The 113,524-nt window shown below is 63.0% G+C and carries 106 protein-coding genes and 3 pseudogenes (1 of these 109 cut by a window edge); 54 read left to right on the forward strand and 55 right to left on the reverse strand.

Features of this window, described 5'->3' with window-relative positions; genetic code table 11:
- Both ACSFC5_RS21575 and ACSFC5_RS21580 read left to right on the forward strand, forming a co-directional pair.
- Positions 1-851, forward strand: a pseudogene (locus ACSFC5_RS21575) (hypothetical protein); the annotation flags it as partial.
- Positions 852-866: 15 nt separating this feature from the next.
- A complete protein-coding gene (locus tag ACSFC5_RS21580; RefSeq protein WP_440767277.1) occupies positions 867-1,718 on the forward strand; it encodes a metallophosphoesterase in 852 nt (283 codons plus the stop codon).
- A gap of 325 nt (positions 1,719-2,043) precedes the next feature.
- Here the strand turns inward: ACSFC5_RS21580 and ACSFC5_RS21585 are convergent, their stop codons facing one another.
- Positions 2,044-2,391, reverse strand: coding sequence for a hypothetical protein (locus ACSFC5_RS21585; protein WP_440767278.1), 348 nt, complete (start codon positions 2,389-2,391; stop codon positions 2,044-2,046).
- A gap of 99 nt (positions 2,392-2,490) precedes the next feature.
- On the reverse strand, positions 2,491-2,859 hold the full coding sequence (locus tag ACSFC5_RS21590; RefSeq protein WP_440767454.1) for a hypothetical protein: 369 nt from the start codon (positions 2,857-2,859) through the stop codon (positions 2,491-2,493).
- 192 nt (positions 2,860-3,051) lie between these two features.
- On the opposite strand from ACSFC5_RS21590, the gene ACSFC5_RS21595 reads away from it, so the two are divergent.
- Positions 3,052-3,285 (forward strand): MarR family transcriptional regulator, encoded by a 234-nt coding sequence (locus ACSFC5_RS21595; RefSeq protein WP_440767279.1) that lies wholly within the window; start codon positions 3,052-3,054, stop codon positions 3,283-3,285.
- 202 nt (positions 3,286-3,487) lie between these two features.
- Here the strand turns inward: ACSFC5_RS21595 and glnA are convergent, their stop codons facing one another.
- Together glnA and ACSFC5_RS21605 are read right to left on the reverse strand one after the other, a co-directional pair.
- Complete coding sequence (glnA, locus tag ACSFC5_RS21600) at positions 3,488-4,843, reverse strand: type I glutamate--ammonia ligase (RefSeq protein WP_440767280.1); 1,356 nt, start codon at positions 4,841-4,843, stop codon at positions 3,488-3,490.
- 267 nt (positions 4,844-5,110) lie between these two features.
- Positions 5,111-5,446, reverse strand: a complete 336-nt coding sequence (locus tag ACSFC5_RS21605; protein WP_440767281.1) for a DUF8106 domain-containing protein — start codon at positions 5,444-5,446, stop codon at positions 5,111-5,113.
- 295 nt (positions 5,447-5,741) lie between these two features.
- Between ACSFC5_RS21605 and ACSFC5_RS21610 the strand changes: the two genes are divergently transcribed.
- Complete coding sequence (locus ACSFC5_RS21610) at positions 5,742-6,104, forward strand: thioredoxin family protein (protein ID WP_440767282.1); 363 nt, start codon at positions 5,742-5,744, stop codon at positions 6,102-6,104.
- A gap of 41 nt (positions 6,105-6,145) precedes the next feature.
- On the opposite strand, the gene ACSFC5_RS21615 is transcribed toward ACSFC5_RS21610, so the two are convergent.
- Complete coding sequence (locus tag ACSFC5_RS21615) at positions 6,146-6,436, reverse strand: winged helix-turn-helix domain-containing protein (RefSeq protein WP_440767283.1); 291 nt, start codon at positions 6,434-6,436, stop codon at positions 6,146-6,148.
- A 147-nt stretch (positions 6,437-6,583) separates the two neighbouring features.
- Complete coding sequence (locus ACSFC5_RS21620; RefSeq protein ID WP_440767284.1) at positions 6,584-7,015, reverse strand: hypothetical protein; 432 nt, start codon at positions 7,013-7,015, stop codon at positions 6,584-6,586.
- A 190-nt stretch (positions 7,016-7,205) separates the two neighbouring features.
- Here ACSFC5_RS21620 and ACSFC5_RS21625 point away from each other — a divergent pair, with 190 nt between their 5' ends.
- Entirely contained in the window at positions 7,206-7,412 is a 207-nt protein-coding gene (locus ACSFC5_RS21625) for a hypothetical protein (RefSeq protein ID WP_440767285.1), read from the forward strand.
- Positions 7,413-7,460: 48 nt separating this feature from the next.
- Here the strand turns inward: ACSFC5_RS21625 and ACSFC5_RS21630 are convergent, their stop codons facing one another.
- From ACSFC5_RS21630 to ACSFC5_RS21650, 5 genes are read right to left on the reverse strand one after another with little or no spacing between them, the layout of a single operon-like run.
- Positions 7,461-8,516 carry a glycosyltransferase family 2 protein gene (locus tag ACSFC5_RS21630; protein WP_440767286.1) on the reverse strand — a complete coding sequence of 352 codons (1,056 nt, stop codon included), beginning with the start codon at positions 8,514-8,516 and terminating at the stop codon, positions 7,461-7,463.
- Positions 8,509-10,002, reverse strand: coding sequence for a nucleotide sugar dehydrogenase (locus tag ACSFC5_RS21635; protein ID WP_440767455.1), 1,494 nt, complete (start codon positions 10,000-10,002; stop codon positions 8,509-8,511). The genes ACSFC5_RS21630 and ACSFC5_RS21635 overlap by 8 nt, the downstream gene beginning before the upstream one ends.
- Positions 10,003-10,049: 47 nt before the next feature.
- Entirely contained in the window at positions 10,050-11,039 is a 990-nt protein-coding gene (locus ACSFC5_RS21640) for a Gfo/Idh/MocA family oxidoreductase (protein WP_440767287.1), read from the reverse strand.
- Complete coding sequence (locus ACSFC5_RS21645; RefSeq protein ID WP_440767288.1) at positions 11,036-12,265, reverse strand: DegT/DnrJ/EryC1/StrS family aminotransferase; 1,230 nt, start codon at positions 12,263-12,265, stop codon at positions 11,036-11,038. The genes ACSFC5_RS21640 and ACSFC5_RS21645 overlap by 4 nt, the downstream gene beginning before the upstream one ends.
- On the reverse strand, positions 12,262-12,840 hold the full coding sequence (locus ACSFC5_RS21650; protein WP_440767289.1) for an acyltransferase: 579 nt from the start codon (positions 12,838-12,840) through the stop codon (positions 12,262-12,264). Before ACSFC5_RS21650 ends, ACSFC5_RS21645 begins: the two co-directional genes overlap by 4 nt.
- A 418-nt stretch (positions 12,841-13,258) precedes the next feature.
- On the opposite strand from ACSFC5_RS21650, the gene ACSFC5_RS21655 reads away from it, so the two are divergent.
- Complete coding sequence (locus tag ACSFC5_RS21655) at positions 13,259-13,786, forward strand: DUF7344 domain-containing protein (protein WP_440767290.1); 528 nt, start codon at positions 13,259-13,261, stop codon at positions 13,784-13,786.
- A gap of 538 nt (positions 13,787-14,324) precedes the next feature.
- Here ACSFC5_RS21655 and ACSFC5_RS21660 read toward each other — a convergent pair.
- The 3 genes from ACSFC5_RS21660 to ACSFC5_RS21670 all read right to left on the reverse strand — a co-directional run bounded on the left by ACSFC5_RS21660 (position 14,325) and on the right by ACSFC5_RS21670 (position 16,359).
- The gene (locus tag ACSFC5_RS21660) at positions 14,325-15,308 is read right to left on the reverse strand and encodes a DUF8471 domain-containing protein (protein ID WP_440767291.1); all 984 of its coding nucleotides are present in this window, start codon (positions 15,306-15,308) and stop codon (positions 14,325-14,327) included.
- A gap of 212 nt (positions 15,309-15,520) precedes the next feature.
- Positions 15,521-15,796: a PadR family transcriptional regulator gene (locus ACSFC5_RS21665; RefSeq protein ID WP_006091066.1), complete on the reverse strand. Its 276-nt coding sequence runs from the start codon at positions 15,794-15,796 to the stop codon at positions 15,521-15,523.
- Positions 15,797-16,026: 230 nt separating this feature from the next.
- The gene (locus ACSFC5_RS21670; RefSeq protein ID WP_440767292.1) at positions 16,027-16,359 is read right to left on the reverse strand and encodes a helix-turn-helix domain-containing protein; all 333 of its coding nucleotides are present in this window, start codon (positions 16,357-16,359) and stop codon (positions 16,027-16,029) included.
- Positions 16,360-16,954: 595 nt separating this feature from the next.
- Here ACSFC5_RS21670 and ACSFC5_RS21675 point away from each other — a divergent pair.
- Together ACSFC5_RS21675 and ACSFC5_RS21680 are read left to right on the forward strand one after the other, a co-directional pair.
- Positions 16,955-17,116, forward strand: coding sequence for a DUF7563 family protein (locus ACSFC5_RS21675; RefSeq protein WP_175529395.1), 162 nt, complete (start codon positions 16,955-16,957; stop codon positions 17,114-17,116).
- A 370-nt stretch (positions 17,117-17,486) separates the two neighbouring features.
- Positions 17,487-17,990 carry a DUF7344 domain-containing protein gene (locus ACSFC5_RS21680; protein WP_440767293.1) on the forward strand — a complete coding sequence of 168 codons (504 nt, stop codon included), beginning with the start codon at positions 17,487-17,489 and terminating at the stop codon, positions 17,988-17,990.
- Positions 17,991-18,097: 107 nt separating this feature from the next.
- Here the strand turns inward: ACSFC5_RS21680 and ACSFC5_RS21685 are convergent, their stop codons facing one another.
- From ACSFC5_RS21685 to ACSFC5_RS21700, 4 genes are all read right to left on the reverse strand, one after another.
- Complete coding sequence (locus ACSFC5_RS21685; protein ID WP_440767294.1) at positions 18,098-19,600, reverse strand: DUF7282 domain-containing protein; 1,503 nt, start codon at positions 19,598-19,600, stop codon at positions 18,098-18,100.
- Positions 19,601-19,768: 168 nt separating this feature from the next.
- Positions 19,769-20,275 (reverse strand): helix-turn-helix transcriptional regulator, encoded by a 507-nt coding sequence (locus tag ACSFC5_RS21690; protein WP_440767295.1) that lies wholly within the window; start codon positions 20,273-20,275, stop codon positions 19,769-19,771.
- Positions 20,276-21,549: 1,274 nt separating this feature from the next.
- Positions 21,550-21,957: a hypothetical protein gene (locus ACSFC5_RS21695; protein WP_440767296.1), complete on the reverse strand. Its 408-nt coding sequence runs from the start codon at positions 21,955-21,957 to the stop codon at positions 21,550-21,552.
- Positions 21,958-22,101: 144 nt separating this feature from the next.
- On the reverse strand, positions 22,102-23,079 hold the full coding sequence (locus tag ACSFC5_RS21700; RefSeq protein WP_440767297.1) for an NAD-dependent epimerase/dehydratase family protein: 978 nt from the start codon (positions 23,077-23,079) through the stop codon (positions 22,102-22,104).
- A 307-nt stretch (positions 23,080-23,386) separates the two neighbouring features.
- Here ACSFC5_RS21700 and allB point away from each other — a divergent pair, with 307 nt between their 5' ends.
- Together allB and ACSFC5_RS21710 are read left to right on the forward strand one after the other, a co-directional pair.
- Positions 23,387-24,754, forward strand: coding sequence for an allantoinase AllB (gene allB / locus ACSFC5_RS21705; protein ID WP_440767298.1), 1,368 nt, complete (start codon positions 23,387-23,389; stop codon positions 24,752-24,754).
- A gap of 146 nt (positions 24,755-24,900) precedes the next feature.
- Positions 24,901-25,131, forward strand: coding sequence for a hypothetical protein (locus tag ACSFC5_RS21710; protein WP_440767299.1), 231 nt, complete (start codon positions 24,901-24,903; stop codon positions 25,129-25,131).
- A 49-nt stretch (positions 25,132-25,180) separates the two neighbouring features.
- Here ACSFC5_RS21710 and ACSFC5_RS21715 read toward each other — a convergent pair whose 3' ends face one another.
- The 7 genes from ACSFC5_RS21715 to ACSFC5_RS21745 form a co-directional block, all read right to left on the reverse strand.
- Complete coding sequence (locus tag ACSFC5_RS21715) at positions 25,181-26,251, reverse strand: quinone-dependent dihydroorotate dehydrogenase (RefSeq protein ID WP_440767300.1); 1,071 nt, start codon at positions 26,249-26,251, stop codon at positions 25,181-25,183.
- Between the two features lie 82 nt (positions 26,252-26,333).
- Complete coding sequence (locus ACSFC5_RS21720; RefSeq protein ID WP_440767301.1) at positions 26,334-26,870, reverse strand: hypothetical protein; 537 nt, start codon at positions 26,868-26,870, stop codon at positions 26,334-26,336.
- Between the two features lie 135 nt (positions 26,871-27,005).
- Complete coding sequence (locus ACSFC5_RS21725) at positions 27,006-28,196, reverse strand: thiolase family protein (protein WP_440767302.1); 1,191 nt, start codon at positions 28,194-28,196, stop codon at positions 27,006-27,008.
- Between the two features lie 619 nt (positions 28,197-28,815).
- Positions 28,816-29,433, reverse strand: a complete 618-nt coding sequence (locus ACSFC5_RS21730) for a MaoC family dehydratase (RefSeq protein ID WP_440767303.1) — start codon at positions 29,431-29,433, stop codon at positions 28,816-28,818.
- A gap of 5 nt (positions 29,434-29,438) precedes the next feature.
- Positions 29,439-31,130 (reverse strand): class I adenylate-forming enzyme family protein, encoded by a 1,692-nt coding sequence (locus ACSFC5_RS21735; protein WP_440767304.1) that lies wholly within the window; start codon positions 31,128-31,130, stop codon positions 29,439-29,441.
- A gap of 58 nt (positions 31,131-31,188) precedes the next feature.
- Entirely contained in the window at positions 31,189-31,560 is a 372-nt protein-coding gene (locus ACSFC5_RS21740) for a (2Fe-2S) ferredoxin domain-containing protein (RefSeq protein ID WP_440767305.1), read from the reverse strand.
- Positions 31,561-31,563: 3 nt separating this feature from the next.
- Entirely contained in the window at positions 31,564-31,737 is a 174-nt protein-coding gene (locus tag ACSFC5_RS21745; protein WP_440767306.1) for a hypothetical protein, read from the reverse strand.
- A gap of 243 nt (positions 31,738-31,980) precedes the next feature.
- Between ACSFC5_RS21745 and ACSFC5_RS21750 the strand changes: the two genes are divergently transcribed.
- From ACSFC5_RS21750 to ACSFC5_RS21790, 9 genes are read left to right on the forward strand one after another with little or no spacing between them, the layout of a single operon-like run.
- On the forward strand, positions 31,981-33,018 hold the full coding sequence (locus ACSFC5_RS21750) for a monovalent cation/H+ antiporter subunit E (RefSeq protein WP_440767307.1): 1,038 nt from the start codon (positions 31,981-31,983) through the stop codon (positions 33,016-33,018).
- On the forward strand, positions 33,015-33,302 hold the full coding sequence (locus tag ACSFC5_RS21755) for a cation:proton antiporter (protein WP_440767308.1): 288 nt from the start codon (positions 33,015-33,017) through the stop codon (positions 33,300-33,302). Before ACSFC5_RS21750 ends, ACSFC5_RS21755 begins: the two co-directional genes overlap by 4 nt.
- Complete coding sequence (gene mnhG / locus ACSFC5_RS21760; RefSeq protein WP_440767309.1) at positions 33,299-33,631, forward strand: monovalent cation/H(+) antiporter subunit G; 333 nt, start codon at positions 33,299-33,301, stop codon at positions 33,629-33,631. Before ACSFC5_RS21755 ends, mnhG begins: the two co-directional genes overlap by 4 nt.
- Positions 33,628-34,176 carry a DUF4040 domain-containing protein gene (locus ACSFC5_RS21765; RefSeq protein WP_440767310.1) on the forward strand — a complete coding sequence of 183 codons (549 nt, stop codon included), beginning with the start codon at positions 33,628-33,630 and terminating at the stop codon, positions 34,174-34,176. The genes mnhG and ACSFC5_RS21765 overlap by 4 nt, the downstream gene beginning before the upstream one ends.
- A complete protein-coding gene (locus tag ACSFC5_RS21770; protein WP_440767311.1) occupies positions 34,176-34,679 on the forward strand; it encodes an MnhB domain-containing protein in 504 nt (167 codons plus the stop codon). Before ACSFC5_RS21765 ends, ACSFC5_RS21770 begins: the two co-directional genes overlap by 1 nt.
- Positions 34,672-35,052, forward strand: coding sequence for a cation:proton antiporter subunit C (locus tag ACSFC5_RS21775; RefSeq protein WP_440767312.1), 381 nt, complete (start codon positions 34,672-34,674; stop codon positions 35,050-35,052). The genes ACSFC5_RS21770 and ACSFC5_RS21775 overlap by 8 nt, the downstream gene beginning before the upstream one ends.
- Positions 35,045-36,652 carry a proton-conducting transporter transmembrane domain-containing protein gene (locus ACSFC5_RS21780; RefSeq protein WP_440767313.1) on the forward strand — a complete coding sequence of 536 codons (1,608 nt, stop codon included), beginning with the start codon at positions 35,045-35,047 and terminating at the stop codon, positions 36,650-36,652. Before ACSFC5_RS21775 ends, ACSFC5_RS21780 begins: the two co-directional genes overlap by 8 nt.
- Positions 36,649-38,574: a proton-conducting transporter transmembrane domain-containing protein gene (locus ACSFC5_RS21785; protein ID WP_440767314.1), complete on the forward strand. Its 1,926-nt coding sequence runs from the start codon at positions 36,649-36,651 to the stop codon at positions 38,572-38,574. Before ACSFC5_RS21780 ends, ACSFC5_RS21785 begins: the two co-directional genes overlap by 4 nt.
- Positions 38,571-40,400 carry a Na(+)/H(+) antiporter subunit D gene (locus tag ACSFC5_RS21790; protein WP_440767315.1) on the forward strand — a complete coding sequence of 610 codons (1,830 nt, stop codon included), beginning with the start codon at positions 38,571-38,573 and terminating at the stop codon, positions 40,398-40,400. Before ACSFC5_RS21785 ends, ACSFC5_RS21790 begins: the two co-directional genes overlap by 4 nt.
- A gap of 136 nt (positions 40,401-40,536) precedes the next feature.
- On the opposite strand, the gene ACSFC5_RS21795 is transcribed toward ACSFC5_RS21790, so the two are convergent.
- A complete protein-coding gene (locus ACSFC5_RS21795; protein WP_440767316.1) occupies positions 40,537-41,682 on the reverse strand; it encodes a tyrosine-type recombinase/integrase in 1,146 nt (381 codons plus the stop codon).
- A 288-nt stretch (positions 41,683-41,970) separates the two neighbouring features.
- Here ACSFC5_RS21795 and ACSFC5_RS21800 point away from each other — a divergent pair, with 288 nt between their 5' ends.
- The 4 genes from ACSFC5_RS21800 (at position 41,971) to ACSFC5_RS21815 (ending at position 46,485) form a co-directional block, all read left to right on the forward strand.
- A complete protein-coding gene (locus ACSFC5_RS21800) occupies positions 41,971-42,930 on the forward strand; it encodes a hypothetical protein (protein WP_440767317.1) in 960 nt (319 codons plus the stop codon).
- 63 nt (positions 42,931-42,993) lie between these two features.
- On the forward strand, positions 42,994-44,175 hold the full coding sequence (locus ACSFC5_RS21805; protein ID WP_440767318.1) for an ABC transporter substrate-binding protein: 1,182 nt from the start codon (positions 42,994-42,996) through the stop codon (positions 44,173-44,175).
- Between the two features lie 2 nt (positions 44,176-44,177).
- Positions 44,178-45,104 (forward strand): FAD-dependent oxidoreductase, encoded by a 927-nt coding sequence (locus tag ACSFC5_RS21810; protein ID WP_440767319.1) that lies wholly within the window; start codon positions 44,178-44,180, stop codon positions 45,102-45,104.
- Positions 45,105-45,390: 286 nt separating this feature from the next.
- Positions 45,391-46,485, forward strand: a complete 1,095-nt coding sequence (locus ACSFC5_RS21815; protein ID WP_440767320.1) for a tyrosine-type recombinase/integrase — start codon at positions 45,391-45,393, stop codon at positions 46,483-46,485.
- Positions 46,486-46,529: 44 nt separating this feature from the next.
- On the opposite strand, the gene ACSFC5_RS21820 is transcribed toward ACSFC5_RS21815, so the two are convergent.
- Entirely contained in the window at positions 46,530-46,763 is a 234-nt protein-coding gene (locus ACSFC5_RS21820; protein WP_440767321.1) for a hypothetical protein, read from the reverse strand.
- A 251-nt stretch (positions 46,764-47,014) separates the two neighbouring features.
- Here ACSFC5_RS21820 and ACSFC5_RS21825 point away from each other — a divergent pair, with 251 nt between their 5' ends.
- Complete coding sequence (locus ACSFC5_RS21825; protein WP_440767322.1) at positions 47,015-47,332, forward strand: hypothetical protein; 318 nt, start codon at positions 47,015-47,017, stop codon at positions 47,330-47,332.
- A gap of 14 nt (positions 47,333-47,346) precedes the next feature.
- Here the strand turns inward: ACSFC5_RS21825 and ACSFC5_RS21830 are convergent, their stop codons facing one another.
- Together ACSFC5_RS21830 and ACSFC5_RS21835 are read right to left on the reverse strand one after the other, a co-directional pair.
- Complete coding sequence (locus tag ACSFC5_RS21830) at positions 47,347-47,469, reverse strand: hypothetical protein (protein ID WP_440767323.1); 123 nt, start codon at positions 47,467-47,469, stop codon at positions 47,347-47,349.
- A 75-nt stretch (positions 47,470-47,544) separates the two neighbouring features.
- Positions 47,545-47,709, reverse strand: a complete 165-nt coding sequence (locus ACSFC5_RS21835; RefSeq protein ID WP_440767324.1) for a hypothetical protein — start codon at positions 47,707-47,709, stop codon at positions 47,545-47,547.
- 118 nt (positions 47,710-47,827) lie between these two features.
- Between ACSFC5_RS21835 and ACSFC5_RS21840 the strand changes: the two genes are divergently transcribed.
- The 6 genes from ACSFC5_RS21840 to ACSFC5_RS21865 all read left to right on the forward strand — a co-directional run bounded on the left by ACSFC5_RS21840 (position 47,828) and on the right by ACSFC5_RS21865 (position 53,109).
- Positions 47,828-48,535, forward strand: a complete 708-nt coding sequence (locus ACSFC5_RS21840; protein ID WP_440767325.1) for an alpha/beta hydrolase family protein — start codon at positions 47,828-47,830, stop codon at positions 48,533-48,535.
- Between the two features lie 177 nt (positions 48,536-48,712).
- Positions 48,713-49,060: an ArsR/SmtB family transcription factor gene (locus ACSFC5_RS21845; protein ID WP_006091105.1), complete on the forward strand. Its 348-nt coding sequence runs from the start codon at positions 48,713-48,715 to the stop codon at positions 49,058-49,060.
- Entirely contained in the window at positions 49,057-49,368 is a 312-nt protein-coding gene (locus ACSFC5_RS21850; protein ID WP_440767326.1) for a DUF7521 family protein, read from the forward strand. Before ACSFC5_RS21845 ends, ACSFC5_RS21850 begins: the two co-directional genes overlap by 4 nt.
- A gap of 375 nt (positions 49,369-49,743) precedes the next feature.
- Positions 49,744-50,130, forward strand: a complete 387-nt coding sequence (locus ACSFC5_RS21855; RefSeq protein ID WP_440767327.1) for a universal stress protein — start codon at positions 49,744-49,746, stop codon at positions 50,128-50,130.
- Between the two features lie 149 nt (positions 50,131-50,279).
- Complete coding sequence (locus ACSFC5_RS21860; RefSeq protein WP_440767328.1) at positions 50,280-51,455, forward strand: DegT/DnrJ/EryC1/StrS family aminotransferase; 1,176 nt, start codon at positions 50,280-50,282, stop codon at positions 51,453-51,455.
- A 184-nt stretch (positions 51,456-51,639) separates the two neighbouring features.
- Complete coding sequence (locus tag ACSFC5_RS21865) at positions 51,640-53,109, forward strand: NAD-dependent epimerase/dehydratase family protein (protein WP_440767329.1); 1,470 nt, start codon at positions 51,640-51,642, stop codon at positions 53,107-53,109.
- A 77-nt stretch (positions 53,110-53,186) separates the two neighbouring features.
- Here the strand turns inward: ACSFC5_RS21865 and ACSFC5_RS21870 are convergent, their stop codons facing one another.
- The 3 genes from ACSFC5_RS21870 to ACSFC5_RS21880 form a co-directional block, all read right to left on the reverse strand.
- Positions 53,187-53,897: a hypothetical protein gene (locus ACSFC5_RS21870; RefSeq protein WP_440767330.1), complete on the reverse strand. Its 711-nt coding sequence runs from the start codon at positions 53,895-53,897 to the stop codon at positions 53,187-53,189.
- A 571-nt stretch (positions 53,898-54,468) separates the two neighbouring features.
- Entirely contained in the window at positions 54,469-55,185 is a 717-nt protein-coding gene (locus tag ACSFC5_RS21875) for a DUF2270 domain-containing protein (protein WP_440767331.1), read from the reverse strand.
- A gap of 745 nt (positions 55,186-55,930) precedes the next feature.
- Positions 55,931-56,587, reverse strand: a complete 657-nt coding sequence (locus ACSFC5_RS21880) for a small multi-drug export protein (protein ID WP_440767332.1) — start codon at positions 56,585-56,587, stop codon at positions 55,931-55,933.
- Positions 56,588-56,761: 174 nt separating this feature from the next.
- On the opposite strand from ACSFC5_RS21880, the gene ACSFC5_RS21885 reads away from it, so the two are divergent.
- A complete protein-coding gene (locus ACSFC5_RS21885; RefSeq protein ID WP_440767333.1) occupies positions 56,762-57,589 on the forward strand; it encodes a TrmB family transcriptional regulator in 828 nt (275 codons plus the stop codon).
- Between the two features lie 546 nt (positions 57,590-58,135).
- Here the strand turns inward: ACSFC5_RS21885 and ACSFC5_RS21890 are convergent.
- The 4 genes from ACSFC5_RS21890 to ACSFC5_RS21905 form a co-directional block, all read right to left on the reverse strand.
- Positions 58,136-58,420 (reverse strand): type II toxin-antitoxin system RelE family toxin, encoded by a 285-nt coding sequence (locus ACSFC5_RS21890; RefSeq protein ID WP_440767334.1) that lies wholly within the window; start codon positions 58,418-58,420, stop codon positions 58,136-58,138.
- Positions 58,413-58,697 (reverse strand): ribbon-helix-helix domain-containing protein, encoded by a 285-nt coding sequence (locus tag ACSFC5_RS21895; protein ID WP_440767335.1) that lies wholly within the window; start codon positions 58,695-58,697, stop codon positions 58,413-58,415. The genes ACSFC5_RS21890 and ACSFC5_RS21895 overlap by 8 nt, the downstream gene beginning before the upstream one ends.
- Positions 58,698-58,800: 103 nt before the next feature.
- Positions 58,801-59,127, reverse strand: a complete 327-nt coding sequence (locus ACSFC5_RS21900) for a chorismate mutase (RefSeq protein ID WP_090311492.1) — start codon at positions 59,125-59,127, stop codon at positions 58,801-58,803.
- Positions 59,124-59,996, reverse strand: a complete 873-nt coding sequence (locus ACSFC5_RS21905; protein WP_440767336.1) for a shikimate kinase — start codon at positions 59,994-59,996, stop codon at positions 59,124-59,126. Before ACSFC5_RS21905 ends, ACSFC5_RS21900 begins: the two co-directional genes overlap by 4 nt.
- A gap of 169 nt (positions 59,997-60,165) precedes the next feature.
- Between ACSFC5_RS21905 and ACSFC5_RS21910 the strand changes: the two genes are divergently transcribed.
- Complete coding sequence (locus ACSFC5_RS21910; RefSeq protein WP_440767337.1) at positions 60,166-60,687, forward strand: DUF5796 family protein; 522 nt, start codon at positions 60,166-60,168, stop codon at positions 60,685-60,687.
- Positions 60,688-60,691: 4 nt separating this feature from the next.
- Positions 60,692-60,937 (forward strand): DUF7508 domain-containing protein, encoded by a 246-nt coding sequence (locus tag ACSFC5_RS21915; RefSeq protein WP_440767338.1) that lies wholly within the window; start codon positions 60,692-60,694, stop codon positions 60,935-60,937.
- Positions 60,938-61,001: 64 nt separating this feature from the next.
- Here ACSFC5_RS21915 and ACSFC5_RS21920 read toward each other — a convergent pair whose 3' ends face one another.
- Both ACSFC5_RS21920 and ACSFC5_RS21925 read right to left on the reverse strand, forming a co-directional pair.
- Positions 61,002-61,136, reverse strand: coding sequence for a DUF7128 family protein (locus ACSFC5_RS21920; RefSeq protein ID WP_440767339.1), 135 nt, complete (start codon positions 61,134-61,136; stop codon positions 61,002-61,004).
- Positions 61,137-61,261: 125 nt separating this feature from the next.
- Entirely contained in the window at positions 61,262-62,170 is a 909-nt protein-coding gene (locus ACSFC5_RS21925; protein ID WP_440767340.1) for a ribonucleotide-diphosphate reductase subunit beta, read from the reverse strand.
- A gap of 86 nt (positions 62,171-62,256) precedes the next feature.
- Between ACSFC5_RS21925 and ACSFC5_RS21930 the strand changes: the two genes are divergently transcribed.
- The 6 genes from ACSFC5_RS21930 (at position 62,257) to ACSFC5_RS21955 (ending at position 72,783) form a co-directional block, all read left to right on the forward strand.
- Positions 62,257-62,892 carry a helix-turn-helix domain-containing protein gene (locus ACSFC5_RS21930; RefSeq protein ID WP_440767341.1) on the forward strand — a complete coding sequence of 212 codons (636 nt, stop codon included), beginning with the start codon at positions 62,257-62,259 and terminating at the stop codon, positions 62,890-62,892.
- Positions 62,893-62,957: 65 nt separating this feature from the next.
- Positions 62,958-65,213, forward strand: a complete 2,256-nt coding sequence (locus tag ACSFC5_RS21935) for an AAA family ATPase (RefSeq protein WP_440767342.1) — start codon at positions 62,958-62,960, stop codon at positions 65,211-65,213.
- 464 nt (positions 65,214-65,677) lie between these two features.
- The gene (locus tag ACSFC5_RS21940; protein WP_440767343.1) at positions 65,678-66,649 is read left to right on the forward strand and encodes a DUF7283 family protein; all 972 of its coding nucleotides are present in this window, start codon (positions 65,678-65,680) and stop codon (positions 66,647-66,649) included.
- Positions 66,627-67,673, forward strand: a complete 1,047-nt coding sequence (locus tag ACSFC5_RS21945; RefSeq protein ID WP_440767344.1) for a DUF7284 family protein — start codon at positions 66,627-66,629, stop codon at positions 67,671-67,673. Before ACSFC5_RS21940 ends, ACSFC5_RS21945 begins: the two co-directional genes overlap by 23 nt.
- Positions 67,670-70,732 carry a DUF7286 family protein gene (locus ACSFC5_RS21950; RefSeq protein ID WP_440767345.1) on the forward strand — a complete coding sequence of 1,021 codons (3,063 nt, stop codon included), beginning with the start codon at positions 67,670-67,672 and terminating at the stop codon, positions 70,730-70,732. Before ACSFC5_RS21945 ends, ACSFC5_RS21950 begins: the two co-directional genes overlap by 4 nt.
- 107 nt (positions 70,733-70,839) lie before the next feature.
- Positions 70,840-72,783: a DEAD/DEAH box helicase family protein gene (locus tag ACSFC5_RS21955; RefSeq protein ID WP_440767346.1), complete on the forward strand. Its 1,944-nt coding sequence runs from the start codon at positions 70,840-70,842 to the stop codon at positions 72,781-72,783.
- Positions 72,784-72,804: 21 nt separating this feature from the next.
- On the opposite strand, the gene ACSFC5_RS21960 is transcribed toward ACSFC5_RS21955, so the two are convergent.
- The gene (locus ACSFC5_RS21960; protein WP_440767347.1) at positions 72,805-73,281 is read right to left on the reverse strand and encodes a DUF7970 domain-containing protein; all 477 of its coding nucleotides are present in this window, start codon (positions 73,279-73,281) and stop codon (positions 72,805-72,807) included.
- Entirely contained in the window at positions 73,274-74,104 is an 831-nt protein-coding gene (locus tag ACSFC5_RS21965; RefSeq protein WP_440767348.1) for a ParA family protein, read from the reverse strand. Before ACSFC5_RS21965 ends, ACSFC5_RS21960 begins: the two co-directional genes overlap by 8 nt.
- 1,046 nt (positions 74,105-75,150) lie before the next feature.
- Here ACSFC5_RS21965 and ACSFC5_RS21970 point away from each other — a divergent pair.
- The gene (locus tag ACSFC5_RS21970) at positions 75,151-76,881 is read left to right on the forward strand and encodes an ATP-binding protein (RefSeq protein WP_440767349.1); all 1,731 of its coding nucleotides are present in this window, start codon (positions 75,151-75,153) and stop codon (positions 76,879-76,881) included.
- A 68-nt stretch (positions 76,882-76,949) separates the two neighbouring features.
- On the opposite strand, the gene ACSFC5_RS21975 is transcribed toward ACSFC5_RS21970, so the two are convergent.
- On the reverse strand, positions 76,950-78,062 hold the full coding sequence (locus tag ACSFC5_RS21975; RefSeq protein WP_440767350.1) for a DegT/DnrJ/EryC1/StrS family aminotransferase: 1,113 nt from the start codon (positions 78,060-78,062) through the stop codon (positions 76,950-76,952).
- 224 nt (positions 78,063-78,286) lie between these two features.
- On the opposite strand from ACSFC5_RS21975, the gene ACSFC5_RS21980 reads away from it, so the two are divergent.
- Positions 78,287-79,912: an alkaline phosphatase family protein gene (locus tag ACSFC5_RS21980; protein WP_440767351.1), complete on the forward strand. Its 1,626-nt coding sequence runs from the start codon at positions 78,287-78,289 to the stop codon at positions 79,910-79,912.
- A gap of 2 nt (positions 79,913-79,914) precedes the next feature.
- Complete coding sequence (locus tag ACSFC5_RS21985) at positions 79,915-80,925, forward strand: lipid II:glycine glycyltransferase FemX (protein ID WP_440767352.1); 1,011 nt, start codon at positions 79,915-79,917, stop codon at positions 80,923-80,925.
- Between the two features lie 81 nt (positions 80,926-81,006).
- Here ACSFC5_RS21985 and ACSFC5_RS21990 read toward each other — a convergent pair whose 3' ends face one another.
- Entirely contained in the window at positions 81,007-81,279 is a 273-nt protein-coding gene (locus ACSFC5_RS21990; protein WP_440767353.1) for an ATP-binding protein, read from the reverse strand.
- A 624-nt stretch (positions 81,280-81,903) separates the two neighbouring features.
- A complete protein-coding gene (locus ACSFC5_RS21995; RefSeq protein WP_006090878.1) occupies positions 81,904-82,113 on the reverse strand; it encodes a DUF7563 family protein in 210 nt (69 codons plus the stop codon).
- 392 nt (positions 82,114-82,505) lie between these two features.
- Between ACSFC5_RS21995 and glmU the strand changes: the two genes are divergently transcribed.
- Positions 82,506-83,687, forward strand: a complete 1,182-nt coding sequence (glmU, locus tag ACSFC5_RS22000; protein WP_440767354.1) for a bifunctional sugar-1-phosphate nucleotidylyltransferase/acetyltransferase — start codon at positions 82,506-82,508, stop codon at positions 83,685-83,687.
- A gap of 475 nt (positions 83,688-84,162) precedes the next feature.
- Here glmU and glmS read toward each other — a convergent pair whose 3' ends face one another.
- Positions 84,163-85,977 carry a glutamine--fructose-6-phosphate transaminase (isomerizing) gene (gene glmS, locus ACSFC5_RS22005; protein ID WP_440767355.1) on the reverse strand — a complete coding sequence of 605 codons (1,815 nt, stop codon included), beginning with the start codon at positions 85,975-85,977 and terminating at the stop codon, positions 84,163-84,165.
- 842 nt (positions 85,978-86,819) lie between these two features.
- Here glmS and ACSFC5_RS22010 point away from each other — a divergent pair.
- Both ACSFC5_RS22010 and ACSFC5_RS22015 read left to right on the forward strand, forming a co-directional pair.
- Positions 86,820-88,883, forward strand: coding sequence for a cation:proton antiporter domain-containing protein (locus ACSFC5_RS22010; protein WP_440767356.1), 2,064 nt, complete (start codon positions 86,820-86,822; stop codon positions 88,881-88,883).
- 251 nt (positions 88,884-89,134) lie between these two features.
- Positions 89,135-89,326, forward strand: a complete 192-nt coding sequence (locus ACSFC5_RS22015; RefSeq protein WP_440767357.1) for a DUF5786 family protein — start codon at positions 89,135-89,137, stop codon at positions 89,324-89,326.
- Positions 89,327-89,494: 168 nt separating this feature from the next.
- On the opposite strand, the gene ACSFC5_RS22020 is transcribed toward ACSFC5_RS22015, so the two are convergent.
- The 6 genes and pseudogenes from ACSFC5_RS22020 to ACSFC5_RS22045 all read right to left on the reverse strand — a co-directional run bounded on the left by ACSFC5_RS22020 (position 89,495) and on the right by ACSFC5_RS22045 (position 96,274).
- Positions 89,495-90,208: a helix-turn-helix domain-containing protein gene (locus tag ACSFC5_RS22020; protein ID WP_440767358.1), complete on the reverse strand. Its 714-nt coding sequence runs from the start codon at positions 90,206-90,208 to the stop codon at positions 89,495-89,497.
- A gap of 273 nt (positions 90,209-90,481) precedes the next feature.
- Positions 90,482-93,691 carry a bacterio-opsin activator domain-containing protein gene (locus ACSFC5_RS22025; RefSeq protein ID WP_440767359.1) on the reverse strand — a complete coding sequence of 1,070 codons (3,210 nt, stop codon included), beginning with the start codon at positions 93,689-93,691 and terminating at the stop codon, positions 90,482-90,484.
- 255 nt (positions 93,692-93,946) lie between these two features.
- Positions 93,947-94,372 (reverse strand): universal stress protein, encoded by a 426-nt coding sequence (locus tag ACSFC5_RS22030; protein WP_440767360.1) that lies wholly within the window; start codon positions 94,370-94,372, stop codon positions 93,947-93,949.
- A gap of 166 nt (positions 94,373-94,538) precedes the next feature.
- Positions 94,539-94,811: pseudogene (locus tag ACSFC5_RS22035) on the reverse strand (type II toxin-antitoxin system VapC family toxin); the annotation flags it as partial.
- A pseudogene (locus ACSFC5_RS22040) lies at positions 94,792-95,013 on the reverse strand (AbrB/MazE/SpoVT family DNA-binding domain-containing protein); the annotation flags it as partial. The pseudogenes ACSFC5_RS22040 and ACSFC5_RS22035, both read right to left, overlap by 20 nt.
- A 151-nt stretch (positions 95,014-95,164) precedes the next feature.
- The gene (locus tag ACSFC5_RS22045; RefSeq protein WP_440767361.1) at positions 95,165-96,274 is read right to left on the reverse strand and encodes a DUF354 domain-containing protein; all 1,110 of its coding nucleotides are present in this window, start codon (positions 96,272-96,274) and stop codon (positions 95,165-95,167) included.
- A gap of 479 nt (positions 96,275-96,753) precedes the next feature.
- Here ACSFC5_RS22045 and ACSFC5_RS22050 point away from each other — a divergent pair, with 479 nt between their 5' ends.
- From ACSFC5_RS22050 to ACSFC5_RS22060, 3 genes are all read left to right on the forward strand, one after another.
- Positions 96,754-97,719 (forward strand): glycosyltransferase, encoded by a 966-nt coding sequence (locus ACSFC5_RS22050; protein WP_440767362.1) that lies wholly within the window; start codon positions 96,754-96,756, stop codon positions 97,717-97,719.
- A gap of 87 nt (positions 97,720-97,806) precedes the next feature.
- Positions 97,807-98,400 (forward strand): DUF7342 family protein, encoded by a 594-nt coding sequence (locus ACSFC5_RS22055; protein WP_440767363.1) that lies wholly within the window; start codon positions 97,807-97,809, stop codon positions 98,398-98,400.
- Positions 98,393-98,830 carry a toxin-antitoxin system TumE family protein gene (locus ACSFC5_RS22060; protein ID WP_440767364.1) on the forward strand — a complete coding sequence of 146 codons (438 nt, stop codon included), beginning with the start codon at positions 98,393-98,395 and terminating at the stop codon, positions 98,828-98,830. The genes ACSFC5_RS22055 and ACSFC5_RS22060 overlap by 8 nt, the downstream gene beginning before the upstream one ends.
- A 27-nt stretch (positions 98,831-98,857) precedes the next feature.
- Here ACSFC5_RS22060 and ACSFC5_RS22065 read toward each other — a convergent pair whose 3' ends face one another.
- From ACSFC5_RS22065 to ACSFC5_RS22080, 4 genes are all read right to left on the reverse strand, one after another.
- Positions 98,858-99,829 (reverse strand): NAD-dependent epimerase/dehydratase family protein, encoded by a 972-nt coding sequence (locus tag ACSFC5_RS22065; RefSeq protein ID WP_440767365.1) that lies wholly within the window; start codon positions 99,827-99,829, stop codon positions 98,858-98,860.
- Positions 99,826-100,767 carry a DUF362 domain-containing protein gene (locus ACSFC5_RS22070; protein ID WP_440767366.1) on the reverse strand — a complete coding sequence of 314 codons (942 nt, stop codon included), beginning with the start codon at positions 100,765-100,767 and terminating at the stop codon, positions 99,826-99,828. Before ACSFC5_RS22070 ends, ACSFC5_RS22065 begins: the two co-directional genes overlap by 4 nt.
- Positions 100,764-101,867 carry a Gfo/Idh/MocA family protein gene (locus ACSFC5_RS22075; protein ID WP_440767367.1) on the reverse strand — a complete coding sequence of 368 codons (1,104 nt, stop codon included), beginning with the start codon at positions 101,865-101,867 and terminating at the stop codon, positions 100,764-100,766. The genes ACSFC5_RS22070 and ACSFC5_RS22075 overlap by 4 nt, the downstream gene beginning before the upstream one ends.
- Before the next feature lie 156 nt (positions 101,868-102,023).
- Entirely contained in the window at positions 102,024-102,974 is a 951-nt protein-coding gene (locus ACSFC5_RS22080; protein WP_440767368.1) for a polysaccharide deacetylase family protein, read from the reverse strand.
- 288 nt (positions 102,975-103,262) lie between these two features.
- Here ACSFC5_RS22080 and ACSFC5_RS22085 point away from each other — a divergent pair, with 288 nt between their 5' ends.
- The 3 genes from ACSFC5_RS22085 (at position 103,263) to ACSFC5_RS22095 (ending at position 107,057) form a co-directional block, all read left to right on the forward strand.
- Positions 103,263-104,855 (forward strand): alkaline phosphatase family protein, encoded by a 1,593-nt coding sequence (locus ACSFC5_RS22085; RefSeq protein WP_440767369.1) that lies wholly within the window; start codon positions 103,263-103,265, stop codon positions 104,853-104,855.
- A 444-nt stretch (positions 104,856-105,299) separates the two neighbouring features.
- Positions 105,300-106,505: a carboxylate--amine ligase gene (locus ACSFC5_RS22090; protein WP_440767370.1), complete on the forward strand. Its 1,206-nt coding sequence runs from the start codon at positions 105,300-105,302 to the stop codon at positions 106,503-106,505.
- Positions 106,506-106,727: 222 nt separating this feature from the next.
- Positions 106,728-107,057 carry a hypothetical protein gene (locus ACSFC5_RS22095; RefSeq protein WP_090311396.1) on the forward strand — a complete coding sequence of 110 codons (330 nt, stop codon included), beginning with the start codon at positions 106,728-106,730 and terminating at the stop codon, positions 107,055-107,057.
- A 59-nt stretch (positions 107,058-107,116) separates the two neighbouring features.
- Here ACSFC5_RS22095 and ACSFC5_RS22100 read toward each other — a convergent pair whose 3' ends face one another.
- Positions 107,117-108,421, reverse strand: coding sequence for a hypothetical protein (locus ACSFC5_RS22100; RefSeq protein WP_440767371.1), 1,305 nt, complete (start codon positions 108,419-108,421; stop codon positions 107,117-107,119).
- Between the two features lie 470 nt (positions 108,422-108,891).
- Between ACSFC5_RS22100 and ACSFC5_RS22105 the strand changes: the two genes are divergently transcribed.
- The 3 genes from ACSFC5_RS22105 to ACSFC5_RS22115 all read left to right on the forward strand — a co-directional run.
- Positions 108,892-110,682 carry a hypothetical protein gene (locus ACSFC5_RS22105; RefSeq protein WP_440767372.1) on the forward strand — a complete coding sequence of 597 codons (1,791 nt, stop codon included), beginning with the start codon at positions 108,892-108,894 and terminating at the stop codon, positions 110,680-110,682.
- Positions 110,683-111,614: 932 nt separating this feature from the next.
- The gene (locus ACSFC5_RS22110) at positions 111,615-112,562 is read left to right on the forward strand and encodes a hypothetical protein (protein ID WP_440767373.1); all 948 of its coding nucleotides are present in this window, start codon (positions 111,615-111,617) and stop codon (positions 112,560-112,562) included.
- 777 nt (positions 112,563-113,339) lie between these two features.
- Positions 113,340-113,524: the beginning of a hypothetical protein gene (locus tag ACSFC5_RS22115; protein ID WP_440767374.1), read on the forward strand. Its footprint extends 1,864 nt past the window's final position; 185 of the gene's 2,049 nt are visible here — the first part of the coding sequence; the start codon lies at positions 113,340-113,342; the stop codon falls past the right edge of the window.

The following is a 113,524-nucleotide window of genomic DNA, read 5'->3' on the forward strand; positions in this document are numbered from 1 at the left end:
CCGACGCGGCGTCCGCGGCGGCTGACGAGGCGGCCGACAGCGCACTCGAGTCCGGGTCGGACGCTGACGCGGAGACCGACACCGATGACTCGGCGGCAGCCGCCGGTACTGACGACGCGGTGGCGGCCGACGCTGACGACGAGGCCGACGAGCAGAGCGCCTCGTTCGACGAGTCGACCGACGTCGACTCCGCCGACGCCGCGGAGGCGGACGAGGAAGCCGAGGACGACCTCGGCGACTTCGACGCCGGCGACACCGGCATGTACGAGATGGACGACGAGGAGCGCGAACAGCTAGAGGAGGAGTTCGGCGCCGAGTTCACGACCGGAAGCGAGGTCGAAGAGCCCGGCGAGGCGGGGATCGACGTTCCCGAACCGGAAGACGAACTCGAGGATGCTGCTGACACCGAATCCCCCGACGCTGACGCCGACCCCGCAGACACCGGGGCCGAATCCGACGACGACCTCGGCGAACCGCCGGCGTCAGGACTCGAGACCGACTCGGAATCCGATGCTGCGGCGACTGACGATGGCGACTCCGAAGTGGACGACGAGACCGACGGCGAAGCGGACGACATCGACGCGACCGACGATACGGCACCGTCCGAAGCGGACGCCGAATCCGAGACCGATGCGGACGAGGTGCCAGCCGAGGACGTCGACCTGGAGGCGTACGTCGTCGACACGATGGCGGATCTCGACGACGGCGACGGTGCCGACCGATCGACGGTCGTCGAGACGGTCGCCGACCAGACCGGCGCGTCCGAAGACGAGGTCGAAGACGCCATTCAGGACGCGCTCATGGGCGGCCAGTGTTACGAACCGAACGACGAGACGCTGAAGCCGATCTAACGCCTCGAGCCCACGATGTCCGAGGAGTCCCGTCGACCGGCCGCGGCGCGCGTCGAACCGGTTCCCGGCGAACCGGCCGCGACCGCTACCGTCGGCTCCGAACGCGCGCTGCTCGTCGCCGACTACCACGCGGGCTACGAGGCCGGACTGCGGTACGAACGCGGCGTCGATGTGCCGAGCAAGGCCCCCGAGCGCCGCGAGCGACTGCTCGGCTTGCTCGACGGGTTCGACCCCGACCGACTCGTCGTTCTCGGAGACCTCATGCACTCCATCGGCGACCCGGGCGGGGCCGAGCGCGGCGAACTCGAGGTGCTGTTCGAGGCCTTCCCGCCGACGCTCGCCGTCACCGTCGTCAAGGGCAACCACGACGGCGGGATCGAAGACTGGCTGACCCCCGAAACCGGGCGCGAGGCGGCCGCACTCGAGTTCGACACCGACGCTGTAACCGTCGTCCCCGGGAACGGGATTGCGCTCGGGGATCGAGCCCTCGGCGTCTGTCACGGACACACCTGGCCCGCGCCGGCCGCGCTCGAGTGTGACGTGCTCTGTCTGGGACACGAACACCCCTGCGTCCGACTCGAGGACGAGGTCGGCGGGAGTCGCGTCGAACGGGCGTGGCTCCGGGGACGGCTCGATCCGACGCCGTTTCGCGACCGTCCCGAGTACGACGAGGTCTCGTGGCTCGTGAATTCGGACGTCGCGCCGCCGCGGGTCGTCGTGATGCCGGCGTTCAACGACCTCGTCGGCGGGACGTGGGTGAACCTGGCGAATCAGTCGTTCCTCTCGCCGTTTCTGCCCGCCGGCCTGGCCGACGGCGAGGCGTATCTGTTAGACGGGACGCGACTCGGTTCGTACGAGTCGGTGTAGGATCGTCCCCAAGCGCCAACGAATGTACGCCGAATCGGTCATCCTGTGGAGGCAAGAACGTGACGTGTGACGATGGAAACCTCCCGTCTCAAGGTGCGCAAAATCGAGACCAGCGGAATCGATGTCGCCGTCTTCGATGCGGATGATCTGATCGAGGAATCGACGCGTGTCTTCTCCGAGAACGACGATCTCGAGTCGCGACTCGTGGGCGGAGTTGCCGGCTTCCAGCGAGGGGATCACGGCCGACGAGTGGGATCTGAACTGATAATCGGCGGGTGTCGAGCGGGACTGACGCTACCCGCCCGTCGGTGTCTGGGTCCGGGGGTCAGGGATCGGAGTAATTGAATTTTCGAGCGACGGCGCTTTCGACCCGCTCGGTCAGCGGACTCCGATCGACCGCGAGTCGCTTGTGGAGTCGGTTCTGTACGAGACACGGTAGCACGGAGGCGGCGGGCAGCAGTATGCCGGCGGTCCAGACGTTTCCGCCGCCGAGAATCCACCCGAGGCTGGCGAGTCCGACGACGGACAGCAGGAGCCCCGAGCCGAAATACGCTCGGACGAGTCGTGGCGCTCGAGCCCGCTGCTCGTCGGTGTACGAGCGCGCATCGTACGCACAGACGACACCCCCGAGGACGAACACGAACGCGACCGAGCCGTACAGGGCGCTGAGCATAGCTAACAGTTGTTCGTGCTGTCATATAGCTGTTCCCCATCCGACAGCTCCGGCGGCGGAGTCGACGGTCGATACGGACGATCGACTCGGCCGACGACGCTACCGTTCGACGGTTTTCGATTCGATTCGGTCCCCGTCGCGCCACTGGTAGTATCGATAGGTCGTTCCGGCGATCTCCTTGGTCGTGACGCTCGCTCGCTCCGGCACGTTCGTCGGGTACTCGAGGTTATCGTTGACAGTCGTCTCGGTTTCGTTTCCGTCTCGAGTGATATCACCGTCTCCAGATTTCACGTCTCCGGCTGGCTGTCGCTCTTCGTCGGTATCGGCTGCCTTCCACGCCGCGAGATCCTCGAGGTAGCTACTGACGGCGCGAAGCGTGTCGGCGTCTCGACGCTCGAGTCCGTCCAGCAGATCGTCGAGTTCTCGATCGATGTCAGTCGGGGGCTGGGGTCGATCGCGCGTCGTCATCGTTCGCTCGGCGATTTGGGAGACGGCCTCAAACGTCCACCGGTCCCGTTCGAATCGTGTCTCCACGTCCCGATCGCGTCGCGTTCTCTGGAGGCTGACAGTCCGCCGAACGGCCTACTAGAGCCCTCCGTGGGATATATACACAACCTACGAGGGAATTTATATACGCGACCGAGGACGGTGTTGATGACAATGAATCCACAGCAATACCGTCGGCGGTCAGCGATCGAACCGGTTCCTGACGACCTCGATTCGGCGCAGGCGAAACTCGTCTACATCTTCCTCGAGGCCACCGGTGGCGCAACCGTCGAGGAGTTGGGGGAGACGCTGGCGCTGAAGAAACTCTCGGTTCTGAGCATCCTGAACACGCTCTCGAGTGCCGGGTTCGTCGATAAACGAGCGAACGAGTACGTGGTCGCGAACTGAAACGGCGGAGCGAGTACCGGAGTCAGCGGTCGTCGTCACTGTTCCCGAGAGCCGTCTCTCGCGGACGAGACCGGTGCCCGACCGGGAAGCGACGCCGACTGTTCGCGCTGAGCCGTTCGTAGCGGGAGGCGTCGGCAGTACCGGCGTGTCGATCGATCGCAAAACAAGCGGGACGTTCGTGACGTGATCGCGCCGGGCGTCGTTAGAACGTCTCGAGGTAGCGGTCGAGTTCCCAGTCGGAGACGTCGACGAGGTAGTCCTCGAACTCCTGGCGCTTGGCTTCGACGAACTTCTCGCCGATGTGCTCGCCGAGCGCGTCGTAGACGACTTCATCCGCCTCTAAGGCGTCGACGGCCTCGCCGAGGTTCGCCGGCAGCGTCTCGATGCCGTACTCCTCGCGTTTCGCCTCGTCGAACTCGTAGATGTTGTCGCGAACCGGGTCGGGTGCTTCGAGGCCCTTCTCGATGCCCTCGAGACCGGCGTGGATCATGACGGCGAAGGCGAGGTAGGGGTTACACGACGGATCCGGCGAGCGCAGTTCGATGCGAGAGGCGGCCGGGACGCGTGCGGCCGGTTTACGGACGAGCGCCGAGCGGTTGCGGTCGGACCAGGCGACGTAAACGGGCGCTTCGTAGCCCGGAACCAGGCGCTTGTAGCTGTTGACCGTCGGGTTCGCGACCGCCGTGATCGCGGGCGCGTGCTCGAGAACGCCGGCGAGGTAGGAGTGGGCGGTGTCGCTGAGGTTGAACTCGTCGTCCTCGTCGTGGAACGCGTTTTCACCGTCCTCGGTCATCAGCGACATGTGGGTGTGCATGCCCGAGCCGTTGATTTTCGGGATCGGTTTCGGCATGAACGTCGCGTGCAGGTTGTGTTCGGCAGCGATGGCTCGGACGACGGTGCGGAAGGTGCCGACGTTGTCGGCTGTCGTCAGCGCGTCGTCGTACTCGAAGTTGATCTCGTACTGGCCGCGAGCGACCTCGTGGTGGCTGGCTTCGATCTCGAAGCCCATGTCCTCGAGGCCGTAGATGATGTCGCGGCGGACGTCGCTGGCGAGGTCTTTCGGTGCGAGGTCGAAGTAGCCGCCGTGGTCGGCGGTCTCGGTCGTCGCGCGACCATCCTCGTCTTCCTCGAACATGAAGAACTCGGGTTCGGGCGCGAAATTGATCTCGTACCCCATCTCGTTGGCGCGCTCGATCGCCTGTTTGAGTACGTACCGCGGGTCGCCCTCGAACGGTTCGCCCGTCGAGGTGTTGTAGACGTCACAGATCATCCGGGCTGAGGCGCCGTCCTCGCGCTGTCTCCAGGGAAGCACGGCGAACGTGTTCGGATCCGGAACCAGACGCATGTCCGATTCCTGAATGCGCACGAAGCCTTCGATGGAGGAGCCGTCGAAGTAGATGCCGTCGGTAAACGCCTTTTCGGCCTGCCGTGCCGGCACCGAGACGTTCTTCACCGTTCCCAGGATGTCGGTGAACTGGAGCCGAAGGAAGTCGATATCTTTCGATTCGATCTCGTCCAGGACATCCTCTTCTGCGGTGGTCAGATTTCCGCTTGTCATCTTTTTCTCGGTTCGAACAATGGATTCTACTATTAAAGCTCTGCTGTTGTGGGCGAATATCTCTATCTAGATTAATAGGTGGACAAATGTAGTTTAATATAGGGCGTATGAGGGTCTGGGGCTGACAACGACAGGAAAACTAGAGAGAAAATGGATAATTGTCCGCGCCGCCGCTCGAGGCCGGGTGATCTGGACCGTCGGGAAGGTGGCACCGCCGATAGGATCACCCGCTTTCGAGACGGCCGGTCGGTGACGACGGGCCGCGTCCTACCGACCGCTTCCGATGGGATAGGGGGGTATCGCCGCGACGCTCGAGACGCTGATATCGACGCTCGTGCGCCAGACCCGCATTGTGGTTCGGACCGCTCGGTGCCACATGATCGACGGCCGTGGCGGTCGGTGATCGCGCGTTGCGTCGTCGGGAAGGGGACGCTTTGCGATCGTCGTCTCGCAGACGGGACAGACGTACTCCTCGTGGCGATCCCGTGTCCGGCGGACCCAGTCGCCGTCGATCGGGCTCGCGTGATCACAGCTCCAGCAGAAGAGGGTGGACTTTTGAGGGATCGGCGTCCGCTTGTCGTGGGTGGTTACGGGTCGAGTCATCGGGCCTTCCTACCGCCTCGGGATATAAAGCCACCTGCTATGCTTGTGGGTGACCGGGTCGAATATACGAACAATTACGGCCGAAACAACGCGTTCGAACCGATCGGGAACAGGGTTCGATGGGATGTCTGTCCGCCGTTTGGCGACTCGGCTGCGAGCCGTTCGGACCGGTCGATCAGCGTGACGGTTCAGGTGAGTTCACTCGAGTGGTGTCCGCGATAGGTCGTTCAACGCAGCCGATCGCTCCTCGGTGTGCCGACAGTATCGATTTCAGGCTTCGGGCGCTACGAAGGGTATGGACGACACGCTCAGACCGACCCGACTCGAGAACGGTGCCGATCTCGATGCGTTTCTCGAAGACCACACCGTCGCGCTCGTGGAGTGTTATACCAGCGGCTGTTCGAAGTGCCAGGCGATGGAGCCGGTGTTAGGAAACGTCGCTCGAGCGACCGGAATCCCTGTCGGGTTGGTGAACCCCGGCGACGATCTCTCTCTCGTCGACCGGTTCGAGATCGGCTCGGTGCCGACGCTGCTGTGTTTCGAGAACGGACGGGAAGTCGGACGGTTGGCCGAGGGGTTCGTCGGCGCGGACGCCGTCGTCTCGTTCCTCGAGGCAACCGTTCCAAGCGCCGTCGATACCGAACTAGCCGGTACCTGACACTCGAGTCGGGGACGTGAGCGTTCGTCGCCGACGGATCGTTACTCGTCGTCGGCCTCGAGTTCGGTCGGATCGACCTCGCCCGCGAGATACTGTTCGCCCAGCTTCGTAATGTCGTACATGCCGATCGCTTGCTTCTTTAGAAGCCCACGTTTGGCGAGTTCTCGACAGCGGTAGGCAGCGTCCGGAGCGCGACAGACGTCCTCTTCTTCGATGTGGTCGGGGTCGAAGATGTGGTTCTCGGTCATCAATTCGAGGATATCGTCGTCGACGGGGGCCATCCACTCGGCGGGGACGTCCCACTCGTACTCGTCGGGATTCGTGTCGTCCATACTGTCTCTCCGTTCGCCAGGTGGCGTTGTACGATCGGAGGTCGCCGCGCTACATGATCCTGTTGGATCGGCTTCTCGCTGGAGTATTGTCGTGCATACCGCTGGAGGCATCGTCCATACCGCGGCCGACCAGAAGCGTCTCGATCCTTAGGATCGAGACCGTTTCGGAGCGGGGTAATCCACGTGAACGTTCGGGGCGGCGGCGGGTGACAGGCCCGTGATCTCCCGATCGACGAACGTCACGTCGGTGAGGTCGCCGGTGAACTGGAATCGGATGATTCCGGTCTCGATCGTGCCTTCGACGGTCGATCCGGAGACGACGGTCGCGTTCGCGTCGCTGTCGTCCGCGAGCAACTCGATCTCGCCGTCGACGGTGATCTCGAAACTCGAGGGGGTGTCGCGGCCGATGATCGTCAGCGTGTTGGTGCGGGAGTCGACGGTTTCGGTTCGGCTCGGTCTCGTCGCTGCGATCGTTGCCGTCGGCGTTCCCGCGAGCGTCGGTGAGACGGTCCGATCGACTGTAGCGTCCTGCTCGTCGGATTCGGTCTCGGAATCGATCGTCGCGTTCGTGCGTCCCATATACTGGATGAACCCGAGTATGACAGCATAAGCCTTCTCACTGAACTAACGGTTAGCTGTGGTGAAATATATTCTCTTGATGGACTCTCTGTCAGTATTTTGGCCGATTCCTCGCTCAAGGAACCGGCCCGAATACTCGATCACGAAACACTTATACCAAAATCTATTGAACAGTCTGTAAGCCCATTCTATGAGTCTTTCTCGCCTCCTCTCCGGTCTTTTCACCGACTCGGAACCGAGTACCGAATCACCGGCAACGACACGGAGTTCCGGCGAGAGCGAGGAGTCGACGGCAACGGTCGTCCACGAGTGTCGGAACTGCGGGACGAACGTCTCAGCCGAGACGACCTGTTGTCCGGCGTGTGAGTCGGACGATATCGTCCGCTATTCGATCTAGGTCGCGGCTGCGGACTGTAACCGTCTTTTCGGTGTGAACGCCGTCGAACTACCGTCGATCCGGTAGCTGCTCGCTACTGGTGCGTTCGGTACTGTACTCGTAGCCGGTCACCTCGAGGTCCTCGTCTTCGTCGGCGTCGAGCCAGATACCGATACCGAGTGCGACGACGCCGACCAGGAGGGTCGTGAACGACGCCATCGCACTGGCGAAGCCGTCCTTTCCGCGGAGGGTTCGGAGAACTGATCCACTGAGACCGGCGGTGCCACCGGCCAGTCCGGCGGAGCCGGCGCCGTAGAAGATGACGCTCGGATGGAACTCCTGGACCACGAACCGCGTTTTCAGCCGCCAGATAAAACTCCGAAGCAACAGCAAAGACACGTACCGAATGAACGGGACGTATCGAATGCTACTCTCTTCCTCGCCGTAGACCGCCGTCATCGGCACGTCTGCAACGCGCTGTTCGTTGACGTTGAGGTGGGTGAGAAGGTGGTTGAGGAAGCCGTACTCGTCCGTAACTGCGTCGAGATCGAGTTCCTCGATCGTCTCGCGAGAAATAGCCGTATAGCCGTTCTGCGGGTCGCTGATCGCCCAGTAGCCCGAGGCGAACTTCGAGAGCCCGGTGAGCATGGCGTTGCCGACGAATCTGAACGTCGACATATCCTGTCGATCCTCGGGATCGAGTAGGCGATTCCCCTTCGCGTAGTCGGCTTCGCCTTCGACGACGGGGTCGATGATTCGATGGAGGATATCGGGATCCATTTGCCCGTCGCCGTTCAGTACGGCGACGACGTCCATCTCGTCCTCGACGGCGTGTCTGTACCCCGTCTTGACCGACGCGCCGTAGCCGCGGTTCTCATCGTGCTGGATCGGGACGACGCGCCGTCCCTCGCCGCCGTCGGTAACCGCGAGTTCGGGTCTGGGTTCGGCGGTCTCGTTGATTTGCGATGCGACCTGCTGGATCACCGCCCAGCTACCGTCGGGTGAGGCGTCGTCGACGGCGTAGATTCGGTCGACGAAGTCGGGAACCGTCTCGATGACAGTTCCGACGAACGCCTCCTCGTCGTAGGCCGTGACGACGACGCCGATTCGGTTCCCCTTATACATCGTCTCCTCCATCGGTGGTGGTATCCTCGATCGCATCCGAACCGCTCGGTCGATCGACCGCACCGCCGTCGGCGGTGAGCGACTGTCCGTCCGTTGCCACCGCGTCGCGCTCGTCACGTTCCGTCGGCGGCCGACCGTCCACCGACCCCCCGAGCGTGTACTCCCGGTGGTGCGTCTCCGAGAGGTCGACCGCGTCCCGACCGTCGACGACGACCATCGGCCCGAGATGGGCCCACGGAATCTCGTCGAACGCCCGGTGGGGCGTGACGATCACGGCCGCGTCGAAGGACTCGTCCGCGAGGTGGTCGATACTGACCGCTCGAGCGCCGTACTCCTCGGGATCGACGAGCGGGTCGATGCCAGCGACGTTCGCGCCGCGATCGGCTAACTCGTCGATGACGCCGATGGCGGGCGAGGCGCGCGTCTCCTCGACGCCGGGCCGATAGGTGATCCCGAGAACGACCACGGCGGCGTCCGCGAGGTCGGTGCCGGTGTTCGATAGTTCGCGCTCGAGTCGTTCCACGACGACCGCCGGCATCTCGTCGTTGATCCGTCGGGCGGTCCGGGTGAGATCCATCGGCTCTTCGTTTTGCGAGAGCAGGAAGTGCGGGTAGTAGGGGATGCAGTGACCCCCGACGCCCGGTCCCGGATCGTGGAGCTGACACATCGGGAGATCGTTGGCCGTTTCGATCGCTTCGCGGACCGAAATGCCGAGTTCGTCGGCCAGCCGTCCCAGTTCGTTGGCCAGTCCGATGTTGACGTCGCGGTAGACGCCCTCGAACACCTTGACGGACTCCGCCGTCGTCGCGTCCGAGACGGGGTGGACCTCGTTGTCAGAAACCTCGTCGTAGACGACCGCAGCGGCTCGCGTACTTTCGCCGTCGATGCCACCGACTACTTTCGGGTACTGACCGCGAATGTCACGCAGTGCCGTCCCGGAAGAGGTCCGCTCCGGACAGAACGCGAGCCCGAACTCGTCGGCCGCGAGCCCGCTTTCCTGTTCGAGGTGCGGCTGGATCACGTCCCGACAGCTCGTCGGCGGTAGTGTCGATTCAGCGAGGACCAGGTCGCCCGGCTCGAGACCGGCCGCAATGTCGTCGACTACCGACTCGACTGTTGTCAGGTTCGGTTCGTCGTTTTCGTCCAGCAGCGTCGGGACGATGACGACGTGGATCCGGGCGTTCGCGGCCGCTTCGGCACCGTCGGTCGTCGCCTCGAGTCGACCGGCGCCGACCTGCTCGGAGACGAGTTCGTCAAGTCCCGGTTCGCCGATGACGTGGCTCTCGCCGCCGTTGATCGTCTCGACGACGTCGGGATCGATGTCGACGCCCGTGACGTTGCCCGTCGTCTCGGCGTAGACGCCAGCGAGCGGGAGCCCCATCTTGCCGAGGCCGTAGACCGCGACCGGGAGCTCGCCCGACGTGAGCAGTTCTCGCTGCCGATCTGGAGAGTCGCTCGAGCCGTAGAGACTGACGTTCGGTTCGATTTCTGTTTCAGCGTCGTCGGACCCTGGCTCACCAGCTTTCTCCCGGTTCACTGGACTTGCACCTCCGTTTTCTTGGCGTCCTCCTCGACGAGTGCTTCGATCGTCTGGACCGTCTCGAGGGCCTCGATCCCGTCCTCGGCGGTGACGATCGGTTCGGAGCCGGTCCGAACGGCTTCGACGAACGCCTCGAGTTCGTGTCGGAGCGGTTCACCGTTGTCGACCCGCGGCCGTTCGATGACGCTCTCGTGTCGGTACCGGCGCTTGCCGTCGTCGACGACGTACTCCGGATAGGAGTTTCGGTGGATCAGTACGGACTGTTCTAAGTAGTCGACCTCGACGAGACACTCGCGAGCCGTAACGGTGAGTTTCCGGACCTTCTTTTGGGTTACGCGACTCGCAGTCAGCGAGGCGACGATGTCGCCGTACTGCATCGTCGTCGTGGCGTACTGGCCGTTCTCGGTACCCATCGCGGTCACTGTATCGGGCTGTGCGTCGAGCATGGAGCCGACCACGTCGATATCGTGGACCATCAGATCCGAGACGACGTTTCCGAGCGCGCCTCGATCCAGCGGCGGACCGAGGCGTTCGGCTTCGAGGCTAATGACGTCGAGGTCGTCGATCAGGTCGGTTACCGTCTGGACAGCCGGGTTGAACCGTTCGATGTGTCCGACCTGAAGGACGAGCCCTTCCCTGTCCGCCTGTTCCGCCAGCGCTCGCCCTTGCTCGGTCGTTTCGGCGATCGGCTTTTCGACGAGGACGTGGAGGCCCGCCGCCAGACAGTCCGAGACGACGTCGTGGTGTGCTTGCGTCGGGACGGCGACCGTCACGACGTCACAGCGATCGAGGGCGGTTTCGAATCCGACGGCCTCGGTGCCGTACTCGTTCGCAACTCGATGTGCGATCGTTTCGTCGTGGTCGGTGACACAGGCGAGGTCGACATTTTGCAATTCACTATACACGCGCGCGTGGTTCTCGCCCATTGAACCGACGCCGATGACGCCGGCTCGAATCGGTCGTGAGGAGGGTGTTCGACTCATTGGGGGTGGAAGTGGTCCTGTACCGCGTCGACGACGGTTCGTCGATCGTGCTCCGACAGTGACGGATGGACGGGAAGCGAGAGGACCGTCTCGGCCGCCCGTTCCGCGTTCGGCAGCGCCGCTGCAGCCGTACTCACCGTCTCGTAGGCCGGCTGACGATGAATCGGCGTGTCGTAGTAGACGGCGGTGTCGACGCCGCGTTCGTCGAGCGTTGCTGCGAGGGCCTCCCGATCGTCCGTTCGAACCGTATACTGGTGGTAGACGTGCCGGTATCCCTCGGGTTCGGTCGGCGTTTCGATCGGCAGCTCCGCCAGCTGTTCGTCGTAGTACGCCGCACTTTCCCGACGGGCGCGATTGAAATCGGGGAGTCGCTCGAGCTGAGCGCGACCGATTGCACCGGCCATACTGGTCATTCGGTAATTGTGGCCCAGCTCAATGTGCTCGTAGCTTGCATCGTCACCGACGTCTCGGCCGTGATTGACGTAGCCGGCGGCTTGATCGGCGACGTCGTCGCGATCGGTGGTGATGATTCCACCTTCGCCGGTCGTCATATTCTTCGTCGGATAGAACGAGAAGCAAGCCGCGTCGCCGAGTGTACCGACGCGGTCGCCGTCCACCTCTGCGCCGTGTGACTGGCAGGCGTCCTCGACGACGAAGAGGTCGTGTTCGTCCGCGAGGTCACCGATAGCTTTCATATCGGCTGCCAGTCCGTAGAGGTGGACCGGCATGATGCCGACGACATCGTCGCGCTCTGTGAGCACCCGTTCGACGGCGCTCGGATCGAGCGTGTACGTCTCGGGGTCGATGTCCGCGAAGACGGGGGTGCCGCCGGCGAGTCTGATCGCGTTGGCGCTCGCGACGAACGAGAACGGCGACGTGATGACCTCCTGACCCTCCTCGAGACCCAGCGCCTCGAGCGCGGCGTGGAGGGCGGTCGTCCCGTTCGACGTCGCGACGGCCCGGTCGGCGCCGCAGTAGGCCGCGAATTCGTCTTCGAAGGCTCGCACTTCGGGGCCGTCGGCGAGCATCCCGCTCTCGAGGACCGACTCGACTCGATCGATGGCCTCCGAACTGATGTCGGGCGCAGCGATCGAGACGGAGCCGCCCGTTTCACCGTCGGCCGCTCCGCTCTCGGCCGGTTCGGTTTCCGAGGTGTCGGATTCGGCGACGCCGCCGTCCGTCTCGGCGTCGATGTCTCTCTCGGAATCGGGTTCTGGCTCGGTCATGCGATCTGATTCGCCCCCTCGAGCGGTTTCGGAAGTTCTCGAACCGTCGCCGGCGTGCCGACGGCGAGCGTATCGGGCGGGACGTCGTCGGTGACGACGGATCCGGCCGCGACGAAGGCGTTCTCTCCGATCGTGACGCCGGGCAACAGCGTGGCGTTCGCACCGATCGAAGCGCCGTCTTCGATCGTCGGTCCCTCGAGTCCGTTGTCAGTTCTGATCGGATACTCGTCGTTGGTCAACGCGGCGCTCGGTCCGATGAAGACGTTGTCCCCGATCGTCGTTTCGGTCGGGATGTAGACGTTCGTCTGCAGACTGACGTGCGACCCGATCGTCGTCTGGCCGTCGATGACCGTTTTGGTGCCGACGAGGACGTCGTCGCCGATCGTCGTCCCTTCCCTGACGAGCACGTCGTGACCCGTGGTAAACTCGTCGCCGATCGTGACGTCGCCGTAAACGATCGACCCGGCTCTGATCGTCGCGCCGTCACCGACTCGGGTCGGCGCATCGAACTCGCCGTGGCCGACCGTCACATTGTCGTCGACCGTGCAGTCGTCTCCACAGACGAACCGGCTCACCGTGGCTCACCTCCCGAACTGAAGCCCGCTACGTGTCGTCGAAATCTTTCGTGTCGTCGTTGATATATCATTGATACCTCGATACCCGCGTGGGCAATCATCCAGATACAGCCGGTAACACGGCTTTGTTATCCCCGGCCTGCAAGACGTGTAGTCGGGAGCTATACTCTCGACGAACCGGGGTATCACTGAATTGTCGAGAACCAGCCGCTCAGTCCGCTGTTCGGTCGCTCCCGGTCCGTATTTGTGAAGAAATATTGGATTATATGTCGGTCATGGAAACCGACTGGTACAGATACCTTTCGCCGGGGTAGCCGAGTGATAGTAAAGTGTCGCAGTCTGGCATTCGTTGTCGTGAGCTATCCGAATACACCCGTGACACGGGAACGGGAGCCACTTCGGGAACGCGAGGACGCTTATGTCTAAACACGAACTGACGCAAGCCGAACTGTTCGATGTCTTTAGCAACGCCCGGCGACGCCGAGCCGTCCAGTATCTTAAACGACACGGGGGGAGCTGCGATCTCGCCCCGCTGGTCGAGCAGGTCGCCGCCTGGGAGAACGGGATCGATCCGGACGATGTCACGCGCACGCAACGACGGCGCGTCTACATCTCCCTGTACCAGACCCATCTGCCGATGCTCGAGGAACACGGCATCGTCGACTGGGACCCGGACGATCACGCCATCGATCTCCTTCCGGGAGACGATGTTTTCGAGCCGTACCTCGATCATCGGCTCGAGAATCAGCGCCCCTGGCATCGGCTCTACGCGTCGGTCACGGCGCTGGGCGTGATCGGGGTCGCGTTGTCGTGGCTCTCGATCGGTCCCCTGACGGCGACCGCCGCCCCGGCGATCGCACTGGTCCTGTGTCTGCTCGTTCTCGCGGTTTCGGTCGCCCAGCACGTCTCGCGGCGCCCCGAATTCGACCTTCAACTGGCGCTGTAACCGAACCCGCCGTCTCGCTCTGGGTCGACCGACCGATTCGCTCGTCGAGAGCGACGCCTCCGGTTCGAGACCGGGTGTCTCGTCGTCTCGGTGTCTCGTGACCATCCTCGTTCGTCGCTCGGAGCGATCGCTCTCGCCGAACTGATCTGTCCCGAGACGATTTCCGATGGCTCCTGCGACCGCTGTGCGATCGGAACCGGACGCGACTCACGACGCTGACTGAGACACGACGTATCCACGGCGACGATCGTCGATCTCGTCTCTGGGCCGGTGTGCAGGTTAGTGGGTGTCTCGAGTCGGCTGTCGACGGACCGATGCAGAAGCAACTCCCTCTACCGTTGGTCACGTCCTGTCGACAGTAAAATTACTTTTCGGGTCGCCGCGATTGCGCCACCGTGTCGGATCGATACGGTTGCGCCGCTGTTTCGGCTTGCGACGACTGCCCAACCGCTTCGCCTGATATCGACTGTCTCCTGTCGGGACGCTCGGTTTTGTCCCGAAAATCGGTGGACCGGACCGAACGAGACGACGACGGGCGTTACTCGGCCGTCACCCAGAAGAAGGTGTCCTCGTCGGCGTTCTCGTTCGTCGGTTCCCCGGGTGCATCACCCTCGTACATGAGGATGCTGATCCGGACCGTTTCTCCCTCGCTCGCCGTCGGCGTGATCGCTAACTCGCCGGTTCCTGTCGTGTCGTCCTCGAGCGTCGTCTCGAGTTGGTCGAGTTCGGTTCGTTCGACGACCTCACCGTCCTCGATCACCTGCTCCTGGACGACGACCGTGTAGTCGGTCTCCTCTCCCTCCTGGTTCTCGATCGAGACGGTCACTGGAACCGACTCGCCCGCCTCGACCTCGCCGTCGATTTCCCCGGCGACCAGGTCGCCGTTGTCATCTTCGCTGTACAGTGCCAGTTCGCTGAACCCGCCCGTCGAGACCGGGGCCAAAAATCCGATGAGGAGGGCTCCTACTGCCAGCCCGACCGCGAGGACGAGTAGCGCGGACGAGACCGTTGCGACGGCATTTTCGTCCCGTCGAAGTCTCGAGATCGACGCGAGCGGGGAGACGACGAATCGCTCCGGTTTCGGCGTTCGGAGCCGACGAACGGCGCCGAGTTGTGCCAGAACGACGGTGACGACTACGAGTGCAGCCGCGATCGAACCGGTGGCGAGACCCCACTCGGTAAACGGCAACGCGAGCACGAGCGCGGGAACGATCGCGAGCGACACCGCGAACGACAGTCCGAGTCGTTCGACGACGTCGATTCCGCGGGGTCGCGTTTCGATGGACGCCGATGTCGTTTTCCGTGCGCTACGATCTCCCGCCGGGAAGAGCACCGAGATAAGCGCATATCCCGGAAGGAACAACGCGAGCGGGAACGTCACGAACAGTCTCAGGATGTTTCCCTCCGGAAACCACGCGGCAATCCCGTACGCGAGTAGTGCGGCGATCGAGACGACCGCGAGATCTACCGGATACTCCCGGACGACACCGAATCGCGTCTGTGTACTCGTTTCGTGGCTCATCGATCGACCACTGGATGTTGCTGGTCAGTCTTCAGCCTGGCTCGAGCCGACACGAATATCATTCTCGAATCGTTGTGTCAGAGGACTCTCTATTGCTTTGTTATGCCCGGGTTACCGGGAAGTCGGCCCCGTTCGGCACCGGTGTCACGTCAGCCTCACTCACGCTGTCGACGCCCGTTTCCCGATCGACGGTATCCGTCTCGGTCGCACTTCTAGAAGTCGACGTACTGTGCTTCCCACTCGCGACGTTCGTCGATTCGCTCTCGACCGTCGTCCGTAATCGCGTAGTAGTTCGTTCGCCTGTCGAGCTGTCCCTTCTCGACCAGCTCCTTGTTGACGAGCGTATCGAGGTTCGGATAGAGGCGACCGTGATTGATCTCCGAACTGTAGTACTTCTCGACTTCGTCTTTGACGGTCTGTCCTGAAGGCTGATCGGCACCTGCGATCACGTACAGGAGGTCGCGTTGGAAGCCGGTCAGATCGTGCATTGTTCAATCACAGTGACCATTCTACTGAATAGATATTTGTTATCCGTATCATACAGCAGTGTTAGAACTTCTTTCAATACATGTTCTGGGAACTAAAGTGGGCGTTCTCGAGAGAGTATCGAATTCGAGACTGTTCGCACCGACAGGGTCGCTCACTCGGAGTGCACGTTCGACGCCGGTTCGTCAGTCCAGCCTGTATCGCAGTCGGTACTACGGTGATTCGGGACGCGTCAGTCTTCGATCTCGGACACCGAGACGTCGATCCCATCCCCACCGATCTGGACCTGTAGCGTCTCGATCGTCGCCTCATACGCCGTCGTGTGCGAGCCGTCGTCGTCGAACCGGACGCACTCCGAGAGGAGATCGCTCTCGAGGAGGTTGTTGATTCGTCGGTACACCGTTGCCGACGAGCTGTCCGTTCGGTTGGTCAGTTCCTTCGCCGTCTTCGGTTCGTCACTCGTTGCGACGAGGATCGTTCGCGCACACTCGTCCCCGAGGACGTCGAGTTGAGCGGACGGTTCTGGCGTCGGTTCGGATCGCGTATTACTCGCTTGCATTGACATCGTCGAAATCACTCAGTTGTGGCGGGTTGGGGCCGTTCACTCTCGCGAGCGGGGGATTGATACGGATCGACCGGGAGTGCGGTCCATCCCCACCACGGGCACCAGTATGTTCCAACACGACGATGAGTAAGCGATAGTGGTATTTTATAACGATGTACCTTATCCTCCGAAACAAGATCATTCTTCGGCGAAACTCCTAATTTCTATCTAGAAATGAGGGATTTCGGACGGTATGGGATAGGTCAATACGCTGTTTGCCCGTCGAATGCAAGGCAAGCCATCTAAACTCGGTGTGGAAACCGTCCTGTCGAACTATCGCCATTCGGTGACACACCGCCGTTATCGGTGGGTACAGGCCGGAAACCCTGTATTTCGCGGTTCTCACGGCCGTACGTCGGGTGAACGGTCGGCGTCCTTTATCCACGTTTACTCCCCTCGATAGAAGTGATGCCCGGACGACTCCGGCGATGTCTCGGTGTCTGCGCCGTCGCTGGTCGACCGCTGTGATCGATCGGCGTTGGTGACCGACGCCACTTCGCCGCGTCCGAGTACCCCCCATCCAACCATGAAATCCACCCAACAAGATTGGAAGCCCATGGAATCGTCGACCGCAGGCGCACGATGTCGCAACTGTGGCACCCACGTAACGCAACAGTTCGCACGCGTCTTCGGTGACAACGGAGATATCGTCCACGGCTGTCCGGCCTGTACGACCTATCGCGAGATGCAGTCCGGTAACCATCTGCCGGGTAAGTGAGGACGACACGGTTTCGCGGTCCGATTTCGTCGAGCGACACCTCGACTCGGTGATTACGAGCGACAGTCCGCCGAACGCCATCGACTACTTCGTAGACCGAGCTCAATTCCGAGCCGCGGTGCCAGCCAGTTCGTTCGGCCCCGATTCGACGAACGCGGTCTCGTCACCGCAACCAGCGACCGTCTCGTCGACGTGTCGAGAGAGCCGGCTGTATTCCGAACTTACTCCTGCTCTGGTCGCGCTGGCCGTGTCAGCGGCAGGTCAGGTGTGATCTAGTCTGCAAAAGTTAAAGTTAGTGGTCTGCGAAACGACGATGCGTATGGTAACTGGTGGTGGACTGCTCGTCGACAACACGCGCTCTTCCTGATCGATGTCTGTCCAGACCAATCGTTCCGAGTCACTCGCCGAAAGTGAAGTGTTTCACATCCTCGGGAACGATAGACGGCGGGCTATCGTCCAGCTACTTGCGGAGGAGGCCGGACAGGTGGACGTCTCGGACGTCGCGTCGGAGATTGCTGCCAACGAAACCGACACCACGCCCGTTCCGAACAATCTGTACAAGAGCGTCTACGTCTCTCTCCAGCAGACGCACCTACCACAGCTCCAAGAGGACGCCGTCATCGAGTACGACTCCGACGCGAAGACAATCCAGCGGGGCCCCAACTTCGACGACGTCTTGCAGTACATCAACGGCCACGGGGAGACCGAGTCGACGGCACTCCAGTTTCACTTCGCCGTCTGTCTCCTCGGACTCGCCGTGATCGCGTTCGCCGGGCTCGGGATTCCGCTGCTTTCGAGCGTCGATCCCGTTCTCTCGAGCGTCGTCGTGCTGTTGGCCGTCGCCGCGAGCAGCCTCTATCGGCTGCTGGCGTGACGCCGTTGTCGGCGAGGTACTTTTGCGGACGCGTTTCGGCCCGTTTTCAGCGGCTCGATAGCGTCGAGAAAAGCGGCCGTTCGACGGGGTGATTCGACGAGCCGTGTCTAGAGCGCGCTCACGATAGCCGGCTGGGTGTCGGCACCGTTGGCGTCGTCGACAGCACCGTCGTAGTCATCGTTGTGGTTGGCCGGTTTGTCGTCGATCGGGTGGTGGGGTAGCTCACCGAGGTCTCCGACGAATACGAAGACGGACGCGTGTTCGATCACGACGTCGTACTCGTCGTGGCCGGCTGCATCGTGCGCGTCGTCAACTGAATCCGCCTCGACGCCGTCCGTTCCGTCGTCGGCGTCGTGGTGGTGTTCACCGTCAGCGTCGTGGTGACCGCTGTCGGCGTCGTGATGATGGTCGTCAACGTCGTCGTGATCGTAGATCGGCACGACCGTCACCGTCTCGATAGTGACGTTGAGTTCGATATCGGAGAACGTGTAGCCGTGGTCGTCGAGAACGTACGTCTCGTTCGCATCGTCGTGAGCCGTATCGTCACCGGCGGTCGCATCGGTCTCGGTGGCGTCGCCATCGGGTGTGGCGTCCTCGAGACCGTCGGCAACCTCGACATCGTTCGCGTCGACGTCGACGTGGTTGCCGTCGGCTGGCTTGTCGTGCGGTAGTTCATCGAAGAACACGAAGACCGTCACTTCTTCGATGAGAACGTCGATGGTATCGTCATCGACTGCTTCGGGTTTCTCTTCAACTGGTTTTTCGTCGGTATCTGCAGCCTCTTCGTCAGCAGGCTCCTCCTCTACTGGTACCTCCTCTACTGGTTCTTCTTCGACTGCGTCAGGCTCTTCTTCGGGTGGTTCGTCGTCAGCATCGTTAGGGTCCACGTCGGCTGGCTCCTCCTCAACCGGTTCCTCGTCGGCATCTGCAACCTCTTCGTCAACCGGCTCCTCCGATACTGGCTCTTCCTCGACCGCTTCAGGGGTTTCTTCGGGCGTTTCCTCCGTTGCCGCGTCGACGGTGACGACGGCTTCGTCGGTTACCGGTTCGTCGTCAACGGTGAGGTAGGGACCGTCCTCTGTGCCCTCGGTCTCTACGAAGTCGTACTCCTCGTTGTCGTTCGTGTCGAAGTGCGGCATCGCGATGAGCGTCTCATCCTCCTCGAGCGGTTCGTCGAGGGTCACTTCGACGTTCTCGTGTGTCCCCTCGTCGAGATACTCGGAGACGCCGATGACGCTCTCGAAGACGTTGCCCGCGAGCAGGCTGCTGTCGTGAATCACGACGAAGCCGCCGTCGTCGACCGTAACCTGGTCGACGACGACCGTGTCGTTCTCGAGTTCCTGGTCGGTGAACGTCACGGTCGCCTCGGCGTCCTCGTCGACGCCGTCCATGTCGCCGTTCTCAGGTGGATCCACTTCCTCGTTAGCGTCGTCGGGATCCGTGTCATCTCCGTCCGCATCTGTGTCCTCGCCCGCGTCTGAATCGTTGTCCTCGTCCTCGTCGTGCTCGTCGAGGGTCGCGGCCGGCGCCGCACCCGCGACCATCGCCCCGCTCGAGCACACCATCATCAAGGCGGTGAGTACTACGAGTAGCTGATTGCGTGTAGTCATGTCTGTCTGCCGTAAGGCACCGGCTAATGGCTGTTAGCCCGCATAAACCGCCACAACCATTGCGGCCGGAAATCACATCCTACGGCGGGTAGGGTCTGCTTCAGGCAGTGGTTCGCATCACGAAAGCAATAATTGCTGATACGTTTACTGCGGCTGCTACGGTGATCGTCACTCGCTTTTCGGTTTCTCGGGTGACTGGGAGGCCGTCGGCTCGTGGCCCGGGAGACAGACCAGGTTCTCCCGGCCGAGGCGGAGTTTCGTGACTCGGCCTTCCTCCTCGAGTTCGGCGAGCAGTCGACTGACCTTCGCTTTCGACCAGTCGACGGAGTCGACGATTCTCGACTGCTTCATCCGACCGCCGTTCTCGCGGACGAGTTGCTGAACCCTTTCTCGGTCGGTCAGGAACTCCTCGCTCTGCGGCTCCGACTCGGCGACGAGCGTGTCCTGCTCGTCAAATCGGTTGCGGGCGGCGAGGACGCCACCGAGGAGCGCGAGTGCCAGGATGCCGACCAACGCTGCGAGGTGCGGACTCCACCCGATCTGAGCCGGCTGGCTGTGGCTGGAGGCGATAAATGGGATGAGTGGCTCGACGCTCGTATCCGTGGGGACTGATGCGGTGCTACCCGTACCGAATGCGGCGACCGCTGCGACGGAGGCTCGGAACTGAATGCTCATGTGGGCTGGGTGTGGCTGGTTTCACTCACGTTTCTCTATACCGTCGTGACCGCTCCTCAAAATGTTTTTTATCAATCATTTATTCGTATGATATCGTATCTCATGGCAGGTGATAGGTCGTGCGGCAGAGCGAGTTGTCATCGACGGTGCGTGCGTTCGCGTCCTGTCGCGATGTCGTCGACGGACGACAGCTACATCGCGTACGATTCGGGCTCGTGCACAGCAGCGCTGTACAGTCGTCACCCCACACGATCTGCTCGCTCGAAACCCGGTGCCGATTGCGTCGGTTGTGTTCACTGGTGCTTCTCCACCACCGAAACCGTCGCGTCTACCATGGGAGTTGGTGGCTGCGACGGTGATCACTCGGTGTTGCTCCGCCGATACGTAGACCGAGGGTTCGAATAAACTCGGTCGGACGTTCGCAATGACTAGCTCGAATTCCACTCGATTTAGTCGGTAAGTAAATACTTTTGTGAGTCTCTCGAAATGCGTTCAATTAATCGCCGCAAACGGGTTGGTCCTGGCGGCCGAGAGCGGTTTTATCAGTGGCGTGTGGCCCGCGGCTGACGCTGCTGGTGTGAGTCAAATCCGTCGCCGTTATCGTCAGTCGTGACTGTCGTCGGCGGTCATCGAGTGGTAGTCCGACGGATAATTCGAGCGGGGAACAGCGAGACGGCTCGCCATCTCTGGAGTCGGGCGCTTCCGGCTGTCGGACGAGTTCGCGGACAGTAGTCGTCTCTGTTGTCGCGTTGCGAGCCGACTCCCGCCGAAGGGGCGGATAAGGAGGGTGTTCGGCTCGAGCGGTCGCCGTTCCGCGATGGATCGGTTCGGAACGCCGACTCGAGTCCGCGCAAGGTCGCCATCGCCGGCCGAAACCACGCTGGTGATCGCGAGTACGCGTTCCGGTGACCGGTGAGCGCCATGTCTCGTCGCTGGCACAATCTCGGTTCACTGGCCGGTGTGTCCACCGTGATTCACTGAGGCCGACAGGATGTCCGATCGCAATCGATTGCTCGCAAACGAGCGAATGCGTCGCTATTTCGACGGCCATCGACACCGAGTGGCGGTTGCTTCCGACGCGTCGTCTCTGCCTGCAGCCCAGGAAGTGATGACGGTCCCGCTCGACTCGAGCGAGAAGGCACTCCGGATCGAGGCTGAAGTCGAAGCCATGTTCCGATCGCGAGTTCGTCACGCGTTACTCCCATCACGGAGGTCGCGAAAACAGTATTATCGAACGCTCGATTCGTCAGCGGCGTGGTTGGTCGTCGCTTAGGTTAGACGCCCGGCACACCGACGGCGTCGAATCCGGTCACGCCGACGAGTGCGAGGACGTAGAGCACGATCAGGACGGAGAGCCAGGCGACGATCGTGATCGCGGCTGCGTCGACCCACCCGCCCGGGTATCGGGCGTTGATGATTGCGAGGTAAGCGATGAAGACCAGGAGCGGTCCGAGCAGCGGGATCCAGCCGAAGAAGAACCCGACGACGCCCCAGATGATCGCCCCTAACAGGGCTGTGACGAGTGCGTACGTGTAGTCTTCGGCGTCGACGATGACTCTTGCACCGGCATAAATGCCGAGCGCACCGATCAGCAGGCTGACGACGAACACGACGATACTCTCCCCGGGGGCGCCGGTGGTCTGTCCGGGGACGATGGGGAACGTGGTGAGACTCTCGATCATACTCGTCGGTGAGGCCGCGGATACCGTTAGTTATCTTTCACCTACATTCATGAAAACAGTGCTATAGGGTCTTCAGAAGACGATTTTCGAGAAACTCATCGGATTAGTTACGCCGAGCGACACTTGGACGTGGCGTGGGAGGAGTCAGCCGTAGGTGCTCTCGGGCGACTCGAGGGTCGGGTCGTCGTCGACCGGTGCGAGCCGCGTTCCGTCGACGAGCGATTGGATCCCGCACTCGAGGCTCACTCGCGGCTCGAACCCGAGCGTCCGCTTTGCCCTGGTAATATCCGCCCCGCTGTGTCTGATGTCTCCCGGGCGCGGGTCGCGGTGAACGATCGACGACGACGAGTCGGTCGCGTCTCGAATCGTCTCGGCTAACTCCTCGATCGACGTCCGCGTCCCCGTCCCGATGTTGTACGCTTCGCCGATGTCGTCGGTGATCGCCGCGTACAGGTTCGCCTGAACGATGTCGCTCACGTGGACGAAATCGCGGGTCTGCTCGCCGTCGCCCTCGATCGTGATCGGCTCGCCCGCTCGCGCCTGCTCGAGAAACGTCGAGATGACGCCGCTGTAGGGGCCCTGCTGGCGCGGTCCGTAGGCGTTGAAGTAGCGCAAGGCCACCGTCTCGAGACCGTACAGGTCCTCGTAGAGTCGGGTGTACTGATCCAGCGCGAACTTTTGAATGCCGTACGGCGACGACGGCTCGGTCGACGCCGTCTCCGAGACCGGGAGTTCGTCCGGATGGCCGTAGACCGCCGCGCTCGAGGCGACGACCACCCGTGCGTCCTCCTGACGGGCCTGCTCTAAGACGAGCAAACTCGCGTCGAGGTTCGTCTCGTTGCTCTGGCGGGGGGCGTCGACGCTTCGGGAGACGCTGACGACGGCGGCGTGGTGGAAGATGATGTCGGCGCCGCGGGCCGCCTGCTGCAGGGCGATCGGATCGCGGATATCGCCCTCGACGACCGTTGCGTCCTCGGGGAGGTTCGTCCGGTCGCCCGACGAGAAGTTGTCGAGTACCCGGACCTCGTTGTGCGGGGCCAGGGCCTCAACGAGGTGGCTGCCGATGAAGCCCGCCCCACCGGTCACGAGCACCGTCTTGTCACGAATCACTGACGAATCCATCTACTCTCCGTCCTACCTCCCCGCCGTTTAGTATAGCACCCGTACCCCGCCGTATTCGGTGCCTAAACGGGCTAGTACTCCGTTATCGAGCGGGTTTCATGGCCGAATTTCACTACCGAGCCAGCCCTCCCACCGAATCGCCTTCGTCGTCGAGTTACGTCGGGTTCGACGGCCCGCGTCGAATCGGGAGACCGGAGCGGTAATTTCGAGCGTCCGTTCGACTCGAGGCAACCGTCGCTCGAGAGTACGGACTCCGCGACCACCGCCCAACAGAAGCTATATGCGCCGCGCTCGGCAACTCCCGGCAATGACCGTCGACCTCGTCGTACGCAACTGTACCGTGGTGACTCCCGCCGGGCGGACGCCGAACTCGGGCGTCGCCGTCGAGGACGGTGAGATCGTTGCCGTCGGTCGGAGCGACCGCCTGCCCGACGCGGAGCGCGTCGTCGACGGCGACGGAAACGTCCTCGTGCCGGGGATCGTCGACTGCCACATTCACAACCGCGAACCCGGCCTCGAGTACAAGGAAGACTGGGAGTCCGCGACTCGGGCGGCCGCCGCCGGCGGCGTGACGACCGTCGTCGGGATGCCGAACACGGATCCCGTCATCGACCGCCCCGAACACCTCGAGTTGAAGTTCGATCGTGGTGAGGCCTCCGCACACGTCGACTTCCAGAGTTACGTCGTCGTCACGAGCGAGAACCTCGACCTGATCCCGGCCATCGACGAGGCCGGTGCGCTCGGCTACAAGATCTTCCTCGGGTCGACGGTCGGGGACGTGCCGCCGCCGAACGACGGGGAGATCCTCGAGGCGATGGAGAAAATTCGGGAGACGGGCAAGCGTCTCGGCTTCCACGAGGAGAACGGCGAGATCATCGACCACTACACGGAGCAGTTCCAGGCCGAAGGGCGGAACGACCCGATCGACCACTCACACTCTCGGCCCGTGATCGCCGAACGCGAAGCCGTCGAACGGATGATCACCTTCGCCGAGGAGACGGGTGCGAAGATCCACATGTACCACGTCTCTTCCGGCTCGGCAGCCGAGGCCGTCGCTCGCGGGAAAGACCGGGGGGTGGACGTGACCGCCGAGACGACCCCACACTACCTTTGGTTTACCGAGGACGTCATGCGTGAGAAGGGGAATCCGGCGCGGATCCAGCCCCCCATCCGGGACGCCGCGGAACGCGAGAAACTCTGGGCGGTCGGGATCGACGACGGTGCGATCGACTGTATCGCGACCGATCACGCACCCCACACGCCGGAGGAGAAGAAGGTCGACGATCCCTTCGGAAACACCTGGGAGGCGATTTCGGGATTCGTCGGCCTCGAGACCGAAGTCCCGGTGATGCTTTCATTCGTCGATCAGGGTCGGCTCACGATGGAGGAGTGGGTTCGCCGCCATTCGACCCGCCCCGCCCAGATCTGGGGAATGTACCCCCAGAAGGGCTCGCTGCAGGTGGGTACGGACGCCGACTTCACGATCGTCGATCCGGATCGGGAGTGGACGCTCGAGAGTAGCGACGAACTCCACTCGAAGAACTGCGTCACGCCGTTCGTGGGCGAGTCGTTCACCGGAAACGTGGTGTCGACGGTCGTCCGCGGCGAGGTCGTCTACGAGGACGGCGCGGTCGTCGGCGAGTCGGGGTACGGGACGTGTGTCACTGTCGACTGAGAGGTGTAACTTCGTTCCCGACCGATCGATTTTCTTGTTCGACCGGCTACTCGGTGTCGGTCACTGCGATGATTCTCACTTTCTGAAAGCCGCGACAGGCTTATATTCGATATCGGATCCACTGGAACTGATGAGGATCACGAACGATGACAGATGTCGACTCCGAGACGGACGAGCCCCGCGAAGGGGATAAGACGGAACAGCTCCGGTCGGTCTATCTCTCCGTGACCGACGGCAACGCGGAACCCGTCGTCGAATCCCAGCAGGAGAACTCCGGGAGCCGAGAGATTCTCGAGGGACGCTCAGACGAGACCGCCGGCCCGGCGGAGATGCACGGGCTCGAAGACGCGATCGACGACCCCGAACCGGCGGACTGATCGACGGTGCCGTGCGGACGACCCCTACTGATGATTCCTAGACGCGACCCTAGTCGAGATCCGCGCCCACCGCGTCCTGAATCGAGTCGAAGCCGTCCCGCTCGAGCAGCGCCACCAGCCCCCGGTTGATCCGCTTCGCCGTCGACGGCCCCTCGTAGACGAAGCCGGTGTAGAGTTGCACGAGCGACGCGCCGGCGCGGATCTTCCGGTAGGCGCTGACCGGCGAATCGACGCCGCCGACGCCGACGATCGGCAGGTCGCCGTCGGTGTACTCGGCGATCGTCCGGATGACCTCGGTCGATCGACGTTCGACGGGCTTGCCACTCAGGCCGCCCCACTCCTCCCGGTTCGGCGACTCGAGCCCTTCGCGGCTCGTGGACGTGTTCGTCGCGACGACTCCGTCCAGATCGAACGCTTGGACGATGTCGACGAGATCGAGCACCGACTCCTCGGACTCGTCGGGACCGATCTTGACCAGGATCGGGACATCCGCGTCGTTTTCGGCTTCGAGCGTCTCGAAGATCTCTCGCAGGTGGTCCGGCGAGGCCTCGTCGAACTCGTCGGGCGTGTTCGGACAGGAGACGTTGACGACGACGTAGTCGGCAACGGGAGAGAGCCGATCGAAGACGCGCCGGTAGTCCTCGATCGCCTCCCGCTCGTTCGAGGAGTTCATCTTGCCGATGTTCACGCCGAGCGGGAAGCCGGGCGTGCCGTCGCGCTCGAGTCGCGATTTCACGCGTTCCATCCCTTGGCCATTAAAGCCCATCCGGTTGACCATCGCCTCGTCTTCTTGTAGACGGAACAGCCGCGGTCGATCGTTCCCCGACTGGGGATACGGCGTCACGGTACCGATCTCGACGAAGCCGAAGCCGAGCGCCTCGAGGGCGTGGGTCACGTCGGCGTTCTTGTCGAACCCCGCGGCGACGCCGACGGGGTTCGGAAACGTGGTGTCGAATAGGTCGACCTCGAGGGCCGGATGCTCGTACTGGTATGCGGTCGACAGGGCTGCCCGCGTCGGCCACGTCGACTGGACCGTCCGGAGCGTCCGCTTGCCGAGGTCGTGGGCCGTCTCGGCTGGGAGTTTGAACGCGAGGGGGCGAACCCGCGAGTACAGCGTCATTTGCCGATACTGCGAACGGCCGGAAGGTAAACCTCTCGGAGCGGTTTCACCGTAGACGGCCGACGAAACCGAACCGTCCCTCTCAGCCGCAATCGCCGGCGTGCGAGCGGTCGAAGACCTCGTGATCGTACACGACTGCCCACGCGCCGATTCGTTCGGGAACCGTCTCGAGCGTCGCGTTACCGCTTCCGTCCCCGATTTCGACCCGGACGAAGTAACACTTGCCCTCTAGCTCGCTCTGGGAGGCGTCTTCGTACGGACCGATCGGATCGGCACTGCTGAACGTCGCCGTCAACTCGTTTGCCGGCACTATGAATTGAAACTCGAACTCGGCCGCAGTCGTCATCCAGTCGTCGACGATCTGAACGCCGTCCACCGACGGGTAGCCGTGGTCGGTCTCCTCGCCGGTTTTCATCCGTGCGATCGTGTATCGCTCGTCGTGAACCTGCGTCCCGTCTCTCTGGACGTCGACTTCGACGTCGATCGTCTGGCCGGTTCTGTTCGAAATTTCGACGAGTGCGGGCGACGCTACCGGTTCGTCGGCCCCGCTTGCGGTGCAACCGGCGAGCAGCGTCCCGCCCGCCGCGCCGATCGACCCGAGGACGCGTCGTCGCTTCATATGTGTAATAGTGATAGCACATCTGGAGTAACACTATTTCTATCACGAACGTCACTCGACCGTCGAGACGGCCGACGCCGTCGCGGACCCGACGCGGCCAAGAGCACTACAGTTCGAGCGTCGCCTTCGAGCGTGTCAGTCCCGCTCCTCGAGCAGCGCCATGATCGCCCCGCCGCCGCCGATGCTCATACCGACGACGCCGCGGGAGACGTCCGGATCGTCTCGAAATTGGTAGGCGAGGCTGGTCGCAAGCATCCCGCCGGAGGCGCCGATGGGGTGGCCGAAGGCGACTGCTCCGCCGTTCGGGTTCATGCGTTCACGGGGAATGCCGATTCGATCCATCGTGTACACCGTCTGAGCGGCGAACGCCTCGTTGATCCAGTAGGCGTCGACGTCCTCGACGGCGAGATCATTTCGCTCGAGTAGATCCTCGACGACGTCGCCGACGGCCTCGTTGAACCGGTCGGGGTCCCGATAGGCCGTCGCGTAGTCGACGAGTGTCGCCATCGGCTCGAGTCCGCGGTCCGCGGCCGCCGCCTCGTCGGCCAACAACACTGCGCCCGCGCCGTCGCTGAGCTTCGAGGCGTTCCCGGGGGTGATCGTGCCGTCCTCCGCGAACGGCGTCGGCAGTTCGGCCAGATCCTCCAGCGTCGAGTCGGGTCGCGGGCCTTGGTCGGTATCGACCGTCTCCCCGTTCGTTTCGACGGGGACGATTTCGTCATCGAACGTGCCTGATTCGATCGCTCCGGCGGCGCGCTGGTGGCTCTCGAGGGCGTACTCGTCCTGTGCCGCGCGCGAAACCGCTTTGCGGTCGACCAGCCCTTCGGTGATCTCGCCCATGTGGACGTCGAGGGTGACGTCCCACAGCGAGTCGAGCAGCATCGAGTCCTCGAGTTCGACGTTGCCGTAGCGACGCCCCTTCCGGTAGCCCGGCAGGATCCACGGGGCGTTCGACATGGACTCGAAGCCGCCGGCGATTGCGAACTCGGACCGACCCGCCGCGATTCGGTCCGCAGCGAGCGAGATGGCGCTCACCCCCGATCCCGAGGCCTCGTTGATCGTCGTCGCCCGCGTCTCGTTCGGAAGCACGGATTTCACGACGACCTGTCGGCCCGGCACCTGCCCGATTCCGGCCTGAATGGCGTTGCCAAGGGCGACCCAGTCGACGTCTGTGTCGTCGATGGAGACTCGCTCGAGGAGGCCGTCCAGCGCCGTTCGGCCCAGTTCGACCGGTTCGACGTCCGCGAGCGATCCGAGCAACGTTCCGTGCGGCGTTCGTGCGCCGTCGACGAGGACGATCTCACTGCCGGGGTCAGTTCGTGGCATAGTGGGTGGACCATGCGGAACGGAATCAAAGTTAGCCGTGAATCCGCGGTTCGAATCGAGTTCGATACCGTATCCGACGGGTCCCGCGTCGCCGCCTCGTCGCGACGGTCGCGGTCTCGAGTCCTTGGGTTACTGATTTCAACCGGCGTATATTTGGCTAAAGCTGTAGTGGTCTGCCATATAGAAAACAAATGTCTAGTTCTAGATCTATAAACAGAACAAAACACAAAACATTTGCCAGACGGATAGTCAGCTTTTGATTATAGTAACGGATGACTATATTAGACGAATTCTTCGATCGGATCGGCGGCGCTCGCAGAGCGGACGAGCGAGCGCACGTCCACTACGAATGCCGCCGTTGCGGAACGACGCTCTCGCGGGGCGATACGATCTGTCCGTCCTGTGGATCGAGTAACATCGCGAACATTCAACTGTGACGACTCCCCGCGCTGAAGCGCCACGACGAGACACGGTTTTCTCGTTGTCGTCCGAAGGGCGAAACCCCTCACGAGCGAAAGATCAGCAGCTTTTCGGGCGGCGATCGGTCGTGCGTCTATTCTCGAAGGTTCCCGACCGAGGCGGTTGAGTCACGGCCGTGGGTTTCGATCCCCCGCCGACTTCAGAGTTCCCCCGGTTGCGTTCCGATCCCCTCGAGCCACCCCGGCGGCGTCGCGGCCGACGGCTCGGCGTGCTCGCGTTTCAACACCATCGGCGTTCGCTCGAGGGTCAACACGTGCTCGCCGTCCTGATTGTACGCCCGGAGTTCGGTTTCGACGATGCCGACGTGATCGCGGGACTCCAGTTCCCGCTTGCTCAGCACCTCGCTCTCGGCGTAGATGGTGTCGCCGTGGAAGACGGGTGCGTGATGCCGAATGTTGTCGTAGCCGAGGTTCGCGGTCGCGTTCACGGAGATGTCGATGACGCTCATGCCGACCGCGAGCGCGATGACGAAGGTGCCGTCGACGAGCCGCTCGCCGAACTCCGTCTCGGCCGCGTAGGCCTCGTTGAAGTGCATCGGGTTGAGGTTCATCGTGACGTTCGTCATCCAGACGTTGTCCGTCTCGGTGACGGTGCGTCCGAACGGGTGTTTGTAGATATCGCCAACCTCGAAGTCCTCGTAGTAGCGGCCGTGCCACCCGCTGACGAGGCGTTTGTCGGTCGATTCGTCGTCTGCGCTTTGCGTTTCGTCCGCTTCGTCCGTTTCGCTCGTTTCGTTCGTCTCTGGGGTGTCCGTCATGTGTTTCACTCGGTGAATCGATTCTGCACCCGGTCGCGCAATAGCGTTTTCTGTACCTTCTCGCCGTTCGGGCCCTCCGTCGTCGGGAACTCGTCGACGAACTCGAACGCCGCGGGCACCTTGTAGTCGGCCACGCAGTCGTCGAGAAACGACTCGAGAGCCGCTGCGGACGCGCTTTCATCCCCGCCTCCGTCGCGTCCGTCACCGTCCCGTCCGTCGCTTCCATCACCGTCCGGGATAACGAACGCGACTGGCACCTCTCCGTGGCGAGAGTGGGGTGCACCAACGACTTCGCAGGAGCGAACGGCCGGGTGCTTCTCGACGGTAGCTGCGATCTCGCGAGGCGCGACGAGAAAGCCCCGCGTTCGGAGCGCGTCGTCGAGTCTCGAGCGGTAAGAGACGGAGCCATCGTCGTCCATCGTACAGAGATCGCCGGTGTAGAACCACCCCGACTTGTCGAAGGCCGCTGCGGTCGCCTCGGGCTTCCCCAAATAGCCGTCCGCGAGCAGGTAGCCCCGGAGGGCGAGTTCGCCCTCCTCGCCGGCCGGTAGCTCCTCCCGGGTTTCCGGGTCGACGATTTTCGCGTCGATCGCCGGATGGATCGACGGCCCGCCGACGCGTTTGCGACGGTCGATCGGATCGGCCGGATCGCCGACGAAGATCTGGCTGTTGGCCTCCGAGAGTCCGTAGGGCTGGACCACGGGGAAGCCGAACGCCCCCTCGATGCGCTCGAACAGGGTCTCGTCGTATCCCTTACTGATGAAGCCGACGACGCCGCGTTCGATCGTCTCGACGCGCGACCGCGCGAAGGATTCGTGCTCGAGCAGCCGGTCGAACATCACGCCGAGTCCGGTGAGGACGGTCGCGTCGTACTCGTCGACCAGTTCGAGGATCGTCCCGGGATCGAAGTGGGTCTGCGCGACGAGCGTCGCGCCGGTCGCGAGGTGGCTGAACAGGGTGTTGTACCCCCAAATTCCGCAGAATGGGAGCGTCGCGACGCCGGTGTCGCTTACGGTCATATCGAGATGCTCCGCGACGTGAGCGGAGTGGTTCAACAGCGACCGACTCGACTGTAGACAGCCCTTCGGATCGCTCGTCGTGCCGCTGGTGTAGAAGATCGCCGCCGGCGCAGTCGGGTCGGTCGTCGGCTCGAGCGAGTTTCGATCGCTACCGATCCGCTCGCGCCCCGTCTCAAGTCCCGTCTCGTACCCTCGCAGTGCCGGCAGGTTCGACGGCGAGTCGAGGCTGACGACCGCCTCAAGCGAGGGAATCGAGTCGGAAGCGAACGAGTCGGGCGACTGCGTCGCGACCTCGGGAACCGCCGTCTCGAGCATCTCGTGGTAGTTCCGGCCGAGCAGCGACTCCTCGGTGACGAGCACGCTCGCCGCCGAATCGGTGAGCATGTACTCGAGCTCGTGGGTCCGGTAGCGCGTGTTGACGGCGACCATCGCCGCGCCGAGGAACGACGTCGCGAGCTGGCAGACGATCCACTCGGGCCGGTTCCCGAGCCAGACGGCGACGACGTCGCCCGCCGAGACGCCCAGCTCAGCGAGTCCGTGGGCGAGCGCGCGGCTCTCCGCGAGCAGCTCCGCGTAGCTCCAGGCGGTTTCTCGAAAGACGACGGCCGACCGGTCCGGCCGCTCCGTTGCAACCGATGCCACTCCCTCGTAGATGGTTTCGTCCGGCCAGGCGAGCATTTTCGTAGGAGCCCAGTCGGAATCGGGCGACAAAACCGTTGTGCCGTGTGATCGGTTCTCAATCGTCGGCTGCGTGCTCGCTCTCGCCGACCTTTTCGTCGAACGCGTCGCCCACGCGGTCGGCGTTCGGACCGAACTCGCGCTCGAGGAGTTCGGGGACGTCTTCGGGGCGGATATCCGAGTACCACCTGTTTCGCGGCTGGATCGCGATCGCCGTTCCCTCCTCGCTGCAGAGCCCCAGACAGCCGGTTTCGGTCACCGAGATCGGACTCCAGAACGCGTTGCGCTCGCGGAGCCACGATTTGATGGCCTCGAGGGTTTCCTGGCCGCCGACGTCGGCACAGCAAGCGTACTCCGAGTCGCGGTCGTTCGTACAGACGAACACCTGCGCGGCGAGTCGGTCGCGCTGTTTTTCGGTTCGGTTTTGCATTGGTTATGGACTGCCCGTCAGCGTTTCGTGCGAGTCACCGGCGTCTGCCCATGGCTCCGCACGACATTGAACGATGTTGAACGACCCGGCGAACAGGGGTCCGGTCGCGACCTGCAGCGGCGTCAGCTCGGTGCGGGCGGTTTCGAATCGGCTGTAGACGGTATCGTTCGTCTCCATAGCAAAACTCAATTTGCGGTAGTACAAATATGATGGTAAATGTACCGGCCGGCCGGCTCGCTCTCGAGCGACCGCGCTGAAGCGGCGACAACCGTCTCACGGTGTTACGATTCGCCCAACACAATTCGCTGAACCGTCAGTTCGTCTGGCGGATAACGAAATCGTTTTCCTACGGCTACCGCTTGACTCGACTAACGACGAGTGACATGAATATCTATCGACGGTCACGAGGAGGGACGTGCCGTGGCGGTTGAACGAGTACTCGTACCGCTGTCGGACACGGTGACCGTCCGGCAAACGGTCGGCTACGCGGTTCAGTCCGGCCTCGAGCGAGGCGACGAACTCGAGTGTCACCTCGTGGTGGCGCTGCCCCACGAGGCGGACCTGATCGAAGGCCAACAGGAGACCGACGCGGCCGAAGATCTCCTCTCGAAAGTGGCCAACTGGGTTCGGGAGGACGCCGGCAGTGCGTCGGTCACGGTCGAGACGACGTTACTCGGCACCGACGAGTACCTCTTCGGTCCCCGCGACTTCGCCGATTCGTTCGACGACTACGCGCGCGAACACGATATCGATCTAGTCGTGCTTGACCCGGAGTATCAACCGGGTGCGACGGCCCAGTTGCTCCAGTCGATCGAGCGCGAACTCGACGCCGTCGGGTTGGCGTACGACGAGGCGCCGGTCGAACGACCGGCCCGCCACGAACGACTGGTCGGCGACGGCACCGAACGCTTCGACCGACTGTTCGCGCTGTTCTGGATCTCGTACGGCTTCTACCTGATCCTCGGCGATCCGACCTACTGGTTCGATCTCGTCACGGGCGCGGCGGTCGCCGGCATCGTTTCGATCTCGCTTGCACATATCACGTTCACGTTTCCGCTCGATCGGGTTCAGTCGCCGCTCCGAACGCTTCGCTTTGGCCTCTACATCCCGTATCTCATCTGGGAGATCGTCAAGGCCAACCTCGCGATTTCGATCGTCATCCTGCGGCCGTCGTTGCCGATCGATCCCACGATGACTCGGATCGACACTCGCGTCAGGGGCGGCCTTCCGCTGCTCGCGTTAGCCAACAGCATCACGCTGACGCCAGGGACCCTGACGGTTCGAGCCGACGACCAGCGTCTGATCGTCCACACGCTGATCCCCTCCGCACGCGACGACCTCTTCGACGGGGCCCTCGAGCGCGCCGTCAGATTCGTCTTCCACGGCCGGAAGGCGGCCGCTATCGCGTCGCCGCGAGAGCGCGGCGACACCGAGATTCTCGGAGGTGACGAGCGGTGATTCCGAGCGGCGTGACGATCGAGGAGATCTTCCTCGGCGCGGCGGCACTGCTCGTCGTCCTCGCAATCGTGATGTTCTACCGCGCCGTCGTGGGGCCGACGACCCAGGACCGACTGCTCGCCGTCAACGTCCTCGGAACGAACACGGTCGTCATCCTCGCCCTGCTGGCTGCGGGACTCGACGAGCCGTGGTTCCTCGACATCGCGTTGATCTACGCCCTGCTCAACTTCCTGATGGCGATCGCCATCTCGAAGTTCACCGTCGAGCGAGGTGGTGTGCTGTGATGGAGTCGATCCGGTTCTGGGCGATCGCCGTGCTCATCGCCTTTGGCCTGTTCTTTACGTTCGTCTCAGCGATGGGCGTGCTTCGGCTACCCGACGTCTACGCGCGCGCTCACACCGCATCCCAGGCCGACACGCTCGGTGCAGGACTCGCGCTCGCGGCTGTCGCGCTCGCGCTCGGCTGGCAGCACGCGACGGTGTACACCGTCTTGTTGCTGTTTTTCGTCTTCATCACGAATCCGACTGCGGCCCACGCGATCGCCCGCTCGGCCGCGGAGAGCGGCATCGACCCGTGGACGAAGGATTCGGAGGAGGAGGGTGAGACCAAATGAGCCCGTTCGCCCTCACGCTCGCGGTGTTCATCCTGCTGACCGCGGTCGCGACGGCCCTGTTCCGGGACGTCCTCTCCGCGATCGTCGTTTTCGGGGCCTACAGCCTCGGAATGGCGATTCTCTACACGTACCTGCTCGCGCCCGACGTCGCGATGACCGAGGCCGCGATCGGCGCCGGCGTGACGACGATTCTGCTCCTCCTGACTATCGCCCGGACGAGCCGTCCGCCGACCGACCAGTTGTTCGAACGGATTAGCGTGCCCGCCGTCGTCGCTGTGGGTGCGTTCGTTCTCGTGCTTATGACGCTGCTCCCGGAGATGTACGCGGTCGGCACGCAGGACGCGCCGATCTGGGGTGCCGGCGTGCTCGAGCAGACGCCCTCGCTGTACTACCTGCAGGAAACGTACGCCGACACCGGCGCACAGAACGCGGTCAGCGCGGTGTTGGCTTCCTACCGTGGGTTCGACACCTTCGGCGAGGCGGTCGTCGTCTTCGCCGCCGGCGTCGCCGTTCTTCTCGTTCTCAAACGGGAGGTGTTCACCTAATGTCTCAGACCGACTCCTACGACGATACCTACACCGAGAGTCAGGTGATCATGACGACGGTCAAGATCATCGCACCGTTTACGCTCACCTACGGGATGTTCATGAGCCTCCACGGGGCGGACACCCCCGGTGGCAGCTTTCAGGGCGGGGCGATCATCGGCGTCACCGTGTTGATGCTCGCCTTCGCGTTTGGAATCGAACCCACCCGTCGGTGGCTGAAGAACTCCTTCGTCGTCGGACTCGTCACCGGCGGCGTCACCATCTTCGTCGCGACCGGTCTTGCCACCGTAGCCCTCGGGGGGAGCTTCCTCGAGTACGACGCCTTTAGCGAAACCTTCGGTATTGCCCACTACTGGGGGATGGAAGCCATCGAGGTTGGCGGCGTCGCGCTGATCGTCGCCGGCATCGTCATCACGCTGTTCTTCGCGACGGCCGCGGGCTTTACGCCCGATCGCAACAGACGCGAAAACGAGTCTCTCGAGGAGGTGAGCGACGATGATTGAGGGGACGATCGACGTCCTCGCGACGCGCTACGCCTACGCGCTGATGTTCGTTCTGATGGGCATTGGGATCTACATGATCATCGCCAACGAGAACCTCGTGAAGAAACTGATCGGCGTCAACCTCTTCCAGACCGCGATCTTCCTGTTTTTCGTCGCGGTCGCCTACGTCGACGGCGGGAAAGCGCCGATCGTTCCGTCGGGCGGAACTGATCCCGGCCTCATGGCGAGTCCGCTCCCGCACGTGATCGTGCTGACTGCAATCGTCGTCGGGATCGCGCTCACGGCCGTCGGTCTCGCGCTCATCGTCCGCATCTACGCGGAGTACGGAACGCTTCGCGAGGACACTCTTCGGGAGGTGCGTGCCGATGAGTAGCTTCGCCGAGATGCTGCCGGCCCTGCTGGTCGCCGTCCCGATCCTGTTGGCGTCGGTGCCGATCGTCCTCGGACTCCGATTCGAACGCACGGGTTGGTCCGTCGCCGCGCTTACCACGACCGCGCTGACCGCGGCCACGGTCTATCTCGCGGTCGCCGTCTACGAGACCGGCCGCGTCGTCCACGTCCTCGGTGGCTGGGGCGAGACGGCAGACCGGCCGCAGGGAGTCGGCATCGAACTCGTCGCCGACGAGTTCTCCGTGCTGATCGCCCTGCTCGTCACCGTCACCGCCGCGGGCGTCCTCGCGTACACCCGCGCGGGCGGGCCGCGCGGAAACACGTTTTACACCGGCTACCTGCTGCTCGTCGGCGGCCTGCTCGGACTCTCGCTGACCGGCGACGTCTTCAACATGTTCGTCTTCCTCGAGATCGTCGGGCTGGCGACCTACGCCATGATCGCCGCCGGCGACGGTCCCGAATCCGCGGTTGCAGCACTGAAGTATCTCATCCTCGGGACGATGGGGGCCTCGATGTACCTCATCGGCGTCGGCTTCCTCTTCATGGCGACCGGCGCCCTGAACATGGAGGTCCTCGGCGAGGCGATTCCGCTGGTCGCCGAGGAAGGTGGCAGCGATCTGACGCTAGTCCGTGCGGCCTTCGCTTTCATTTTCATCGGCTTCGCGCTGAAGGTGGCCCAGTGGCCCCTGCACACGTGGCAGCCCGACGCCTATCAGCACGCCCCCGACGGCGTGACGCCGGTGATCGCGGCGCTCGTCTCGACGGGTTCGGCGTACGCGCTCGGCCGGATCATGTACACCGTCTTCGGCCCCGAATTCCTCACCGCGACGCCGTATCTGACCGAAATCGTCGTCACGGTCGGCTGTGTGAGCGTTCTCGCCGGCAGCACTCTCGCGGTGATCCAGCGAGACGTCAAGCGCATGTTCGCCTACTCCTCGGTCGCGCAGTTCGGTCTCATCGTCGCGGCCTACGGACTCGTCACGCAGACGGCGTTCGTCGGCGCGGTGATCCACCTGATCGGCCACGGCGTCATCAAGGCGGGCCTGTTCGTCGCCGCCGGCGTCGTTGCACTCGGCTACGGCGCCCGGACGGTCGACGAATATGCTGGCCTCGCCGAACACAGACCGTTCACCGCCGGTTCAATCGCGATCTTGCTGATCGCACTGATCGGCATCCCGCCGTCGGCCGGCTTCATCGGCAAGTGGTACATCGCCGTCGGCGCGGTCGAAGCCGAGGTCTGGCCCGTCGCCGTCGTCATCTTCCTTAGCACCATGCTCACGCTGGCCTACTCGGCCCGGTTGCTCGAGAAGATGTACTTCACGCCGGCGATGCCGGTCGAATCGCCCCACCCGCCGGGTCGCGTCGCTGCGGACGGCGGAGCTGATACCGACGGCGATACTGGACACGAGGGCGCCACGGCCCTCGGTCGCGATTCGATCCGCCGAGGATCCCCCGACGCCGTCTCGATCGGCATGCTCGGAATCCTCGTTATCATCGCCGTCTCAGCCGTCCTGCTCGGCTTCGCCGGCGGTGCGTTCTTCGAGTGGCTCGAGCCGTTTACGTCGGAGGTGTTTACTGAATGACTGAAGTTGCAGACCCACGTCCGCTAGCCGCCGTCCTCGTCTCGGCGCTCGCGATGTGTCTGATCATCGCGTCGTATCGCTACCCGAACGTCCGCGAGAGCTGGTCGGTCGTCGCCGCACTGGCGAAGTTCGGAATCATCCTCAGCATGTTCCCCGGCGTGATGGACGGCACCGTCTACGAGTGGAGTCTCGCGGACTCGCTCGGCATCGAGTTCCTCGCGGGAATCGACTTCGTGTTGCGCGCTGATCCGCTGGGACTGCTGTTCGCCTTGCTCGCGAGTTTCCTCTGGATCTTCACCTCCTTTTACGCTGCGGGCTACATGCGAGGTCTCGACGAGCACGCACAGACGCGTTTCTTCGCCTCCTTCGCGGCCAGTCTCTCGACGGCGATCGGGATTGCTTTCGCCGGGAATCTGGTGACGATCTTCCTTTTCTACGAGTTGCTGAGCCTCGTCACCTACCCGCTGGTCGCCCACAACGAGGACAACGAGGCCCGAATTGCGGGACGGAAGTACCTCGCGTACACGTTTTTCGGCGGCGGGGTCTTCCTGCTCGCCGGGACCGTGCTGGTCTACTGGCTCACCAGTAGCGCCGATCCCGCGGGCGAGGCGCACCTGGCCTTCGAGTCCGGCGGTATCGGAATGCTCGCCGAAGCTGCACAGGCCGACCCCGTCTTCGCTCAGGCGGCCTTCTACCTGCTGATCGCCGGCTTCGGCGTCAAGGCCGCGGTGATGCCGCTTCACTCCTGGCTGGCCGACGCGATGGTCGCGCCGACGCCGGTTTCGGGGCTGCTCCACGCGGTGGCGGTCGTCAAATCCGGCGCGTTCGGAGTGGCACGCGTCATCCTCGAGGTCTATGGCCCGGGACTCATCTACGATCTGCCGTTGAACGTCCCCGGAATCGGAGAAGTAGGGTTGAATATCCCGGTCGCGATACTGGCCGCGTTCACGCTCACCGCGGCGAGTATCATCGCCCTGCGGAAAGATCACCTGAAACGCCGGCTCGCGTTCTCGACGACGGCACAGCTGTCCTACATCGTGCTTGGGCTCTCGATGCTCCATCCACTCGCGATTCTCGGCGCCCTATTCCACATCCCCGCCCACGCGTTCGGGAAGCTCACCCTGTTCTTCTGTGCGGGGGCGGTCCACGTCGAGACGCACACCGACTACGTCAGCGAGATGGCCGGCATCGGCAAGCGGATGCCGCTGACGATGTCCGCGTTCGCCATCGGCGCGGCCGGGATGGCCGGCATGCCGCTGATCGCCGGCTTCGTCAGTAAGTTCTACATGCTGATCGGCTCCGGCTCGGTCGGCGGGGGCTACTGGCTCTTCGCGGCCGCGTTGCTCCTCTCCGGCGTCCTCAACATCGCATACCTCTGGCCGGTCGTCTACACGGCCTTCTTCGAGAGCGAGGACCGGCACGACGCGAAACCGCTGCTCGAGTTCCCTCGCGGTGGAAAACGCGAATCCTACGGCACCGTCGAGGGCTCTCTCGCCCCGGACGGCGGGCAGCGAGACGAGCCCGACGCCGATGGGGCGAACGGCGACGGAGACGCCGTCGCGGACCGCGATGAGGACGCCGAGTACGCCGTCGACAAGTATCCGAGCGATCACACCGTTCCCGAGGACGCGGCGACTCACGACGACCACGCCGAAGACCATCACGATCACGGCGACCACCACCACGGCGGACCGCCGGCCGGCGGCTGGGAACGCCGCTCGCCGTTCGGCGAGAGTACGTGGCTGATGCTCATGCCGATCGCCGTGATCGCGACCGGTGCCGTCGTACTCGGGATCGTTCCCGGCTACGCCGTCTTCCTCGACCTCGCGATGTATATCGTCGAGGGCGTCTTCGGCGTCGACTCGTTCGACGAACTGCTCGGCCTTTCGCTCGAGGAGGCGATGGAGGTGATGTCCGAATGATCGAAGCAGAGACGCTGACGCTGATCTATCCGCCGCTGCTCGTGTTGGCGGCGGCGCTGCTCGTGGTCGTCTTGCCGCGGATTGCCGGCTTCACCGCCGGGGCGCTCAGCCTCGCGGCCGTGCTGGCAATCTCGGTGGCCGTCCCCGAGGGGAGTCACCTCACGGGCACGTTCCTTGGATTCGAGGTCGCGCCGTTCTACGTCGACGAGTTCTCCCAGTTCATCGGCATGGGGCTCGGCTTCCTCGGCGTCTGTTCGGTCATCTACGCGTACTCGAGCGAAGCGAGCCGCGTGCTGGTCGCGTTCGCGCTCGTCTACGTCGCGAGCGCGCTCGGCGCCGCGTTCGCGGGCGACTGGCTCGTCCTCGTCTTCATGTGGGAGCTGATGGCGCTGACGAGCACGCTGGTGGTCTGGCACTACGGCGGCGACGCCGTCCGTGCCGGCTACCGGTACGCGATCTTCCACGGGACCGGCGGCGTGATCGTGCTGTTCGCCGTCGTCGCCCACTACGTCGAAGTCGGTTCGTTTCTCTACGCGGACCACACCGGCATCGCCGGCGGCCTCCCGACGATGTTGGCGATACTGGGGATCGGCGTCAACGTCGGCTTCGTCGGGCTGCACACCTGGCTGCCGGACACCTATCCGCGGCCGCACATCGCGGCGTCGGTGTTCCTCTCGGTCTTCACGACGAAAACGAGCGCGTTCATCCTCTACCGGGCGTTCCCCGTCGAGGGCGACGGCCACCTCTATCTCGCGTACATGGGCGGACTGATGTCCGTCTACGGCGCGAGCTTCGCGTTGCTCCAGCACGACATGCGCGCGTTGCTCTCCTATCACATCCAGGCTCAACTGGGCTACATCGTCGCCGGCATCGGGATCGGTTCCGCGATTGCGAGCGCGGGCGCGCTGGGCCACCTGTTCAACAACATCCTGTTCAAGAGCCTGCTGTTCATGGCCGTCGGCGTCGTCATCTACCGAACCGGCGAAGAGGACCTCTACGAACTCGGCGGCCTCTGGCGCGAGATGCCGCTCACGGCAGTCGCCTTCGGTCTCGGAGCCCTCTCGATTACCGCGATTCCCGGCTTCAACGGCTACATCAGTAAGGGAATGGTCTTCGACGCGGCCGATCCGGGCTACTACGGTGCGCCCGAGTACCAGGCGCTGTACTGGCTGCTGTTCCTCGGGGCCATCGGGACCCTGCTCTCGTTCATCAAACTCGGCTACTACGTCTTCTTCCACGGCGAGAGCGATATCTCGGTTCCCGACGCCAAACCGGGTCAGACGGTCGCGATGTTCGGTCTCGGTGGCGCCTGTCTCCTCTTCGGCGTCTGGTGGCAGGGCTTCGCCGACCTCCTGCCGCTGGTCGAGGAGTCGACCCACGTCTTCGAGTATCCGGGCGGCGAGAGCGAGCTCCACCCCTACAGTCTGAGTCACCTCGAGACGGCGGGGATTCTGGTCGCCATCTCGGCGGTGACCTTCGCGGTCGTTCGGAAACCGCTCTCGAAGCTCGATATCAGCGACCCGGCCACAATCGTCTTCCCGGCCGGTTACTACCTCGGTCGCTGGTCGATGCTGGCGACGACCGAACTCTATGCCGCCGTTGATCGTGCAGTCGTCGGCTTCGTCAAACGCTGCTACTGGCTCGGCGACAACCCCGTCCTGGCGGTCGACGCGGCCGCTCGCCGGCTGCCGATGGTCGACGTCGAAGACCGGCGTCCGGCGGACGGCGGTCGACCGTCGACGATCCACCTCCGGACTAGCATCGGCACTACCGTCTTGCTGATCACGGTTCTGCTCACGATCGTCCTCTGGCTGCTCGTTAACTGACCGTACTCGGTTTTCGGCTCGGGTCCGGGTCCGGTTTGTACTCGCTTCTCTCCGCCTCTCCAGCGGTCGCTCTCGGAACTCGAGTTCGTTCGAACGACAGGAGTACCGACGGGCGACTCGAGTCGCCGACGCCGTCTCAGTCTCGATCCGATCGCTCGTCCCGCTCGCTCGAGTCGACGTCGATGATCGTGGGCCGTGACTCCGGGACGGCGATGGTTCGCTCGAGGACTGACGCGCGGAGCGCGGGCTTTGATGCCGTCGCTTCCCGTCTGTACCGGTCGCTGTCGTCGCCGGCCGTCTCTCGGACTCCCCGCGGCGTCAGGTAGTCGCCGTCGATGTCGACGTTCGCGTCCTTACAGAGACGCTTCAGAACCGATCGGGCACCTTCGGTGGTGATCGTCGGCGGCGCGATCGACCGTTCTCGAGCGAGTTGGTTCGCCGTCGTCTCCGCGAGCAGCGCGTCGATCTCGGACTCGGTGTGACCCCGATCCGCCAGCACGCTCTTGACGCGGCGAGCGATCGAGGGCGCGTGACGCGTCGGAAACAGCGGCCAGTCGTTCGACGGCGGATCGAGGACGACGCGGTAGCGTCGCAGCGGCGTCCGGGCGGGTGCCGGCAGCGGCACGTCCTCGAGTCGTTGCGATTTCCCGAGGACGCGGATCGTTCCCGTATAGAAGTCGACGTCGTCCCAGGTCGCCCCCGTCCGCCGTTCGTCGTCGGGGACGCGAAACAGTTCGGAGCCGCGTACCCCGGAGTGAGCCAGGAGGGCGACCATCGCGTACTCCCGCAGTCGGCTGCAGCGTTCGTCCCGGTCGAGGTCGCCCGTCGAAGCCTCGAGCGCGCGGTCGCGGACGTGCGTTCGGAGGCGTCGGCGCTGGCTGGAGTTCCAGAACTCGTCGGTGGATCGATCGTCTCCGGAGGGGAGGGCCGACTCGGCGACGTCGGCCGCGGCCGGATTCGACTCCAGAATGCCACCGCGGACGCACCACGAGAGAAACGCTCGGACGACCGCGTAGTAGGTGCCGGCGGTCGACGCCGCGTACTCCCCGCGGTCGGCCCGGGATCGCAACTCGACGGCGTACGCCCGCATCTGCTCGGTCTCGAGGGCGAAAAGCGAGACGACGCCGTGCTCGGTCTCGAGCCAGTCGGCCCAGCGCCGCAGAATCGATTCGGCGTTCGACGCGTAGGTTCCGGCACCGGGACCGTCGGGGTCGCCGACGGCCTTCCGCTGGAGGTAGGCGTCGACCGCGTCGACGACGGTGACGCCGTCGGCGTTGCTCACGGTTCGACCACCCGCTCGACGAACGGCTCGATACGTGAGCGTTGTATCTGAGTCATAGCGTTTCGGGACGCCGTTCGCTCGCGGTTGCCGAGGACACGGCGAGCGCAGCCGGTCGAACCGACGCCGCGAATCATCTGTTCGTACGGTACTGGTCCACCACCCTAAATCTGTGTTTCGGTCTCACGCCTCCGGAAAGAAACGAGATCAATCGAGCGAACTATCGGTCCGAACGGACTCTCGCTCCTCGTGACGGTCGCCATTATGGCCCCTGACGGGGTACGTCACCCTATGACACGTCAGTCGTCACGGCGTTCCGTGCTGGCTGGCGCCGGCGGCGGGGTCCTCTGTGGCGTCGCCGGCTGTCTCTCGAGGAGCCGAGACGTCGAGCAAACGGTAACGAAGACACACACCACTGACGAACTGCGGGCGGTAACGGTCTCGACGACGCTGAGCGACGTCGACGTTCACACGGCCTCGACCGACGCGATCGACATCGAGGGCCAGAAGGCAGCCGTCAGCCGCGACGATCTCGAGTCGATCGGCCTGGCGACGGTGATCGACGACGATATCCTCGATATTTCGGTCGATCGAGACGATGCGCGGACCGTCTTCGGGCTCCGGCCCGATCCGGTGCTCGATCTCTCGGTCACCGTTCCAGACCGACTCGAGGTTCGACGGATCGACTCGAAAGCGGGAGATCTCGAGGTGGAGAACGCCGTAGGGAATTTGCAGATAACCTCCGAGACGGGCGATGTGAGTGCAACGGCCGTCGAGGGAATCGTCTCCGCCGCGACGGAGACCGGCGACCTCGTCCGGTATCACCTCTGTACAGCGCTGACGGCGGTCGGCTGTGAGCACCCCGGAAAGCTTGTGGACGGTCGTGACGCACTCGTAACTCGGCTTTCGGATGCAGACGATAACCCGTACATTCGCGGCCAGGCCGCCGGAGCGCTGGGACTGCTAGAGTCCGTCGATGGTGAGGGCATAACTGCACCCAGCGAGATCGAGGCCGAGACGGACGAGGCAGCCGAGTTCGTCCGCTCGCGGCTGGCCGTTCTCAGGGCCGCAGAGACCGAATCATCTGTTGATCGAACTGGTAGCGTCGGGACACTCGACTCGCTTCGGAGCGGAACCGAGGAGGTAGTCGACGCGATGATGACGCCCGATGGCGACGAGTGTCCGCACTGTGGACTTTCGATTCCGGAAGACGGGCCACCAATGTGTCCGCGCTGTGGCGCACCGCGCTGACCGAGCGGTTAGGCTGGCCTAAAATTCGGAAGGCTTTAGACTGTTTAGGCGAGCCTAAATCGTATGTCGAGAGACGACGCGAGACACGAGGCACCGACGCGGCGAGACTACATGAAGTACGGCGGGGCGGTCGTCGGCGGCGGGCTGTTCGCCGGCTGTACTGGTGGGCAGGGAGAGGGGACGTCGGCGGAAGCCCAGTCCTACGAGGTCTGTATGGAACCGAACGGCTGTACCACCTACGAAAGCGTTCCAGAGACGTTCGTTGCGTACCAAGCAGCATGGGGAGAAATTGGATTTATTCTCACAGGCAATGAGCCAGTGGGCCTATCGGCACCAAGTTACTATCCTACGTACTTCTACGATGCACTCCCCGGTGTTGAGTTCGACACCGACAAAGTAAGCAGGTTAGTCAGCGAGGACTGGAAGTTCCTGAAAGAGCGGTTCTACGAGGTCGACCCTGATGTCATCCTGATGGATAATAACATCGCGAAGAGTTACAGTGATTGGGACGACGGCGACATCGCCGAAATCGAGGACAACGTCGCCCCGATGCAGGCATCGTACGCTCGCAGACCGTGGCCGGACAAACACGAAGAATATCCATTCTACACGCTGTACGAGTGTCTCGGGAAGGCCGCTGAGATATTCCAGGTGGAAGAGGAGCGTTTCGACCCACTCAAAACGATCTACGACGACTTGGTGGCTCAGATCCAGAACGAGACGCCCGACGAACCGCTCACGATAGGCTATATGAACGCAAACCCGGCCGAGGAGACGTTCAACGTTTGGAAACCCGCGCTCCCCGGCTACCAAGGCGAGGTCCTCCGTAACATCGGCGTCGAAGACGCCTTCGCGGGGGAGTATCCCGAGGGGGTGGATGTCTACGATACGGACTACGAGGGGATTCTGGAGGTTGACCCCGACATTATTGTTATCAAGTCGGGGATGGGTGTCCACGACTTCCAAGGCTACGAGAGTTTCCAAGCGTTCATTGACGAAATGGCGGAACACCCTGTTGGAAGTCAGCTTAGCGCGGTTCAAGACAGGCAAGTCTACGCAGGAGGTTCGATTGAACACGGCCCAGTTCAAAGCCTGTTCATCCATGAGGTCGTCGCGAAACAACTGTACCCTGAACAACTTGGTGAGTTGATGTGGGAAACGTATTCAACGGTGAAAGAGATCCCGGAGGAAGAGCACCTGTTTGACCGCCAGCGCGTCGCGGACATCATCAACGGCGACATCTGAAAATGGCCAGCACGGAACCCGGGACGGAACGCGAATACGACTATAACGTGGTCGTCGTTGGCGGAGGGCCAGCAGGTTGTTCGGTCGGTCTGTTCACCGCTAGGTACGGCCTCGACACGGTGATATTCGACCGCGGAAACTCCTCGATCCAGCGGTGTGCCTACCTGGAGAACTACCTTGGGTTCCCGAAGGGAATCGGTATCGAGATGTTCTACGGGCTGATGCACGACCACGCCGAGGAAGCCGGGTGCGAACTCGTTTCGGACCTTATCGAATCGGTTACGCGCACGGGAGACGGCAACGGATTCGTGGTCAACCCGCAAGAGGGCGACCCGGTCACTGCTCGTCGGGTTGTCGCCGCGACACGGTACGATGGCGAATACATGCGACCGCTCGGTGACGACGCGATGTTCACGACCGTCGAGGAAGACGGTGAGGAAAACGAAATCTTCGACCGAGAGTACGCCGAAATAGACGGCGAGACGCCCTTTGAGGGGCTATATATTGCCTCGCCGTCCGAAGAAGCCAGCCAGCAAGCCATCACGGCAGCCGGACGAGGGTCGCGCGTCGCCTTACGCGTGCTCACGGATGTCCGTCGGGAACGTGGCTACCCCGACGACATTGCCGAGACGACCGACTGGATGATCCGCAAAGCAGAACGAACCGGTGAGTGGGCGAAACGTGACCGCTGGCGGGAGTGGCTTGATGAGCAGCGGCCGGCAGACCACGGCTTGGATGACGAAACTTGGCGCTCCCTCCGCGAGCGCGAACTTGACCGACAGTTCGACACAGTGCTCTCGAACGAGGAGATCGACGAGCGGGCCGCCCTGGGTCAAGAGCGGTTACTAGACCATATCGACGACAACCGGATCATCGCCCGCGCGCAAGAATTGCAGGCAGATCAGAACTCTGCTGAAGCAGACGATTAAGTACCTGTCTGAGCCTGACTCTCCGATCAATTTTAATTCTACACCTAGACGAGCGAGCAAAAGGCACGCATCAATACCATCCTCCGAGGTTGTGGGTTCCAAAACGATTGCGAGTTGATATACCATCATAGGATTTACGTCCTTCGACAAGCAGGCCAATATCCACGAATATTGCACAGTCAAGAACTGATACCGCCATTCAACTTGGTTCGTGAGTGCATAATACATTAGCCCAATAATGTACGGTGGATTTAGGGGGGTTGCCGCCGTCTCCGAAGCTAAGTCGATGGAAGACACCAAATCCGGAGGTTCGGCCGGGGAAATGCCCCTCGAGAACGCGAAAGCGGAGTTCGTCGCCGAACGCGACGGCAACTACGCACAGAACCTCGAGTACAGTCTCGAGAACTGGATCGAGTGGTGTGCCGACCGGGACGTCGACACGCTCGCGGACGTCTCGACGCTGACGATGCGCAACTACGCGTCACACCTCAAGCGTCGGGTAGACGCCGATGCGATTAGCGCCTCAACTGCACAAACGTACTACAACTACGTCTCGGCGCTGTTGTCCCGATCCGTCGAAGTGGGCGTCCTCGCGGCGAACCCGGCTGAGAAACGCGAGGCGAGAAAACCGCTTCCGGCGGCGACGACCGACAGCGGCGATCAGCAGTTCTGGCACCCCGAACAGCGGGCGGCTATCGTCGAGTACGTCGACGAACGCGCTCGTGCGACGGTCGACGAACGCGGCAGCGACGCCCTCGAAGCAGTTCGTGACCGCGCACTGATCACCGTCCTCGCGTACACGGGCGTCCGGGGGTCGGAGGTGGTGTCCGATTCGCGCCACGACCGTCGAAACGGCCTACGGTGGTCCGACGTGGATCTCGAGAACGGGGTGATCCAGGTCTTCGGCAAGAGCCAGGATCGGGAGGAAGTCGGACTGACGGGCCAGACGATCGATCCACTTCGCCGGCTTCGGTCGCTTGTTGATCCACCGAGCGAGTCGTGGCCGGTGTTCCCCTCGAGACATCCTCCCTCGTTGTACGAGCGTATTCGAAACGCGGGATTCGACGTCCCCGACGCTGACCCCTGGGCGTTCGTTCTCGAGAACGCGATCGAACCGCCGTCGATGACCGTCTCGGGAACACGAACGCTGTTGAAACGACTGTCGGACGAGGCCGACGTACCCGGACTCGAGGACGGCGAGTATCTGACCCTGCACGGCGCTCGACGGGGGGTCGGCGAAACGCTGTACCGGGAACACGGCGCACAGCGGGCTCAGCGAACGCTTCGTCACGCCGATCCGAAGACGACGTCGACGATGTACTCCCATATCGAAGCGAGCGAGCTGGGGGCGGACAATACTGCGGTGTTCGATGACGAGTAATCGCCCGTTCGCTCCGGCGCGTCTTGCTCGGATGCGGTCCGTCTTCAGTCGGCGCGTTCGGTCGCGAACCCGGCTATCGCTTCGAGCGACGTGAGAACTGCCAGAAACACCAACAATCCGATAGCGATCGATTCTACGTGAAGGAACGCGATGGCACCCCACAGTACGGAGGACGCGGCTGCGGCTCCGCCCGGCGAACCGGGCGGTGCCAGTCTCTCTCGCTCGGGAGTTCCGGATCCATCCGGACCGCCATCGCCCTGACGTTGCTCGTCGGTCATACTCGCGCGGTACGTCCTGCCGATACAACTACCTGTGCACGTGACTGCTCTCGAGTTTGTTTCTGTTCTTCTTTTCGAGCAAATCGACGTACCTGCACACTCGCAAGTCGGCCGGCTACCAGTATAACTCGCGGCCAAACACAGGCTACGAGGGATAGCGATTCGGCCGTTCGTGTTCACGCAAGGGCGGTCACGAGTACTGATGCACATTCCGAAGTCGAGTCTCGACGTTCGATCGAGGAGAGGGGAGGATGGGTAACGCGACGCTCCAGCGACGAAGCTGGGTCGTCTCCGCGACCTGTCTCGTTCTCTGGGCCGCGAGCACGCTCTCGTTCGCGTGGTACGTCTTCGTCGTGGGTCTCTCGACGGCTCAACGGCAAGCGCTCGAGCAGTTCCTCTCCCGTCCTCTCGAGACGCCGATCGAACCGGTGGTCGCGTTACTACTCTCGACCGTCGCGCTCGGCGTCTTCACCGGCCTCTCGATGGTGTACTACGGATACGTGCAGTGGCGATACGCACGACGCCGGAAGCTCGCGCTCGAGTCCGAACTCGAGACCGATACCCGGTAGGACTCGCCGGCGCCTCAGTCGTCGCCGCTCTCGTCCGTTCCCTCGCCGTCCGGCTCCTCGTCTCCGGGACCCTCGTCGGCACAGCCGGCAAGTAGGGCCGTCGAGCCGACTGCGGCCAGTTCCGTCAGTTCGAGCACGCGCCTACGATTGCGATCTATCGTGTACCCCGACGAATCAGTACCCTAATCCGTCGCTCGGAGCGTCGACGACTGTCAGGATGGATGCTGGTGGCTAACCTTCTCGGCGATCTGTCCCGGAACTGGCGTCCCGCAGTCCGTACACTTCCAGTTCCGCGTCGCGATCCCGGACTCCTTCTCGAGATCCTGCGCAAATTTTACCAGTGCACCGCAGGGACATCGGTAGGTCGTGCGGGTCATAGCGAGGGAGTCGCCGCGCCGGTGTGTAAACGACGTGCCAGCGATGGAAGCCACGGTCGGGTTCGCGATTGGCCACAAACGACAACGCCTACGGTCGCGAGCCTCGAGGGGACGCACAATGGCCGAAACCGATCACCGGATCCCGGTCGATGACGGCGAGTCCGTCGCTGCCGTCCATCACGAGGCGCCCGGAGACGACTGGCTGGTGTTCTGTCACGGCTTTCTGAGCGACAAATCGGGGAGTTACGAGCGACGCTGTCGTCGAGCGGTCGAACGGGGGTACAACGCCGTTCGGTTCGACTTTCGCGGCTGTGGCGACTCCGACGGCGCGTTCGTCGACCAGACGCTCAGTTCGAAGCTCGCGGATCTGGCGGCCGTCGTCGGCCAGTTCGATCCGGCCTCGTACGCGCTGTTCGGCTCGAGTTTCGGCGCCAAGGTCGCGTTCCACGCCGCCGTGCGTGACGTTCGAGTCGGTGCAGTCGTCGCCCGAGCACCCGTGACGTACAACCGCGCCTTCGACGAGTACCGAACGGCCGTCGAGCGCGAGGGCGAGTATCGGTTCAAGACTGGCGATCGAATCGATCGTCGATTCTTCGACGATTTCGCCCGGTACAGCTTTGATACCGTCGAACGTTCGCTCGCCGTCCCGGTCGCGATCTTTCACGGCACGCAGGACGACTCCGTCGACGTGGCTCACAGCTTCGAGGCGGCCTCGCAGTTCGAGACCGATGTTCTTCTCGAGACGTTCGCGGCGGAAGGCCACCTGTTCTCGTCCGCGGCGGAAGAACGCCTGCTCGAACGGACGTTTCACTGGCTCGAGACGTAGTGATCACTTCGCCATAGTAAATCACATGTCGGTATATCGTTCTACTCGCCCGCTCGAGCCAACTATCCAGTATCGACAGCGGGTCCGAAATCGCAGTCGATCGGTCCCGAGACCGGATTTTCTCGGTCAGAAAAACCGGACCGTTTTTCATAGCGTTGCCGGAACGAACAGGTAGCAGTGAGTGAGGATACTGATCTGTCGACAGTGCTCGCGGTGCTCGACGACGAGTACGCACGCAAAATCCTCACCCATACGAGCATCGAACCCATGTCTGCCAGTACCCTGAGTGACCGGTGTGATGCGTCCTTACCGACGATTTATCGGCGACTCGACCGCCTCGAGGAGTGCCAGCTTGTCACCGAAGAGACGGAGCTCGCACCCGACGGAAACCACTACAGCGTCTACAGCGCGAACCTCGAACATCTCGAGCTCTCCCTCGAGGACGGCTCGTTCGAACTCGAGGTAACGTACCGCGAGGAAGACGTCGCCGACAAGTTCACCCGTCTGTGGGAGGGGATGCGATGAGCCAGGACATCGTCCGGATCGACGAAGCACCGTTGTTCGAACTCCTGACCGTAGCGACGCTCTTTCTCGTCGCGCTGTTCGGGACAGTTATCGCCTACCAGGCCTACCGAGGGTACCGTCGTAACGATGCAGGATCGATGCTCTATCTCGCCGCCGGATTGCTCCTTCTGACGCTCTGTCCGTTCCTGGTCAACGTGACCGTCACGACGGTCGCCAGCCCGGGGCAGGTCGTGACGGTGTTTCTCGAGAACGTGAGTCGACTTCTCGGACTGGTCGCGATCATGTACTCGCTGTACGGCCAGCACTGAGTTGACGGCACGTCGGATCTTACTGACCGCAAAACTGAGACGAGTGTCGGGTTCGTCGGGCCGAAGCGAAGGCGGGGACTGCTTCATCGGGGAGACTGCACGGACGACTGGGGGTCGGCGAGTGGCCGTCCGTCGGGGACAGCAGTTCGTCAGTGGAGTGCCACCGTGGGGATGATCGGTTCTGACGACACACGCCGTTCGGAGGGAGGACCCCTCCCACTCCCTCCTTTCGACTAGCACGTAATAGTGGTACGAGCGGATTTTCTGAGTCGGAAAATCCCCGCGACGGACCGACCCGGTCGCGCCGCGTTCGAACTGGCTGCGATCGAGACGGCGTGTCAACACGTTCTTTGTACCGCTCCTCGAGGATTCGATATGCACTATCTCGTCGGCACGGCGTCCGTGCACACGACGGCCGCGATCTGCGACTACCTCGACGAGCGCGCGACGAGCGACGATGACGCCACGGTCGTCGCCGTCGCACCGTCGGACGACGCGACGGTACGGCGTGACGCACAGGAGGCGTTGAACGTCGCTCCCGTCAGGTTGGCTGCACTCGACGACGTTGGAACGGAGCTACGAACCGGCGACGACCCCGCCCGGACGCTTCTCGAGACCGCGACGGCCGTCGACGCGGACGAGATACTGATCGCCGCTCACGACGGGCTCGCGGACGAGTCGACGTCCGTCGGGTCGACTGCGAGGCAGTTGCTCGAGATGGCGTCGCTCCCGGTCGTCGTCGTGCCAGTCCCGGACGCGTAACGAGGGTTGCCGCTGCCGGCATCTCTCCCGGGAACTCGAGCCGATCGCATTCATAACGACTGTGCAGGAAACTGCAAGCGTCGAAACGATGACCTTCTTCGTCGGTAGCGGACGGCTACTTAATCGGCAGTCCCACGAATCGCCGATCGATGAGTGAGGAGATTCCGTTGTTCGAAATCCCCTGGGACGAAGACGACGTCGCGAACGCCGTCGACTCCATTACGCGGGGTTCGTACTGGGCGAACGGGCCGTTCGTCGAGGAGTTCGAGGACGGACTCGAGGAGTATCTGGGGGTCGAACACGCGGTGACCGTCAACTCGGGGACGTCTGCCCTGGTCGCCGCGCTGACGGCATACGGTATCGGCGAGGGTGACGAAGTGATCGTCCCCTCGTTTACCTTTATCGCGACCGCAAACGCCGTTCGACTCGTCGGCGCCACGCCGGTGTTCGCCGATATCGAGCGGGAAACGTACGGTCTCGATCCCGAACGCGTCGAGACACGGGTAACCAACGACACGGCGGCGATTCTCCCGATCCATCCCTACGGTGCCCCCTGCGATATCGGTGCCCTCGAAACGATCGCCGCGGACGCGGGCGTTCCGCTGATCGAGGACGTCGCTGAATCGTTCGGTGCCGATTATCGCGGCCGCACGCTCGGAACGATCGGCGACGCGGCGATACTCAGTTTCTGCCAAAACAAGATTCTGCCGACGGGCGAGGGCGGAGCCATCGTCACCGACGACGACGAACTCGCTCGCCGCCTCGAGCGGTACCGTTCGCACGGTCGCGCGTCGTCGAAGTACTTCGACTCTCCCGACAGCGGCGAGTACACGGGCGTCGGCACGAACGTTCGAATGTCGGATCTGGTGGCGAGTATCGGCTGTGCACAGCTCGGGAAAGTCGAAGATCACATCTTCAACCGCCGACGCGTGGCGTCGCGCCTGTCCGACGGTCTCGCTGCTGTCGACGGTGTCGATCCCCACACGGCCGCCGGTCGCGGACGCCACGTCTACCAGCTGTACACCGTCACGCTCGACGAACGGGTCGACCGAGACGCCGTTATCGACACCCTAACCCGGCGAGAGATTGCGTCGAAGGTGTACTGGGATCCGAGCGTCCACCTCACGCAAGCGTACCGTGACGAGTACGGCTACGAACCGGGTGCGCTTCCCGTCACAGAAGAGATTTCGGGACGCGTCCTCTCGCTTCCGATCCACCCGGGACTACGCGACGGCGCGATCGATCGGATCGTCGCTGGCGTCAGAGACGCTATCGAACGTGACAGGGCTACGAACACGGGCCAGTCGAACACAATGCAGAATTGATATTTTTTCAAAGCCCCTGAAGTCGATGAAACCCGCCGAACGTCACGACAATTCTCTATCAATGTTAGCTGACTATCAATCCAACCGACCCATAACAAAGGGGAACGCTCTGGGTTGAGTGAATAGGCCGCGTCGGCGTCGGTACCGAGCCGACAGTAGCGGCAGTTGGAGTCGATACGTAATCATGAGATGGCCAGTCACAGCCGATTCGCGGATGTCGATCCGGACCGCACTGTCACGGATCGATCGATCCGAAGCAGGAGGTATCGTTGTCGTCGACGACGAGAACCAACTCGTTGGGACCGCGACCGACGAGCGACTCAGACAAAAACTATTCGACGGGGTTACACCAGATACGCCGGTTTCGGACGTGGTGAACGAGGACCCCATCGTCGTCGATACGAGCGGGAGTATCCGAACAGTGGACGGGGCACCGGAGATTCTCGAGAGCAACGATCGAGCACAACAGACGACCATCGCGCCCGTGGTCGACGGCGACGAGCGAGTCACCGACGTCACGGCGATCGAGTTGATCGACGACGTGACCCGAGAAGTCGAGCCGAATTCGAGCGCCGTCGACACGGTTCTCGTCGTCGGGGGAGCAGGATATCTCGGTTCGGTGCTCTGTCGGCAACTCCTCGAGGACGGGTTCGACGTTCGCGTGCTCGATCCGTTGATGTACGGCGACGCGGGCATCAGTGCGCTCCGCGACGACGATCGGTTCACCTTCTATCGAGGCGATGCCCGATCGATCGATACCGTTCTCGAGGCGATCGACGGGGTCGACGCCGTCGTCCACCTCGGCGGCATCGTCGGCGATCCCGCTTCCGAGATCGATCCGGAGAAGACGCTCGAGTACAACTTCCACTCGACGCAGCTGCTGGCGTCGATCTGTAAGTACCACGGAATCAACCGCTTCGTCTTCGCCTCGACCTGCAGCGTTTACGGGCGTTCTGAAACCGAAGCCGAGCCGCTTTCCGAAGAATCGCCCCGAAATCCGGTCTCGCTGTACGCTCGGCTGAAGATTCAGTCCGAGCGCGTACTCCACGACCTCGCCGACGACCACTTCTCCCCGACGATTCTCCGGATGGCGACGATCTACGGACAGTCTCCACGAATGCGATTCGATCTCGTCGGAAACATTCTGCCGGCCAAGGCCCACGCTGAGGGAACGATCCCGGTGTTCGGGGGCGACCAGTACCGACCGAACGTCCACGTCGCCGACGCCGCTCGAGCGTACGTCGACTGTCTAACCGCGCCGATCGACGACGTTGCCGACACCGTGTACAACGTCGGGTCGAACCAGCAGAACTACCGGATCGACGAACTCGCGACCATCGTCGCCGACTGCTTCCCCGACGCTTCGATCGAGTACCACGACGAACTCACCGACGAACGGAGCTATCGCGTGGAGTTCGAGAAGATCCGGACGGAACTGGGATTCGAGCCCGAACGGACGGTTCGCGACCACTGTCTCGAGTTGAGCGAGCGGTTCACGTCCAACGCGTACACCGATTATACGGCGACCAGATACAACAACTACGAGACGCTCGAACGGGCGCCGAGCTACGAGAACGCGGCCGCTATCCTCGACAGTCACGACCCGGTCTCGCGTGAACAGACGCGTGAGACGCTTTCCTCGAAAGAAGTGTAGTTCTGACTGTTCAATCGCATAATCGACCATCCTCGACGCCGACAGCCCGTGCAATCGAATTTCCGTCTCGAACCCGATCAGGAACGCTCGGGTGGACTCTCGTCCAGTTCGTCGGGCCCGTCGTACGCCTCACGGATCGACGTCGCGCACGACTCGGCATCCGGATTCCGGACCGACACGTCCCCGCCACCCGGAACCGTCGGCGTTCCGGCGTCGAAGAGTTCGATTCCCGAGATAACCGGGCCGTAGGCGAACGTTCCGAACTCCGTCGTCGCCGAAATCGTTCGCTCGTCTTCGACACTACCGACCGGTTCGGTGATCGTTCCGAGCTGCCCCCGCTCGTCCCACCAGAACAACGAAAGGAGCACCTCGGCTGCGGGTTCGGTGACCCGAACCGTCTCGCAGTCGACGAACTCCGCAGACGGCGACGACCTCGAGCCACCGTTTTCGCCGTCCACTCGGTCCAGATGACAGTCCTCGAACTGCGGATTCTCGACCCGTGCGTCTCCGAGCCCCGGGATTGCAGCCTCGCTCTCGAACAGTTCGACGTACTCGAGGACCGTCGACTCCGGCTGGAGGTCGAATTCGACGGTCGAGTCGATCGTTCGTTCACCGTCAACGCCGCCGACCGAATCGACGATCGTCCCCTTCTCCTCGTCGTCAGAGACGAAGGTCACACCGAGGAGTACGTCCTCGTACGTGCCAGTAATTTGGATCCGCGTACAGTCTCGGAACTCGACCGAAGCCTGTACCGACTCCTCGTCTCCAGTTTCTGGATCAGTTTCCATCCCGATCCACCCCTTCGAACGGGTTCCAGATCGGTCCCTGTTCGTTCCCGTTCTCACCGATCGACCGGTTTGCCGTCACTGAAACCGGAGTAGAGATGGTTCGCACGCAGGCGGCTATCGACGGTCGGCTCCGTTGTCGGTCGAATTTGGACATAGGCTCGCATTCTCGAGCGAATCCATCAAGTATTTGTCATTGGCCAGTGAGTGTCAGGAAATCAGAGATGGGGACGGCGATTGAATCAGTTTTCGGCAACGAAGCCATCGACAGCGTTTTTCAGTGGTCTCGCCCTGTTCGACCTTGTTCAGGTAGATGAAATCCATAGTACGAGTCACAGAAATCTACACTACATGATTGCGTGCACTTTTCCGGTTTCCGGATGAGTGAACCGCAGAAACTCAGCTATCCATTGATTCACTCAGTACCCATGCGGAGCGAACTCTTTCCGCGTTAGGTTCGCTTCGCTCACCCTTGCGCAAAACTTCAATAAAAAAGGCCACTCGCTCTCGGTGGTCGCTCTTGGGTGCTGCACTTACAGTTCGACCACAGCGGTAACGCCTTCCTCTGAACGGATTACTGACGTTCATCCTCCGCGTCCTTCCAATGGCCGGACTCAACGTCGTGGATCTCTCCTTTCGCCTCGCGTTTGCCTGGCCAGAACGCAATCAAAAAGACTCCGATATAGAACAAAGCCAGCGCTGTTGTGACGACCAGGCCAGGGATTCCCGGAAGTTCCGCGGCCTCAGTCCACTGTGTTCCGGGGCTAAAGAGGGTGATCTTAGAAACCCAGGCGAGCCCGACGACAACAAACAGCAACGCGTACACCCGACGGACCCGACGAGACAAGGCTTCGAGGTATGAGACCTTGAATGTCGGCTGACGGAGATCGTCACTGATCTCTTCTCTCCAATTTGAGTGATATTTGGCGTTTGCGGGATTGAAGGCGTTCGCAAAGATATTCTCCTCGACGAACCGGACTTGAGACCGCCACACATCGTAGAACCGATAGCGTCGGACTTCGAAAAAGAGGAACATACCCAGTAGTACCAGCCCGATCAACAAGAGGTACGCTGGCATATCCTCGCTTGAATACACGATCGAGAGCAAGGCGGCAATCAGGGTGATTGCCCAGTCGGTTGTTCGGTCGAGGCGATCCTGTGCGCTTACCGACTGACTCACACTACCTCGATAAAAGTGCGGGAGGAGCGAAAGGAATTCTTCCCGATCAGTGCCGGCATCGGTCGCAACCTCTTCATCTTGAGCGTCGAGTCGGTCGGCTGTCTCGTCCATGTCAATTGTACTCATCCGACCGGGATAACGCTCTCTACGTGCTCAATATAGTTAGATAACTATCATTCTCTCTGTCATACCTTTCAGTGCCAGTCTATAAATTATATCATGAGATACATCCATCGGAATAATAACGATGATGTGCCGGATGTATCTTCTGGGCCTTGTTTAGATGTTCCCCAGGGTAGTCCTGACAACATCCAGAGAGACAAATCCCTGACTACCTTTACTGAGCAATATATCCATTATTTCACAAAACGATACTAGCTACTCTCTTGACGGCTCTGGTCAGTCAGCACAAACGTAGTGGGGGGACAGTTCCGGTACCTACTATCAGCTTGTAGTGGTGTGCGCTACCTCTTATCACGCTGCTCTACTTTGTTCAAGTAGATGAAATCCATGACGGATTCTCGTGAAAACAGGGTGTATTTCCGGTTCAGTGATGCCGATTTCAGCTGTTAGAACCCTCGAAACGCAACCGTATATAAAGAATTATCGATAGTGGATATGAGGCTTTGTTGAAAGCCTCAATCGCTAATAGGTTTCAACAGCCGTGCTGAACACAGGGCGCGAATGTGGCACGGATTGAGGAGCAATCAGCGCGGAAGGCCGAACGCTCAGTACAGGGAAGCAGGTAACGAAGAAACAATTGATTTCATTGCTGTCAGATAATGTATTTATTCTTGGTAATCGGTTGAGTTCAGTACGACGGGTTCGTTTAGCATAAAGCCAAAGGAATCTCTCGCTACCCTACGATCGTCTGTATCGATTCGATACCGTAATGTGCAGATACCGTCAGCGCTACTGTCCAGACGAATACCGACACAGTCATCCACAGTGCGACGGTTCGTTTCTTCGATTGTAGAGCGAGTGCGATGATAGTCGCCAGATGGACGCCGATAATGACGGGCGAAGCGAGCGCCAGTCCGGGAAGTCCGAATCGATTCCAGATACGCTTTGCCCAATTTTTCCGGCGGGACGTTTTCGAGTTCGGATTGGGCTGTTCCCAGCCGAGGGCAGCCTTCAGACGGACGTAGAACGCGATGATCCCGTATATCGGGAGTACGTTCCCGAGGAATGCGAACAACGCGACGCCGAACGGATTTATTCCGAGAGCAACACCAATCGGAATTACGACGACTATCTCGAGCCATGGAATTGCCGCCAGCACGAAAATCAAAGCGTATTGCGTTATCCCGTCCGCATCTCGCAAGGTTTCGGCTATGGATGTCTCGAGAACTGGAACGGATAGGGCACTCGAGGCGAGTTCGGTACCGACCGTAGCGGCGGCAGACTGTGACAGAAGTAGGAGTATTCCAATGGTCAATCCAATCACCCATAGCGTACATGGTATTATTCGCAAAAGCTGTCGACGAACACCATCTCCCGTTTCGTTGGTCATACGTTGGATTCGGAGTGGTATCCGTAAAGCCGTTCCCGAACAAAATGGCACATTATATCAGTTTATTTTGATTATTGGAGCCAGTATAACGTGCAATGGTGGTATTGACTACCAATTCGACGATTCGATAATCAACGTCGTGAACGTTTTATCCGGTGGAACAGAAGGATTATTATGACCTCGTTATGTGATCTCGGACTCTCCAGCTACGAAGAACGAGCGTACACAGCACTGTTGACGCTTCGGACTGCGACCGCTGAGGAAATATCCGAGGAAAGTGAGGTACCGAAGGGACGAATTTACGACATATTGAACGGTCTCGAGTCACGGGGACTCGTACGGGTACAGCCGAATACACGCCCTCGAATACACAGACCGATCGATCCGAAAATCGTGGTAGCGCGACTCCTCGAGGAGCGAAAAGAGGAGTTAGCAGTCGAACGAGCGAGATACGAAAGCATCGCTGCGGAGATCGCTTCGCACCTAAGATTAAAGAAACCAATCGACGGTCGATTCTGGACGGCGATGGGTGGGCCGAGCGAAATCTTTCAGATGTTGTCGGAACGGGTCGAAGAAGCCACTGACGAATGGCAGATGACCGCAACGACCGCTGCCGGGGGACTGTTCGGTTTCGACCAAGTACACGAGGGAAGCGTGGATCAGTTCGTCGACGCGCTAGAGCAAGGTGTGAATGTTAAGGTTCTATTGACTCGGCGACTCATCCGCGAACTGTCGGCATCAGTCGAAGATGTGGCCGTTCGTGAAATTACCGATCACGAGGGGTTCGAACTGCGGATCACTAACGAGGTGTACAACAGTATCGATCTCATTGATCGAACCGATCTCTGCGTGTACGTGGCTGACCCGTTCGATCCTCGTTCGATCCTCGGGGTGACCCAGATTGATGATCAAGAGTTCGTCCGAACCGTCGAGACATCGTTCGAGTTCTGCTGGGAGCGAGCTACGCCCATCACCTCGATCGGTGACTCTGGGAACTGGTGATCCCATGGTCTCATTTGATCATCCAACGGTTTGTTCAGAAATCGATTCGAGAACGTCTACCAAATTAGCTCTATGGCGGTCACAGGTGCCCCCGGAAACGACTTTTAGGTGCGGTACACGAACCCGTGGAGTGGCACTTCATGATCGGCGTGAAACAAACAGCGTCGTCGTGCTACACTAATGCTCTGTGTGCAGCACGCGACTCCTATCGGCTGGAGGATTCAAGAACGCTGATTCTCGTGAGCATCAACCGGGTAGCGATTCCTGCCAATAGACAGACTCGTGAGCGGATACCCTCGAATAGTTCGTCAGTCGCCGCAAGGTTACTCTTCGATTCAGTACCCGAGGTGACTATGAAACTGTGTTATCGGTTACCGATCGAGAAACGAAAGAGCAACTGCCGGAAGATAATTTGACTAACTGACCGGCGATAGAAACTCTGTAGCGCCCGAATTCGGCTACCTATTTTCTCGCTGTTCGACCTTGTTCAGGTCTCGGACTGATGTTATAGATTTCGTCTACTTTGCCGGTTCCCAGTACATTTGCTCAGTCGTCATCAGCGGTATACGCGCCTCCACGACGCTTAATTCGAGCAACGACCATCCGGTGCTCGTCTCGGTGGAAAGTGACCGCGAGACGGAATTCGCCAATACGCACCTTACGACGTGAGCTATTCTGGAGCGGTTCACCATACTCTGGTGGGTCACGCCACGGAGAATCGACGATTTCGTCGAGTTTATCGATGATGCGCTGCTGCTCAGTCGAGTTGAGTGCATCGAGATCGTCCTGTGCTTTCGATGCGAGTTCCCACCTCCACTCGTCGTCACTCATTCGTCCTATCAGTACCGAATCGTTCGCGTGCTTCATCGGCACTCATCATCCGTTCTTCACGGACATCTTCTTCGGCTTGGAGGAGTGCAACGAGTTCATCGCGGTCGAACGTGGGGTGTTCGACGGCATCGCGTAAGGTATATCGAATAAATTCGCTACGGCTGTTGAATCCCCGTCCTTGCCACGTATCTTCGATTTCGTCGAGAAACGACCGTTTGACTTTGAAGTTCACCGTGACGATCTCGTCGTCGCCGTTGTTTGTGGCCGCTTCGGACATACGGATGTCTTACCCGCGTGTTACTGTAGGTGTTTCGCCGTTCAAACGCTGAAGCTATCGACGAAGAGAGACGATAATAAGTACGTGAATTGCATGTTATTTGCTACCGATTCTCACGCTGTTCAACTTTGTTCAGTTCGATCAACAGTCGGAAGATCGCCTTTACAAGATTGTCGTCGACGTCGAACTGTTTTGCGTTGGCTCCCGCGCGTTCCATTACCTGCTGTTCTTGCTTCTCGTCGGTCGTCGGCAGGTTCTGCTCGTCTTTGACCTGGGCGATCGTGTCCGCGACATAGGTTCGCTGCGCGATCAGTTCGACGATCTCGCGATCGATCGTCTGGATCTCCTCGCGCAGTTCGTCGAGGCTCATCTCGTCCGGTGTTCGCTCCGTCTCGCCGCCGTCGGTGGCTGTCTCTGGGTCTCGAGTCATGTCACTTGTGCTCCGTCTGTCCGCGTCCGCAGTAATCGTGTCGTTCCATCCCGTTCCGCCCACCGCTCTCGAACCGTCTCGAGCGTGTCCTGGTCGCCGACGGCGACGTAACTCGGCCCGGTTCCCGACAGCGAGACGCCCGTGACGTCGGGCAGGGCGTCGATCATCGGGCCGGTCGAGAACTCGAGGGCCCCGCAGAACGCGAAGCCGTTGACGGTCATCGCCTCGCCGTAGCGACCGTCGAGGGCGAGTTCCGCAACGAGATCCGCCATCGGGGCGATCCGCTTGCAGGCCGAGACGTCAGCGTCGGCGCTGAACGACTGTTCCGGCGGGGTGTACACGAGCGCAAACCAATCCACGTCCTCGCGAGCGAGCAGTTTGTCGCCCAAATTATCGGTGACCGTCACGCCGCCGAGCATGCTTGCGCTGGCGTCGTCGAACGCACCTGTGACCGTGACGCCGGCGTCGCGGGCCGCACGGACACCCAGTCGACAGGCGTCGATTCGCTCGACCGTACCGACGATTTCGAGGGCATCGAGTGTCGCAAGCACGGTCGCGTTCGCCGCGGCGCTCGAACTCTTCAGCCCCGACGCCATCGGCACCTCGCTCTCGGTTCGGACACGAGCGCCGACGGCTGATCCGTCCAGTCCCGCGGTCTCGGCGTACTCGTCGATCGTCAGTTCGGCACAGCGCTCGACGAGCACCGTATCTGCGTCGGGTTGGCCGGCGATTTCGGCGTCGATACTCCCGTCGGTCGTGAGTTCGACGGTGGCTGTCGTCTCGAGGTCGATCGCAAACGCAGCGCCGGTCCCGGTCGCGAGTGCGTTGAGAACCGTTCCGGCTGCTGGAGCGACGGCGCGGCCGTCCATACGACAACCGACTCAGAGCGCGTACTTACGGCTGACGGTCTCGACGATTCTATCCCCGGACGGCCGCTCGGCTGAGACGGTGGACTCGAGTCGGTCGTCGGCCGATTCGAACGGACGATCGGACGGCAGAACGGACCGTTTTTCCGGGAACCGACCCAATGGACGAGTAATGAGCGTTCGTAACAACGTCGCACCCAGTACGATCGGCGTCGACTTCGTCGAGGGCGGCGTCGTCGTCGAGTACCTCGACGGTCGGGACGTTTTCTACCACGGCCCGCCGAAACCCGTCGAAGAATCGATCAAGACCCCGCCGGGCAAGGAGGTCCACGTCCTCGTCACCGATCCCGACGGGATCGAGGGCGTCATGACCTACGTCAACGACCACAATACCCACGACGACATCCTCGAGTCGACTGGCGTCGGCCGCGTGATGCTCGAGGGCGACGACGAGGAGGTCCTGTTCCCGGGGGTGACCGTCTCGACGGAAGCCTACTCCATCCGCGTCGACGCCGACCTCTCGCTGGTCGACGGCCGCGTGTTCGTCTTCGCCGAGGACGAGTTGAGCGAACACGCCTACGAACTCGTCGCCCACGCCGAGCACGTCGATAGCGAGGGCGAACGTGGCGACGCGGATACCGAGCGCGATGAAACGGACGAGAACGCCAAGACCAACGGCACCGACTGGGGATAACGCGATGCCGCTACAGAAACCCTGGCGCGACCTCGACCGCGGGACGGTCGCCAGCGCACCCGACCGACCGGGCGTGTACGAACTCACCGATTCGTCGGGGACGGTTCAGTCGGTCGGACACGGCGTCCTCCGGGACGAACTCAAGACGGCGCTCGCCTACGACGATGGCGAGCGCGTGCGGTGGACGGAAACCCACACGCTCGAGCAGGCTCAGGAACTAGCTGTCGATCACCGCGAGCGACTCGAGTAATTGTCGCTCGATCCGCCGAACGACGCGCCGAGCCGGAGACGCGCCGAGCCGGAGACGCGCCGAGCTATTGGATGTACGACGGGTCGGTGTCGTCACACCGCTGCTCGTGCTCCGAGGCGTCTGCCTTTTCGTCGAACAGTAGCCCGCAGGTTTCACACTCCCACCACGTAGCGTCGTCCCGCTCGGTCTGGACTACCATATCCGACAGTTCACGACGAACGACAAAGGCGTTTCTTCGAGGTGACTAGGTGTTCGACGCGGGAAGAGGCAACGAGCGAGAACGTGGTTTGCACCCGCAGACGGCCGCGATGTAGCGAGAGACGTTCAGGCGTCGAGCTCCGTAAGCTCCTCGACCTCCGGAATCTTTTCGCTAGCGGTAGTGATCTGTCGCATTCGCTGTTCGTGTTTGTGATAGGCGTACTCGGAGAGATCGGACGGGCTCGGACCGGGACCGCCTTCGGAGCTGGCACCGTCGTCGCTGGTCAGACTCTTCTGGACGAGCGGCACCAGTTCGCCGACCGTCTCGCGGAGGAGGTCGGCCTCGACGTCACCGTCGATCACGAGCGACTTGAGTTGTGCCATGCCGAACCCGACGTGGCGGCCCTCGTCGCTGCGGATCAGTTTGAGTCCCTCGACCAGCCCCGGCAGATCGGGGAGTTCGGGCTCGTTCTCGCCGTAGGCGAGCGTGAGACCGTAGTAGCCCGTCTGTGCCAGAATGCCCTCGATCGTCAGGTGGTAGTGGCAGTGAGCCTTCGCGCGGTTCTCGGGCGAGTCGTCCTCGAGGAGGCGGTCCATCGCTCGCTCGTTGCGCTCGAACAGTTCGTCGTAGGGCTCGTTGAACCACTTCTCGTCGGTCGGCGAGGACAGCTGCTGACCGCGCCGTTTCTCTTCTGCGTGAACCACCTCGCGCCAGTAGCGGTCGAAGAAGTCCGTGTGCTTCGACTCCTCGTAGAGCTGGGTGGTGATGAACATCTGGTCGCCGATATCGTCCAGGACGACCGCCAACGGTGCGAGGTCTTCCGTCACCGACTCCTCGCCGGCACCGAACAGCGCGAGGGACTGTTTGAGCCCCTCGAACGCCGGTTCCGGAAGTTCGGCAGCACCCTCGAGGTCGGCCTCGAGATCGATTTCGTGGGGATCCCAGTGTTTCTCGACGGCGTTACGGTAGTAGTTGTGCGAACGCACCGTCGTGTCGAGTTGCGTTTCGGGTTGTGGCTGGCTATCGGTTGCCATCGTTAGACGGACCTACCGGCAGAATCAACATGAATTTGTATCTCACAGAGTAGGGTGTTTAACTGATAGAGGCTATATCTGGAGCCATGGGGCTCATCGCAGAGTTTCGAGTGACGTCACTCGACCTCCCGTTAACGAACGCAGTAGCGGCCGTTCCGTCGGTCACGGTCTACATCGAACGGATCCTCGTCATCGATCCCGACCGTCCCGTAGCGCTCTGTCGAGTCGTCGACGAACCCGACGACGAATTTCGCGACGCACTGGCGGACGACGCCACGGTCGCAGGGGCCGTGACGCTGGACGAGTACGACGGGAACGCGCTGTATCGGATCGAACTCCGCGATCCGCCGGTACCGATATACCGGAAATTCATCGAGTTAGGCACCACGCCGCTCGGCAGCATCGTGACCGTCGACGGCTGGTGGAGTCGGTCCCGGTTTCCGGACCGAGAGGCGCTCGCTGAGTACCGCGAGTTCTGTATCGAACGCGGCGCGACCTTCCAACTCGAGCGCCTGACTCGAGAATCGACGGCCGACGATCCGCCGTTGGGACTCACATACGAGCAGTACGAAGCGTTGACCGCGGCCCGCGACGCGGGCTACTTCGCGGTCCCGCGAGAGGCGTCGACCGCGGATATCGGGAACGAACTGGGGATCTCAGGACCGTCAGCGTCCGAACGGATTCGACGGGGAATCGATCGAGTGCTCGAGAACGGACTGTAAGTGACTCGATTTCGGAGCCGACTGACAGGACAATTCTCAAGACGGCCCACGCGAAAGGAACAGTCATGAGCCAGTCGGATTCGGACGGCGTTTCGCTGACGGTTCGGGCCGCCGAGAAGCGAGACGCGGGGCGAGGAGTCGCACGGATCCCTGAGATCGCACGCCGGCAACTCGGCGTGTTGAGCGGCGACACCGTCGTCATCGAAGGAGAGAAGACGACCGTCGCGAAGATGTGGCCGGCGGACTCGTCGGTTCCGGAGAACGTCATCCAGATCGACGGCGACACCCGCGCGAACGCCGGTGCACACGTCGGTGATACGGTGGCCGTCCGGACGAAGGATACCTCGACGATCGCCGAAGCACAGCGAGTCACACTCGCCGCGCCGTCGTCGTTTACCGACACCCAGCGTGGCAGTGCGGAGCGAGAGGCGGCCAAGACGCTTCGTAATCGACCGGTTCGGGCGGGCGAGCAGATTCGAATCGAGGGGCTCGGACAGGAGCCGTTCAGGGTCACCGACACCGACCCCGGCGGCGACGTTCGGATCACGAGCACGACCACGATTCGGATCGCCGGCGGCGGTTCGAAGCCGGCTCGACAGGGGGGTTCGAGTACCGCTCGAGACGCCGGCAGAAGGTCCGAGAGTGGCAGCGGAAGCGGCAGTGGCGGTGGGACGGGAGGAACAGGAGGAACGGCAGACGGTCCTCCGTCCGGGACGGCCGAGGCGGAACCCACCTCCGGAGTCACGTACGAGGACATCGGCGGCCTGGATGAAGAGCTCGAACTCGTCCGTGAGATGATCGAACTCCCGCTCTCTGAACCGGAGCTGTTCCGACGGCTCGGCGTCGAACCTCCCTCCGGCGTCTTGCTCTACGGGCCGCCGGGAACCGGAAAGACGCTGATCGCTCGCGCGGTCGCCAACGAGGTCGACGCCAACTTCGAGACGATCTCCGGGCCGGAGATCATGTCGAAGTACAAAGGCGAGTCCGAGGAACGACTCCGCGAAGTGTTCGAACAGGCCGAGGCGAACGCGCCGACGATCATCTTCTTCGACGAAATCGACTCCATCGCGGGCCAGCGAGACGACGACGGCGACGCCGAAAACCGGATCGTCGGCCAGCTCCTGACGCTGATGGACGGGCTCGACGCCCGCGGCGAGGTGATCGTCATCGGCGCGACGAATCGCGTCGACGTGATCGATCCCGCGCTCCGTCGCGGCGGGCGCTTCGATCGCGAGATTCAGGTCGGGGTCCCGGACGTGGAGGGGCGCAAGGAGATCCTCGAGGTCCACACTCGCGGGATGCCGCTCGACGACGACGTGAGCATCGACGCCATCGCTCGACGCACGCACGGGTTCGTCGGGGCCGACCTCGACGCCGTCGCGAGCGAGGCCGCGATGGCCGCGATCCGCGGCCGGCCGACCGAATCCGACGAACGCGACGAGTGGAACGAGAATCCGACGGTAACGAAGTCGCACTTCGACAGCGCGCTCGCCGCCGTCGAACCCTCGGCCATGCGCGAGTACGTCGCCGAATCGCCGAACACGGACTTCTCGAACGTCGGCGGGCTCGAGGACGCCAAACAGATTCTCCGGGAGTCCGTCGAGTGGCCGCTGACGTACGATCGGCTGTTCGAAGAGACGAACACCGACCCGCCCTCCGGCGTCTTGCTCTACGGGCCGCCCGGGACCGGGAAGACGTTACTCGCGCGCGCCCTCGCTGGCGAGACCGACGTCAACTTCGTCCGCGTGGACGGCCCGGAGATCATCGACCGCTACGTCGGCGAGAGCGAGAAGGCGATCCGCGAGGTGTTCGAACGCGCCCGACAGTCCGCACCCTCGATCGTCTTCTTCGACGAAATCGACGCGATCACGGCCGCCCGCGGCGAGGGCCACGAGGTGACCGAACGCGTCGTCTCGCAGCTTCTGACCGAACTCGACGGGATGCGCGAGAACCCGAATCTGGTCGTGCTCGCGGCGACCAATCGGAAGGACCAGATCGATCCCGCCCTGCTCCGTCCGGGACGACTGGATACGCACGTTCTGGTCGGTGAGCCGGACCGGGAGGCCCGCGAAAAGATCCTCGAGGTCCACACCCGCGGGAAACCACTGTCCGAGGAGATCGATATCGGCGATTTGGCGGGCGAGTTGGAGGGGTATACGGGGGCGGATCTCGAGGCGCTCGTCCGAACGGCCTCGATGAAGGCGATCCGCGAGGTCGCCAGCAAGTACGATCCCGACGAGGCGAACGAGAAGGCGGACGAGGTTGTGATTGAGCGACGGCATCTGGAGGCGGCGCGGGAGAACAGCACGCCGACGCAGTGAGATGCTGTCGAAGGATCAACGCTCAATCGAGGCCTGTCGATAGCTAATTTGCCACTGTCCACCGATAGAGCCGCTATCAGCGGCAGTAGCTTCGGAAACGGTGGTGTGGTCCGAGAAAATCGTCGCGAGTAGTCCTGGTCTCGAGGCAGGCATCCGTCTGGCAACTAACAGCGGAACTGGTGGGGTGAGAGGGGCGCTGGAGCAACGTTTCAGCGGAAGCTCCGGAAGCGGTGGTGGGTGCGCCGCAAAAACGTCTATTTCAGGGCGTGTGACTTGCTCGAGACGGCAAATAGTCTCTCCACTAACGGCGGAGTCAGTGAGGTTGAAAATCACCGAAGTACGTTTTCAGCGGAAACATCGGAAGCGGTGGTGTGTCTTCAGCGGATCGTCTCGAGCAGCGCCCCTTCGAATCAGTATCCGCTTCGCTACTGAGGTTTAAATACGAATAGTCGGCCAGTGGCCGCATGGATTGGGAGACACCGGCCGACGCGTGGTACGTCTGGCTGGCCGTCAGCATCGTCAGCGTCGCCCTCGCCGGAATCGTACTCGGGCTCCCGACGGGCCCGCCGCCGGATACGAATCAGGCCGCGAACACGATCGACCGCGTGGCCGGAACCACGCACGACGCCAGCGCGACGTACGGCCACGACGCCGCGGAAGTCAAGTTCGAGGGTCCTACCGTCTCGCTGCGAAACGAACACGGAACCGCTCGCTCGAGTCTCGCATACGGAACCGTCGTTCCCGTCGTGGGGAACGAACGGCTCGAGGCGGTCGCTCGCGGCGCGTCGCTCGAGTCAGCCTACGGTGACGCCGTCGAGACCGATCGACAGGATGTCGAGGGCGAGTTCCTCGCCGACCTCGTCGAGGCACACGACGAGATCGACGGTGAGTGGACACCCGCGGACGGCGAACTGGCCGTTCGAACACTCGAGGTCGAAGCGGAAGCGGGAACGACCGTCGAGATCGCCGGCTCCATCGACCGGGTCGAAAACGTCTCCAGAAGTTTCGAGAGGACGGCTGCCACTGAAGCGACAGTTCGTTACACGGCCGCGTCGGAAACCGAGATCGAAGTCGTGCTCACCGGATTCGAGTTCGCCGGCCACGGCAATCGAGATTTCAACGATGTCGAACACGGCGGGGACAACGAGCTGCTGGTGACCAAGAGCGAGACGGATACCGCGGACGGCTCGCAAGACGATTTCGAGGTACCGATCCTCTCGGAGCCAGGAGCGAATCACCACGCGCTCGTCTACCCCATCGCCGTCGGGGTCTATACCGACGGCTCCCTCGAGTGCGAAGGCCAACTCGAGAGCAGTCACGGGTTCGCAGACATCTGCGAGGGTGGATCGATCACGACCGACATCGCCAGCGACGCCGCGGAGCTAGCACAAAACGCCCAATCGGGTGAGTACCGTGTCACGCTCGTCACCGCGTAAGGGCCGGAGCCCACGGCGTAACCGACGAACCGAACGGGGCGTCAGCACGGTTGTAGACGTCGCGATGGCCCTGCTGCTCGTCAGCGCAAGCGTGCTCCTGCTCGGGGCCTACCTCCACGCGGCGGACGACGACCGCGACGAAACCCGCCCCGATAGAACGGTCGAAACGCTGGCTGCAGTAACGCTCAGCGTCGAGTACGATCTCGAGGGCGTCGATCCCGTCGACGAGCGCGACGGCAACGACACCCGAACCGACTACGGCTCTGCGACCGGACTGCTCGCCGATGCGGCCGTCGCGAATCTCCACATCGACGGCGTCCAGATACTGCCGTACGCCGACGACTTCGAGGACGGCGTCGACGCCTCCACGTCGAGCGCCCTTCTCGGCGCGAACCGCGAGTTCTACGTCGTCACTGAATGGAAACCGTACGCCGGCGCGGCGATCAACGGCACGGCGACGGTCGGCGAGCGACCGCCGCCGGACGAGGACGTCTCGAGTCGCACGATCACGGCCTCGAGCGATCTTCCGGCCGTCGACGAAGCCGATCTATCCGTCGAGTCCGACGACGACGCACTCGAGACCGCCGGAGCAGCCATCGGTGCGGCGATTATCGAGGGCTACCTTCCGCCCGAATCAGCCCAACGAACGCTCGAGAGTCAGGGGCTCTCGCGAGAGCTCACGGTCTACCACTACGAACGACTGGTCGCGCCGCTTCCGTACGAGTTCGGCGGGGAGACGAATGCCGACGATGGGCGCCCGCTCAATCGAAGCGAGGCCGACGCGCTCGAGGCGAACGAGCGCGTGCTCTACGGCTCCGACAGCGAAAGTGAGTCCGACTTCGGAGTGAGCGGCCTCGCAGACTGGATCGCGAGCGATCTGGAAACCGCCTTCGCAGACGAACTCGAGGCGATCGACGAAGAGTTCGACGGCGACGCCGAGCGAGAAGAGGCGGTCGCGGCGCTACTCGCCGAGGAGGTATCGACCGACGACGTGACGATCACAGTCCAGACGTGGCAGCCATGAGCGGGCGACCGCGGACCGTCTCGCTCGCGTCGGACGACCGAGCGCGAATCCCGTTCGCGCTGCTCGCGGTCCTTCTCCTCGTCAGCAGTATCTCGATCGTCGCCGTACTCGAGTCCAGAGACCGCCCGGAGGTCGACGTCGATCAGGGGCTCGCGGTCGACAGGGCCGAATCGATCGCCGTCGGCGAGATTCGCCACGCGGTCGTACGTGCGACGGACGACGCCGCCAGGGCACCGGTCAGTTCGACGGACGGCGCCGACGCGGCGTTCGCCGATGCGGTCGATTCCGGCGACGTGTTCGAGCAGTATCTCGAGCTCCGCATCTACCGCGACGTGGCGGTATCGCTCGCCAGCGCCGAGCAGAAGATTGGTCACGACCGAACCGCGGTCGCGTCGATCGAACGGCTCGACTGGGACGACAGCGACGACCTCGAGAACGCCATCGATCGGGTCGATTTCGAACGAGCGGACGACGACGTGCTCACTGCAACCGTCGAAGACGTCGAACTCACCGTCGAGCACGACGGCGAGGAGACCGCCAGCGAGCAGCGTGATATCACGGTGTCCGTGGGAACGAACGCCCTCGAGTTACACGATCGAACGAACGAGTTCGAGGAACAACTCGAGACCGGCTTCTTCGAGGCCGAGGAGTTCTACGACGGATTCGGCCGTTACTTCGCCGCGCGGATGTATCCCTACGTCTGGGGGAAGGCCTACTACGATCGCCTCGTGAGCAGCGACCGAACGTTCCACAACCTCACGCCGAACGAGCACACCGAGGTGATGGCGAACGACGCCGTCTTCGCGCTGCAGGAGGCCTCGTTCGGGACGGCAGATCCGTACGAGGATCGCGCGACCTTCCTACCGACAGTCTGCATGGCGAATGACCTCGCCTCGCAAGCGGGCGATATCGATCTCGACGAACTCCTGGGCGAGCAACTCGGGGACGAGATCAACGAGTCGGATGGACTCTGTGGGAGCGATCTCGTCGATACCGAAGGAGAAATCGATTACCCGGAGCCGCCGACGATTCAAGAAATCGTCCTCACGCTCCTCGAAGAGAACGTCGACACGGACGTCGAAATTCAGGCCCACCCGTTCGCCGATATCGCGTACATGGAGTTGGTCGCGGGGCTCGCGATGGACGACGTCGAATCCGAGTTCAACGACTCGCTCGAGGGCCACGAGCGGTTCAGCGACGTCTATCTCGAGGAGTACTACGACGACGAGTCGGCGAATCAAGGCGCGGCGGACGCCGTCGGCGGACTCGAGGATCAGCTGGCCGATCTCGAGGAACTAATCGACGAGACCGCACCCGAGCGCGATCTGACAGGAGATAGCATGGAGAACGTGTACGACGTCGATATCGACACGAGCGAAACGGGACCGACCAGACACGATCGGCTGCCGGAGACGGAGCGGCCGGGCGAGAACTGGTCTCGAGCCGACCGCAGCTATACGACCAGCGGCGGCGACGCCAGCGTTTCGATCGACATCGTCTCCGACGATGGGATCGGATTCGACGACCGAGAGCTCGCCGAGATCACCCTCGAGTACGAGACCGACGTCGGTGTGATCGAGACGTGGCAACACGACAACGAAACGCTTTTTGATCCGATAACGAACGTAACGATCCCCCTCGAACAGGTGCGAACGAACTGGAAACGGCCGGTAACGTACAGCGCGAGTTACGGGATCGACGCGGATCTCGCGGAAGACGTCGAGGCCGAGCGCGGATCTCGAGGTTTCGAGTCGCCGTTCAGTACCGATTCGTGGAACGAGTCGTACGGTTTCGTCGACAACTTCGACGGTATCGAAACGGCCGCCGTCAGCGAAACGTTCGATCTCGATGCGACGTCGGTTGGGGGACAGGAACGCGAACTCGAGGACGAGATCGAAGGCGCGAGCCGGCCGATCGTCACGGAAAGCGACTTCGAGCGCGCGATTCCGTACTCGAGTGACCCGGACGTCGACGTCGAACCGCGGGACAGAACCGCACTCTACGACTGGGTAATCGGCGAGCTCAACCGAACGCACGAAGCGGTCGTGACGTCGGTCGAACCACACGAAACCGACCTCTGGAGCATGCTGGAACGGCCGAGTCCGCTCGGCGAAGTCGAAGACAACGTCCGGAGCGTCGAGGACGAAGTCGTCTACGAGAACACGACCGGAAGCTACGAGAACACCGCCGATTTGCTTCGGGCCGAAGTCCGGAAACAGTACTTCGAGGCGATCTACGAGCACATCGAGACGATCGGCGGCTATCACGAGGAGACGATCGACGGCGGTGCCGGGATGATCGACGACCTACTCGGTGGGCTGCTCGACGCGGGCAACGATCTGCTCGGCGCACCGCTGGAGTTCGTCGAGTCGATGCTCGATCCCGAGAGCCAACCCGAAGACGCACGGGCACCAGGTCCGGACTCGGACCTCCTGGAAGCCACCAGCTATCAGGTCGAAGCCTCCCCGACGTACCTGTCGTTGGAGACCGTCAACCGAACCGACGTCCCTGCGGTCCGTCCGGAGGGTGGAACACTGCTCGAGACCGATCCGACGAGCGAACACGCCCCGATGGGAGCAGGCTATTTCGACGCCGTCGGCTTCCCGGGACTGCCGCTCTTACCCATTCCGTCGGTGTCGTTCCTGCAACTCGACGTCTACTCTCTCGAAGTGCAAGGCGAGTACGCCCGCTTCGAGGTTCGGGCGAACAGCGGTGATCCCGCGATCAGCGACGAGACAACGTACGTTCGCCAGGACACGCGGGTCTCCCTCGAGACACCGCCGTGGGCGGATCAGGACGAACTCGCGGTCGGCGCCGTCGAGCCGATCGGCTTCGAGAACCGCCTCGCCGTTCCGGTCGTCGTCCCGAGTCCCCAGTTGCTCCCGCGAGGGACGCCCGGCGTCGGCGATATGTGGCAGTCGACGACCCTCGACGTCCCTCGCGAGGAGTGTTCGACGGCGTGGAACGACGTCGGGGCGAGCTTCGAGTCGAACGAGCAGGGCGAATCGGACGAGTGCATTTCGGACGAGACCGATCTCGAGCTACCGGTTGGCGGCTGAAGGGGTTGAGGACGACCGAGTCCCGTCGGAGTCAGTGAGACGCAATCGGACTCGAACGCGCCTGCCGAGCGAAATCGGTTTACCCGCACCGCCGCTACGACCCGCCAGTGACCGACGAACGTGCTTCGGAGGCGACTGGTGGCGAAACCAACCGGACCGACGACCCGGCGACCGAAGCGGATGGCGAGACTAACGAAGAGACCGAAGACGAGCGGACGGACGACGGGCTTACGCTCGCGGACGTTCACGATGCATCGCAGGAAGCAGGTCGGCCCGTCCTCACTGCTGCAGCCGTCGCGCGGACGCTCGAAGTCCCGACCGAAGATGCACGCGAAGCGCTCGCGAACCTCGCCGATCGCGGCGACGTCGAGCGCCTCTCCGTCGAGACGGATCCCGTCGTCTGGTATCCGAGCGAACTCGAGGATCTCACCGATCGCGAGCGGGTCGTCGTTTTCCCGAAGCGTCGCGAAATCGTCGTCGACCGACCGGACCAGTTTACCCGCGCACAGCTCTCTCAGTTCGCCCACCTCGCGGACGGCAACGGCGAGCAGGGGTACCGATACGTCGTCAGGCCGGAGGACATCTGGCAGGCACCCCACGACTCGTTCGAGAACCTCGCGCGAACGATGCGACAGGCGCTCGGCCAGCGGTCGGACGCTCTCGAGGACTGGGTTCACAGCCAGTGGGATCGCGCCCACCAGTTTAGATTGACCACTCACGAGGAGGGCTACACCGTCCTCGAGGCGAAGAGCCCGGAGATCATGGGCAACGTCGCCCGCCAGAAACTCGACGAAGAACACGTCCACGCGCCGATTTCGGACACCGAGGACTGGGTTCGCGAGGGATCGGAAGCCGCGATCAAACGGCTTCTCTACGAGGCCGGTTACCCGGTCCAGGATCACCGGGATCTCGAGTCCGGCGAGGACCTCCCGATCGACCTCGAGGTTTCGCTGCGAGACTACCAGCGGACGTGGGTGGATCGCTTCGCGGAGGGCGGCGAAGGCGTCTTCGTCGGCCCGCCGGGGAGCGGGAAGACCATCGCCGCGATGGGGGCGATGGCCCACGTGGGTGGCGAAACGCTCGTGCTCGTCCCGAGTCGCGACCTGGCTCGGCAGTGGGCCGACGCGATTTCCGAGTATACGTCGCTCACCCCGGACCAGATCGGCCAGTACCACGGCGGTCGCAAGGAGGTCCGTCCGGTGACGATCGCGACCTACCAGATCGCAGGCATGGACCGCCACCGCTCGCTGTTCGACGACCGCGAGTGGGGGCTCGTGATCTTCGACGAGTGCCAGCACGTCCCCTCGGACGTCTACCGGCGGAGTACGCACCTGCAGTCCCGTCATCGATTGGGGCTCAGCGCCAGCCCCATCCGGGAGGACGACCGCCAGACCGAGATCTTCACCCTCGTCGGGCCGCCGATCGGCACCGACTGGGAGGCGCTGTTCGAGGCCGGCTTCGTCGCCGAACCCGAACTCGAGATTCGATACGTCCCGTGGGGCGACGAGGAACAGCGAAACGCCTACGCCTCCGCGGACGGCCAAGAGCGCTACCGAATCGCCGCGAAAAACCGTGGAAAAGTCGACGACGTCCGGTATCTGCTCTCGTCCCACCCCGACGCGAAGGCGCTCGTCTTCGTGGACTACTTAGCGCAGGGGCGGGACATCGCGGCCGCACTCGACGTCCCCTTCCTCAGCGGCGAGACGCCCCACCACGAGCGACGACGGCTGCTCGAGGAGTTCCGGCGGAACGAACGCGACTTGCTGGTCATCTCCCGCGTCGGCGACGAGGGGATCGACCTCCCCACTGCGGATCTCGCGATCGTCGCCTCGGGTCTCGGTGGCTCTCGCCGGCAGGGCACCCAGCGCGCCGGCCGAACGATGCGTCCCGCCGGCGGGGCGCTCGTCTACGTGCTCGCCACTCGCGGCACGCGCGAAGAGGACTTCGCCCGCAAACAGCTCCAACATCTCGGCCGCAAGGGGATGACGATCCGCGAGCAGACGATCGAACCGAGCGATGAGAGCGACGAATCCGAGGCTGACGACGAGTAACGGAACAAGAACGCCGGCCGACTACTCCTCGCGGGCCTCGAGAATCTCGTCGATCAGCCCGTCCGTATCGGCGGCCGCGAGTCGAAACGCGGCGTCGTAGAACTCCCGGCCGGTTAAGTCGCGAACGTCGTGTTCGGTCCGCAGCTGTGCGTCCACGAGCGCGCGGGCGTCCTCGAGGCCGTCGAGCGTTTCGGGCCGGACGTACACCGTCTTCTTCTCGGTCGCATCGAAGGGGAACGCGGTCGGATCGTCGGCGTCACCGTCGGCCGGGCCCTCGGACTCCGATCCCGCCTCGTTCTGCTCGGTATCCCCGCCCGATTCGGCGTCCACCTCGGCGGACTCGTACTCCACTTCCGTGGTCTGTACGCCGGCGTCACTCGAGTCGTCTGTGGTCGACGATTCGGTATCGGAATTCGGAATCTCGTTCGAGTCCTCGTCCTCCAACTCCTCGCCCTCGACGGCGTCGCTCAGTCCCGCGAACCGGTTGTCCTCAGGCATCCGCGACACCTCCGCGCTCGACGACCGCAGCTAGTTCGTCCAGCCGGTCCAGCATGTCGTTTTCGGGGTCGTACTCGGCGAGCGGGACGCCCTCGCGCCACGCTCGCTTGAAGGCGATCCGTTCCCGAATTCCCGGCCCGGGGGAGTCCGAATCGTCGAAGTGGGCCGAACGGGCAAACGCCGGGAGATAGTCGCCGAACTGGGACTCCTCTAAGTCGCCGATGATCCGCTTTTCCTCGTTGTCGCCGGCCAGCGAGTTCGGAACGATCGCGAGGATGTCGAGGTCGATCTCCTTGCGAATCGGGCCGATCTGTTGGGTGTACATCCGCTCGAAGCCGCTGACGCTGGGTTCGCTCATTCGCAGCGGGACGATGACGTTCTGGGTCGAGATGAGCGAGGCGTCGGCGAGCGGGCCGAGGTTCGGCGGCGAGTCAACGACGACGTAGTCGTACTCCTCGCCGAGCACGGGATCGACGATCTCGTTTCTGATCCAGAGTTCGCCGAAGGTCGCGCTGCGGATGCTGTTCTCGACGCTATCGAGATCCTCGTGGGCGGGAAGGACGTCGAACGAATTCGTCGAGTGGATCACGTCTTCGAGCGTCGTATCGCTCCCGTCTTCGAGGACGTCGCCGATGTGGACGTCGCTCGAGTAGGCGTCGCTCAGGCCGACGCCTTCGGTGGCGTTGCCCTGCTGGTCCAGATCGACGAGCAGGACGTCGTTGTCTCGGTTAGCGAGTCGTTCGGCGAGGTTGATCGCGAGGGTCGTCTTGCCGACGCCGCCTTTCTGGAGGGCGACGCTGACGGCGCGTGGGGTTTTCGTCATTCGTGGGTACACCTCCGTCGCCGTGTCGACCGTCGAAACGGTTGGGACCGTCCGAGCGTCGGAGACCGTCCTCGAGGTTCAAACAGTTTACACCGTGTACACGGTGTCAAACTCGAACACGGTTTGCGGCGGTCGAACGGGTTGTCGTACGCCCGAGTCGACGTGCGTCCGAAACGATCGATCGCACGGGGCGAACGGCCGCTGACGGCCGGACGATCCGAACTGCGTCGAGCGTTCGGACCGTCCGAACGTTTCAAACGTTGTGAAATGTCTGCACAGTGTGAGAATTGGGCACGTCTAGCGGCCGGCCGAGCGACCGACCGTCCAAACGGTGCTCGAAGTTTGAGCCGTTTACAGCGTGGACACGGTGTAGACATTGTTTGATGTTCTGCTCGATCGGACACGGCGAGTGTCACGTCAATCATCCGAGTGACGTGACTTAACAGTAGCGGAAACAGTCTACACAGTTCGAACCGTCTGGACAGTGTAAAGGGACGAGAGTTCGGAACCGTGTACACAGTCTACAAAGTATTTGCTGAAACGGAGGTGTCAGAGAATGTGTCTGGATATATCTGCCGAGTATCGGCAATCGGCTAAGAAAAAGACATTCTACACTGCGTACAATGTGTAGACTGTTTACACCCTGTGAGCGGTTCCAACGGTGTCGAATTCGGAAACGGTTAGCGAGAGTCTGCGAGCCCCGGCGAAGAGCGTTCACCGATCGATCGATACGGTCTAAAAAGTGTACACCGTGTCCCACTGGCGATAGACTCGCCCGAACCGCTCTCCGGAGGACGCCACAGAGTAACGACGCATCGAGCGGTCGTCGGGGAGAACGAGACGTAGGCGATCCGACGTGGACAGCCAGGTTGGACAGTGTGAGCGTTCTACACCGTCTGCACATTGTACACAGTTAGGATTCGAGAGAGTCGGAGTGGGACTCGACGTTTCGAGAGTCGGGACAGTAATCGAGGCCAATATTCAAGGTCCCGTGTTCGAACTGTACGACGTATGAACACGTCGCGCGCGAACGAGGTGGTGGGGCGGTGAGCGATCAACGCGAGATCCTCGTCGGCGAACGCGACGACGGGACCGATCTGTATCTCCCCGTCGTCGAACTGCTGACCGGCCGCGGGTTCGTAACCGGAAAGTCGGGCTCCGGAAAGTCGAACACGGCCTCGGTGATCGCCGAGGAGTTGCTCGAGTCCGGCTTCCCGCTCCTGATCGTCGACACGGACGGCGAGTACTACGGGCTCAAAGAGGAGTACGAGATGCTCCACGCCGGAGCCGACGAGGAGTGTGACATCCAGATCGGGCCGGAACACGCAGAACAGATGGCCTCGCTCGCACTCGAGGAGAACGTCCCCGTGATTCTCGACGTCTCGGGCTACCTCGACGAGGAGGTGGCCGACGAACTGCTTCGGAAGATCGCCCGACAGCTGTTCGTCAAGGAGAAGAAGCTGAAGAAGCCGTTCCTGCTGGTCGTCGAGGAGGTCCACGAGTACATTCCGGAGGGCGGCGGGATGGGCGAGACGGGCCGGTTGCTGATCAAGATCAGCAAACGCGGTCGGAAACACGGGCTGGGAATTCTGGGCATCAGCCAGCGCCCGGCCGACGTCAAGAAGGACTTCATCACGCAGGCGAACTGGCTGGTCTGGCACCGGCTGACCTGGGACAACGACACGAACGTCGTCGGGCGGATCATCGACACCGAGTACTCGGAGCTGGTCTCGGAGTTGAACGACGGGCAGGGGTTCGTCCAGACCGACTGGATGGACGTCGACGTCCGCAAGGTACAGTTCCGACGCAAGCGCACGTTCGACGCGGGCGCGACACCGGGTCTCGACGACTTCGAACGACCCGAACTCAAGTCCGTCTCCGACGCCCTCGTCGGCGACCTCCAGGACATCTCCGAGCGAAAGGACCGCGAAGAGAGCCGCATCCTCGAGCTCGAGAACGAACTCGAGAAGAAAGAGAAACGCATCGAGACCTTAGAGGACGAACTCGAGTCGGCGCGGGACGTCTCGAACGCGGCCAAGCAGATGGCCGACGCGCTGACGCGAAAGGAGACCCTCCAGACGAAACTCGGCGGCGGCGACGACGAGGAACTGCGTCGGCTCCACGACGAGATCGTCGACCTCGAGACCGAGCGTGACGATCTCGCGGACGAACGCGACGAGCTAAAAGCGGAACTCGACGAGCGGACGGACCGGATCGAAACGCTCGAGGGGAAACTCGCGTCACGGACGGAGACGATGGATCGACTGCGCGAGGAAAACGAACGGTTGCACGACCGCGTGCGGGATCTCGAGACGGCAGCGGAGACGGAAGGAGATGAATCGAACGCCGAGTCGACCGAGAAGACTGAGATCCTCCAGGCCGGCGGCGACGACGTCGAGTTCGGGTTTACGTCGGTCGAGTGGCCGAGTCAGACCGAGTCCGACGCCGACGACTCCGAGGAGATCACCACCGCGCCGGAGCCGAAACCGCCGGAGGCGGTCTTCGAAGGCGAGTGGATCGACGACCGTCTCGAGCGCGCGGCTGAACAGTCCCAGTGTACGGCGTCGACGGCCCGGCGCGCACTCGTCGTCCTGGCTCGAGACGGACCGCTCGAGTCGGCCGCCATCGCCGACGCGGTCGAGCGTTCGACCGTCGCGGTACAGGGGCTGTGCTCGGAACTGCTGACCGAGGGTGTGCTCGACCGACCGATCGCACGGACGTACACGCTGAGTGACGACGTTCGATCGAAGCTGGACGCGATGGCGAGCGCGGAGTAGGAGTACGAGTATGGCGGTGCGTATGCGGCGCCACCGCGGCGTCTGCCGTGGCGACGGAGCGTCGAGCGTCACCACTCCAGACGCTCGCCGACCGCGTCGATCGACGAGGAGTCGAGGTCCTGGTGGACGGGAAGGACGACGATCTCCCGAGCCAGCCGCGTCGTGACGTCGTAGGCCGAGTTCTCGCGGATGAGGCCGGGAAGTCGCGGCCAGGTGTGGCCGCCGCCGACCCCACACGCCTCGAGTTCGTCGAGCAACCGCCGTGGCGCCGATGTTCGAATCGGGAACACCTGTGGACAGATCCCCGGCGGCAGTGACTCGTAGAGCACGTCGGCGTTCGATCGACCCTCGAAAATCCGTCGCCACGCGCGGTAGTTGTCGCGACGAGTGGATCGAATCGAGATCGGATCCGCGTCGTCGACGACGTACGCGGACAATCTCGACATCGATCCCTTTCCGTTTTCGTATCGCGCGTGGGGACCCGCAGTTCCGCCCGACCGCCCGGCGACGAAGTCGTCGACCGACTGGCGGACCGTCGCGTTTCTGTCGAGCAGATCCGTGAGGAGGGATTTGCAGATGAACCGGTAATCGGCGAGTCGAAACTGCTCGTCGATGCCGGCCAGCGACGACGGTTCGAACGCCTCGGCGACGGCGTCGTCGTTGCAGTAGAGGATCGCCCCGTTCGGAATCGGCAACAGCTTCCAGAGGCTCGTGACGCCGAAATCGCCGCGAGTACCGAGTAACGTCCCATTGTCGACGCTGAGCGGGGCGTGGGCGTTGTCGTCGATGTGATAGCAGTCGTACTCGTCGACGAGCGCCGTGAACTCTCGAAGGCCGGGCTGTGGAAAGCCGAAGTAATTGACCGACATGATCGCGGCCGTCCCCCCGTCGATCCGGCGTTCGACATCGGCCAGATGCGGCGCGAGATTCTCCTCGAGACGGTAGTACCGGGCCTCGAGACCGAGTTCGTGGAACGGTTCGACGACCGCGTCCGGGAGGTACGCGGGGAGGAGCACGTTATCTCCGGGATCGACGAACCCCGCGAGACCGTCGCGGAGCGCCGTCTTGCTGGATCCGTAGTAGGTGACGGACGGGGTGTAGCGCTCGAGGAACGATTCGATACCGGCCGGTCGCGGCTCGGACAGCGACCAGCCGAACAGCGACGGACTCTCACTGATCATACGAGTGTGGGTTCGACGGACGTGAGCAATGACACGGCCGGACGAGTAGATCCTCGTCGAACGTCGTTTTAGTGATTGGGACGGTACTGTCGGGTGATAGTACCGCAAGCACCGCTTACAGCAAATCGACGATGGAGACTATGACCCATTATGCGAAAGACAGTCCAAGCTTACACGGATCCAACACTCAAATAACAAAAACGGGGTAGGTGCCATAGTTGCGCATGGAAGGCAGGACCGACGAAACCGACGCTCGGTTGCTGGTGATTGGTCTCGATGCTGGCTGTCGTTCGATTCTCGAACCGCTGTTCGAGGCGGGCGAAGTACCCACCCTCGAACGGCTGATCGAGAGCGGGACCAGCGGACCGCTCGAGTCGCAGATTCCTCCGTGGACGGCCAGCGCCTGGCCGTCGATGTACACGGGGAAAAATCCGGGGAAACACGGCGTCTACGACTTTCTCTCGTTCGACGGCTACGATTGGAACGTCGTGAACTCGACGTACGTTCGGGAACGGCCGCTGTGGGAATTGCTGAGCGATCGCGGGATCTCGAGCGTCGTCGTCAACGTCCCCGTCACGCACCCACCGCGAGCGTTCGACGGCGCGCTGATTCCGGGGATGACCGCACCGGAAGATCCGCCCTGTCACCCCGACGGGATTCTCGAGGACGTGAAACTAGCCTGCGGCGACTATCACGTCTACCCCCAGAGCACGGACGCGCCCGAGCAGTCCATCGAGGGGTACGAACGGACGATCGAGTGCCGCGGGGAGGCGTTTCGATACCTCTGTCGGCGAGTTTCTCCCGAGTTCGGCTTCCTCCAGTTCCAGCAGACGGACACCGTTTTCCACGAGCGACCGGGCGACAAGGAGGCGATCGAGGCCGTCTACCGCGCGGTCGACCGGCAGCTCGCCGAAACGCTCGAAGCCGTCGATCCGGACAACGTCCTGCTCGTCAGCGACCACGGGATGGGGAAAGTGACGGGCCACGAGTTCCGGGTCAACGAGTTCCTCCGAGACCGGGGCTACCTCGAGGTCAAGAGCGGCGGCGAGGGAATGCCCGACTGGTCGGCGGCGTGGGAGAACGACCTGCTTGAGGGCGACGGCGCCGGCGAGCGCGACGGGAGCGCCCTCGAGCGGGCCATGAACGTCGCCGCAAAAGTCGGCATTACGACCCAACGAATCGCGAGCGTGCTGGATACGGTGGGATTGAAGGAGCCGATCGGGAAACGGGTTCCGAACGAGATGATCCGAGCGGCGAGCGAACAGGTCGACTTCCCCGAGTCGAAAGCCTACGTGCGGTCGAAGAGCGAACTCGGCGTCCGGATCAACCTCGAGGGACGGGAGCCGAACGGACGGGTTCCCGCAGACGAGTACGAGACCGTTCGAGACGAACTGATCGAGCAGCTATCCGCCGTCGACACGCCCGACGACGAGCCAATGTTCGAGGTCGTCGCACCCCGAGAAGCGTACTTCGACGGACCACACCTCGAGCAGGCACCGGATATCGTAACCGTCCCCGCCGGGTTCGACAACGCGATCGTCGCCGACGTCGGCACCGACCAGTTCGGCGAGCCGATGGAGCCGTGGAACCACAAGCAGACGGGTATCGTCGCGGCCACAGGAGACGAGTTCGACGACGGGGCTGGAGTCGAGGGAGCAACAATCCTCGACGTCGCACCGACTGTCTGTACGTTGTTCGACGTGCCGGTCGACACCGCCATGGACGGAACGACCCTTCCCATCGTCGGCAGAAGCACGGAAGCGGAGTACCCGGAGTACGAGGCCGATCCGGTCAACGCGACCGACGACACGGCCGTCGAAGATCGGCTCTCCGATCTGGGGTACCTCTAACGATGACCATCGAGGTTACCACGCTCGACGCCGAGGCGGACGCCGACGAGTGGAATCGCTACGTCGATCGATCGGACGGAACGAACCCGTTCTTCCGCGCCGAAGCGCTGCAGTTACAGGCGGCGGACACCGGTTCGACGGCGCACCTGCTGGCCGGTTTCAAGGGACAGGAAGCCGTCGGTCTCTTCCCCGTCTTCGAGTACAAGAAGGGGCCGATCACCGGCGCGTTCTCGCCGGCCCCCCACTCGTGGTCGTGTTACCTCGGGCCGTCGCTGTTGAACGTCGGCAAACTCAAGCAACGAAAGGCCGATCGCCGGACGAAACGCTTTCTGGAGGGCTGTCTCACGTGGATCGATCGGGAGATCTCGCCGTTGTACACCAAGTTCGTCGCCGCCGAGTTCGACGACGTGCGCCCGTTCATCTGGAACGGCTACGACGTCGAGCCGGGGTATACGTACGTCGTCGACCTCGAGGGCACCGAAGAGGACCTGTTGAAGCGGTTCAGCAGCGACGCGCGGAGCAACGTTCGCAACGCCGACGAGGACGCCTACGTGATCGAGGAGGGGACCAACGACGACGTCGAGCGCATCGTCGAACAGGTCGCGAACCGGTACGAAAGCCAGGGGAAACCGTTCCAGTTGAGCCCCGCGTTCGCACGCGCGGTCCACGAACGGCTCCCCGACGGCTCGATCCGTCCCTACGTCTGTCGCGTCGACGACGAGTTCCTCGGCGGTATCCTCGTCGTCGACTCAGAGAAGACCCGATATCGGTGGCAGGGCGGCGTCAAACCGGATACCGGGGTCGATCTGCCGATCAACGATCTCCTCGACTGGCACGTCATGCGCGACGGGCTTCGAGACGGCGTCGAAACGTACGATCTCGTCGGGGCCGGCGTGCCGAGCATCAACCGCTACAAGGCGAAGTTCAATCCGCGCCTCGAGACGCACTACCAAATTACGTCGGGCGCCTTCGGACTCGACCTCCTGGTCGATCGGTACCAGAAACACAGGTAGCGGCCCCGACTGTGCCACGGTGGCGGCCCGGCGACCCCGTCGCCAGTCGACTGTCGGACAGCCGGCGACTCGAGAGGCGAGTTACTCGACGATCCGATACTTCGACTGTCGTGCGTCTTCGAGGTAGACGCGACTGGTGACCAGTTGCTCGTCCTCGAGTTTACCGAGCGCGTACCGGACGGTGCGCGAACAGAGCCTCGACTCGCCGGCGATCTCCTCCTGGGTCATCGACCCCTCGTACTCGAGGACCTTGTAGACGAGTTTCGAACTCGGGGGAAGTTCGGTCAGCGAACCGCCGGCGTCCGCGTCGGCGTCGTCCGTGTCGACCTCGGCGTCGGGTTCGGTCGCGCTCATCGCAGCCCCCGCGTGTCGGTGTGGACGGTTCGTGCCGCGCCGGCGCGCTGTTCGTCGGGAGGCGACGCGTTTCGTGTTCGTTCGAACGTCGTTGGGCGGGCCGAAGTAGGCCGTCGGCTGTGAGACGGTGACGCTGAATGCATTCTCTTACGCGTCCAACGCGAGTAGGTCGTATATACGCTGACGACAGTTCAAAAATATAGGGAGACACTAACGGCGTCGTAAACGGTGTTCAAGCCGTCCCGTCTGACTGTACCGCTCGTCGGATCGACCCGATGCGGGGTGAACACGGGACTCTGTGAGCCGCCACGCACGGTACAGCCAACGGGGCGATCGGCTGTCGAATCACGCTCGACAACTCGGTCCCTGTTCGACGGCAACGCACCCGTATAGGCACTCCATAGAACGGTCGGTTGCGATCAACGCAAGCAATTGGAAGTAGGAGGACCCGTCGACGAGACTCGATGGACGTACCACGAGAGACGGAACGCTACTCGAGCGAGCCACTATTGCACGGCCGTCGGCCGCTCGAGTGAACATCGGCCGTCGGTAGCGGCGAGAAGCGACTTCTCGCGTACCGATCGGCGACGACACGCGGACGAACGAGACGTCTACAAGAAACCGTTATCGCTGTTCCTTCGGAATGAAATCGGACGTTTTCATCTCACGGTACGTCGCACAGTCGGGACAGGCGTGGACAACGTCGCGATTGTCCCCGAAAACGCGAGCGAACTGCCGGGTGACCTGATTTCCACAGTTGACACAACGGGGGGCAGTCGTTTGCTGGCCGGACGTCATCGGCGTCCACTTCGTGTCGGTTGGTTCCGTCGACATCAACAACTCGTAGCCACAGAACGGTATTTACTATAGACAGCATAATTCCGTGTCGGGTACGGTCATGCTGAATCCAGCCGGATTATTCACCGAACGAAGACTGTCCGGGAAACACCAGTGTCACACCCTCACTCGGCAGAAATTCAATATTTCTGTTTAGTAATGGACCGTTTTACCGAGTGATGACCGCTGCTGGGCGGGGTGTACCCCGCTCGTCGAATCAACGAGACCAACGACGCCGCCGAGGCGTCGAGAGCGCTCGGACCGGTCACCACTCGAAACGACGGTATGCAAGCGATTTCCAGGTGGAAATCGATTGATTCTGTCCGGAAAACCGGGTGACGGCAGTAGCAGCCGTATAATTATCCACGAAATCGAGGTAGGAGGAGGACATGCAAGCCGTTGTGCTCACGGCGGGCGAGGGAACGCGGATCAGGCCGCTCTCCGCGGCACTGCCGAAACCCATGTTGCCCGTCGCCGATAGACCGCTCGCCGCCCACACCGTCGACGCCGCCGTCGACGCCGGCGCGGACGAAATCGTTCTCGTCGTCGGCTACGAGGCCGATACCGTCCGTGATTATTTCGGGTCGACGTATCGCGGCGTCCCGGTCAGTTACGCCGTCCAGACCGAACAGGCCGGCACGGCCCACGCCGTCAACACGGCCCGCGACCACATCGAGGGGCCGTTCGCCGTCCTGAACGGCGACAATCTCTACGATCCCGCGGCGATCGATCGACTCTTCGATACCTGTCCGGCCGTCTGCACGATCGAAGTCGACGATCCTCGAAACTACGGCGTTCTCAGCACCGAGGACGGCACTGTCGACGACATCGTCGAAAAACCGGCCGATCCGCCGACGAATCTCGCTAACGCCGGGGCCTACGCCTTCCCCGAAGCGGCCCAGACGTGGCTCGAGGTCCCCGAAAGCGACCGCGGCGAACACGAGATCACGGACGTACTCGCCTCGGTCGTCGACCGGTTTGCGGTGACGCCGGTCACCCTCGAGCGCTGGCTGGACGTCGGCCGACCCTGGGAACTGCTCGAGGCCAACGAGTGGAAGCTCGCGGCGCTCGAGCGTCGGATCGACGGCGACGTGAGCGACAACGCCCACCTCTCAGGTGACATCGTCGTCGAATCGGGTGCGACGGTGAAACCTGGAGCAGTCATCGAAGGACCGGTGCTGATCCGCTCGGGCGCGACCGTCGGGTCGAACGCGTCCGTTCGCGGGACGACCCTGATCGGTAAGGACGCATCGATCGGTACCGGGGTCGAGGTATCAAACAGCGTGCTCTCGCGCGGGACGTCGGTCGAACACCTTTCGTCCGTCCGCGACAGCGTCCTCGGCCGTAACGTCACCGTCGGCGCGGGGACGACCGTCGCGAACCGCCGTCACGACGGTGCAGATGTCGAGTTCACGGTCAAAGGCGAACGGGTCTCGACGGGCCGACGGACGTTCGGCGTCGTCGCGGGCGACGGCGCGAAGACCGGAGCCAACACCAGCCTGACACCGGGGCTGAAGCTCACGACCGGCGCGACGACGCGACCCGGCGAAACCGTCGAGCGGGATCGATAGCTCGAGACCGGCTGTTTTCGGCGATTCAGACGGAGAACGCGCGCTCGAGCGAACCGTCCATCGCAAGTGTGAGCTTTATCAGATTGCGAATTGCTATCATACGTGGAGGGGTCGAACGACGCGATACGACCGAGACACCCTCCAGGACGGTTCCGACTCGACCGAGTGCGGGTCACGGGTCGGTGCCCGAAGAGGCCGTGTGGACCCGAGACTATGGGGGTGGTTTCGGTTCCGGCGGCGTCGACGACTCGTACTCGTCTCCGTCGACATCACTGCACACCGCGCGTCGAGCGATGCGATCGGGGCGGTCGAGCGCGGCGACGCGACCGCTCCTTCCTCGATACGAACGCAAGCCGCGAGAACATCGAGGAATCGAACGGAATCGAGACGTCGAAGCTGAACTCGTTCGTCCGCAAACGTCGGATGAAAAAACACAGCGACCGCACAGGGCTGTCAGAACCCGATTCTCGAGCGCTTACTCGACGGTGACGCTCTTCGCTAAGTTCCGCGGCTTGTCGATCGGCCGGTCTAAGAGATCGGCCGCGTAGTAGGAGACGAGCTGGAGCTGGACGTTGGCGAGCAGTCCCGCGAGGTCGGGATCGGTTTCGGGGATCGCGAGGTGTGCGTCGGCGACGTCAACGGCCCGATGCCCGTCCGGACAGACCGTGACGACGGGCGCGCCGCGAGTCTGGGCCTCCTCGGCGTTCTTCAGCGTCTTCTCGTCTTCGACCCCGTTGAAGACCGCGAACACCGGTGTATCGGGCGTCACCAGGGCGAGCGGTCCGTGTTTGAGCTCGCCCGAGGCGAAGCCTTCGGCGTGTTCGTAGGTGATCTCCTTGAACTTCAGCGCACCCTCGAGCGCGACCGGGAACCCGAGTCCGCGGCCGATGAAGAAGTACGACTGACTGTTCTCGTACCGCTCGGCGATGGCTTCAGCGTTAGACTGTTCGAGCAACGCCTCGAGCGAGTCGGGCATCGCCTCGAGTTCCGGCAGCAGCGACTCGAGGTTCGCGGGCACCTCGCCCTGCAGGTCCGCGGCGATACGCTGACCGAGCAGCGTGAGCATGACGGCCTGCGAGGAGAACGTCTTCGTGGCGGCGACGCCGATCTCCGGCCCGGCGCGGATGAACAGCGCCTCGTCGGCCTCGCGGGCGGCCGTCGAGCCGACGACGTTCGTGACGGTCACCGTCGACGCGCCCTCGGCCTTCGCGTGTCGCATCGCGTTCAGCGTGTCCGCCGTCTCGCCACTCTGGGTGACCGCGACGACCAGCGTGTCGTCGTCGATCGGCGGCGCGGAGACGCTGTACTCGTTGGCGAGCAGCGCGGTCGACTGCACGTCGGCCTGTTTCAACGCGAGCGAGCCGTACAGCGCCGCGTGGTAGGACGTCCCGCAGGCGATGAACTGGACGCTGTCGATATCCGCGAACGTTCCCGGCTCGAAGTTCTCGAGGGCGATCCGTTCGTTTTCGGGATCGATTCGCCCCTCGAGTGCCTGGGCCAGCGCGGTCGGCTGCTCGTAGATCTCCTTGAGCATGAAGTGGTCGTACTCCCCTTTCCCCGCCTGTTCGGGGTCCCACTCGACCGTCTCGGGCTCGCGGACGACGGGATTGCCATCGAGGTCGGTGTACTCGACGCCGCCGTCGTCGACGATGACGACGTCGCCGTCCTCGAGGTAGACCACGCTGTCGGTGTACTCTAAGAACGCCGGGACGTCGCTGGCGAGGAAGTACTCGCCGTCTTCGATACCGACGACCAGCGGCGATCCCTGTCGGGCGGCGTAGAGGACGTGCTCGCCGGAGAGCATGGCCGTGACGGCGTAGCTCCCCTCGAGTTCGTCGATCGCTCGACGGAACGCCGCCTCGTTGTCCATGCCCTCGTCGAGATAGAACTGGATGAGGTGCGGGATGACCTCGGTATCGGTGTCGCTGGTGAACGTGTGCCCGTAGTCGGCCAGTTTCGACTTGAGTTCGGCGTAGTTCTCGATGATCCCGTTGTGGACGACAGCGACGTCTTTCGTCTCGTCCGTGTGCGGATGGGCGTTCTCGTCGGTTGGCGGGCCGTGCGTACTCCAGCGGGTGTGCCCGATACCGACCTCGCCCTCGAGCGGCCTGTCGCCGATCGATTCTCGCAGTTCGTCGACTTTCCCCGAGCGCTTCTGTACGTCGATGCCGGAGCCGTTCTGGACGGCGATTCCGGCAGAGTCGTAGCCGCGGTACTCGAGGTTCTCGAGTCCGGTCAACAGCGGTTCGAGCGCGTTTCCATCACCGACTCGTCCGATTATTCCACACATTAGAAACTCACCATCCGGACGGCTTCCCGGGGAGAGACGCTCCCTCGGACGACGTTGCGGTTTGCACACGAGACGGGACGACGGTTCGACTTGCACGTGGGGCGACGGTTCGGTTTGCCAGCGTTGATATCGGACGAACGCGATCGTGTCATCGGGAGTCGGTCGTCCACGGGGACTGTTCGAGAGAGGGGACGGTGCACGGACATGATACAGACCTCCCCACCGGCACCCATTACTATAGACGGGCTACTGGCCCCGGTAGCTAGGGGGTAACGGCCAGCGACGGATATCCACCCCCAGAAATCAACTCTTGATACACTGACGTGTTCGGAGTGGTTTTTAAAATATTCGTCCAGTTTTCGGTATCGGTACGAGGATAGTTCGTCCGATGGCCCTTCCGAGAACCAGTATGTCAAGCGAACAGCGCGACAGCGCTCGGGTACGAAAGAGCGACGAAACAGTATCGACGGCCAAACAACACAGTATGGAGAGAGAAACCGTGCCGGTTGTAGCCACGATACTGATGAGTAATGCCACGGGCAGACGACGAACCACATCGAGCAGAACAAACGTGAATTGATCGCCTGAAATACCGTAGAAATCACTCACTGAGACGGGTTCGCGTCCGCGATCCGGGAACAAATTGAACGCTTATCCGCATCCGTCGTTCCAAATAGGACATTTTATTAGCTATCCGGCCATTTTCTCGCGACGATTACGCTGCCCCGAGCCGAAATCACACGAAAGGCGCATCGTTTGCCGGAATCGTCGCCCGACGTACCGTCGGGACCACCTCGATGCAGGCGGACCGAAATCCGCGAATACGAGGGCTCGATCCATCGATGAACACGCCGCTCGTCGTCGACACGCTCGGTCTCCCGCTCGATCAGCCGGTGCTAGTCTTTACGATCGCGATGGCGATCTTTCTCGTCGGTCCGTTGCTGGTCAAACGGCTCGGCCAGCCGGGAATCGTCGGCATCGTCATCTTCGGCGCGGCCATCGGGCCGGGGGCGCTCGAGCTCGTCGAGCACTCGGACGCGATCGTGTTACTCGGCGAGGTCGGACTGATCTACCTGCTGTTTACCGTCGGTCTCGAACTCGACATACAGGGGTTCAAGGAGGCGCCGGAGAACGCCGCCCTGTTCGGACTGACGAGCTTTTTCGTACCGTTTATTATCGGAACCGTCGCGACGTACCTCCTCCTCTTCCCCGACAACCTGTGGGCCGCGCTGTTGCTCTCGTCGGTGTTCGCCTCGCACACCCTGCTCGCCTACCCGGTCGTCAACCGCCTCGGCGTGACCAAAAACCGGGCCGTCACCGCCGTCTTCGGCGGGATTCTCTTTACCGACACGCTCGCGCTGGTCGTGCTCGCGATAGTCACCGGAGCCGTCGAGGGCGAACTCACCGTCTGGCTGTTCGCGCAGGTGTTCTTCGCACTCGTCGTGCTCTTCGGCGCGGCCTGGTTCGTCATCCCGCCGCTCTCGCGGTGGTTCTTCCAGAGTTTCAGCGAGGAGAGTTACTTCGAGTTCCTGTTCGTCATGGTCGCGATCTTCGCCGCGGCCAGTCTCGCCGAGATCCTCGAACTCGCCCCCATCCTCGGCGCGTTCGTCGCCGGAATCGCGCTCAATCAGCTCATTCCGGAGGGCGGCACGCTGATGAACCGCGTCGAGTTCGTCGGGAACGCCTTCTTCATTCCCTTTTTCCTGTTGCACGTCGGCATGCTCGTCGATCCGAGCGTCATTCTCGACGGCCCGGAGACGCTACTGATCACCGCGCTCATCGTCGTCGTCATGGTACTCACGAAGGGGGGCGCCGCCTGGCTCGTCGCCGCGATCCAGGGGTACACAACCAACGAGCGAAACGTCATCTTCGGGCTCTCAGTCGGGCAGGCCGCCGCCGCGCTGGCGATCACGCTCATCGGGTTCGAAGCCAGGCTGTTCGGCTCCGAAGTGCTCAACGCCGTCGTCCTGATGTTGCTCATCACAGCCTTGGTCAGTCCGTGGCTGACCGAACGGGCCGCGACGAGTCTCGCCCTCGAGCGCGAGGTCGGCGAGGGCGACGATAGCGCGAAGGATCCCAACATCCTGCTGCCGCTGTCTCGCAACGCCGAACTCCAGCAACGACTGCTCGAGCTCGCGTTCGTGATCAAAGGCGAGCGCGGCTCCAGCCCGGTGCACGTGATGACGGTGGTCCAGCCTAGCGACGATCAGACGACCGAAACCGAAGTCGCGAGGGTCAACGACGAACTCGAGGAACTCGCCGCCGCGGGAAGTGCGGCCGAGGTCCCCATCGAAACCGAGACGCGCGTCAACCACAACGTCGCCTCCGGAATCGTGCAGGGATCTGTCGAGATCGAAGCGAACCAGATCATCATGGGTTGGGACGCCGCCTCGACGTTCCGGCACCGAATCTTCGGGAGCATCATCGATCAGGTGCTCAAACGGACCACCCTACCCGTCCTGATCTCCCGGCTGGGCCACCCGATCAACACGACCAAACGGATCTTCGTCGTCGTCCCGATCGGCGCCGACCACCACGAGGGGTTCTACGAGGCCGTCCACATCGTCAAGCGGATCGCCGCGAGCCTGGGCGCGGAGCTTCACGTGATCGTCGTGGAGGGCTCCGCCCACCAGTTCGAGCAGTTGTTCGACCTCGTCGAAGAGGACGCCACGGCCGAGTTCACCGAACTCGGCGACTGGGGGCAACTCCTCCCGACGCTCGAGACCGAAACCGAGGACGACGACCTCATCGTCGCCATCTCGCCACGTCGCGGCGACGTCGGCTGGCACACCGAACTCGAGGACCTGCCGGCCCGACTAGCCGAGATGCCGCCGGAGTCGTTCATCACCATCCACCCGCGCCAGGGCGAACCCGAATACGACCGGCAGTACCTGCGGCTGAAGTGACGGGACCGACTCGAGCGGCGAGTCGATCGGATTGGCTTCGAATCTGATCAGTTGTCGCCGATACGCGGCTCCGTTTGGGGGCTCGAACACACCACGGTTCCGGTCCAGACCGCACGCGGGAACGGCCTCGGGGGTGGGTCCGGAAACGACGTTGTCTCGGGCGGAGACGAATATATCAAATTTGAATACAATATATCGAAAAGCGGCCGGCGAACCGGCACACCTTTGACAGTCACTGAGAAAGCTAGGGTATGGGTTTTGGTAGCTACGACGAATCCGAACAACAGCAGCAGACGGCCGACGATGAGGACGACGTAGAGGCCGTCAACGTTCACGAGAACGATCACGACGGGAAGATGTCGTTCGAGTCCGACGCCTCGACCGACGAACTCGTTTCCCAACTCGACGCGATGAAAGACGACCCGGACGACGAAGACGAGTAATCGGCCGGCAACGAACGGAAGCGTATCCGTCCGCGACCGGATTCGATGCCGTCTGCAACGGCTCGATCAGTTCGCGCCGATGCCTCTCGTTTTTTCCGCACGCGAATCAAACCGATACGGAATCGAACCGACAGTCAGCAGCAGCCGCTCAAACGAGCTATTCGATAACTAACACAGCTTCGACGCACAGAGTTCGCCGATCGCTCGACGAAGCCGCTGGGAGACCGCCGATTTCGAGACGCCGAGTCGATCGGCCAGTTCGTCCTGCGAGATGCCGCGAGGGACGTCGAAGTACCCCTCCTCGTAGGCGACCGCGAGCAGTTCCTGCTGTTTCTCCGTCAGTGCGACGACGCCGTCGTCCTCGTCGTCCGACACGCGCAGGTGATCGACCGTTACCGAGATATCTCGTCCGCGACAGTAGTCGTTGAACGCGATGAGGTCATCCCGACTGGGGAACTGAAGCTGGACGAGCCAGCCGTCGCGCGAACTCGAGAGTTCGAGCAGTCGACCGTCGGACTCCGCCGTTTGGGCGATGAAGGGGATTGCTCGACTGGTAAGTTCGACGCGGTAGACGCGTCGGTCGGGGTAGCGATCGGCGAGAATCGGCTCGCTGATCGTCGGGTCCATCTCGAGGGCGCTCTCGAAGCCGTCGAACGAGTCGCCGAAGACGCTACAGAAGACGAGGGTTCGACCCGTTCCAACGGTTGTCCAGTACTCCGGTTCGACGGTGACATCGGGCGCGTGACGAAGCGTCGGACGCAGGAACAGCGACGAGTGATCGAGGCGGAGCTGGGTGACGATCCCGCCGTCAGCCTGTGACCGGACGCCGGTCCGCTCGTGTTCGAACTCCGTGCTCTCGATGCTCACAGGTGAATCCCCCATCCGGGCAGATGGCGGCTATAATTCCTCGTTACCACGAACTCGCTCATTGAAAGCCAAATTCGACCGCGAGTACATGATGGTAGACGCTATATAGGAAATCGATACGCCACCAATACGCTATATCTATTCATGCGTCGTTCGTCCAGAGTGTTCGCCCCCCGATAGAAACAACCGGTTACAGCCGTATTCGTCGACGATTCGGCGCGGTAATCGAACACTACTCGCCGTGAGCGAGCGAGATTACGTTCACGCCGTCGGCTCGAGCGAGTTGAATCACGGCTCGTCGTCACCGCCGCGCTCGTCGAACAACAGCGCGAACAGCTTGTCCTGGGCGAGTCGGAGATGGCGGCTGAACGTCGGCTGTGAGACGCCCAGCGATTCGGCCACCGCCTCCCCGGTGCTCTCGCGGGGCCACTCGAAGAAGCCGCTGTAGTAGGCCGTCTCGAGGGTCCGGAGCTGGCGCTCCGAGAGCCGACTGCGGAGTTCGGCGTCGAACGGGCGAGCGGATCGGGCGGAGCGGTCTCGCTCGCGGCGGGCGACCAGCTCCGCGCCGGCGTACCGTCGTTCGACCATCCCGACGAACGAGCGAACGTCGACGGTGCTTGGCAGTTCGACAACCAGCCGGGTCCGATCGCCGACCGGGAGAACCGACCGCAACGTCCCGCCGTGGTTCGCGAACGGCTCCGCGACGGACGGTGCCGCGAGGACGAACTCGAGGAGCGACTCCTCGGTTCGCTCGCCGACGAGGCGGCCGGATTCGACCGCTGAGACGTCATCGACGGCCGCCCGAATCGACCCCTCGTCGGCCGTCGGAGCGGTACAGTACACCGTCGATCCGCCGGACGACCGGGGGATCACCGCCTGCACGTCGAGGCGTCGGTCCAGTCGGTGTGCGAGCACCGACAGCGGTTCGTCGCCGTCTCTGAGGAGGAGTTCGAGTTCGGTCAGTCGCTCGGCCAGCAGCGCCCGTTTCCGTTCGACGGCCGCGATCGCGTGGCTGACGACCGCCGCGAGGTGAATAATGATCTCCCGCGTGACGTCGTCGAACGCGGACGGCCGGTCGGCGAACACGGTGAGTACGCCGTAACAGAACTCGCCGGTCACGAGCGGGACGGCCAGAACGGATCGAAAGCCGCGTTCGATCGCCCGTCGACGCCACTCCGCACCGTTCCGTGCGGTGTTCTCGTCGGCGATATCGGCGACGGCCGCCGGCTCGAGCGTCGCGGCGGCCACCGCCGTCGGGTGGACCGGGTCCACGGCCGCCATCGATACCGAAACCGACTCGAGGGACGCGCCGTTCTCGCCCGCCCACGTATCCGGCGTGATCCGTTGGGAGCCGGTATCGACGTGACCGATCCAGGCCAATTCGATCGATCCCGGCGTCTCCGCGAACGGAAGCGAGACCAGCGCGTCACAGAGCGACTGCTCGATCTCGTCGCGGGTCTCGCTATCGAGTACCGTGCGCTCGATCTCTCGCAAGCGCTGGCAGCGAGCGACGACACTCTCGAGTCGCTCGAGTTCAGCGCGAGACGACCGAACTGTCGAGTCGCGTTCGAGCGACTCGAGCGTGATCGACGCCGCCCGCGAAACGACTGCGAGCGGCGTTCGACCGTCCCCTTCGAAGGCCATCGGATCGGTGCTGGTCGCGAGCACGACGCCGTGTCCGGCGATCGGCACCGCGAGGATTCGCTCGGCACGAATTCCCGTCTGCGCGAAGAGCGACTCGAGTTCCGATCGGTCGAAGACGGTCGTCGCGCGCTCCCCGTTCGCGTCTGCGTCGGCGTCCGTCCCGTCCGCCGGATCGATCCGGTCGAGCAGGTCGCGATCGATCGGCGGGAGATCGACCGACGAACTCGCGGCCGTCGTGGCGACCGCCGCCGGCCTGTACAAGTCGTCCTCGAGGCGGTACCAGCCCGCGAGGTCGGCGCCGGTATACGCGAGGACCGCGTCGACGGCCGCCTGCCGAACGGCGGGACGGCTCTCGGCGTCGGCCATCGTTGCGATCGATCGATCGATTGCCGACAGCGCGCCGGCGGCGGATCGGTCCCTGTCGCGGACGACACAGAGCGTTCGATCGTCGTCCGCCAGTGGGGTAACAAATACGTCGACGGGTCGCGGTTCGTCGCCGAACGTGAGCGTCCCGGTGACGGGCTCCATCCACCGGACGACGGACGAACGGGCGCGCTCCCGAATCGTCGCCGCGAGGTCGTCGTCGAAAACGTCGTCCAGTTCCCGACCGACGAGCGTCGCCGCACCGGCAGCCTCGAGCAGCGCCGCATTGGCGAACCGGATCGTCGATCCGTCGAGGACGGCGACCCCGTCGTCGAGTCCGTCGACGACCGACTCGAGCAGGTCGAACCGCTCCCTGTCGACAGCGACGGCTCCGGGGTCGGGTGCCTCGCGCGCGTACACTGTAACGCCGTTTTCGCCGGGGTAGACGGAGACCACGAGCCGCGTCTCGAGCGGCGGATACGGCGTCTCGAATTCGACGGGCGACTCCGAGGCGGCGGCCTCCAGGAAGCGCTCGTAGAACACCCCCCGAACGCGCTCGTCGAGAAGGTCCCAGACGACGGTACCGGACGACGGGGAGCCCTCCACGGCGAACAGCCGCTCGGCGGCCGCGTTCGCGTACCGAAGTTCCCACTGCGGCCCGAGCGCGAACACCGACTCCGCGAGGCGCTCGAGCGCCCGCCGAACGCCGCTGCCGGCCCCGACGTCGGCTGCCGAGGTCTCCGAGAGCGTCAGCACGACGCCGCCGACCAGCGGATCCGCGAGGCGGTTGCTGCACGTCAACTCGTAGGCGTGCCAGGTTCCAGCGGCGTGGCCGATCCGGACGGCGACGCGGTCGGTCGTCCCGAACGGGGCTGCCGAGACCGCGTCGAACACCTCGGTGAGCGTCTCGCGGTCGTCCGGATGGACGAGTTGGGTCAGCGGCGTCCGCTCGAGTTCGGCCGGCGTGTACCCCAGCCGCGGCTCGACGGCCGCGCTGGCGTACTCGATCGCGGCGGAGTCGTCGACCACCCAGACGAGCGCGTCCGACCGCTCGAGGATCGATCGGTCTCGGCGGACGGACGCGGTCTCGAGTCGGTAGCGCTCGGCCGCGTTCCTGACTCGGGCGGCGAGGAGCGACCGGGGGTCGTCGGCGTCGAGGACGTCGATCGCGCCCGCCTCGAGTGCGCGCTCGACTGCGTCGTCGTCAGTCGCGCCCGCCCCGGTTACCGCGATAACCGGCATTTCGCCGCCCCTATCGCGGATTTTTTCGATCGGAAACCCGTTCGGACCGCTCTCGAGCGGAGCGACGACGCAGTGGATGTCGAGGTGCGTCAACCGGTCGAGCCCGCTCGAGAGCGAGCGCTCTCTGACGAGCGAGATCGAGTCGAACTGCGAGGAGAGCGCGTCCATCGCCGCGTCGACCGGCTGCGAGTCGCCGACCACGAGCACCCGGAGCACGTCGCCGACGACGGTTGTAGTACCGTCGCTCACCGGAGATCCACCTCCGCGCGGGACGGAATCGCGGATGCGAGCCGGGAGCTAGACGACGAACGGCGGCGGAGTCGACCGGTCGTCGGCCGACAGTGGGTCGTCGTGAACCGACGGAACACGATAGGACGCCTATCGGTCGCTCGGCGGTTAATTATCGATCGCGTATCGGACGCTAGTGCTCGATTAGGGCGACGCTTCGGGAGCGTACCCGTTCGTCTGTCGTTTGGCGGAGACGCCCGAGGGAGCGATCGAACCTCACGCTGTCTGATCTCGGACGGTAACGACCGGAACCGGCGCGTTCCGGACGATCTCCTCGGCAACGCTGCCGACGACCAGGTGATCGAGTCCGGTCCGGCCCTCGGTCCCCACGACGATCATATCGATCGCGTTTACCTCGGCAACGTCGACGATCTCCTCCTGGGGAACGCCGTGACGGACGGTGGTCGTCACCTCGAGGTCGCGCTGGGCCGCGGCCCGTTCGGCCTCCTCTAGGGCCTCCGCGGCCTCGCCCTCGGGATCCGAGCGCATTGCGTCCTGTTTTTCGCTACTGTGCGGGCCGTCTTCGGACACCGAGACGATGTGGAGCGTGGCCCCGAGACCGTCGGCGAGTTCGATCGCGTGCTCGGTCGCCTGTCGAGCGCCGTCGCTGCCGTCAGTTGCGAGTAACAGATCCTGATACATGACCTGAACGTTCACCGGACGGACGGAAACATACCGCACTTGCCGTTGCCGGGAAGCTATCCAGTGCCCGCATCGGGCACTCGAGCGGGTCGAGGGAATCGGCGTAGATGGTGTCGCAGTGGACAGTCGCTCGAGGTGGACGAGATCGAAATCATCCTCTTTTCGGTCATTCGCCCCTGTTCGCTTCGATTGCGATGCGATCGTCCGTGATATCGTCGAACGATTCGTCCGACGAAATGATCGGGGCTTCGTCCGCGTAGGCGGCGTGGTACGCATCGAACGCAGTGAGTCCGTTCTGTTCCATGTAGTCCGCTGTCTGGAACAGAACGTCCTCGTCTTCGGAGACCGTTGCGAGCTCGAGTGCGTAGGTAAGCGCCTCCATCCGATCGAACTCGAACCGGTCCGAAATCACGAGAAGTTCGAGCAGCCTCGCGCGACTCTCGCTTGAGTTCCTCGATCGATTTGTCCTTGAACGCATCGCCGACAGCATCTCGAAGCCCCTCGATCGGGTCATCCTCGAGCGGGATCAGCTCGATCCGGTCTTTGAGCTCGACGACGCGGTATCGATCACCGTGCTTGTCCCGAATTTTGTGGGGGGTCACGATTCGACCTCGGTCGTCGGCCTCTGCCGTTTTGCCTATTGTAGCCACTACTACCGCGGGAACAATTAAAAATAGTCCCACAAATACCGTTAGTCTCCCACTCCCGCGTCATCGGACGGTTTCGAAAGGCGCTGTCCGTTTTTCCTGACTCGGCGGAAAGCAGTTCAACACAGTCAGCGACAGCCACCCGTTAGAGCTGGGGCTGCTCGCGTCCTTTCGCCTGTAAGGAGCCTCGAGTCGACGAACTGAGCCGATCGACGGCGCCGCGGGACTCGGCGACTTCGACCAGCAGATCCGAGAGGTTCACCAGGTCCGCGACGTACTCCTCGCGCCGACGCTGCCAGCGGGCCGCGGCGTCGTCGTCCGTGAGAACCTCGAGCGAGCGGTCGCGAACCGCCTCGTACTCGTCGAACTGCTCTGCGAGCCCGGCGCGCTCGAGTTCCTGGAACTCGCCGTACTCGTGGTCGTCGGTGCCGCGATATCGGAACGCGGGCGTCCCCAGCAGCGCCGCCTCGGTGGCCATCGTCCCCGTATCCGCGACGAGCAGCGACGCCTCGGCCATCGCGTCGTGAATCAGCGCGGGGTGGAGATCGTACGACCGAGCGGGCAGGTCCGCGAGGTCCATATCGTCTCCCTCGTCCGAGACGAAGACGGTCGCGTGCTCGCTCAGTCGTTCGATCAGATCGCGGCGCTGTTCGGGTCTGAATCCCTCGAGGGTGGCGTCGTGGAGCGCGTCGAGCGCGTTGAACCGGACGAGCACGTACGGTTCGTCCGGGTCGACGCCGAGGTACTCGCGGACGCCCTCGTCGCGCTCGAAGACGTCGGGGTGGAGATAGGCGCACTCCTTGAACCCCTCGAAGGTGTAGTGGGCGTCGCCGAGATCCCGACGGGTGACCGCCGGCGAGAGGATGCAGTCGGCGAACGGCCGCGAGACGGCGTAGTTGAAGTCGCCCGGTTCGTCGTCAAGGACGAGGACGACCGGCGTGCGCGTAAGCATCCCTGCGTAAGCCGCGTACGGTCCGCGGCCGAAGATCACGTCCGGATCGAACCGCCGGGCCTCGCGACCGATCGTCGCCACCTGCCCGACGAGTTCGCGGGCGAACCGGAGCTTCGAGTAGCGGTCGGTCCCATGGCCGCCGTAGACCCGATACGGCATGCCGAAGAACTCGAGTAGGTCCGTGGTACAGGCGTACTCCCGCGTCAGGACGCGGACGTCGTGTCCCGCGTCCTCGAGACGGTCGACGGTATGTCGATACAGGTGGACGTGTGCAGGCGTATTGGCGAAGACGAGGATCCGCATCGACAGACTGTATCCGAGGCTGAACCTTTGTAATCGTACAGCTACCCGATATGATCGGCTGTGCGGAAATTCAGCGACGGTAGACGGCGGTCGCGACGGGAGAGAAACGACTCGGAAACGCAAATCAGAAATCCGCTACCCCCGACGGACGACAGGACGACGAGGTTCAGCCACCGGATACCGATGCCAGGACGAGCGAGTCGCGCGTCGGCGAGACGATTCAGCGATGCGACAGCAGCGATACAGCGGGCGTCAAGCGGGTACGTAACCAGCGTACGGTTCGATAGAAACGAACGAACGGATCGGTTCGGGACGCCCACGGACATATAAGAGTACGTGAAGATAAACTCGAGCGTCGCCGTCCGATGGCACCGTTCTCAGCAACTGAAACGAAGATAGTCGGTGATTGCGTCTCGGCGGGCGCGGACTGTTCGCTCTATAACAAAACGCCGGTCGCTGGTAGCTGACAGCAAGTCGGAATGCACGTCCTCACCCTCACGAACAGCGCGGACGCACCGTTCATGAACCAGCAGATGGCCGAACTCGAGCGACGCGGCGTCTCCTTTACGACACTAGCAGTATCGGGCGAGGTGGACGCGACGACCGCGCGCGGACCGACAGACTACCTCCGGACCGTTCCGAAGGTCATCAGCGAGTCGAGCGGCGGCTACGATCTGATCCACGCCCACTACGGGCTGATGGCCCCGATGGCGCTCGCCCAGCTCGGAACGCCGGTAGTGCTGTCGCTGTGGGGATCGGACGTACACGGACCGGTCAAGCCGGTCAGCAGCCTCTGTGCGCCGCTCTGTGAGGAAGTCATCGTGATGTCCGAGGGGATGCGCGAGGAACTCGGGCGAGACGCCCGAGTGATTCCCGACGGAGTCGACCTCGAGCGGTTCCAACCGGAGCCACAGGAACGCGCACGCGAGAGGGTCGGCTGGGACGACGCCGGCGACGCTTACCAGGTGCTGTTTCCCTATCCTCCCGAGCGCGAGGTGAAGAACTACCCGCGGGCGCGCCGGATCGTCACCGCGGCCGACAACTTGCTCGACCGGCCGGTCGAACTCCGGACCGTCCACGGCGTCGACCACGACGCCGTCCCGGACTACATGAACGCCGCGGACGCCCTCCTGTTGACCTCCCACAGCGAGGGCTCCCCCAACTCGGTCAAGGAGGCGATGGCCTGCAACCTGCCCGTCGTCTCCGTCGACGCCGGCGACGTCCGCGAGCGACTGGCCCGCGTCGAGCCCTCGTGGGTCGCCACCAGCGACGAGGAACTGATCACGGGGCTGATGGACGTCCTCGAGCGCGGGGAACGTTCGAACGGCCGGGAGGCCGTAAAAGAGGTGAGTATCGAACGAACGACGGACCAGCTGCTCGAGGTTTACGAGCGAGTCGCCGGCAAACCGGTCCAGCGGGTGCGGGATGCGCCGCGGATCGAGTGATCGCTCGAGGGTGACGGATGCCGCGTAAGTGGCAAAGTATATTTTCCGCCCCAAAACCTATTTTTTTCACAGCGCGTCGGGGTTCGTATGGGCCGGAGCGACCCGCAGGTGTCCGACGTCGATCCGTTTCCGGAGACTGACGCCAAGGGGGACGTAAACGAGGCCGCCGAACGGGAGTGGAAAGCCACGACGACGGCGGTCGAACGCGTCGACGCGGTGCTCGGGCGGACGACCGAGTGGCAGAGTGCGAGCGAGATTGCGAATCGAGCTCGCGTCTCGGAGCCGACCGCTCGAAAACATCTCCTCGCCCTGGCCGAGTCCGGACGCGCGTCGACGAACGAGACCGGTAACGCCACGCAGTTCCGACGCGATCCCGATCGGCGACGGCTCGAGCGCGTCCAGCAGCTTGCCGACGAGCACTCGCGGACGGAACTCGAGCGTGCGATCCGAGAGATGAAAACGCGGGTTCGCGAGTTCGAAGACGAGTACGGAGCGACGAGTCCGGAAGAGCTCGTCGACGGTTTGGAGCCGAACGACGACGCGGGATGGGACGACCGCTCGCGGTGGAAGACGACGCGTCGAAACCTCGCGTTCGCGAAGACGGCGCTCTCGTTCAAGGAGACGCGACTCGTCGATGCGATGAGTACCGGCGAGGACAGCACCGTCGAAAAGAATGCCTGAGGAACGCGGTCCGATCGACTGGGATGCGTTGCAAACCGTCGAACGCGTCTTCCGCGATCGGCTGGACGGACTGGTGACGGCCACGGAGTACGTGCCGAACGCGATCGACCCAGTCGAGTTGCGCCTCTCGATCGGCACCGGATTCGACACGGACAGCAGCCGGTTCGACGTTCAGTGGTGGACCAACCACGGCTACGAGTACCACTACAGCGAGCGCGACCTCGAGTTCCGATTCCGCTGGGAGATCCGTCCGAAGTCGCGGTATCCGGAAAAACACTTCCACCCGCCCGAGAACCCGTCCGCTCATCGCGAGTCGTGCATCGCGCACGAGGAGCCCGAACTGGTCACGCTCGCCGTACTGGCGTGCTGGTGGAACGCCCTAGAGGCCGACGACCCGTCGATGCTGAACGCGGTCGAAAATCCACCGTGAAAAAACAGTTCAGAACGACGGTCGACGCTACTGCACGTCCTCTCGATACCACGACATCGTCTCCGGTAGGTGAGCCTCGATCGGCTGGTACTCGTAGCCGAGTTCGCGCTCCGCCTTCCTCGAGGTGTAGAACATCCGCTTGGTCGCGAGTTTGGCCATCTGTCGGTCGAAGGGGAACACGCGCACGTCGGCGACGGCGCTGGCGGCTTCGGCGACCGGACCGGCCGCGTGAATCGCCATCGCCGGAACCGGAATCCGGGCCGGCGAGCCGTCGGTGGCGTGTGCGATCCGCGAGACTGCCTGGTCGAAGGTCAGGTTCTCGCCACCGAGGATGTAGTGTTCGCCACTGGTCCCGCGCTCGTCGGCCAACAGCAGGCCGTCGACGACGTCCGAGACGCCGACGATGCTCAGGCCGCCGGGCAGGTACGCCGGCATCGTCGGCTCGAGTCCCATCGCCAGCAACTGGGCGGTGAACTCCTCGTCGCCGGGCCCGAAGATCGAGGTCGGGTGGACGGTGACGGCGTCGCCGCCGGCCTGCGCGTAGTCGTCGACCAGTCGCTCGGCTTCCGCCTTCGATTCCTGGTAGGCGCCGATCGGCTCCGCGACGTCCGTCTCGTCGGCGAATTCGTCGTCGCCCGACGGTCGGCGCGTGCCGGACGTGCTGGTGAAGACGAGTCGGCCGACGTCGCCGGCTCGGCAGGCCTCGAGGACGCGCTCGGTCCCGTCGGCGTTGACCCGGTGGACGGTCTCGGGCCCCGCGCTCCAGAGGCCGATGCCGGCGAGGTGGAAGACGGTGTCCGCACCGTCGACCAGTTCGCGCAGCGTCTCGTCGTCGAAGAGATCGCCAACGTACCAGTCGATCCCCTCGAGATCCGGCCGATCCGAGGTAGGGCGGCTGAGCCCGCGCACCTCCCAGCCCTCCTCGAGCAGGCGTTCACAGAGCGCCGAGCCAAGAAAGCCCGTCGCGCCGGTGACGGCCGCAATTCGCTGGCCGGTCATCGTCCACTCTCGAGCTGTGGCGGGACGGCGTCACCAGCTACCCGCGCGTAGAGTCGGTAGGCGAGCGTCACGGCGGGGTGGGTCTCGTCCCGCGGCGGGAGCTCCCCGTTCGGGAGTCGGCGTCTGAGCGTCGTGAGATCGACGTCGGGACCGGAGCCGCCTGCGTTTTCGACCGTGATCGACGGCTCTTCCACGCCGAACGCCGCGCGGAGCACCGGATCCTCCTCGATCGATCGCTCGAGCAGCGACGAGGCGATCGCGTCGATCCGTTGGGTCGGACCGGCGAACAGGGTGTCCGCCGCGATCGGGTCGCCGGCGTACGCGGTCGTCGCGTCCAGCACCGAGAGGGCGGGTTCGACCGTTCGCGTCGCCGCGACGGCGGTCGACTCCGCGTCGGCCGCGCTCGAGACGAGTCGGCCGAGCGCGCGCATCCCGCCGGCGACCGGGCCGGCTTCGGTCGGCCGCAGCGTCGGGACGACCACGACGGTGCTCTCGAGGAGTCGTTCCGGCACCGACACCGATACTTGCTCGTTGTCGACGGTAACGACGCTGTTGCGCCGCGACTCGTCCGCGAGGTCGACGACCTCGGCGCCGAAGCGCTCGACGATGTCGGGATAGCTCAAGTACTCGGCGGTCCGGTCGAATGCGATGCGGTCGTCGCTCGCCCCGGCGACGGCGACGTCGGCCTCGGTCCAGCCCGCGAGGTGGTCGGCGATCGAGCCGACGACGGCGGGATCGGTGACCATCCCCGTGGAGGGGTGGAACGGGTAGTGGGCGTCGGGAACGACCGTGATTCGATCCGTCGCGGTGAGCGAGCTGACGTAGGGCTCGAGGACGGACCGAGTTGGCGACTCGAACGACGCGAGTCGCGCGTCGACGTCGGCGATCCACCCGCCGCGTCGGTCTGCGGCGTCGACGCCGGCCACGTGAACGCTCACGTCATCACCTCCGGCGGCTCGAGCTCCGCACCGTCGCCCTCGGCCGCGAGTTCGTACGCCGTTTCGGCCAACTCGAGCGTTCGCAGGCCGAGTTCGCCGCCGACCGGCGGCGCCTCGTCGTTGCGGATCGCCTCACAGAAGTCTTCCAGCGCGTCGTAGTGAGCCTGCAGGTAGAACGTCGGTCCGAAGACGTCCGGCTCGCCGCCGGTGAATCGGCTCGTGACGTTCGAGAGCGCGGATTTGGCCGCGCCCACGTAGAAGTTCCCGGGCATGTGCGCTTTGTTACTGATCGTTCCCGTGACGCCCTCGAGTCGGAGTCGGGTGTTAACCTCCGGCAGCTGTTCCCACTGATAGGTCCCGCAGTGGAGGTTGATCGTCGTCTCCGTCTCCGGCGCGCGAAGTAACACCGTCGCCGCGTCCTCGGCCGGAATGTTGAGCGTTTTGCCCATCGTCGCGTCCTGGACCTCAAGCTCGCCGAACAGCCACTCGAGGAGGTCGAAACAGTGGACGCCGAGTTCGATGAGCGAGCCGCCGCCGGCGGCGTCGGGATCCATCGGCCAGGCCGGCGGGGCCTCGTCGGCGGGCGGCTTTCCGAGCGGGTGATCGTTGAGCCGCGTGATCGAGGCGTAGGGAACGTGCCCGACGCTCCCCTCGTCGTACGCCTCCTTGACCCCCTCCATGTCCGGCTGGTAGCGGAGCGTGTGGTCGACGCCGAGCGCGATGTTCGCCTCGCGGGCGGTCTCGAGCATCGCCTCGGCCTCCGCGGCCGTTCGCGCGATCGGTTTCTCGACGAAGACGTCGACTCCGGCCTCGGCAGCGCACTCGACCGCGTCGGCGTGGAGGAACGGCGGCAACGCGACCACCGCAGCGTCGAGGTTTTCCTGCTCGAGCAGCGTGGTGTAATCGTCGTACGTTCGAGTCGCGCCGGCGCCAGCGGCCTTGTCGCGGTTCGCCGGCATCGCGTCGGCGGCCGCGACGACGTCGACGCCGGGCATCGCGAGCGCGGACTTCAGATGTACCATGCCGATGTTTCCGACACCGAGGACGCCGAGTTGCAGCGCGCTCGAGTCGGACCACCGGTCGAGAAAGGGTGGAGCCATTCGGTCGAAAACGGACCAGCAGCGGGCTTTGTTATCGTCGCCATACCCGCGAGAAGCGGACGGTAGCACCCCCATTCGTTCCGCCGGTGTGCGCTCGATTTGTCGGGATAGCGGGCGGTTCTGGCGAGACAACCGCCACCGGCGGCACAATAGCCGTCAGTTACCGCTCGCCGGCACCTGTCCGTTAACTCGTTCCGTGACGCCGGCTCCCTCAAACCCCTGCAGCTGTCGAGCGACGTCCCCCATCGTTTCGACCGTGAGATCCGTCTCCCCGCGCCGCCGCTCGAGGTACGCGAGGATCGCCCGCATTCGACGGTCGTCCCGTTCGCTCGTCAGATTGTTCGGGTGCAGCCACATGTGGAAGACGCCGTCGGCCTCGACCGCGTCGTCGATGCCGCGACGAGCGAGTTCGAGCATGGGATCGGTCCAGACCGACTCGGCGACGGTCCGTGCCGGCCCCTCGAACCCGAAGAGGAACATCGAGGCCGGGACGTTGACAAGCCCGTACTCGTCGACTTCGGGCTCGACGATCATCGACTGATCCCGGAGCGTCGTGTCGACGACGCCGCGAACGCCGTCTCTGGTCGGAGATTTGCCGCGGTAGGCCGAGAGGCCGTGATCCGCGAGGACGTCCCGGTGGCCCACGTCGTTGCGCGGGTAGACGAACGAGTCGATCGACTGGTCCCAGATGTCGGCGATCTCGGTCGCCCGCTCGAGTTCGGCGTCGGCCAGTTCGCGATCCGTCTCCGCCCCGCCGAAGAGGACGTGGGAGAAGGAGTGGCTCGCGAACTCGTGGTCGGCGTCGGCCTCGAGGATGTCGGTGACGAGATCCGGAGCGAACCGAAGATCCTCGCGGTCGCGCCACGAGCCGCGTTCGCGATCGAACCAGCCCGGCGGGGCCGGGTGGTCGGCGTGGCGGCCGTCACAGTCCTCGAGCATCAGATGGCCGACGACGGCCCACGTCGCGGGGACGTCGAACTCCTCGAGCAGTTCGAGCATGACGGACCAGCCGCGGCGGCCCGATTCGACCCGTTGCTCCGGGGGGTCCTCGAGATCGTGAAAGCCCCAGCCGAGTTCGGCGTCGAGGGAGATGACGACGCTACCCACGACGGCCACCACCAGCGTACAGTCGATGAATTCGTCTCATACATCACAGCTACCCAACGGATAGTTTTGTTATGGTTTGCCTGTTTAGGGTGGTGAGAGTCGTCCCCACGGGTAGCGACCGAGTATAGGCGTGGAAGACGGATAGACGACGGACACCGACGATCGACAACAAATCGAGCAAATTCGCCTGCCATCGTCCGGACGGTGAATGAAATCTCCCCATAACAAAGCCGACAACCAGTAACTTCCAGCACAGCAGACGTCCCCCAACGTCTCAGATATCCAAACATGAGCAGGTCTTCCCAGACAGCCGAGCGCGCATTCGTGCTCGGATTCGACGGCGTACCGTGGAGACTCATCGAACAATGGAGCGACGAGGGCGAGCTCCCGAACTTCGCTCGAATGCGCGAAGAGGGCGCCTCCGGCACCCTCGAGAGCACCCAGCCGGCGACGACGCCGCTCGCGTGGCCGACCATCGCGACGGGCGTCTGGCCCGACAAGCACGGTCTCTACGGCTTCCAGAACCTCTCGTCTAACTACACGCACGAGATGTACACCAGTTACGATATGAAACAACCGACGCTCTGGGAGCAGCTTTCGCCAGCCCACGTCGGCAACGTCCCGATGACGTACCCGGCTCGAGAGATCGACGGGACGATGGTCACCGGCATGATGACCCCGTCGACCGAGAAGGAGTACACCCACCCGCCGGAACTCAAAGACGAAATCGAGTCGCGCATTCCCGACTACGAGATCAGTCTCGACTACCCCGACTACGCGGACCGACTCGACGAGTTCGAGGTTGCGGTCGACGACATGCTCGAAAACCGGCGCGAACTGATGCAGCTCCAGATGGAGAAAGCCGGCGACGACTGGGGGCTGTTCTTCTTCGTCTTCACCGCGCCCGACCGATTCCAGCACCTCATATGGGATATGGACCGGCTGCTGGAACACTACAAGAAACTCGACGACATCCTCGGCGAGGTGATGGACTACACGGACGAGCACGACGCCGACCTCTACACCGTCTCCGACCACGGCTTCGGTCCGATCGAGGAGCTGGTTTACGTCAACCACATCCTCGAACAGGACGGCTACCTCTTCAGGCAGGAAGACGAAGGGACTCGCGGCGCGCTCTCGAGTCTCGGCATCTCCCGGGACCGGATCACGGACGCGCTCGAGCGGGTCGGCATCTCCGAGGAGAAGATCGTCTCGACGCTACCCCGGTCGATCGTCGACACCGTCGCCGAACAGATACCGGGCGATCACGCCCTCTACGACGTCGACTACGAGAAGACCGTCGCGTTCGTCCACGGTGCCGGCTGCCTGTACGTCAACGACACCGAACGCTTCAACAGCGGGGTCGTCGATCCGAGCCAGGTGCCGGCCGTCAAAGACGAGCTCACCGACCTCTTCGAGTCGGTGACCGACGACGACGGTGAGCCGATGCTCAAGGTGTTCGACGGCGACGAACTGTTCCCGACCGACGACGACTCGCCCGACCTGATCGTCAACGGACGGGGCGTCTACGAGGCGCGAAACGCGCTCACCGACGAGCCGACCGGTGACACCGGTAACTACGACGCGAGCCACCGCAAGGAGGGAATCGTCCTCTGTCGCGGCCCCTCGATCGACGCCGGGGCGGAGCTTCGCGGCGCGCGCGTCGTCGACATCGCGCCGACGCTGCTCCACGGCATCGGCAAACCGGTCCCGAAGAACGCCGACGGTCGCGTCCTCTTCGACGCGTTCGACGAGGAGACGACCCCCGCCTCGACGAAGGTCGAACGGACGGGCGTTTCACAGGGCGGCACCGACGAGGAGGTCGACGACGACTTCGGAGAGGTCGAGGATCGGCTAAAGGGCCTCGGCTACATGGAGTGACTGAACGACGCGCAATCTGCCCCGACTAGTCCTCGAATCGCGGTTTCGATCGGCGCGGTGACGAATACGAAACGAGGTGACAGCCGTCCGGAGTCGATACTGTGTCGGCTCATCTCTCAGCCGAAACTGCGCGTTCAGCCGCAGAGCCATCCACGAGAGATTACGGCAGCGCGGGACGCGATCAATCAGGTACTAGCGGCAGCACTGACTGATTGCCCGAACCGAAGCGACACCACTGCGTTCGGGGAGACGCTGCCAACACCGATTCGGTACCGACACGCGGTTTCCGCTCCCGACGCCGGACCAGCCGACTGCGCTGACGCTACTCGATCGCGACTTAGAACGGGACACCGAATTCGAGGAAACGACGCCGGACGAGTGGACGCTCTCGGGTCTCGGTGTAGACACGACATAACATTTCTATTCCGTACGAGAACTGGACGTATGGACACTGCCCCCTGGGACGGGACGCAGTCAGTAGTCGTTCCGGGAGTCACCGCGCCGAGTACCGTCGCGTGCGTCCGGTCGCTCGGTCGCCGCGGCATCCGGACGATCGTCGTCTCGAGCGACGACACGACGCCGGCGTTCGCGTCGAAGTACTGCGACGAGGCGATCCGCGCGCCATCGCCACACGAGGACCTCGTGGCGTACAAGGACGTGCTGTGCTCGCTCGCGAGGCGGCCGGACGTCGAGACGATTATTCCCGTCCGAGAGCCGGATATCTACGTACTGTCGAAGTACAGAGACGAGTTCGCGGAGTTCGTGAGTACCCCCTGGCCGACGTTCGAGACGCTGTCGCGCGCGCAGGATCGAATGCAGTTGTTCGAGGCCGCCGACGCGGCAGGGGTCGCCGCGCCGGAGACAACCCTCTTCACGACGACCCCCGACAGGGAACGGAAATGGATCGTCAAACCGCGGTATACGATTCTGGGCGACGAGTACCTCGAGGAGTACGCGCCCGAACGGTGCGTCGCCCCGCCGTCGACCCAGTATCTCGAGTCGAGCCACGCCAGAAGTACCGAGGACGCGCGGACCGAGATGGAACACGTCCCGCTGGTTCAGGAGTACGTCTCGACGACCGAGGAGTACGGCTTCTTCGCCCTCTACGACGAGGGCGAGCCGGTCGCGACGTTTCAACACCGACAGCGGCGGGGCTACAGCTACGCCGGCGGCCCCAGCGCGTTTCGGGAATCGGTCGGCATTCCGGCGCTGGCGGAGGCCGGACTGGCGCTGCTCGACGAACTCGAGTGGCACGGGCTCGCGATGGTCGAGTTCCTGCGCGACGACGAAACCGGCGAGTTCAAACTCATGGAGGTCAACCCGCGGTTCTGGTCGTCGCTGCCGTTTTCGGTACAGGCCGGCGCGGACTTTCCGTACTACTACTGGCTGCTGGCGAACGGGATGCGAGACCTGATCGATCACAGCTATCAGCCGGGGATCGGCGGCCACCTCCTCCGCGGCGAACTGTTATATCTCCGCTCCGTCCTTACCGACGAGATCGATCTCGTCGAGAAGCCGGGACTGACTGACGCCGTCATCGATATCGGTCGCTCGCTCCTCGAGCAGCCGCGGTTCGACTACCTCTCTCGCGACGACCCACAGCCGTTCGTTCGGGATTTCGTGAACACGCTCTCGGCGATCCGGCGATAGCGCGATCGGTTTCGGTGTCCAGTAGTAGCGATGATCGATCAGACCGATCCGGCGGCGTCAGCGGCCTTCCGACAGAGCCAATACCGGCCGTGGCTGTCCAGTTCTCGTCAGCAACGAGACGGCGGTTCACCGTAGTGTCAGTATCCAACCGAGTGTATTTCCAAAATAGCTACCATTAATTCGACAGGAAAGCTTATACCGGGATACTCGGGTTACCACAGTATGGCACGTGACACTCCGGTACAGAACGAAGCTGCCACGACCGACGCTGAACCACTCCCGAACCTCGTAACGATCGTTGGACGCGGCGTTCCTTCGAGTTTCGAGATCACCGTCGACGGTGAGATCGAGATGGACACTGACGATCCCGTCGAGGAAGCGACCATCGTTTCGGGCAGCGTCGCGGAAGGGTCGATCGACGTCGGCGTCCAGCGGTTCCGATTCGACGGCCAGGTAACGAACGTCCACCTCGTCGACTGGAACGGCGTCCCCGCGCCGGAATCCGCGAGCGTTCCTAACGTGCACGTCGACTACGGCGTTCCCGAACGGTAGACGCGCTGTCCAGGTAGGGGCTGTTTTTTCACGAGCGGCGATCGAACGGGAGCGGCGCGTCAGCGACTCCGCACGCGCTGCAGTCCGGACTTCGCGCTTCGCCAGGCCGGGTAGACGGTGTTGTAGACGCGGGCCGGCGTGTTTCTCGCGCCCGCGTGAAGGATTCGGTGGGACAGCGGCGCCCTCGATTCGGAGACGAGTCCGTCGAGGTCGGCGTCGTCGAGCCACGCGAAAAAGGCCGCCTCGTCGGGCGACGACGGTTCCGTCTCGCGCGTACGATCTCGAATGTCCTCCCACATGTAGCGTTCGTCCTGTCCGAGGACCCACTGGCCCTCCTCGAGTGCGGTCCGGATCTCCCGGTAGTCCTCGTGTTCGAACTGATAGCCGTGGTCCGTCGGCTCGAGTCCCGAGAGACGTAGGCCGACGGCAGTCCGGTAACACTTCTCGCACTCGCCGCAGTTGCCGTCCATTCGGGCGTTACAGGTCTGCAGTTGTAGGTCCGGCTCTTCCGCCTCGATGTAGTCGGCGATTGCGTCGAGTCGCTCCTGGCGGGTCAAATCGTAGGAGTCGTGGTGACACTGCGTGCCGGCCCAGCGGACGTGGTCGTCGATATCGGGTCGCGAACCCCACTCGAGGTCGATCCCCTCCCAGTGGGTCGCGGCGACGTAGAGGTCGTCCATGCCGCGCGCGTAGGCCATCGGCGCACAGAGGCCGAGCAGCCCGAGGCCGTGGCCGACGGAGCTGTACCAGGCGCCGTCGACGTGGCGCTTGTAGTGAGCCAGCAGCATCGGATGTGCGAGAAACGAGAGCATGTTCGACTCGACGAACGCGGTCTCGAGACCGTGGCCGTCGGCGAACGACGAGACTCGAGACCGAAGGTGGTCCCACTTATCGTCGTCGCCGGCGTCGGGCGTAATCGTCCAGCCGCGGATGCTGATCAGCGTCGGCTCCTCCTCGCGGTGGCGAACGTACGAGCAGGTCGAGTCGACGCCGCCGGTAAAGAGCAGGCCGCTCTCGCCACCCGCCTCCCGGTGGACGTCGACGGTTTCTTTCGCGTAGAGCGTGCCGCCCTCGAGGAAGTCGTGCATCGAGCACAGCGACGCCTGAACGTCGTCCAACGCCGCGGCGAACGTCGCGTCGACCTCGTCGACGTAGACGTCGGCGCCGTTCGCCCACGCGACGGGACAGACCTGCGCGAGGACGGGAATCGCGAGAACCGCGTCGGGAACGTCTTCGATCGAGACGTCGTACTCTGTTCGAAACGATTCACCGGAGAAGAACCGCTCGAGGTTCGGAGACGTCCGGACATCACACTCGAGAGTCGTACCGTCGGCGTTGACGTGGTCGATGACGATTGATGACATAGTTGGGTCCAAATCGCGTCACAGTGTCGGTGGCGCACTGTCCGCTGTCGAATCGACGGATTACGAACGAGTACAAAAAGCATCAGAACCGTTGATCGTTCTGAATTCGAGAATGCAACCCATAGCGACGGGTTCGGAATCGGTAACGAGCGCATACTTCCGAGCGAGAGCGGTTCCGACGGAGGGAGTCGGAACCGACCGGAGAGCGATCGGTGCGACGAATCGCGCAGTAGAAAGGGCGACGGCGAGGCGTGAGCGGTTGCGAGGTGGGCGGGAGGGGGAACTGAACCGCCCGGATCGGCGTGCGATAGCCGTCGATCGGCTGTGACAACATCGCAACGGCCGAGCAACCGACGCCTTCTCCGTGCGCAGAGCCGATAGGAGCCGTATAACAAACGTCGTTATCGATGACCATCCGTCCAACACATGCGTATCGCTATTGGACCGGACAGCGCCCCTTCTGAGAAAGCATGAAACGGTCGACACTCAACGTCACGTTCGCCGTGGGCTTCCTCGCGATTGCGGTCGCGATCCTCGTCGCGAGAGCCAATCCCGCGAGCAGCTACGAAGCGTCGATCTACACTGCCACGCCGACGATTTCGTGGATCGCGTTCGCGTTCGCGCTCGCGATCGCCGCCAGCACGGCGCTCACCTGCCGAGGTCGCGAACAGGGCTACGGAATCGCACTCGGTGGAACGGCGGTCACGGCGATCGTGAGCCTTCCGGTGATCAGGAACTACCGGTTCTCCGGAAAGGGCGACGCGCTCACCCACCTCGGTTGGACCCGGGACATCATCGACGGCTCGCTGGCCCCACACGAGCTGTTCTACCCCGGATTCCACGCGATTTCGACGGTCTTTCACTTCGTCGGCGGCGTTCCGATCGAGCGCGGAATGCTGTTCGTCGTCGCGGTCGCTTTCCTCCCCTTCGTGCTGTTCGTACCGCTCGTCGTCCGGGAGATGGGCGGCAGCGGGATGGCGGTCGGCGTCGCCGCGATCGTCTCCTGGATGGTGCTCCCGATCAACAACATCGCGACGCACATGGGTATCCACACGAACTCGAACGCGCTGTTTCTGGTGCCCGTCGTCATCTTTGCGTTCCTCGCGTACCTCCGTCGACGTGCAACGATCGAACGGCTGCCGTTCGGGCTCTCGCCGTTCAGCCTCCTCATTTACGTCACCGGTATCGGGCTGCTGTTCATGCACCCCCAGCAGATGATCAACGTCGTCGTCCTCATCGCCGCGGTCACCGGCGTTCAGTATCTCGCCCGGCGACGGTACGACGACCATCCGATGCTCGATCATCCGACGACGTACGCCCACACCGCCGTTCTCGGCGTCATCTTCACCGTCTGGGCGGCGAGTAACGCGCGGTTCAGAGGGGCCGTCGAAGGACTCGTCAGCGGCGTCTTCGCGGAAGACGTGGGCGGGAGTGCCGAAGTCGACCAGGCCGGAGCCTCGCTCGGCGAAGTCGGCGGGAGCCTCGGCGAACTGTTCGTGACGATGTTCCTCGACCTCGCACTGATCTCGCTCGCCGTGGGGCTGTTCATCCTGCTGGTATGGCTCGGCCGGACCAGACTCGACCCCGAAACGAAGTCGTTCGTCAACTACTTCGCGATCGCGCTGATTCCGCTGACGGGAATGTTCTTCGTCTACTTCGTCGGCACGCCGACGATGGCGTTCCGCCAGATCGGATTCATCGCGATCATCCTGACGATCCTGTCGGGAATCGCGATCGCGCGCGCTATCGGTGCGCTCTCGGGCGTGATCACGGTCCCGGGTGGGACGGCCGTCGCAGCGCTCCTTCTCGGTGCCTGTCTCGTGCTCGGGCTGATGACGGTGTTCGCCTCGCCGATCATCTACAACCCCGGTCAGCACGTCACCGACCAGCAGTTCAGCGGCTACGAGACCAGTATGGAGTACGGAGACGAGGACGTTCCGCTCGTCGGGCTCGGCTACGACCCGTTCCGATACGATCACGGTATCAACGGCGTTGAGGGACAAGAGAGCCTCAGCGCCGCGACGACCGCTAGCGGCACCGTCGAGTCCGATGAATTCGAGGAGGGCAACTTCAGCGGCGCGTACGGAGGTGTGGGCTACAACTTCATCGTGACGGAGTTCGACACCACCCGCGAGATCGAGGTCTACCAGGAGCTCCACCACAGCGAAGCCGCACTCGAGGCCCTCGAGAAGGACTCGGGTACGAACAAGGTGATCTCGAACGACGAGTTCCGGATGTACAACGTCGACGGCGACGACTGACTCGATTTATACGATTTATATTTTGTTTGCGCGCGTGTAGCGGTTTGACGTCCTCGCCACCCTCGAGACGTGACACGATTCGACCGTCACCGATCGACGTCCGTCCGCCGGTCGTCACGGATTACGCCTGCGGTCCCGTCGAACGTACGACGAGCCCGCGTTTCGCGAGACACGGTTCACGGATACCGACACCGACGGGTGCGACCGTCCGGACACGCGAACGGGTGCTGGCACCAATCACCGACGCGGAGCGTCGGCGCAGTCTCGAGTCAGCAGTCATAGTCCGACGGAACACGGTCCGCCCCGGTAGACGGCATCGCACAGCCGAGCTATCGGCGTCTCTCGCTCGAGTTGCGAGTGGTACCCGTGAGGACGGGTCGGCTACGCGAGGGTCGCTCGTCTCGAGAGCGATATTCCCGCTCACCGCCGACGGACACCGGCAATCGACGGCGCGTGCTACAGGCCGACTCCGACGAGCGGCGAGCAGTTGGACAGAGCGCGAGGTTGCTGCCGGGGACAGGCAGAACTGACTCACGTGGAAGCGGACGTACCGTCGGACGCGACCGTCGGCCACAGCGTCGGACGGTATCAATGGGCACGATAGAATGGAGAGCCGAACGACCGACCGTCCCGAGCAGAAATCGCCGATTGTTCACGACGTTTCGAGCCGACGCTGAACGGTCAGAACGATCTACCGCTAGCCATCGTCGTTTCGTAAAACAGGTCGTATACGGCCCCTCGAGGGAGTAATATCCGATTTCTGCTGAAAACAGTGACTCTCGGACGCCGTATTTCTCGAGATACATTCACAATTTCTTAATCGAATCCCCGCATTTTGTTCTCTGTTTTCTAATGATAGAAACACATTCTGTAAAGTTAGGCAATATCCTCAAGGAAAAGTTTATGAGTGTAAGCCCAGGTTACGAAAGTGTATGGCGCAGAACCCCCGCTCGTCCGAGACGGACACTACGCCGACTGCAGACCGTAACAGTGGCTTACACCGCCGCACATACGTGCGTTCGCTCGCAGCGATCGTGACCGCCGCAACCGGCCTCGGTACGACCGGCACGGCCGCCGCACAGGACGAGGAAGACTACGAAGTCATCGAAGCCGCAAACCAGGAGATCACCATCGCGGACGGTGAGACCTGGGAGAACAAACTCTTCGACATGACCACCGGGCAGGACGTGACGATCACGGCCGTCGGGAGCGACTGGACCATCCGCAACATCGGGTTCGAGGGCAAGAACACCTCCGGAGCCGGCTCCGCGACGTTCGGTATCTCCGACGCCGGCGGCTCGAGTACGGTCGAGAACGTCTACCTCGGTGACGGCTCCGACGAACGCAACGGCAGTTCGACCGGTCACGGACAGACCGCGTTCTGGATCAATCCCGACCATGCGGGTCACATCGACATGAAGAACGTCAACATCCAGGGCTTCGCGGACAACGCGGTCTACGGCTCCGCGCCCGGAAACAACGGCGGCGGAACGATCCACATCGACAGCTGTTTCGCGGCCAACTGTCACGTCTCCCACTTCCGTCTCGCGACGGAGGGGAGCAAGGTGACGAACTCCGGCATCTTGGTCGACGAAGAAGGCTACGCGGGCCGAGGGATCTGGGCCTGGGCCCCCGGGACGATCGAAATCGAGGACTGCCAGATCGAGATGAACGGCAACCACACCGCGATCGACGCCGGCGCCAACGGACAGGGAACCGAAGTCGTCGTCCGCGACACCGACTACGACGATCAGGCCGGTATCACCGAACACGCCGGCTCGTCGGTCCAGCTCGAGGGCGATTCGGGAACCGATCCCGAAGCGTTCATTCCGAGCGGCACGCCGACCAGCGCCGAAGAAGCCGCTTCCGGTGGCGACTGACGGCAGATAGTCGATACCCCGCTGACGCCAGAATCGACCGCTCCCCCTCCGTTCCTCGCTGACGACTCACCCCTCCACCCCCTCCGACGACTCGGCCCCTCCCCGCTGACGACTCACCCTCCATCTTCGCTGACGACTGAGCCCCCATCCACGCTGACGACTCACTCTCTCACCCTCACTACCACCTCACTCCCTCACCCCCGCGGACAACTTCCTTCCGCCTGACCGTCGACGCCGATCCAGTGCTCGCTGGGAGCTCAGTTCGCACCCTGTTGACGATATCCGCCATCTTCGCTGACAAACTCACCGCCGCGCTTCGCTGCCAGCTTCTTTTTGTTCGTTTCGGTAACGTTTCATTCTACGTTCCCTGCCACTTCGACTCCAACTCCACCAGTATACCCACCGAACGTGACAGCCGCGTTCTCCCGCTACACCGATAGTGCGCTCCGTCTTAACCGTCTCTCTAGCGGATAAGTCTCTGGCCGCTGTCAGTCCGGTGTCCCGCCGTATCGAACCGTTCAGTCAGTTTCTACCCCCCTGAACGGACCGGAAATCGAAGTAATAGCGTATTACTATTGGGGCAGAGGCGATCTCGTAGCCGTATCAACGGTAAGTTACGATTACTCGGGACGCCCTCCAGTTACGACGATATATAAAATTCCGAGATGATTTGTCGATGATTTCGTGAATAAAAATTCCGATTTGAGATATAGTCTGTAAATTTTAAGTAAAGTAGAGGAGAAAGTTTATGGTGGTAGTATTAGATTACTCGATTGCATGGCACGCGAATCTTCGGTACCGGATGACGATCGATGCGTCGGCGACGAACTGTCGTCGACCAGTAATGACGAGAGCAGTGAATTACTCGGCCGGCGATCCTACATGAAGTTGGCCGGAGCGACCACCGCTGCCGCGGCGGTATTTAGTACCGGTGCGAGCGCCGACGAGGGCGACTACGACGT

The sequence above is a fragment of the Natronorubrum marinum genome, assembly GCF_052040125.1.
Classification (GTDB): domain Archaea; phylum Halobacteriota; class Halobacteria; order Halobacteriales; family Natrialbaceae; genus Natronorubrum.

Coding starts and splice junctions, on each gene's coding strand:
- ACSFC5_RS21580 (WP_440767277.1), top strand. CDS start 867: ATGTCCGAGGAGTCCCGTCGACCGGCCGCGGCGCGCGTCGAACCGGTT.
- ACSFC5_RS21585 (WP_440767278.1), bottom strand. CDS start 2,391: ATGCTCAGCGCCCTGTACGGCTCGGTCGCGTTCGTGTTCGTCCTCGGG.
- ACSFC5_RS21590 (WP_440767454.1), bottom strand. CDS start 2,859: ATGACGACGCGCGATCGACCCCAGCCCCCGACTGACATCGATCGAGAA.
- ACSFC5_RS21595 (WP_440767279.1), top strand. CDS start 3,052: ATGAATCCACAGCAATACCGTCGGCGGTCAGCGATCGAACCGGTTCCT.
- glnA (WP_440767280.1), bottom strand. CDS start 4,843: ATGACAAGCGGAAATCTGACCACCGCAGAAGAGGATGTCCTGGACGAG.
- ACSFC5_RS21605 (WP_440767281.1), bottom strand. CDS start 5,446: ATGACTCGACCCGTAACCACCCACGACAAGCGGACGCCGATCCCTCAA.
- ACSFC5_RS21610 (WP_440767282.1), top strand. CDS start 5,742: ATGGACGACACGCTCAGACCGACCCGACTCGAGAACGGTGCCGATCTC.
- ACSFC5_RS21615 (WP_440767283.1), bottom strand. CDS start 6,436: ATGGACGACACGAATCCCGACGAGTACGAGTGGGACGTCCCCGCCGAG.
- ACSFC5_RS21620 (WP_440767284.1), bottom strand. CDS start 7,015: ATGGGACGCACGAACGCGACGATCGATTCCGAGACCGAATCCGACGAG.
- ACSFC5_RS21625 (WP_440767285.1), top strand. CDS start 7,206: ATGAGTCTTTCTCGCCTCCTCTCCGGTCTTTTCACCGACTCGGAACCG.
- ACSFC5_RS21630 (WP_440767286.1), bottom strand. CDS start 8,516: ATGTATAAGGGGAACCGAATCGGCGTCGTCGTCACGGCCTACGACGAG.
- ACSFC5_RS21640 (WP_440767287.1), bottom strand. CDS start 11,039: ATGAGTCGAACACCCTCCTCACGACCGATTCGAGCCGGCGTCATCGGC.
- ACSFC5_RS21645 (WP_440767288.1), bottom strand. CDS start 12,265: ATGACCGAGCCAGAACCCGATTCCGAGAGAGACATCGACGCCGAGACG.
- ACSFC5_RS21655 (WP_440767290.1), top strand. CDS start 13,259: ATGTCTAAACACGAACTGACGCAAGCCGAACTGTTCGATGTCTTTAGC.
- ACSFC5_RS21660 (WP_440767291.1), bottom strand. CDS start 15,308: ATGAGCCACGAAACGAGTACACAGACGCGATTCGGTGTCGTCCGGGAG.
- ACSFC5_RS21665 (WP_006091066.1), bottom strand. CDS start 15,796: ATGCACGATCTGACCGGCTTCCAACGCGACCTCCTGTACGTGATCGCA.
- ACSFC5_RS21670 (WP_440767292.1), bottom strand. CDS start 16,359: ATGTCAATGCAAGCGAGTAATACGCGATCCGAACCGACGCCAGAACCG.
- ACSFC5_RS21675 (WP_175529395.1), top strand. CDS start 16,955: ATGGAATCGTCGACCGCAGGCGCACGATGTCGCAACTGTGGCACCCAC.
- ACSFC5_RS21680 (WP_440767293.1), top strand. CDS start 17,487: ATGTCTGTCCAGACCAATCGTTCCGAGTCACTCGCCGAAAGTGAAGTG.
- ACSFC5_RS21685 (WP_440767294.1), bottom strand. CDS start 19,600: ATGACTACACGCAATCAGCTACTCGTAGTACTCACCGCCTTGATGATG.
- ACSFC5_RS21690 (WP_440767295.1), bottom strand. CDS start 20,275: ATGAGCATTCAGTTCCGAGCCTCCGTCGCAGCGGTCGCCGCATTCGGT.
- ACSFC5_RS21695 (WP_440767296.1), bottom strand. CDS start 21,957: ATGATCGAGAGTCTCACCACGTTCCCCATCGTCCCCGGACAGACCACC.
- ACSFC5_RS21700 (WP_440767297.1), bottom strand. CDS start 23,079: ATGGATTCGTCAGTGATTCGTGACAAGACGGTGCTCGTGACCGGTGGG.
- allB (WP_440767298.1), top strand. CDS start 23,387: ATGACCGTCGACCTCGTCGTACGCAACTGTACCGTGGTGACTCCCGCC.
- ACSFC5_RS21710 (WP_440767299.1), top strand. CDS start 24,901: ATGACAGATGTCGACTCCGAGACGGACGAGCCCCGCGAAGGGGATAAG.
- ACSFC5_RS21715 (WP_440767300.1), bottom strand. CDS start 26,251: ATGACGCTGTACTCGCGGGTTCGCCCCCTCGCGTTCAAACTCCCAGCC.
- ACSFC5_RS21720 (WP_440767301.1), bottom strand. CDS start 26,870: ATGAAGCGACGACGCGTCCTCGGGTCGATCGGCGCGGCGGGCGGGACG.
- ACSFC5_RS21725 (WP_440767302.1), bottom strand. CDS start 28,196: ATGCCACGAACTGACCCCGGCAGTGAGATCGTCCTCGTCGACGGCGCA.
- ACSFC5_RS21730 (WP_440767303.1), bottom strand. CDS start 29,433: ATGACGGACACCCCAGAGACGAACGAAACGAGCGAAACGGACGAAGCG.
- ACSFC5_RS21735 (WP_440767304.1), bottom strand. CDS start 31,130: ATGCTCGCCTGGCCGGACGAAACCATCTACGAGGGAGTGGCATCGGTT.
- ACSFC5_RS21740 (WP_440767305.1), bottom strand. CDS start 31,560: ATGCAAAACCGAACCGAAAAACAGCGCGACCGACTCGCCGCGCAGGTG.
- ACSFC5_RS21745 (WP_440767306.1), bottom strand. CDS start 31,737: ATGGAGACGAACGATACCGTCTACAGCCGATTCGAAACCGCCCGCACC.
- ACSFC5_RS21765 (WP_440767310.1), top strand. CDS start 33,628: ATGAGCCCGTTCGCCCTCACGCTCGCGGTGTTCATCCTGCTGACCGCG.
- ACSFC5_RS21770 (WP_440767311.1), top strand. CDS start 34,176: ATGTCTCAGACCGACTCCTACGACGATACCTACACCGAGAGTCAGGTG.
- ACSFC5_RS21775 (WP_440767312.1), top strand. CDS start 34,672: ATGATTGAGGGGACGATCGACGTCCTCGCGACGCGCTACGCCTACGCG.
- ACSFC5_RS21780 (WP_440767313.1), top strand. CDS start 35,045: ATGAGTAGCTTCGCCGAGATGCTGCCGGCCCTGCTGGTCGCCGTCCCG.
- ACSFC5_RS21785 (WP_440767314.1), top strand. CDS start 36,649: ATGACTGAAGTTGCAGACCCACGTCCGCTAGCCGCCGTCCTCGTCTCG.
- ACSFC5_RS21790 (WP_440767315.1), top strand. CDS start 38,571: ATGATCGAAGCAGAGACGCTGACGCTGATCTATCCGCCGCTGCTCGTG.
- ACSFC5_RS21800 (WP_440767317.1), top strand. CDS start 41,971: ATGACACGTCAGTCGTCACGGCGTTCCGTGCTGGCTGGCGCCGGCGGC.
- ACSFC5_RS21805 (WP_440767318.1), top strand. CDS start 42,994: ATGTCGAGAGACGACGCGAGACACGAGGCACCGACGCGGCGAGACTAC.
- ACSFC5_RS21810 (WP_440767319.1), top strand. CDS start 44,178: ATGGCCAGCACGGAACCCGGGACGGAACGCGAATACGACTATAACGTG.
- ACSFC5_RS21815 (WP_440767320.1), top strand. CDS start 45,391: ATGGAAGACACCAAATCCGGAGGTTCGGCCGGGGAAATGCCCCTCGAG.
- ACSFC5_RS21820 (WP_440767321.1), bottom strand. CDS start 46,763: ATGACCGACGAGCAACGTCAGGGCGATGGCGGTCCGGATGGATCCGGA.
- ACSFC5_RS21825 (WP_440767322.1), top strand. CDS start 47,015: ATGGGTAACGCGACGCTCCAGCGACGAAGCTGGGTCGTCTCCGCGACC.
- ACSFC5_RS21835 (WP_440767324.1), bottom strand. CDS start 47,709: ATGACCCGCACGACCTACCGATGTCCCTGCGGTGCACTGGTAAAATTT.
- ACSFC5_RS21840 (WP_440767325.1), top strand. CDS start 47,828: ATGGCCGAAACCGATCACCGGATCCCGGTCGATGACGGCGAGTCCGTC.
- ACSFC5_RS21850 (WP_440767326.1), top strand. CDS start 49,057: ATGAGCCAGGACATCGTCCGGATCGACGAAGCACCGTTGTTCGAACTC.
- ACSFC5_RS21855 (WP_440767327.1), top strand. CDS start 49,744: ATGCACTATCTCGTCGGCACGGCGTCCGTGCACACGACGGCCGCGATC.
- ACSFC5_RS21860 (WP_440767328.1), top strand. CDS start 50,280: ATGAGTGAGGAGATTCCGTTGTTCGAAATCCCCTGGGACGAAGACGAC.
- ACSFC5_RS21865 (WP_440767329.1), top strand. CDS start 51,640: ATGAGATGGCCAGTCACAGCCGATTCGCGGATGTCGATCCGGACCGCA.
- ACSFC5_RS21870 (WP_440767330.1), bottom strand. CDS start 53,897: ATGGAAACTGATCCAGAAACTGGAGACGAGGAGTCGGTACAGGCTTCG.
- ACSFC5_RS21875 (WP_440767331.1), bottom strand. CDS start 55,185: ATGGACGAGACAGCCGACCGACTCGACGCTCAAGATGAAGAGGTTGCG.
- ACSFC5_RS21880 (WP_440767332.1), bottom strand. CDS start 56,587: ATGACCAACGAAACGGGAGATGGTGTTCGTCGACAGCTTTTGCGAATA.
- ACSFC5_RS21885 (WP_440767333.1), top strand. CDS start 56,762: ATGACCTCGTTATGTGATCTCGGACTCTCCAGCTACGAAGAACGAGCG.
- ACSFC5_RS21890 (WP_440767334.1), bottom strand. CDS start 58,420: ATGAGTGACGACGAGTGGAGGTGGGAACTCGCATCGAAAGCACAGGAC.
- ACSFC5_RS21895 (WP_440767335.1), bottom strand. CDS start 58,697: ATGTCCGAAGCGGCCACAAACAACGGCGACGACGAGATCGTCACGGTG.
- ACSFC5_RS21900 (WP_090311492.1), bottom strand. CDS start 59,127: ATGACTCGAGACCCAGAGACAGCCACCGACGGCGGCGAGACGGAGCGA.
- ACSFC5_RS21905 (WP_440767336.1), bottom strand. CDS start 59,996: ATGGACGGCCGCGCCGTCGCTCCAGCAGCCGGAACGGTTCTCAACGCA.
- ACSFC5_RS21910 (WP_440767337.1), top strand. CDS start 60,166: ATGAGCGTTCGTAACAACGTCGCACCCAGTACGATCGGCGTCGACTTC.
- ACSFC5_RS21915 (WP_440767338.1), top strand. CDS start 60,692: ATGCCGCTACAGAAACCCTGGCGCGACCTCGACCGCGGGACGGTCGCC.
- ACSFC5_RS21920 (WP_440767339.1), bottom strand. CDS start 61,136: ATGGTAGTCCAGACCGAGCGGGACGACGCTACGTGGTGGGAGTGTGAA.
- ACSFC5_RS21925 (WP_440767340.1), bottom strand. CDS start 62,170: ATGGCAACCGATAGCCAGCCACAACCCGAAACGCAACTCGACACGACG.
- ACSFC5_RS21930 (WP_440767341.1), top strand. CDS start 62,257: ATGGGGCTCATCGCAGAGTTTCGAGTGACGTCACTCGACCTCCCGTTA.
- ACSFC5_RS21935 (WP_440767342.1), top strand. CDS start 62,958: ATGAGCCAGTCGGATTCGGACGGCGTTTCGCTGACGGTTCGGGCCGCC.
- ACSFC5_RS21940 (WP_440767343.1), top strand. CDS start 65,678: ATGGATTGGGAGACACCGGCCGACGCGTGGTACGTCTGGCTGGCCGTC.
- ACSFC5_RS21950 (WP_440767345.1), top strand. CDS start 67,670: ATGAGCGGGCGACCGCGGACCGTCTCGCTCGCGTCGGACGACCGAGCG.
- ACSFC5_RS21960 (WP_440767347.1), bottom strand. CDS start 73,281: ATGCCTGAGGACAACCGGTTCGCGGGACTGAGCGACGCCGTCGAGGGC.
- ACSFC5_RS21965 (WP_440767348.1), bottom strand. CDS start 74,104: ATGACGAAAACCCCACGCGCCGTCAGCGTCGCCCTCCAGAAAGGCGGC.
- ACSFC5_RS21975 (WP_440767350.1), bottom strand. CDS start 78,062: ATGATCAGTGAGAGTCCGTCGCTGTTCGGCTGGTCGCTGTCCGAGCCG.
- ACSFC5_RS21980 (WP_440767351.1), top strand. CDS start 78,287: ATGGAAGGCAGGACCGACGAAACCGACGCTCGGTTGCTGGTGATTGGT.
- ACSFC5_RS21985 (WP_440767352.1), top strand. CDS start 79,915: ATGACCATCGAGGTTACCACGCTCGACGCCGAGGCGGACGCCGACGAG.
- ACSFC5_RS21990 (WP_440767353.1), bottom strand. CDS start 81,279: ATGAGCGCGACCGAACCCGACGCCGAGGTCGACACGGACGACGCCGAC.
- ACSFC5_RS21995 (WP_006090878.1), bottom strand. CDS start 82,113: ATGTCGACGGAACCAACCGACACGAAGTGGACGCCGATGACGTCCGGC.
- glmU (WP_440767354.1), top strand. CDS start 82,506: ATGCAAGCCGTTGTGCTCACGGCGGGCGAGGGAACGCGGATCAGGCCG.
- glmS (WP_440767355.1), bottom strand. CDS start 85,977: ATGTGTGGAATAATCGGACGAGTCGGTGATGGAAACGCGCTCGAACCG.
- ACSFC5_RS22010 (WP_440767356.1), top strand. CDS start 86,820: ATGAACACGCCGCTCGTCGTCGACACGCTCGGTCTCCCGCTCGATCAG.
- ACSFC5_RS22015 (WP_440767357.1), top strand. CDS start 89,135: ATGGGTTTTGGTAGCTACGACGAATCCGAACAACAGCAGCAGACGGCC.
- ACSFC5_RS22020 (WP_440767358.1), bottom strand. CDS start 90,208: ATGGGGGATTCACCTGTGAGCATCGAGAGCACGGAGTTCGAACACGAG.
- ACSFC5_RS22030 (WP_440767360.1), bottom strand. CDS start 94,372: ATGTATCAGGATCTGTTACTCGCAACTGACGGCAGCGACGGCGCTCGA.
- ACSFC5_RS22045 (WP_440767361.1), bottom strand. CDS start 96,274: ATGCGGATCCTCGTCTTCGCCAATACGCCTGCACACGTCCACCTGTAT.
- ACSFC5_RS22050 (WP_440767362.1), top strand. CDS start 96,754: ATGCACGTCCTCACCCTCACGAACAGCGCGGACGCACCGTTCATGAAC.
- ACSFC5_RS22055 (WP_440767363.1), top strand. CDS start 97,807: ATGGGCCGGAGCGACCCGCAGGTGTCCGACGTCGATCCGTTTCCGGAG.
- ACSFC5_RS22060 (WP_440767364.1), top strand. CDS start 98,393: ATGCCTGAGGAACGCGGTCCGATCGACTGGGATGCGTTGCAAACCGTC.
- ACSFC5_RS22065 (WP_440767365.1), bottom strand. CDS start 99,829: ATGACCGGCCAGCGAATTGCGGCCGTCACCGGCGCGACGGGCTTTCTT.
- ACSFC5_RS22075 (WP_440767367.1), bottom strand. CDS start 101,867: ATGGCTCCACCCTTTCTCGACCGGTGGTCCGACTCGAGCGCGCTGCAA.
- ACSFC5_RS22085 (WP_440767369.1), top strand. CDS start 103,263: ATGAGCAGGTCTTCCCAGACAGCCGAGCGCGCATTCGTGCTCGGATTC.
- ACSFC5_RS22090 (WP_440767370.1), top strand. CDS start 105,300: ATGGACACTGCCCCCTGGGACGGGACGCAGTCAGTAGTCGTTCCGGGA.
- ACSFC5_RS22095 (WP_090311396.1), top strand. CDS start 106,728: ATGGCACGTGACACTCCGGTACAGAACGAAGCTGCCACGACCGACGCT.
- ACSFC5_RS22100 (WP_440767371.1), bottom strand. CDS start 108,421: ATGTCATCAATCGTCATCGACCACGTCAACGCCGACGGTACGACTCTC.
- ACSFC5_RS22105 (WP_440767372.1), top strand. CDS start 108,892: ATGAAACGGTCGACACTCAACGTCACGTTCGCCGTGGGCTTCCTCGCG.
- ACSFC5_RS22110 (WP_440767373.1), top strand. CDS start 111,615: ATGGCGCAGAACCCCCGCTCGTCCGAGACGGACACTACGCCGACTGCA.